The following is an 89,392-nucleotide window of genomic DNA, read 5'->3' on the forward strand; positions in this document are numbered from 1 at the left end:
GCGGTCATCAGATGATCCTGCGAGTGCACCATGATCAGATTCACCGGGATTTTGCCCACGCCTTCATCCAGACCAATCAGTTGCGTCTGGACTTTGTGTGCGACCCGCGCCGCGTCGTCCGAGGCTTTCAGCATCGCATCAGCCTGTTCCCACTCTTTTTTACGTGCGTGCTGAATCGCCATCATCGCGTTTGAACGTGCTTCTCCGGCGTTGATCAATAACTCCATCACCGTTTGTTCCAGATCGAATTCCATCGAAAACTCCAAATTGGTATACCAGAAAAGTGTGAATTCATCATATTGGAATTCCAATATTCACATGTGAGAACGCTGTCACAGAAATTAATTCGTATTCCGCTATTTTTTGGCATGCCACATTACGGAAAGTTCGCCGGAAAGTGGCCGACAGGATAATTAACAGAACCGGATTCTGACTCAGCTTCGGACGACACCTTTAATCCTCATTCAATATAAAAAGGTGAAGACGAAACCAACACCTGTGAAGTATAGAAAAAAGAAAATGAGGTGCTGTCATGTCACTGAAAGACCGTTTTATCGATTCTCTCGGGGGATTCGCCAATACCTTTAATAGCCTCAGATATATCATGGCTATTAAGGCGTCTTTTATCACGTTAATGCCCGTTATTATTGTGGGGGCATTCTCAGTTTTAATTTCTAATATGGTGATGGATCCGAAAAACGGATTAGCCCATTTTGAAATGTTCTCCTGGCTGGCAACGCTTAAGCCGATCATGAGCAGTATTAACTACGCCACGCTGAGTTTTCTGACCATCGGTGCCGTATTTTTAATTGGTATTGAACTCGGCAAAATTAACGGCTCACGTTCGTTATTTCCCGGCCTGCTGGCGGTAATTTGTTTTATTGCCGTGACGCCGACCACCGTCGATATGATGGTCAATGGCCAGATGCAGGAAGTCAAAGATGTACTGGCCAAACAGTTCTCCGATACTAAAAGCCTGTTCCTCGGCATGTTTATTGCCATTCTTTCGGTTGAAATTTATTCCCGTCTCGAGCGGATAAACGGCCTGCGTATAAAAATGCCGGAGAGCGTGCCGCCAAATTTATCGGCATCTTTCTCGGCGTTAATTCCCGCCATTATTACTGTGGTTATCGTCGCGACGTTTGGCTTTGTTTTCCATCGCGTCACCGGCATGTATTTGTACGACGCGGTGTATCAGGTGATTCAGCGTCCGCTGGAATCGGTGATGCAAAGCCTGCCGGGCATCCTGCTGCTGATGTTTGTCGCGCAGCTGTTCTGGGTGATCGGTATTCACGGCAACCAGATGATTAAACCGATCCGCGAACCGCTGCTGCTTGGCGCGATCATGGTCAACATGACGGCGTTTGAGCAGGGCCATGAAGTGCCAAACATTATCACCATGCCGTTCTGGGATGTGTATATGAGCATCGGCGGTTCCGGCTGCACCATCGGTTTGCTGCTGGCGGTGATGCTCGCCACAAGGCGTAAAGAGATGCGCGAAATCGCCAAGCTTTCTCTCGGGCCAGGCTTCTTCAACATCAATGAACCGGTAATTTTCGGTATGCCGATCATGCTCAATCCGATTCTGGCGATCCCGTTCATTATTACGCCGCTGATCACCGGCACCATCGGCTATTTTGCGACGAGCCTTGGTTTCGCCGGACGTGCCGTCGTCATGGTGCCATGGACCACGCCGCCGATTATCAACGCCTGGCTTTCTACTGCGGGGTCGATGGGCGCGGTGGTCACGCAGATTGGCTGTATCGTGGTGGCGGTGCTGATTTATCTGCCGTTTGTGAAAGTGGCTGCACGCCGTGCCGAACAGGCGCAGCTGGAAGCCCTGCAACAGAGCCAGAAACAGGCCGCTACGGCGTAAACTATTCGGAAAAAGAGGGACGTTATGAGTAAGGTTTCAATCGCCATTCCTGACGGATTTATTCTCGGTGCTGCGGCATCTGCGTGGCAGACCGAAGGCTGGAGCGGCAAAAAAGACGGGCAGGATTCGTATCTGGATCTCTGGTACAAAAACAACCGCCATGTCTGGCACAACGGCTACGGCCCGGCGAAAGCCACCGATTTCATCAACCGCTACAAAGAAGATGTGGCGCTGATGAAAGCCAGCGGACTGACGCATTACCGCACGTCGGTTAACTGGTCGCGCTTTTTCACCGACTACGAACGGGGCACCGTTGATGAAGAATACGCCGCCTACATTGACGACTATCTGGATGAGATGAAACGCAACGGCATCGAACCAATGCTGTGTCTGGAGCACTACGAGTTACCGGCGTTTCTGATTGAAAAATACGATGGCTGGAGCTCAAAAAAAGTCGTCGAACTGTTTGTGCTCTACGCGGAAAAAGTCTTTGAACGCTATGCCGGAAAAGTCAGCCGCTGGTTTACCTTCAACGAACCGGTGGTGGTGCAGACCCGCGTGTATCTGGATGCGATCCGCTGGCCGTTCGAACAAAACACCGCCAAATGGATGCAGTGGAATCATCACAAAGTGCTGGCAACCGCCAAAGTGGTCGAGCTGTTCCATCGCAAAAAATATAACGTCGCAGGCACCGTCGGGGTGATTTTAAATCCGGAAGTGACGTACGCCCGCTCATCGGCGGCGCATGACCAAAAGGCGGCGCATTTATACGATTTATTCTACAACCGCGTATTTCTGGATCCGATGATTAAAGGGGAATATCCGCAGGAGTTGCTGGAATTACTCGAAAAGCACGACGTACATTTCGATTATTCAGAAGCAGAACTGGCGGTTATCCGTAATAACACCGTGGATGAAGTGGGTATTAATCTTTATTACCCGCACCGCGTAAAAGCCCCGTCCCGCGAGTGGAATAAAGACACGCCGTTCCATCCGGCGTATTACTACGAACATTTCGAATTGCCCGGTCGGCGGATGAATAAATCGCGCGGGTGGGAAATCTATCCAAAAATTGTTTATGACATGGCGATGCGCATTAAAACGGAATACGGAAATATTTCGTGGTTTGTTGCTGAAAACGGTATGGGTATCGAAAATGAAGGTCAGTTCCGCGATGCAAAAAGCGGGGAAATTCAGGACGACTATCGTATTGAATTTGTTGCCGAGCATCTTTACTGGACATTAAAAGCGCGGGAAGACGGTGCGAATTGTCAGGGATATATGCTCTGGGCGTTTACCGATAATGTCTCGCCAATGAACGCGTTTAAAAACCGTTACGGTCTTATTGAAATTGATCTTGATAACAACCGTGATCGCCGTCAGAAGAAATCATCTCACTGGTTTAAATCGCTCAGTGAAAGTGGTGTGTTGTCATTAACGCTCGATGACCAGGAAAAATAACCTAAGGAAAACACTATGAAACGACTCGTTTTAGCCTGTTCGGCAGGGATGTCCACGTCACTGGTGGTCACCAAAATGGAAAAAGAAGCCGCCGCGCGCGGTCTGGAATTTAAGATTTACGCCATCCCGGAAAATAACCTGCGCGATGAACTGGACGCTTATGGCCGTGATATTGTCGCCGTCCTGCTCGGACCGCAGGTGCGCTTTAAGCTGGCGGAGAATAAAAAGCTGACTGATGAGCACGGTATCCCGATTGCAGTGATCGACATGGTGGCTTACGGCACGTTAAACGGTGCAAAAGTGCTGGATCAGGCGCTATCTCTGATACAGTAACATCCGGTCTTTATTGTTTTTGCATCAGGGTGATTGTGTGGAAAAAGGTGTGGTTTCGCAGGACAGAAAGCAGTATCAGGAAATCGGGCACGACCTGCGTGAGCAAATCAAGCAAGGGCATTTCGCCGTAGGATCCCGCCTGCCGCCCGAACGCAATATGGCGGAAACCTACGGTGTCAGCCGGACGATCGTGCGCGAAGCCTTACTGATGCTGGAACTGGAAGGCACGGTGGATATCCGTCAGGGTTCCGGCGTGTACGTGATCCGCATTCCTTCTCAGGAAGAAGGCGAAGACGAACTGATGTATCAGGGGCAGATTGGCCCCTTTGAAATCCTGCAAGCGCGGCAGTTGCTCGAAAGCAATATTGCCGCGTTTGCCGCCAAAATGGCCACCAAAGCGGATATCGAAAACCTGCGCCGCACGCTGGAGCAGGAACAAATCGCCATCGTCGCCAATGATGAAAGCGGCGACAACGACCGGTTGTTCCACCTGCTGATTGCCGGTGCGACGCAAAACCAGATGTTGCTCGATTCGGTGAAAAATATCTGGATGCACCGCGATTCCAGCCCGCTGTGGAAACAGTTACACAGCCATATCGCTACCCGCGGTTACCGCCTGAAATGGCTGGCTGATCATCAGAATATTTTGGCCGCACTGCGCCGCCGCGACGTGATGGGCTCGTATCAGGCGATGTGGCAGCACATGGAAAACGTCAAAAATACGCTGATGGAACTGTCGGATGTCGATGCACCGGAGTTTGACGGTTATCTGTTTGAGTCAGTGCCGATTTTCCAGGGCAAGCTGGTCTGAGCGCGATGAAAATCATTAATCTCACGGAAAGCCCGGAATTTGCCGATACGGTAACAGACTGGCTGTGGCAGGCGTTTGGCAGCGAAAACAGCCGGGCGTTTTTTGCCAGCGTGGTGAAAAGCTGTCTGACCGGCGCAGATTTGCCGCAAACCTTTATTGCGCTCGACGGAGAGACATTAGCGGGAACGGTGGGATTGTGGCGCTGCGATTTGATCAGCCGTCAGGATCTGACGCCGTGGCTGGCCGCGTTATACGTGGATGAAGCGTATCGTTCGTGCGGGCTGGGGCAGCAGTTACAGGAATTTGTGCTGGAGCAGAGCCGCCGCAGCGGCTTTCATGAGTTGTATCTCTACGCCGAATTTACCGGCTATTACGAACGTTTTGGCTGGAAATATATCGGCGACGCGCTGGATTATCCGGACAAACCGGTGCGGGTCTATCACCAGTCGCTTTACGTATTCGACGGGCTGCTTACCGAGTGACGGCGCACCAGCGTCGGGCTGAACATGTGGGTCGTTTCCGGCAGCGGCTGACCGTTTGCCAGGGCTAACGCCAGTTGCGCAGCCTGATTCGCCATCGCCACCACCGGATAACGAACTGTGGTCAGGCGCGGGCGCAGGTAGCGCGAAATCAGTACGTCATCAAAGCCAATCAGCGAAATCTCGCCCGGCACATCAATGCTGTTATCGCTTAATACCGATAATGCACCGGCGGCCATCGGGTCGTTATAGCAGGTCACCGCCGTGAATCCTTTGCCCAGTCCAAGTAAATCCGCCATGGCTTTTTCGCCACCAATTTCATCCGGTTCCGCGTAAGCGATCAGCTTGTCATCGACCGGAATGTTGTGTTCTGTCAGCGCGTCGATATACCCCTGCAAACGGTCGCTGGCATCGGAAATACCGTGGTTGGAACATAAAATCGCGATGCGCTGATGTCCGGCCTGGATCAGATGGCGGGTCGCCAGCCAGGACCCGTAACGGTCATCGAGGGCGATACAGCGTTGTTCGAAGCCCGGCAATGTGCGGTTAATCAGCACCATACCGGGGATTTGCTGCATCAGGCTGGTCAGTTCATCTTCAGGCAGCATTTTGGCGTGAACCACTAACGCCGCACAGCGGTGGCGGATCAGCTGCTCAATGGCCTGACGCTCTTTTTCCACATTATGGTAACCGTTACCAATCAGCAGAAAATTGCCGGTGGCATAGGCGACCTGTTCGACGGCTTTGACCATCGCACCGAAAAACGGATCGGAAACATCGGCCACGATCAGCCCCAGCGTTTCGGTCGCCTGCTGAGCCAGGGCGCGGGCGTTGGCATTCGGGTGATATTGCAGATGTTGCATGGCGTTCTGTACGGCTTCCCGCGAGCTGTCGCTGGCTTTCGGGGAATGATTTATCACGCGTGAAACGGTCGCAACCGATACGCCTGCCAGTTTTGCTACATCCTTAATCGTCGCCATAACACTTCCGTTTTCCGTGAGGGTAATCGTTTACACTGACCAGTTTTGCGGAAAAGACCGCTGGCTGCAAGGATGCTGATCGCAACTTTGGGATGTAAGCGGAATGTAACGGGAAAAATACCGAAAGGTTTTGGCCTCCTCTGCGAAGGAGGAGGCGGGGCAGGGACAGAAATTTTGCAGGGAAACGATTTCCGGCGTACACGTCAGTCCCGTTTCATTCTGGCTAAACCCTGCCTTCCTCCTTAATCCACTGCATAAAATCATCAATAAATACTCTGGTTTTAAGCGGCAGCAGTTTATTGGGCAGGGTGATTGCGTAGGTGTTGCGCGGCAGAGGGTTCTCCACTCGCCATTCCGGCAACACGCGATGCAATTTACCATTCGCGATATATTTGTTGGCGATGAAAGTGGGGATCAGCGCAATGCCGACACCTTGCAGGATGGCATCAATCATGGCGTCACTGTTATTGATCATCAGCCGTGGAACCAGCGTCACAGTCTCCATTATATCATTGTGCCAAAAACGCCAGGCACCGCGAAATTGCCGTTCATCGGGGAAAAAAATGTTGTGTTTGGTGAGCGCAGCCGGGAAATCGGGCAGCACTTCGTCGTAATCCGCAGCACAAACCAGTACGTAATCGATAGGCATCAGGGCACGGGCTACCATATTTTCCGGCGGACTTTCGGTGACGCGAAGTGCCAGATCGTAGGCGTCCTGCGTCAAATTAGTGACGCGATCGGTCAGCGACAGCTCGACGTTTATTTCAGGATAGCGGCGTAAAAAGGCGGGCAGAAAAGGGGTGAGCAGGATTTTACCCAGTGTGTTTGGCGCGGTGATACGCAAAATACCCTGAGGGGTATCGCTGAAGCTATCCGCCCGGGAGAAAAGTGTCTGCGTGGCGGACAGTACCGTCAGTGCCTGCTGATAAATTTCCAGTCCGATCTCGGTGATGGCGACAGAGCGGGTCGAGCGGGTAAATAACACCACATTGAGGCGTTTCTCCAGCCGGTCAATCATCCGGCTCACCGATGAGGGAGCCAGCGAAGCTTCCCGTCCTGCTGAAGAAAAACTACCTTTTTCAACCACCTGAATAAAAATGGACAAACTGGGAAGGAGTTCGGCTAACTCATTTGTGCTTTTCACGCATAGCTCTTTTGTTTCTGGAATATCTATCCAAATTATCATCAAGCCGTATGATGTTCAACAGAGGCAATCTCCGGTGAGAAATAGTCACAATAGTCAATTTAATTAATAGGTTAGCTATGTTGAACCAAACGGTTATTGAACGGATACGCCAGCACGATGTGCTGAATGTTGGCGTTAGTCTGGGTTTTAAAGGATTGTCGTTTCGCAATGCATTACTCAATTGCTGGGAAGGGTTCGACATTGATCTAGCCCGGGCGGTCGCGGTGGCGGTGTTAGGTGATGTCGGAAAAATTCATTATATGCCGTTGCAGTCCGGCGACCGGTTTCGGGCGCTGCGTGACGGAGTGATTGACCTGGGGTCATTTAATTCCAGCATCACCTTCCAGCGTGAATCTGAGTCAGAAGTCAGTTTTGTTCATCCGATGCTGTTTGATGGTGAAGTGCTGATGACGCCGGCGAGTAATTTGCTCGAACCCGTTGAACAGGCAAAGTATACCCGCGAGCGCCGGATAGCAGCCATGCGGGGATCAACCACCGAAGAAAACCTGAAGCGTTATTTTGGAAATTTAAATCTCTCTTGCGAGATCCGACTGTTTGATTCGCCGACGCAGGCTCGTCAGGCTTATCAGCTGGGCGAATGCAATATTTACTGTCTCGATTCCTATCTGCTGGCCGGCGAACGTGCTCAGCTGAAAGATAAAGAAGCGCACATTATCTTGCAGGACCGCATCTCGCTGGAAGCCATGTCACCGGCAGTGTCCTCTCATGATACGCAGTGGCTGAAAGCGGTGACCTGGATCATGCGTACGCTGATAGAAGCGGAAAACTTACAGATCACCAGCAAAAACATTCTGGAAATGAGTCAGGAGGCGACGGGATACCTGCGTACTTTCCTTTATCCGTCAGAACAGCATTGTAAGAACCTGGGGCTGCGTCCGGATTTTATCCGCGCGATCATTCATCAGGTCGGAAATTACGGTGAAATATTCCAGCGTAATTTAGGTAAATACTCAGAGCTTAATCAGGAACGTCGGGATAATAATTTATGGTCTCAGGGGGGGATGCTGTATTCGCCTTTATTTATCTGACATCTTACTTACCCAGATTAATTAATAACAAAATTTTTGTGCGATTATTATTTTAATATTCTTTGGCAGGAACATCATGAGTGAATTATTGGCTGAAAAACAGCAAGAGATGGTATTGTCCGGTTCAGTAAAAAAGGGCTTCAGTTATTTAGAAACTGAGCCTGATAATGTCGATTTTAGTGTTATCAAGAACATTATTCTGCATGGTCATCATCAGGGGAATGTTCTGTATATTATCCGTAATTTTGCGAATAAAGAAATCTGCCAGGATGTAGCAGAAAAGTTTAATCAGATGGTGGATCGCAACGGTGGCGGAAACCGCGCCGATGACGGTTTTGTTCTGACCAATCAGATTGGCGCCACACAGTTTTCCCGTAACGGCGAGCAATATATGGCGGAAGTTAACCGGGTCAACGGCAGTGTTGCAGAACTGATGTCCGTCGCAGACAGCTATGCCACCGAGTCCCTGTTCCTCAACCGCACGCTGGAAGATTTATTCCTGGATGAAGGCATCCATTTTGGTCCGGCGCGTTATAAGAATTCTTACGCCTGTTTTGCCACGTTCCGTCGCTGGCTGGATAACGGTGTTATGTCGCTGATGCCTCATGAAGACCGCGCCCAGCTTAAGTTTGCGCAACAGGATGATTTTGAAATTGCCGATGCAATGACGGTTACCGCGTTTAATGTGTGCCTGGAAGCGGCGCAGGGCGGAGGCGAATTGAAGATGTGGAACCTCGATCCGGATGAGCCTTGCCGCGCCCGCTTTGGCGTGACGGACACCGGTTATCCGTATCCCCCGCACCTGTTGCAGGGAGTGGAATCACTGTCAGTGCGACTGAATGCCGGGGATATTTATTTCATGAACGCCTGTCATCTGCACGGTGTCAGCAGCGTCAGTCAGGGAAGTCGTCTTACGGCCGGGCGCTTTATTGGCAGACTCAATAACAGCAAAGTGGTGTATTGGACATAACCGGAGTGAATTAATCCTGGTGATACTTTCCCTCTTTGTCCTGAATTAATAACGAGTCTTATATGGAATATGTTAATCATCTTGCCGCCGGAGGGTACGCATTTATTCCCGGCAGTTATTATCAGACATTGTCTGATGTAAATTACGATAATAAAGATATTTTTCTTTCTGAACTTGAACAATTAAAAATGGCGTATGAACAACTGACGCTGGATCCTTATTCTGCGGGCAATCGCTGGCGCGGTTATGCGCAATGCCGGCGTAATGAGCAGGGGGAACTCGGTTTTGGCCATTTTACGGAATATAAGCAAACCAAAAAATACAATCCGGATACCGGCGGTATTGTTCGCCATTATCCTTTGCTGCCCGAGAATATTACTGCAAACCGCCTGATGCAGGCGATTTTGCAGGACGACATCGCTTTTGTTGAAGCCTATGAGCGTATCGGGCCGCTGGAAGAGCTGTCCGTCGGCATTCATTTATTCCGCTATGAGGCGCAGTGCGATGCGCCGGCGTACAGCTCGCCCGTCTGGCTGCATAAAGATGATGAGGATGTGGTGTTTGTTCACCTGATCCATGCCTCCGACAACATGCTGGGTGGCGACAATCTGATTGCCCCGAACCCTAAAAATATTGAGCGGGTACTGCGTCTGGAGGCGTTATTCGACACGCTGGTGGTCAATCACGACAAATACCATGCGGTGACACCCATCGGCTGCCGCCAGCCGGGAGAGACGGCACTGCGTGACATCATTCTGGTGACGTTCCAGCGCACGATGAAGGAAGCAGCATGAGCCTGAAACATAAAGCATTTATCACGGGCGCCTCCAGCGGTATCGGTCAGTCGATGGTGGCGGCCTATCTGGCTGCGGGTTATGCGGTGGAGGGCATCGACTGTTCCCCGTCCGTTTTCGCCAATGAACCTGAATATTTTCACCACCAGCTGGATATCACCGATTCAGTGCGTCTGAATGGCGTATTTGAAGCGGCAAAATACGCCAGCGATAACAATGTCTTAATTAACTGCGCCGGTACGCGTGAAATCTGCCGTATCGATGAATTATCACTGTCGCTGTGGGAACGTGTTTTTGCCGTCAACGTGACCGCCAGTTTTGTTGCCGGACGTGCATTCTGTCAGCAACTGGTTCGCCATAACCTGCCGGGCAATGCCGTCAATATCGCCTCGGTCTCCGGTCTGATGGGCGAGCCGGATCGCACCGCTTATGTTTCATCAAAGCACGCCGTGATCGGCCTGACAAAACAGCTGGCGCTGGAATACGGCAAACATCAAATCCGGGTGAATGCCATTGCGCCCGGTGTAATCCGCACACCGCTGACCGAACCTTACTACGACAACCCGGCACAGATGGAGAAGATCCAGCGCGGTCAGTTCCTGCCTGTGCTCGGCGAAACGCAGGATGTGGCAAAAGCGGCCATGTATCTCACCTCTTCCGATGCGCGATTTGTGACCGGTTCCACGCTGGTTATTGATGGCGGCTGGACGATTGGTAAAGACCTTTAATCCGATGGCCGGCATAACGGCCACTACTGACTTGCAGGAGTTTTATTATGAACAACACCTATATTTTGATCCTTGGCGGTGAGTTTGCTTTACGTGAGCGTGTGCTGGCCGGGGCTTTACGTGCCTCAGGCGGAATGCGGGTACTGACGATGGCAAAAAACCGTACCACGCCGACCATCAAATTTTTCGACGGCTTTATTCCGGGGGATGTGGCCGATGCAGAGGCTGTACTGAGTGCTGTACAGGCTTATCAACAGGAAACCGGTGAAACCCCTGCAGCGGTTATCCCGATGAACGATTTCACCGTGCGCGCCGCCAGCCTTCTGACTGAGCATTACCAGCTTCACGGAAATGATTGCCAGACGATCACCAACTGCCGTGACAAATTTGTGATGAAGCAAATCCTGCAAGCCGCTGGCCTGCCGGTGCCTCGCTTCGCGGCGTTCCGTACGCTCAACGAACTGAAAAACCTGATCGCAGAGTTCGGTCTGCCGGTGGTGATCAAACCGCGTGAACTGGCGGGTAGCCTGGGCGTGTTGAAAATCACTCACGAACAGGAAATCGAAGAAGTGTTTGCCCGTTGCGTTACCGATGTGATTTCACTCAATGGTGAATCCTTTGCGCCGGAAGACTTGTTCCAGGTCGAGGAATATATTCCGGCGTGGCAGGAAGTCAGCGTTGAGGTGATCAATCAGGGCGACTATCACCGGGCCATGGCAGTTACCGACAAATACCTGGGTGAAGAGCCGAATTTTGTTGAAGTCGGCCACAGCATGCCGTCGCTGCACAGTGACAATCAGCAACTGCGTGACATTGCTGAACGGGCCTGTCATGCACTGGGGATCCGTTACGGGGTGGCGCACTTTGAAGCCCGTATTACGCCTGCCGGTGAAATCAAAATTATCGAAGTGGGCGCACGCACCGGCGGCGACACCATTATGGATTTGGTGGAAAGAACCTACGGTATCAACCCGTATGAACTGCACGTACTCAGTCATCTGAACAAACTTAACCCGCTGCCGGATACGCTCGAACCTCGCGGCCTGAGCGCCGTTGCTTTTATTAAAGCCGACGTGGGCGTGATTGAGAAAATCACCTTGCCCGCCAGCCTGCCGGATCATGTGGTGAATATGCAGGTGACTGCTAAGCCGCTGGATCTGTCGAAAAAGCTGGTGTCATGGAAAACCCGTGAAGGTTCCGTGGAGTATTTCTGGCCACAGCGTGCCGCAGAACAGGGTTTTGATGAGCACTTAACGATTGCCGATCAATACGCCCGCTCGTTGTTTACCCTCCGTCAGATCTGATATCACCCGAGCCACCTCATTTGTGGTGGCTCCCGAACTCCTTTAAGGAAAGCAATGATATGAACAGTGATCGTTTTGGATTAAAACGTTTCGTCTTTTCCCGCTTTGCCGGGTCACTGTGCGATCAGTTTCTGCTGTTTGCCGTGCCGCTGGCGATTTTAAAAGCCACCGGTTCTCTCACCTTTTCGTCGCTGGCATTCGTGATTGAATGGCTGCCGCGCATTCTGTTTTTCCCGCTTTCAGGTTTTCTGGCTGACCGTATCAGGCCCCGTTTTATCTTCTTTAACGTGGAAGCCGGACGCTGCGTGTTAATGGTGATCGCTTTCCTGACACTGACCTTTCATCCCGGCGCCACATTCCCGGTGCTGGCGGTCATGATGGCGCTGCTGTCGGTGGCCTATGTCCTGAACTTTGTCGCCACTGAGGCGCTGTTACCGCGCCATATCCCCGCAGAGACTCTGCCGAAAGCGCATTCAATGTTGCAGGGTGTCGACCAGACCACGCAGGTTCTCGGCCCGGCGCTGGCCGTGGCAATTTCTGTTTATGGTGGCGTCGGGGCGATTTTAGCCTGTGCCGCCGTGCTGTTTGCTGTCTCTGCCATCAACTATCTGTTCCTCGAAACGCATGACCTGGAAGTGGCAGAGAAGATGAGTCTGCGTTCCATTGTGCAATCCAATATTACGGCGATTCAGGTACTTAAGCAGAATAAAATCCTGCTGCATCTGTGTGCGCTGACCTGGGTCGTCAATCTGGTCTACGGCGCGGCGCTGGTGGTGAGTGCGGCGGTGATCCTTAAAGAGTTTCATCTGCCTGAGAGTTACTTTGGTGTGTTACAGACGTCGGCGGCGCTGGTCACCATCATTACGTTTTTCTTTGTGCCGCGCATTGCCAAACGCTTTGGGCTTTCCACGCTGGGAACCCTGTCATTTTGCGGCATGATATTGTCAGGTGCCCTGATGTCGCTTTCGCTCGATTATGCGATGTATCTGGCAGGTTACGCATTACTGATGGCGTTTGACGGTGCATTCAGCGTCTACCTGCGCACCTTACGCAGCCAGATTATTCCGCAGAAACATCTGGGAAAAACCATGGGGCTTATTGGCCTGATGAATATGTGTTCGGTACCCGTCAGCGGCCTGGCGGTGACAGCGCTGGCAGGCAGCTTTATGCCGTTGCAAATCATCGCCATCATTCTGGTTTTTGCGCTGATATTAGGATTGATGTTGATCGTCATTGGCCGTCGTGCTTTTGGCTATAACAGCTGGTTACCGCCGGTCATCGCCCAGCCACAGGCCTGAATGAGCATGTCTGAGTAAATGAGGACGAAGGGGGAACAGGTCACCTTTTCTGTTTATCCACATTTGTGCTTTGAGTTATCAGCGCAGTGAATGGTATTTTTAAAGTCATTTATCTGCGCTGAGAAAAACAGAAATAATGTCTATTAAACGCTATCCGCAACTGGCCCACTGGGGCGCGTATACCGCCGTGGTGGAAGATGGCCGGTTAATCCGCTGCGAACCTTATAAAGCGGATGCCGATCCTTCCCCTCTGCTCGATTCCATTGCGCCGCTGGTCTATTCCGACAAACGTATCCGTAAACCTGCCGTGCGCCGGTCGTGGCTGAAAAACCGTGAGAACAGCGATCGCTCGCTACGCGGACGTGAAGATTTTGTCGAAGTGGACTGGGATCTGGCGCTGGATCTGGTGGCAGAAGAGAACAAACGCGTGCGTGACCGTTACGGCGCTTCCGGCATTTTTAACGGTTCTTACGGCTGGTCATCGGCCGGTCGCCTGCATCATGCCCGTTCTCTGGTGCGTCGTTTTTATTTCACCGGCGGCGGTGGTGTGGATCAGCAGGGCAACTATAGCTGGGGCTCGGCGCAGTTCTTTCTGCCTTATGTTATCGGCACGTTTACCCCGCTGACCGGACGTGTGACGTCGTGGCCGAGCGTGGTCGAACATGCTGATATTCTGGTGGCGTTCGGTGGTCTGGCGCTGAAAAACGCGCAGGTCGCTTCCGGCGGTGCAGTGGAACATACCCTGAAACCGGCGCTGGAGCAGCTGGCGAAGAAAGGCACGCGTGTCATAAATATCAGCCCGATGCGTGACGACTGCCCGGAGTTTGTGAATGCGGAGTGGATCCCGATCCGCCCGAACACGGACGCGGCGCTGATGATGGCGGTAGCGTATGAGATTCAGCGCCAGGAAGCACAGGACGACGCGTTTCTTGCCACCCATTGCGTCGGTTATCCGCAACTTGCCGCCTATCTGCGCGGCGAAACCGACGGCATCCCCAAAACGCCTGACTGGGCGGCCCATATTACCGGCGTTCCGGCAGAGCGTATTGCGCGTCTGGCAGACGATCTGATCGGCGTGCGCAGCTTTATTACCTGTTCTTATTCGGTGCAGCGCGCCCATCGCGGCGAGCAGCCTTACTGGATGATGATCGCCATTTCCGCCATGCTCGGGCAGGTCGGTTTGCCGGGCGGCGGCTTCTCGTTTGGTCATGGCTCGATGAACAGCGTCGGCAATCCGCGTTATGACACACCGGGCCCGGCGGTCAGCGCCGGACCGAATCCGTCAGGACTGTCGATTCCGGTGGCGCGCATCAGCGACATGCTGCTCAATCCCGGTCAGCCGTATGAATTCCAGGGCGAGACGCTGACTTATCCGGATATTCACCTGGTCCATTGGGCGGGCGGCAATCCGTTCCATCATCATCAGCAGCTTAACCGGCTGGTTGAGGGCTGGCAGAAGCCGGACACCGTGATTGTGCAGGATAACGTCTGGACGCCAGCGGCGCAGATGGCGGATATCGTGCTGCCCGCGACGACCTCGCTGGAACGTAACGATATCGGCGGCTCATCGCGTGACCGCTTCGTGCTTGCGATGCATCAGGCGATAGCGCCTCAACATCAGGCGCGTAACGATTTTGATATTTTCGCGGATATTGCGGATCGTCTCGGTTATCGCGAGCAGTTCACGCAAGGGCGCAATGAAGATCAGTGGCTGCGCCATATTTACCGTCAGTGCGGTGAAGCTCAGAAAGGCACCGGCGTGGAATGGCCAGACTTCGAAACGTTCTGGGAGCGCGGTTTTGTTGAACTGCCGATGCCGGAAAAAGATTACGTGTTCTTCGAGGAATTCCGCAAAAGTCCGCGCGCTAATCCGCTCGGCACGCACAGCGGCAAAATCGAATTGTTCTCTGAAACCATCGCCGGTTACGGCTATAAAGATTTCGCGCCGCATCCCGAATGGCAGCCGCCGGTCGAATGGCTGGGTGCTGAAAGCGCCAAAGAATGGCCTTTGCACCTGATTTCCATTCAGCCGAAAGATCGCCTGCACAGTCAGCTCGATCAGTCGCCGCTGGCGCAGTCGAACAAAACCGCCGGGAAGGAAACGCTGTTTATGCATCCGGAAGATGCGGGCAGCCGACAGCTGAAAAATGGCGACCGGGTGAAAGTGCATAATGCGCGCGGCAGCTGTCTGGCGGGTGTTTCGCTTAACGACGGGATCACGCGTGGCGTAGTGCTGATGTCCACCGGCGCCTGGTTTGATCCGGGCTTTGGTGGCAAATGGCAGGAAACCGAGCAGGCGGGCAACCCGAATGTGCTGACGCTGGATATCGGCACATCGCGTCTGACGCAGGGGCCAAATGCCATGAGTTGCCTGGTTGAAGTTGAAATTATTTAAAGTAGTTTTCGATGGTTAGCCCGATTTAAGAGAAATCGGACTCATTTTCACCACTCGTTACACTTTGCGGAATTATGTTTCGATTGCCTGCTGGCTGTGGTTCGTACAAAACAGCTAAATTGAACGTCCCAGAGGTATTGATTGGTGAATCATCAACGTGCTCTGCATGTTGATACCGATTAAATTTGCACCAACCTACGCGGATGCGTAGGTTTTTTTTTGCCTCAATTTCGGCACGTCGCTAAGCAACCTCCTAAACTCTCTCTGACTGGCGTCTTTTACAACGGCTTATAGTATGCTGTTTCCCCAACCTTTTTCTTTCAAGATCAGGGATGACACATAAGGAGATGGCAAACATGTATAACTTTCTTTTCGCCGCATTCAGGTGGCTTTTCCGTCTGATGTTCCGGGTCACTGTGACCCCGGTGAAAAACGACTTTAATTACCCGCGATTAATTCTCACGCCGAATCATGTCTCGTTTATTGACGGCATGCTGCTGGTGCTTTTCCTGCCGATCAAACCGGTATTTGCAGTGTATTCCAACATCACGGACAGTTGGTTTATGCGCTGGCTGAAACCGTATGTGGACTTCATGCCGCTGGATCCGACCAAACCGATGGCGATCAAGCATCTGATCCGCGAAGTGGAAAAAGGACGACCGGTGATTGTCTTCCCGGAAGGCCGTATCACGGTGACCGGTTCACTGATGAAGATTTATGACGGCGCGGCCTTTGTGGCGGCGAAGTCACAGGCGACGGTGATCCCGGTGCGTATCGACGGGCCGGAATACACACCCTTTGGCCGTTTGTTCGGCAGCTTTAAAATCCGCTGGTTCCCGAAAGTCACTATCAATCTTTTGCCGCCGACCACCATCCCGATGCCGGATGCGCCACGTTCCCGTGACCGCCGTGTGCTGGCCGGTGAGCAACTGCATAAAATCATGATGCAGGCGCGTATGGATACCCGCGAGCCGGAAACGCTGTATCAGGCGTTGTTATCCGCGCAAACCCGTTATGGCCGCCGCAAACCTTGCATCGCCGATATCGCGTTCAAAGAAGATTCCTATCAGGGCCTGCTGAAAAAATGCCTCGGTGTGAGCCGTATCCTGCAACGTTTCACCCGTGAAGGTGAACACGTCGGCATGCTGTTGCCGAACGCCACCATCATGGCGGCGGCGCTGTTTGGCGCATCGATGCGCAACCGTATTCCGGCGCTGCTCAACTACACCGCCGGGGCGAAAGGGCTGCAAAGCGCGATGAAAGCCGCGCAGATCAAAACCATCATTACCTCCCGCCAGTTCCTTGAGAAAGGCAAACTGACGCATCTGCCGGAGAATGTCCCAGAAGCGAACTGGGTCTATCTGGAAGATCTGAAAGACACGGTGACCACGCAGGATAAGCTGTGGATCCTGTTCCATTTGATTTTCCCGCGTCGTGCGATGCTGCCGCAAAAGCCTGATGATGCAGCGCTGGTGCTGTTTACTTCCGGTTCGGAAGGCAACCCGAAAGGTGTGGTGCATTCCCATGCCAGCCTGCTGGCGAACGTTGAGCAAATCCGGACTGTTGCAGACTTTACGCCGCGTGACCGCTTTATGTCGTCACTGCCGCTGTTCCACGCCTTTGGCCTGACCGTCGGATTACTGACGCCGCTGATCACCGGCGCACGCGTATTTTTATACCCAAGCCCGCTGCATTACCGCATCGTGCCGGAACTGGTGTATGACCAGAACTGTACCGTGCTGTTTGGGACTTCCACCTTCCTGGGCAATTACGCCCGCTTTGCCCATCCGTATGATTTTGCCCGTTTGCGTTATGTGGTGGCTGGCGCTGAGAAACTGGCTGAAAGCACCAAGGAAATCTGGCAGAACAAATTCGGTATCCGCATTCTCGAAGGCTACGGCGTGACCGAATGTGCGCCGGTGGTGGCCATCAACGTACCGATGGCGACCAAAGTGAATACCGTCGCAAAATTCTGCCGGGGATGGAATCGCGCCTGATTACCGTGCCGGGGATTGAAGAGGGCGGTCGTCTGCAACTGCGTGGCCCGAACATCATGAAAGGCTATCTGCGCGTGGAAAATCCGGGCGTGCTGGAAACTCCGCAGGCTGAGAATGCCGCAGGTGAAATGCAGGCTGGCTGGTATGACACCGGGGATATCGTCACGCTGGATGAAAAAGGTTTCTGCGCCATCCGTGGTCGCGTGAAGCGTTTTGCCAAACTGGCGGGAGAAATGGTGTCGCTGGAAAGCGTCGAGCAACTGGCGATCAAGGCTTCACCGGATAAACAGCATGCGGCGACGTCGCGCAGTGACGCCAGTAAAGGCGAGGCATTGGTGCTATTTACCACCGATACTGAATTGCGTCGTGATGCGATGAGCAAAGCTGCCCGTGAACTCGGGCTGCCGGAACTGGCGGTACCGCGTGATATTCGTGTCGTTAAAGCGTTACCGTTGCTCGGCAGCGGTAAACCCGATTTTGTCACCCTGCGCCAGATGGCAGAAAACCCGGAGACTGAGGCATGATCCAGCCAGTCAAGGCGGCATCGCCGCTGATGTCAAAAAGTATGAGTGCGGTGATTGTGGCGCAGTTCCTGTCCGCTTTCGGTGACAACGCACTGTTGTTTGCCGCGCTGGCGCTGATCAAACAGCAGCTTTATCCCGACTGGAGCCAGCCCGTTTTACAAATGGCGTTTGTCGCAACGTACATTATCCTCGCACCGTTTGTCGGGCAGTTCGCGGACAGCTTCTCGAAGGGCCGCGTGATGATGGTGGCTAACCTGCTGAAACTGGCGGGCGCAGCGGTGATTTGCGCCGGTATGAATCCGTTCCTCGGCTATACGCTGGTTGGTATTGGCGCTGCGGCGTATTCACCGGCGAAATACGGCATTCTCGGGGAAATCGCCAGCGGTGAGCAGTTAGTGAAAGCCAACGGTCTGATGGAAGCGTCCACCATTGCCGCGATCCTGCTGGGTTCTGTTGCCGGTGGCGCACTGGCTGACTGGAGCATTCTGGCGGCGCTCGGGATCTGCGTGCTGGCGTACGGCGCGGCAGTGGCGGCAAACTGGTTTATTCCAAAGCTGGATCCGGCGCGTCCGGGGCAGTCGTGGAATCCGGCAAAAATGAGCCGGACGTTTTTCTCTGCCTGTAAAACCTTGTGGCAGGATGGCGAAACGCGCTTCTCGCTGGTCGGCACCAGCTTGTTCTGGGGTGCGGGCGTGACGCTGCGTTTCCTGCTGGTTCTTTGGGTGCCGGTGGCGCTGGGTATCACCGATAACAAAACGCCGACGCTGCTGAACGCGATGGTGGCGATCGGGATTGTGTTTGGTGCGGGAGCCGCGGCGAAATTAATCCGCCTGGACACTGTGAAGCGTTGTCTGCCCGCCGGTGTCGCCATTGGTATCGCTGTCGTGGTATTTGCGCTGCAAACCAGCATGCTGAGTTCTTACATCGTTCTGGTTGTTGTGGGGATTTTGGGCGGTTTCTTCGTGGTGCCGCTGAACGCCCTGTTGCAGCATCGCGGTAAAATTTCTGTCGGTGCCGGTAATGCGATTGCCGTACAGAATCTGGGTGAAAACACCGCCATGCTTTTAATGCTGGGTCTCTATTCGCTGGTGGTCATGGCGGGTGCGCCGGTCGTGGCGATTGGTATCGGATTTGGTGTGGTATTCGCGCTGGCGATTGCCGGGCTGTGGATCTGGAAAAACATGCAGAAACGCCGTCTGGCGTAATGTGGTTTTAGCACAAAAGGAAAGGGCGCTGAGCGCCCTTTTTTGTTGCCTGCGATCCGCATTAACTATGCAGGAATTACGGCGCAGGAATAGTGAAGCGTTTGTGGATATTTTCCAGGTCAGCGAGGATTTCTTCGTCAAGTGTCAGGTTCTGACTGTCGATGTTGATCTTCAGCTGTTCCATGGTCGTCGCGCCGAGCAGCGTGCTGGCCACGAACGGCTGCTGACGCACAAAGGCCAGCGCCATTTGTGAAGGATCCAGATTGCGTTTCTTCGCCAGAGCCACATATTCGGCAATCGCCGCTTCTGCCTGCGGTGAAGAATAACGGGTGAAGCGGCTGAACAGCGTATTACGCGCACCCGCCGGTTTCGCACCGTTCAGGTATTTGCCGCTTAAGGTGCCGAACGCCAGGCTGGAATACGCCAGCAGTTCAACGCCTTCGTGCTGGCTGATTTCTGACAAACCGATTTCAAAGCTGCGGTTCAGCAGGCTGTACGGGTTTTGAATCGACACGATGCGTGGCAGATCGTGTTTCTCCGCCAGTTGCAGATAACGCATCACGCCCCACGGGGTTTCGTTAGAAACACCGATGTAGCGGATTTTTCCGGCACGTACCTGTTCATTCAGCGCTTCCAGCGTTTCCAGCAAGGTCACCGGAGACTGTTCTTCGGTGTACTGATAACTCAGTTTGCCAAAGAAGTTGGTCTGACGCTGCGGCCAGTGCAGCTGGTACAAATCCAGATAATCTGTATTCAGACGCTTGAGGCTGGCATCCAGCGCGGCGCGGATATTTTTGCGATCCAGCATCTGAGCCGGGCGGATAGCGTTGTCACTACCACGGGAAGGTCCCGAGACTTTGCTCGCCAGAACAATCTTCTCACGGTTGCCGCGGGCTTTGAGCCAGCTGCCAATATAACTTTCTGTCAGTCCCTGCGTCTCTGGACGCGGAGGAACGGGATACATTTCGGCGGTATCAATCAGATTGATGCCTGCTGAAACGGCGTAATCGAGCTGCTGATGGGCGTCGGCTTCGCTGTTTTGTTCACCAAAAGTCATGGTGCCAAGTCCCAGTAAGCTCACTTCTAAAGAACTGTGGGGTATACGGTGATATTGCATTGCCGGTCTTCCTTTATATCTGAGAATGTCAGGCTAATGAAAAAGCGCCTCAACTGACTATATACAAGGGAATCATCAGGGGGAAGTGGCAGAGAGTGCCGGTCATCTGAGCAGGGCGGGGAATGAGCAAAAGAGCCGGTAAAAACCGGCTCTTATCGGACAGGACTGATACTTAACTTAACGCTTCATGACCTGACTGACGTTATCATTGTTGATCTGGCGTTCATTGCCTTGTTCATCGGTGTAGCTCAGCAGACCGGTGGATTTATCCAGCTTTGGTTTGCCATCGGTCAGGATCATGCTGCCGTCTTTGGTCGAGATGACGTAATCGCTGGCGCAACCTGCCAGGGTAAAAACCAGCATTGCGGCACCGGCCATCATCAATGTTTTTTTCATCATTATTATCATTCCTTTTATGTACAACAAGAGAGTCAGATTCTAGCGTAGCAAAACGTTTTAAAAGTGGCAGAAAAGGTGATTAAAATTTTCTAAATGCGGCGATCAAAGCAAAAAATGCCGGGCCAGCAGCGCCGAGGTAAAACGCTTCTTAAGATAGAAACCGCGAGGCAACGTCAGGATCGGTTGCCCGAATTCGCCGATGGCTTCGGTAAGCGCCTTACTGTTCGCGGCCTTTGGCCTGATTTGTAAAAACTCGCCATGACGGGCAGTGATGCTTTCTACTTTGCCCAGCACAATCAAATCCATCAGTTCTTCCCAGTCCTGACGCAGTTGTTCATCTTCTTCTGGAGAAGGCTGCCACAGCAAAGGCGCACCAATATGACGGTCTGACAGCGGGATCTGACGTTCGCCTTCGACCGGTATCCACAGCACCCGCGCCAGTTTGTGGCGCACATGGCTGCTTTCCCACGTCACACCGCTGTTGCCGGTTAAAGGTGCGACACACACAAAGGTAGTTTCCAGCGGCTTGCCACGGGAATCCACCGGAATGGTTTTCAGCTCAATGCCAATGTCAGCAAAATCCTGCTCAGGTTTACTGCCGGCTATCGCACCAAGATAAACTTCCAGCAACATGCCGACCCAGCCTTTCTCCCGTTTAAGGTTTTCCGGAATAGGGAGTCCCGCATGGGCCGCCAGTTCGCCCAACGTGTGACCCGCCAGCGACTGCGCGCGTTGCAGCAGTTCCTGTTCGTGACGGGGCGGTGAGGTCGCGGGTAAAGGAATAGACATAAAAAACAACGCTCAATTAAATGATTAATTTTTGTACTGCTTTGTGCAGGCACAATGAATAAAAAGTTATCCCTGTGGAGTAATGAAATAATAGCATGATTTACCTTAGGTTTTTTTCCGCTTTCTGGTCTCTTTTATTCACATTTGATTAGGTTGATCACCTGTTGAAGGCGACAATGAACAGGATCTTCCACCTACTTATCCACAGATTTCTTGGATAACCCTGCCTTTTACCGATCACTGGTTCGATTTACAGGCTTGACGGAAGGGGTTTTATGCAATTTTTGCCCTGATGACGTCAACTTTTAAACGATCGCTGTGGATAAAAACGACATTGGTGGATCTTTCACCAGGTCACTGTGCAGTGTGAGATAACTCTCATTTTTGACCGTGGGATAACTTCAGTTGTTGTAATTAATATTATGTTTTATATGGATTTTATGGAAATCCATTTTGCTGGCAAAAATAAGTTCAGCAGAGTTTTACCCCGCTTACTCTTAAGTTCTTCACATATCTATCCACAGAAAAAGTGAATAAAAACGCGGGTGATTTCCAAAATCTGTTTATAACTTCGAGGTTAACGGAGAGTTATCCCATTTTTATTCATGCTCATCGGCATTAACCAGTGGTTTACCGCCTGTTGGTAGTATGAAACAATCAGAACATCTATGATTTTAAGCTATTGAGGTAGTCCGGTGATCGATGATGATGGCTACCGCCCGAATGTTGGTATCGTAATCTGTGACAAGCAGGGTCAGGTATTGTGGGCCAGACGATACGGTCAGCACTCCTGGCAGTTTCCGCAGGGGGGCATAAACCCCGGTGAAACCGCTGAGCAGGCCATGTACCGCGAGCTGTTTGAGGAAGTGGGGCTTGGCCGTAAAGATGTACGTATTCTGGCTTCAACCCGTAACTGGTTACGTTATAAATTACCAAAACGTTTGGTGCGTTGGGACACAAAGCCGGTTTGTATCGGCCAAAAGCAAAAATGGTTCTTGCTGCAACTGATGTGTAACGATGCTGATATCAATATGCAGCGCAGCAGTACGCCTGAATTTGATGGCTGGCGTTGGGTGAGTTTCTGGTATCCGGTTCGTCAGGTGGTTTCTTTTAAACGCGATGTTTACCGTCGTGTGATGAAAGAGTTTTCCACCACGATTATGCCGATGCAGGAAGTCTCCCTTCCCAGGACATCGCCCGCTTATCGTCGTAAAAGAGGCTAAGTCACGAAGAGATGCTCACGCGTTTGCGAGAAATTGTTGAAAAGGTAGCAATGGCGTCCAGCCTCAATGATGCGCTGGATGTACTGGTCAATGAAACCTGCCTGGCGATGGACACAGAAGTGTGTTCCGTCTATCTCGCTGACAATGACCGCCGTTGTTATTACCTGATGGCGACGCGAGGTTTGAAAAAACCTCGCGGGCGGACTATTACTCTGGCGTTTGATCAGGGGATTGTCGGTCTGGTAGGGCGTCTTGCCGAGCCTATTAACCTTGCTGATGCGCAGAGCCATCCCAGCTTCAAATATATTCCTGCCGTAAAAGAAGATCTGTTCCGATCCTTTTTAGGCGTACCGATCATTCACCGTCGTCAGTTGCTTGGCGTGCTGGTTATCCAGCAACGCGAACACCGCCAGTTCGATGAAAGTGAAGAGTCATTTTTGGTCACGCTGGCGACGCAGCTGGCCGCGATCCTTTCTCAGGCACAGCTTAATGTGCTTTACGGACGCTTTCGTCAGACCCGTGTCCGCGCGCTTGCGGCATCGCCGGGTGTGGCTATCGGTATCGGCTGGCAGGACAGCTCGCAGCCCTCGCTCGAGCATGTTTATATGGCGTCCACGCTTGATACGGTGCGTGAACGCGAACGTCTGACCCGCGCACTGGAAGATGCTGGTGCTGAATTCCGTCGTTTCAGTAAGCGTTTTACTGCCAGTGCGCAGAAAGAAAGCGCCGCGATTTTCGATCTCTATTCCCACCTGCTTAACGATGCACGCCTCAAGCGCGAGTTGTTCGCGCAGATTGATCAGGGCGCTGTGGCGGAGTGGGCGGTCAAAAAGGTGGTTGAGGAGTTTGCCGCTCAGTTTGCCAGTTTGCAGGATACTTACCTGCGTGAGCGCGGCAGCGATTTACGTGCGCTGGGCCAGCGACTGGTTTTCCATCTCGATGACACGATCCAGGGCAATACCCAGTGGCCTGAGCGGTTTATTCTGGTTGCTGATGAGCTGACAGCTACTTTGCTGGCTGAAGTGCCGCAAGACCGGCTGGCCGGTGTCGTGGTTCGCGACGGCGCCGCCAACTCCCATGCGGCGATTCTGGTGCGCGCAATGGGCGTGCCGACCATTATGGGCGCTGATATTCAGCCTGCACTGCTGAGCCAGCGACAACTGATTGTTGATGGCTATCGTGGCGAGTTACTGATTGACCCCGAACCCGTGCTGGTCACGGAATATAAGCGTCTGATCAGCGAAGAAATGGAGCTGAGTCAGAAAGCTGAAGACGACGTTGAGCAACCCGCCGCGCTGAAAAGTGGCGAACGGGTGAAAGTGATGCTCAATGCCGGTCTGAGTGCCGATCACGAAAAGCTGTTCGGCAGCCGCGTCGATGGTGTCGGGCTGTATCGCACGGAAATACCGTTCATGCTGCAAAGCGGCTTCCCTTCTGAAGAAGAACAGGTCGCGCAGTATCAGGGCATGTTGCAGCTGTTTCCGCAAAAACCGGTCACCCTGCGCACGCTGGATATCGGTTCTGATAAACAACTACCGTATATGCCGATCAGCGAGGAGAACCCTTGTCTGGGCTGGCGTGGTATCCGTATTACTCTCGATCAGCCTGAAATTTTCCTCATTCAGGTACGCGCGATGTTGCGTGCTAATGCGGCGACCGGTAATCTCGGCATTCTTCTGCCCATGGTGACCAGTCTTGAAGAGATTGACGAGGCGCGTCGTTTAATCGATCGTGCCGGACGTGAAGTTGAGGAACAACTCGGTTACGAGCTTCCGCGGACACGTCTTGGCGTGATGATCGAAGTCCCTTCCATGGTCTTTATGCTGCCAGCGCTGGTCGGAAGGGTTGAGTTTATCTCCGTCGGTACCAACGATTTAACGCAGTATCTGCTGGCGGTGGATCGCAACAACACCCGCGTGGCCGGGCTCTATGACAGTCTGCATCCGGCGATGCTGCGCGTGCTCAGGCAGATTATCACTAGTGCAGAAGTCGCCGGACTGGACGTCAGCTTGTGTGGCGAAATGGCGGGTGACCCGATGGGCGCGTTGCTGCTTACCGGCATGGGGTTCCGTAACCTCAGCATGAACGGACGCAGCGTCGCCCGTGTAAAATACCTGCTGCGACGCATTGATTTAGCCGATGCAGAAGAGCTGGCCGGACGGGTGTTACAGGCGCATTTCACCACGGACGTGCGTCAAATGACCGCCGCATTTATGGAAAGACGCGGACTGGGCGGCCTTATCCGCGGCGGTAAATAAGCGCCGGACGCCAGGTTTTGCGCTGCAGTATTCTCATCCTGATCGCACTCTGGCGCGGGATGAGATGATTTTTTACAGAACTTTTCCAGCGGCTTAGCCCCGGAAAACCTTCCGGCTATGCTACTATTCGCTCCCTGCTGGCCCCTGACCGGGCAATAATGATAAACAATTTGTGGTGATAGATGAGCAACAGCTATCTGGCGTTTCCCCAGTTTGATCCGGTGATTTTCTCAATCGGACCGGTATCTCTTCACTGGTACGGACTGATGTATCTGGTCGGTTTTGTCTTCGCAATGTGGCTGGCGGTACGCCGTGCTAACAAGCCAGGCAGCGGCTGGACCAAAGACGAAGTTGAAAATCTGTTGTACGCGGGTTTCCTCGGTGTCTTCCTCGGTGGTCGTATCGGTTACGTATTCTTCTACAATCTGCCTTTGTTCCTCGAAAACCCACTGTATCTTTTCAAAGTGTGGGACGGCGGCATGTCCTTCCACGGCGGCCTGATTGGCGTAATCGTGGTTATGCTGATTTTTGCCCGTCGCACTAAGCGCAACTTCTTCCAGGTTGCCGATTTTATCGCTCCGTTGATCCCGTTTGGTCTGGGCGCGGGTCGTCTTGGTAACTTTATCAATGGCGAGCTCTGGGGCCGCGTGACCACGGATGTGCCATGGGCAATGCTGTTCCCGGGTTCCCGTCAGGAAGATATTGCGATTGCCGCCGCTGACCCGAAATGGCAGCCGCTACTGAACCAGTACGGCGTGTTGCCGCGCCATCCTTCGCAGCTGTATGAACTGCTGCTCGAAGGTATCGTACTGTTCATCATCCTGAACGTATTTATCCGTAAATCCCGCCCGATGGGCGCGGTATCAGGCTTGTTCCTGATCGGTTATGGCTTATTCCGCATCATCGTTGAACACTTCCGCCAGCCAGATGCACAGCTTGGTTTGTTCGACGGGATCATCAGTATGGGACAGGTGCTGTCCATCCCAATGGTTGTCATTGGCCTGATTATGATGGTCTGGGCATATCGCCGTCCGCAGAAACAATTGTCGTGAGGTAACATGAAACAGTATCTGGATTTAATGCAGAAAGTGCTCGATGAGGGCACCCCTAAAGCCGACCGTACCGGTACGGGCACGTTGTCGATTTTTGGTCATCAGATGCGTTTCAACTTGCAGGAAGGTTTCCCGCTGGTCACGACCAAACGCTGCCATTTACGCTCCATTATTCATGAACTCCTGTGGTTCCTGAAAGGCGAAACTAACATTGCTTATCTGCGTGAAAACAATGTCAGCATCTGGGACGAGTGGGCTGACGAAAACGGCGACCTCGGACCGGTTTACGGCAAGCAATGGCGTGCCTGGGGTGCTGCTGACGGCAAGCAAATCGACCAGCTGGCAAATGTGGTTGAACAGCTGAAGAAAGACCCTGACTCGCGTCGTATTATCGTGTCTGCATGGAACGTGGGCGAACTGGATCAGATGGCGCTGGCACCCTGCCACGCTTTCTTCCAGTTCTATGTGGCCGACGGTAAATTGTCCTGCCAGCTGTACCAGCGCTCATGCGATATCTTCCTCGGCTTGCCGTTCAATATCGCCAGCTACGCACTGCTGGTGCATATGATGGCGCAACAATGCGACCTCGAAGTGGGTGATTTTGTCTGGACGGGTGGCGATACGCACCTGTACAGCAACCACATGGAACAGACGCATCTGCAACTGAGCCGTGAACCCCGTGCGTTGCCAAAACTTGTCATTAAACGCAAACCGGCCTCCTTGTTTGATTACAACTTCGAAGATTTCGAGATTGAAGGGTACGATCCGCACCCTGCAATCAAGGCACCTGTCGCTATCTGATCCTTCGTTGTATGCCGCCTGACGCTTGCGTCAGGCGGTCATTCCCCCTCTTCTCCTGCTTTCCAGCTGCCCCACTTTTTACGCCTTTTCCTGACAATTGCTATCCCGATTTATATCCCGGTGCTATCCCTGCGAGACATCACGCAACTTTTTTGTCGCGTGGATTTCGTTGCATCGAAAGTTCTCACGACATCCTGGAAAAAATGACTCTGCCAGTGGCAGAAAAAATCTAAATGCCTATTTTGGCCGCATGAAAACATTTGAGCAGGCAGGGGAAGAGGGAATGTCGCTGATTGAAATGATGGTTGTCGTGGCTCTGGTCGCCATGTGTACGTTGTGGGGGATCCACAGCTGGCGCAATTACCAGCAGGCATTAAAGCTTGAGCAATCTGCTCAGCAGCTGCGTTTGTATCTGTTCGGGGTGCAGGCAGAAGCCAATAATTACAATCGCTCTGCAGTCTTATGGGGCATTGCCGGCACTGATGGATGCGTGGGAACCGGAACCCCTCCTTCAGGTTGTCATAATGCTGTGGGAAAAATATTCGCCACCCGTGGATCCGGTGTGGAGTTACTTGCTGTCAGCGAAAAAAACATGGGCTTTTACGGCCTGCGTAATGCGGCGCTGGCCGGGCATATCACACTGAAAAATTCAGCGGGAAGTTTGCGGATCGTACTTTCTGTCAGAGGACGGTTGCGTACGTGCAGTGAAGCGCAGCCATTGTTGGGCATCGGCTTATGCCAGTGAGCATACCCCGCTGTCAGGGGTTCACGTTACCAGAAGTCATGATAGCGATGGGGATTGGCAGCATGCTGATGCTCAGTGCTGCACAAATCTATCCGCTGATGCGTCAGAGAAGCCAGAGCCTGGGCCGGCATTATCAGCTCGAGCAACTTTTACGCCAGACTACTTTTGCTATTGGCAAAGATATTCGTCGGGCCGGTTTCTGTAACGGAACCTGTGAGGGCAAATCTGTCATCATCGGCAATGCTGCGGGTGAAGCGGCGAGTTCCTGCATCCTTGTTATCTATGACCTGAACCGTAACGGAAAATGGGATAAGCCCGGGACGGCGGAGTCTGAATACTTTGGTTATCGTTTACGTCAGGGCGGTATTGAGGTTCAGCGCGGGGCAGGTGATTGCAGCAGTTCGGGGTGGGAAAAATTTCTCGACCCTGCTGAAGTCAACGTGACCCGGTTTGTGGTAACCGAGGTAGCAACAAGTGGCTCCGGCCGCCTGTATTCACTGCAACTTGACGCCAGCTGGAGCAAAAATCCGTTTATCCACCGGCAGGTGACCGAAATGATTGCAGGCCACGTTTTATGACAGCAGCTGAAATGCGCGATTCGGCCAAACAGCAGGGGAGTGCAATGATCCTGAGTATTATGGTGATGATGGGGTTGGGGTTGATCGCCCTAAACTCACTGCAACAGCAACTTTCCGCGGGACTGGCGCTGACATCGAATCAGCATCGTTATGTCATTGCCTGGGAAAATGCAGCATCAGCGTTAGCGTGGGGTATACGCCAGTCATGGAAAGACAGCAGCGAACCTTTCTGGCAGTGCCGGAATGTGGCAGCAGGCATCATCGCTTCAGGCACCGGCAGAGTGTGTGTCCGGCCTTCATTGCGCCAGGATATTTTCCTGTTTCGTGGCGAAGGAAGAATGGCAGAAGGCAATGAATCTGTTATGCAATATCAGCAGGCCAGTGTGAAAAAGCAGGCCAGCGGAGAGGTAATTTTTTCACACCTGAAGCAGGGATGGCTGGATTTTTGCCCTGAGGCTGATGAGCAGGTCTGCAATGAATGAAAGCCGGGCAGAACAACAAGGTTTTAGTCTGACAGAGGCTCTGATTGCAATGTTGTTGCTGTCAGTGTCGATACTTGGACTCCTGAACTACTACCAGTCGCTGACATACGGGTTTATGCGTCAGTGGCAGGTTCAGCAGGCGTGGGCAGAAGCGCATTCTCAGCTTGAGGCCTATTCAGTGACAGGAAAAGGCACTGAGCCTTTTACCGAAGGTTGGGAATTTCTGCTTACTGGCATTTCAGATGCACAATCCTGCAAGTTAGTCAGTGCTAAGATTCAAACGCCGGCAAAATATCAGGCAATATTGCAGCGCCTGATATGCAATTCCAGTCCCTGAAACGGTGTCCGTCAGCGGCATAACCAAGGACAAAAATACGCTCAAGCCACTTGCAATGGTGAGCTAACAGCTTAGAGTGGTTTAACAGGGTGATTTTTCCCTATTGGAACATTTGGCTTTATGGCTAAAACGTGACGGAACACAGGAAGAAAATCCCAATGCGATTTTTTTCACAACTATCCTGTTTCTGCGGGGTCTGAACAGACTCATCTGCTCAAAACAGCTTGTTGAGGTTCATCTGTTGTTGAACCCTGTATTTATTGCCCGTGTGGCACGTTTATTCGATTTAGGGAGTGTGGCAATGTTAAAACAGGTTACCCGTATTTCCGGGTTACTGTTGTTATTGACCTTTTGGGCCCCTGTTGTTTCAAGTGCAGCCGACTGGCAGCCTTATCCACAAGCTATCAATAAAAGTCAGAACGACCCGCGTCAGTATCAGGCCATCAAACTGGCGAATGATATGACCGTTTTGCTGGTATCTGATCCTCAAGCCCCCAAGTCTCTCGCTGCACTGGCTATTCCTGTCGGATCACTGGAAGATCCCGGTTCCCAATTAGGCCTGGCTCACTATACCGAACACATGTTGCTGATGGGTTCTAAGAAATATCCTCAGCCTGAAAGCCTTTCTGAATTCCTTAAGAAACACGGCGGTAGTCATAACGGCAGCACGGCTTCTTACCGCACGGCCTTTTATCTGGAAGTAGAAAATGACGCTCTGCCGGAGGCCGTTGATCGCCTTTCCGATGCCATTGGCGAGCCTTTACTGGATCCCGCTAATGGCGACCGCGAGCGTAACGCTGTCAACGCTGAGCTGACGATGGCACGCTCCCGCGACGGAATGCGCATGGCGCAGGTTCGCGCAGAGACATTGAACCCTGAGCATCCGGCAGCCCGTTTCGCCGGGGGGAATCTGGATACCCTGAAAGACAAACCCGGCAGCAGGCTGCATGATGAACTGACGGCTTTTTATCACCGCTATTATTCCGCTAACCTGATGGTCGGCGTGATTTACAGTAATAAGTCTTTGCCGGAACTGGCAGAACTGGCCTCAACGACCTTTGGTCAGATAGCCAATCATCACGCGGTGGTTCCGCCAATCACGGTGCCCACGTTAACCGCTGAACAGAAAGGGGAATTCATCCATTTTGTTCCCGCACAACCCCGCAAAGAATTACGCATTGAATTTGCCATCGATAACAACAGCGCAGATTTTCGCAGTAAAACTGACACCTATATCAGCTATCTGATTGGCAACCGCAGCCCGAATACACTCTCTGACTGGTTACAGAAACAGGGTTATGCTGACGGGATAAGCGCCGGTGCTGATCCGATGGTGAACCGTAATATGGGCGTCTTCAATATCTCGGTTTCCCTGACGGATAAGGGTCTCGCACAGCGTGACACCGTGATTGCCGCTGTATTCAGTTATCTCAACGAGATGCGTGCCAGGGGTATTGAGAAGCCCTATTTTGATGAAATTGCACACGTGATGGCGCTCGATTTCCGGTATCCGGCATTAACGCGGGATATGGATTACGTCGAATGGCTGGTGGATACCATGCTGCGCGTACCGGTTGAGCACGTTCTCGATTCGCCTTATCTGACAGATCAATACGACCCCAAAGCCATTGGATCCCGTCTGGATGAAATGACGCCGCAAAATGCGCGCTATTGGATAATCAGCCCAAATGAGCCGCACAATAAAATAGCTTACTTCGTGAATGCGCCATATCAGGTCGATAAAGTGCCGCCTCAGACCTATGAGCAATGGAAAACCATCGGGCAAACTATCGCGTTATCACTGCCGGCACTGAATCCCTATATCCCTGAGTCACTCGCGCTGGTGACCAAAGACTCTAAAGCGACAAAACCTGAACTGCTGGTGGACGAAAAAGGTTTACGGGTGTTCTACATGCCCAGCAGATACTTTGCTGACGAGCCAAAAGCCAATGTGACCGTTTCTTTCCGCAACGATCAGGCGCTCAGCACGGCTAAAAATCAGGTGCTATACGGTCTTACTGATTATCTGACTGGCGTAGCGTTCGATCAACTGAGCTATCAGGCGTCCATCGGTGGGATTACTTTCGGCACATCGCCGGACAATGGCCTGCAATTTACAGCCACAGGTTTTACCGAGTGCCTGCCTGATTTGCTGGCAGCGCTGGTAGACAATTATCCTGACTTCAAACCGACACAGGAACAGCTGGATCAGGCGAAATCCTGGTATCTCGAACGTCTGGCTTCAGCAGATAAAGGAAAAGCGTTTGAACTTGCGCTGCAACCTGTTCAGCTGCTTTCCCGCGTACCTTATACCGAGCGCAGCGAACGAGAAAAACTGGTTTCCGCCATCACCCTTGAAGATGTGAACGCTTACCGTGAACAACTGGTACATCATGCCGCCGTAGAAGTGATGGTTGTCGGTAATATGACTGCCGCTCAGGTTAAAGCCATGTCGCAACAAATCATGCAAAAGCTTGGCGCACACGGAGACAAATGGTGGCGTGGCGAGCAGGCGCAGGTGACTGAGCCGGTAAAAGCCAATATTCAGCGTGTCGGGACCAGTTCGGACTCCGCGCTGGCTGCCGTTTATGTGCCAACAGGTTACGATGAAGTCCAGAGTATGGGATACAGCGCAATGCTCGGGCAGATTATTCAGCCCTGGTTCTACAGCCAGCTGCGTACTCAGGAGCAACTGGGATACGCTGTCTTTGCTTTCCCTATTCCTGTCGGAAAACAGTGGGGGATTGGTTTCCTGCTGCAAAGTAACAGCAAACAACCTGACTATCTGTATCAGCGCTATCTGGCATTTTATCCACAAGCCGAAAAACGCCTGCGTGAAATGAAAGATGCTGAGTTCCTGCAGTACAAGCAGGGGCTGGTCAACGAAATGCAGCAGAATCCGCAAACACTTGATGAAGAAGCCGATCGGTTCGGTAATGATTTCAGTCGCGGAAATGCGCAATTTGATACCAGAGCGAATGTCATCCGCGTGATTGCCGGTCTGACACAAACCCAGCTGGCGGATTACTTCCAGAAAGCGGTGATTAAGCAAGAAGGGCTGGCGATGTTGTCTCAGGTTTCGGGCAATGACAGCAAAACACCGCAATATGCCGCACCGGCAGGTTTTAAAACCTGGCCAGATACGTCTACATTGCAGAAAACGCTGGAACCCAAATCTGCTGAATAATTTTGCAGGAACCAGCAGAAACTAAAAAAGGACGCTTTTGCGTCCTTTTTGTTTTCTATAAGTCACCGTTCAATACGGAAAGTTACAGCTCAGATATCAGGATTTTTGAACGACGCTGATAGTTGTACATTTCCTGTTTCTGGATCGGCAATACATCTACCTCTGCCGGTTTAAAACCGCGCTCCTGGAACCAGTGAATGCTGCGCGTCGTCAGGACAAATAAACGGTTTAGCCCCATCATTTTTGCCTGGCTGGCAACACGCTGCAGCAGCATCTCACCCCGTGAAGAACTGCGGTAATCCGGATGAACGGCAACGCAGGCCATTTCGCCAATGCCTTCGTCATGGAACGGATAGAGCGCGGCGCAGGCGATGGTCAGATTATCCCGTTCGATAATCGTGAATTTATCGATTTCCATTTCCAGCTGTTCACGGGAACGGCGCACCAGAATGCCCTGTTGCTCCAGAGGGCGGATCAGTTCAAGGATACCGCCGATGTCATTAATGGTGGCGCGGCGAACCTGTTCAGCGCTCTCCATGACGATTTGCGTACCGATGCCATCGCGGGAGAACAATTCCTGAACCAGCGCGCCATCTTCCTGATAACTGATCAGGTGGCTGCGACGAACGCCGCTGCGGCAGGCTTTCACCGCACCACGCAGGAAGCGCACTGTGCCGGAAAGATAATCGCCACTGGATTCCATCTGATCAATCCGTTCCTGCGCGTCATTCGGGAACAATTCGGAAATGATATTACCTTCCTCATTAATGACCCCCTGTGAAGAACAGAAGCCGATCATTTTCTCGGCTTTAAGCTTAATCGCCAGCTGCGTTGCCACTTCTTCTGATGTCAGGTTGAAGCTTTCACCCGTAACGGAAACCGCAACCGGACCAAGCAATACAATGGCATTGCTGTCGAGCTGACGATGAATGGCTTCTTCATCAATACGGCGGATACGGCCGCTGTGGCAGTAATCGATACCGTCATCCACTCCCAGCGGCTGCGCGATAATAAAGTTGCCGCTGACCACGTTGATGTGAGCGCCCTGCAGTGGCGTATTATTCAGGCTCATTGAAAGCCGGGCGGTGATATCAAGCTGTAAAAGGCCGGCTGCCTGCTTAACCAGTTCCAGTGAACGGGCGTCAGTGACGCGGATATTTTTATGGTAAATCGGTTCGTAATTGTGCTCAGAAAGGTTCGCATCAATCTGCGGACGGGCACCATAAACGACCACCAGACGAATACCCAGACTGTGTAACAGGCCGATATCATTGACAATATTACTGAAGTTCTCATGTTCAATGGCTTCACCACCGAGCATGACAACGAAAGTTTTGCCACGGTGAGCATTGATATAGGGAACTGAGTGGCGAAATCCCTGAACCAGTTCAGTACTACGTTCCTTCACGGCAAAACCTCGTTTGAATTTTTATTCGTAATTTTTGTATTTTTATTCTTTTGGGGCCGTGTGGCAAGTAAGAAATCTCTGTTTTTGAATTAACACTGATTACAAACAGGCAACAAATTGATAAATCGAATAAATGTTAGGGAATGACATGCGGGATTCGATTCGCTAGAATTCGCAAACTGATTTTTTTATCACCTGTTTTTTACTTTTAGATACTTTTGAGACTGCATGACTGACGATAATCACAATCCCGGACGACGACGCCTTCTTCAAACCGTAGCTGCCTCCTGGATGCTTAGTGTCAGTAAAGTAGGTTTTGCCGCCAGCTCACAGGTTATCGCGGTACGCATCTGGCCTTCCTCGACGTATACCCGCATTACTCTTGAATCCAGCACTCCCTTAAAATATAAGCAGTTTCTGCTTAATGATCCGCCGCGAGTGGTCATTGATATTGAGGGCGTCCACCTGAACAGCGTGCTTAAAGGTCTGGGCGAGAAAGTTCAGCAAAGCGATCCTTATATCCGTCAGGCGCGGGTGGGGCAGTTCGATACCAAAACGGTCCGTATGGTGCTGGAACTCAAGCGGGCCATCAGTCCGCATGTCTTTACGCTTAAACCAGTGGCGGAGTTTCATAACCGTCTGGTTGTCGACCTTTATCCACAAGAAGGAGAAGTCAGTGTTCAGGACGATCCTCTGCTGGCATTACTGGAAGATTATAACCGCGGGGATGTCGCAAGAACGCTGCCGCCGGAAACCAGGAAAGACGGTAAGGCTGGACGCAGTCGGCCGCTGGTGATCATGCTCGATCCCGGACATGGCGGCGAAGATCCGGGTGCTATCGGCAAATATAAAACGCGTGAGAAAGACGTGGTGTTGCAGATTGGACGCCGGTTACAGAAGCTCATTACGCGCGAGCCGAATATGAAAGCGTATATGACCCGCAATGAAGACGTATTTATTCCGCTGAAAGTCCGCGTGGCAAAGGCGCGAAAGCTGCGGGCAGATCTGTTTATCTCAATTCATGCGGATGCGTTTACCAGCCGGGCTGCCAAAGGATCGTCGGTGTTTGCGTTATCAACGAAAGGCGCAACCAGTTCAGCGGCACGTTTTCTGGCACAAACGCAGAATGAATCCGACCTGATAGGCGGCGTCAGCAAAAGCGGTGACCGCTATCTCGATCATACGATGTTTGATCTGGTTCAGACGGCGACCATCAGTGATAGCCTGAAATTCGGTAAAGAAGTGCTGACGCGGATGGGCAAGATTAATCATCTGCACAAAAACAAAGTCGACCAGGCGGGATTCGCTGTGCTGAAAGCGCCGGATATTCCTTCGATTCTGGTCGAGACGGCGTTTATCAGTAATATCAATGAAGAGAAAAAACTTCGGACTGCGCATTTTCAGCAGCAGGTGGCGGAGTCCATTCTGGCAGGGATCAAAGCGTACTTTGCTCAGGGCGGGATGTCGGCGAGAGGATGATTCTGTTGTGAGGCGGGAAGTGCGTTCCCGCTGTTTACCGGAATTCAGATACAAAAAAACACCCGTTAAGGTGCCTGATGTTTTACTGCTTAATAATACTGATTTATAAGTAGTTGGTTGCGGGGGCCGGATTTGAACCGACGACCTTCGGGTTATGAGCCCGACGAGCTACCAGGCTGCTCCACCCCGCGTCCGTCACTACTTAGCACTACTTTACTTCATCACATTATCCGAACTGAGCATCTTCATACTTCAGTCTCGAATTGGTTGCGGGGGCCGGATTTGAACCGACGACCTTCGGGTTATGAGCCCGACGAGCTACCAGGCTGCTCCACCCCGCGTCCGATGGAGGCGAACTATACTCCCCATGAGATTTCGTGCAACCCTTTTTTGAATTTATTCAAATAAAGCACTTAGTTGCTGGCTTTTTATCCACAAAATGGCCGTTTGAGGCACAATTTGGGTCAGTACACTTTTTTCGACTGTGACAATTCCTTTCTGACAGGCCGTTTGTTATCGTTTCGCCAGTCATTTCCCTGAATGTAAGAGAGCGCGGCAATAATGAAAGGACGTTGGAGTAAATATCTGCTGGGTGGTCTGGTGATAGCGGTACTGGCGGGATGTTCCTCGCGACCCACCGACCGTGGTCAGCAGTATAAAGATGGTCGCCTGGATAATGCGCTTGAATACGTGAATGAGCCGAATGCGACGGGCAAACCGGTGAATGCGCTGGATTACTCCAATCAGGTTGCCGCAGTTCAGATTGCCTCTTCTTCTTTATACGGTCGTAACAACACGACATTTCAGGCTGTCGAACAATGGTTACGGTCCGGCGCGGATACCCGCAATCTGAGCCAGTACGGCATCAGCGCTTATCAGATGGAAGGTGCTGACAATTTCGGTAACGTTCAGCTTACCGGCTATTACACGCCAGTGGTACAGGCGCGTTATACGCGTCAGGGTGAATTCCAGTATCCGCTGTACCGTATGCCGCCAAAACGCGGTCGTTTGCCTGACCGTGCCTCGATTTATTCCGGAGCCCTGAGCGATAATTACGTCGTCGCCTGGACCAATTCCCTGATGGATAACTTCATGATGGAAGTGCAGGGCAGCGGGTATGTCGATTACGGCGATGGTCGCCCGTTCATGTTCTTTGGTTATGCCGGCAAGAATGGCCATGCTTACCGCAGTATCGGCAAAGTGCTGATCGACCGTGGTGAAGTAGCGCGCGAAAACATGTCGATGCAGGCTATCCGTCAGTGGGCCGATACACACAGCGCGGCAGAAGTTCGTGAACTGCTGGAGCAAAACCCGTCATTCGTGTTCTTCAAGCCTGAGCCTTTCGCGCCAGTTCGCGGTGCCAGCGGCGTTCCGCTGATTGCCAAAGCGTCGGTTGCGTCTGACCGCTCGCTGATCCCGGCGGGGACAACATTGCTGGCAGAAGTGCCTGAGCTGAATGATAAAGGCAAGTTTACCGGTAAATATCATATGCGCCTGATGGTAGCACTGGATGTCGGCGGGGCGATTAAAGGACAACATTTCGATATGTATCAGGGAATTGGCCCTGACGCCGGACATTCTGCCGGATTTTATAATCACTACGGACGCGTCTGGGTGTTAAAATCAGCGCAGAACGGCAAACCGCTGTTCACGGCCTACGCGCCTTCTAACTAGATTTCGACATAACGCACTGAGGTTTATCTTTTCATGACAGCTACCTATTCCGACGCTTATCAGCAACGTTTTGGCGGAACTGCCCGGCTTTATGGTCAGCAATCGCTGGAGTTGTTCTCGCAGGCGCATGTCTGCGTTATTGGTATCGGCGGAGTGGGCTCATGGGCGGCGGAAGCGCTGGCGCGAACCGGCATTGGCGCGATAACGCTGATTGATATGGATGACGTCTGCGTGACTAACACCAACCGTCAGATTCATGCCTTGCGTGAAAATGTCGGGCAGGCGAAAACAGAAATCATGGCGCAGCGTATTCTGGCGATTAATCCCGAGTGCAAGGTGACGTGTATAGACGATTTTATTACGCCGGATAACGTCGCTGAGATGCTCGACCAGGGTTTCAGCTACGTGATTGATGCTATTGACAGCGTGCGACCTAAAGCTGCTCTGCTGGCTTATTGCCGTCGTTATAAGATCCCGGTGGTAACGACCGGCGGTGCGGGCGGGCAGATCGATCCGACACAGATCGCGGTCGTGGATCTGGCGAAAACTATTCAGGATCCGCTGGCGGCAAAACTGCGTGAGCGTCTGAAAAGTGATTTCAACGTGGTGAAAAACAGCAAAGGTAAGCTCGGAATTGACTGTGTATTTTCCAGCGAACCGCTGATGTATCCACAGGCAGATGGTTCTGTGTGTGCCTCAAGGGCAACGGCAGAAGGGCCGAAACGGATGGACTGCGCTTCCGGTTTTGGGGCGGCGACGATGGTTACCGCGACGTTTGGCTTTGTCGCGGTATCTCATGTGCTGAAGAAAATGATGGCGAAAGCACAGCGTCAGGCTCAGGCCGCCTGACGGGCAAGAGCGATTACGCCTGCTGCCAGCGCGTTAAGTCCGCTTGCGCGGCTGGTGCTGAGCTGCTCACGCAATCCTAATACATCAAACAACGCCAGCGGATCACGCTTTAAGATCTCGTCTGGCGTTTTGCCTTCTACGGCAGTCAGTAATACGGCCAGCAAACCTTTCACGATCCGACCCTCACTGTCGCCATAAAAATGCATCGTCCCGTTCTCTGATTTTTCCGCGCCAAGCCAGACCCGGTTTTCACATCCAGATAGCTCATTCTCAGGTGTTTTCAGCGCCGTATCCAGCGGTGGTAAGGATTTTGCAAGCAGGATTAACTGGCGATAGCGGTCTTCCCACTGACGAAATGACGCGAATTTTTCGGTCAGTGAGGCTTCAGTGATCTCATGGCCGAAAGGATGTGGCGCTGACATGGTATTCCCCAAACAATGAATTAATCGGCTAACAAATCGAGGGCGTATTTTACCGCCCCGACCAGCCGCGTGACGTCCTGTTCATTATTATACGGCGCAAATGAGGCCCGTAATGTTCCGCTGATGCCCAGAGCGTTCATCAGTGGCTGAGCGCAATGTTGTCCGGCGCGCAAGGCGATCGCCTGTTCGGCCAGCAACGCTACCAAATCACTGTGATGTACACCGGCAATATCGAATGCCAGAACGGACGAATGGTGACAGCGGAAACTGCGGAATCCTTCAATCTTCGCAAGTTGTTCTTCGGCCAGTGCCGCCAGCTGTTGTGCATGTTTTTCCGCTGCAGGCAGATCGACAGTTTTTAACCATTCCAGCGCAGCAGACATGCCGATAACACCGGCAATATTTGGCGTTCCCGCTTCGAAGCGGTGCGGAACAGCCTGCGGTGCGAAATCTGTCATGGAAGCCTGCGTCAGCATTTTCCCGCCGCCCTGCCATGGCGACATACTGTCGAGTAATGCTGTTTTGCCATACAGCACGCCGATGCCGGTCGGGCCGTAAAGCTTATGACCCGAGAAAGCATAAAAGTCGATATCGAGACGTTGTACATCTGACGGACAATGCACCACACCTTGTGCGCCATCGATAAGCACGGGCGTGCCGTTTATGTGCGCCAGTTCAACGGCGCGGGCAATATCAGGCATTGCGCCCGTCACGTTCGACATTTGCGTCAGCGCCAGCAGGCGTGTCTTGTTGCTCAGCAGGCGGGGAAGGGTGTCTATATCGGGTATGCCTTGTTTATCCACCGGCAGCGTGACGACGTGCGCCTGACATTGCTGTGCCACCATCAGCCACGGAATAAGGTTCGCGTGATGTTCTGCCTGACTGACGATAATCTCATCACCCGGTTGCAGTCGTGGGCGCAGCCAGCTTTGTGCCACCAGATTGATAGATTCCGTGGTTCCCCGCGTCCAGACGATATTTTCGCTACGTGGCGCATTAATCCATTGTGCGATCTGCGCTCTGGTCTGCTCGTATTGTTCCGTCAGGGTTTGCGCCGCACGATGCTGGCTGCGGTGAACGGTAGCACCTTCCTGAGAGTAGAAATTCACGGTGGCGTCGATCACTGCCTGCGGCTTCAGTGCGGTGGCTGCATTGTCGAGATAGCATTGTCCCTGAGACAGTGCAGGAAAGTGCTGGCGGAAAACGGCGGGGTTAAAGTCTTTCATACCAATTCAGATCCTTCAGCCTGAGTTCAAAAATGCAGGTTTTTTGTAACACAAGCTGCTTATTCATTTTAGGAATGGTTACCTGGAAATTTATCAGAAGTTTGTTATGCTGAATTACGTTAACTAAATACATTAGCCTGGAAGTTTAACCAGGATTTTTAAGCATTTTAATCTGCAAGGAGTCTATGATGAAGAAGATCGCCGCCGTAATTTCAGCTGCACTGCTGACCACAACACTTGCCGCCTGTTCAAGCAACTACGTGATGCATACCAACGATGGCCGTACCATTGTTGCTGATGGCAAACCTAGCACGGACAATGATACCGGTATGATCAGTTATACCGATGCGTATGGCAACAAGCAGCAGATCAATAAATCTGAAATCAAAGAAATGGCAGAAGGGAACTAACCCCTCAGGTGCCCCCCCGAGTGTATGAATCCGGGGTAACCTCACGTTCTGCTCTATGACAAAACCGGCTCTTCTTGCGATGAGGCCGGTTTTGTCACATTATGCGCCCGCATTCCTGTCTCTTTGCCACAAACTCTTAGCCCCATACTGTTTGCCCCAGACACAGGCAAAAAAAAGCACCGCAAATAGCGGTGCTGAAAAATCACTTTGGACAGACAGGGTAATGTACAGGAAGTGAAAAGTTTGTAGCATTCAAGCTACGTGTCTGGATTGCCAGACAATTGCAAACACAACATCACAACCACAAGCCAAAAGTATTTCAGCATCCTCATACCAATCTACTTTTCGTTCCGGCTCAGGAAGTGGCGCCACTATAGGTTTTTGCCTGTACATCCTCAACGGACAAATTATAATGTCTCGGATTAAAAAAACTAATATCTAAATCCGCGGACAGGCGCTCCGCTTACCGGCGAATAAGAAGTATCCATTCTATGTCAAAACGTTTACCGCCTTTGAATTCTCTGCGGGTATTTGATGCCGCAGCGCGCCACCTTAGTTTTACTAAGGCTGCCGAAGAATTGTTCGTCACGCAGGCCGCCGTTAGCCACCAGATTAAGTCACTTGAGGACTTTTTAGGGTTAAAACTGTTTCGCAGGCGTAATCGCTCATTGTTACTGACCGAAGAAGGGCAGAGCTATTATCTGGATATTAAGGAGATATTCTCATCCCTGAATGAGGCGACGAGAAAACTCCAGGCACGCAGCGCGAAAGGCGCTCTGACGGTAAGTTTGCCGCCGAGCTTTGCGATTCAGTGGCTGGTGCCAAGATTGTCTGGCTTTAACTCAGCTTATCCGGGCATCGATGTGCGCATTCAGGCTGTGGATCGCGAAGAAGACAAATTATCCGACGATGTCGACGTGGCGATTTTCCACGGCCGGGGCAACTGGCCGGGGCTGCGGGCCGAGCGTTTATATGCTGAATATTTACTTCCGGTTTGTTCTCCTTCTTTACTGATGAGCGATAATCCGCTGAAGGAACCGGCAGATTTAAGCCACCACACTTTGCTGCATGATGCTTCCCGCCGCGACTGGCTGGCCTACACCAAACAGCTCGGGTTACAGCAAATCAATGTCCAGCAGGGGCCCATTTTCAGCCATAGCGCGATGGTGGTTCAGGCCGCCGTCCACGGGCAAGGTATTGCGCTGGTGAATAATGTCATGGCGCAGACTGAAATTGAGGCCGGACGTCTGGTCTGCCCGTTCAGCGAAGTTTTGATCAGTAAAAATGCTTTTTATCTGGTTTGTCATGACAGTCAGGCAGAACTGGGTAAAATAGCCGCCTTTCGTCAGTGGATCCTCGCGCGTGCAGCCAGCGAGCAGGAAAAACTGCGCTTTCGTTTCGATCAGGCATGAGGCCAGATCTCCGGGGATAGAAAGTCCAGGGTCTGCTTATAAGACTGATTACTTGGGATTTTCATCGGTTAATAACGATAACAGGTAACGCACAATGACCAGTCGTTCAATGTTGATCTTCGCCGCAATCAGCGGCTTTATCTACGTCGCTTTCGGTGCCTTTGGCGCACACGTGTTGAGTCAGTCGCTCGGCGAAGCAGAAATGGCGTGGGTCCACACCGGATTAACGTATCAAAGTATTCATACGCTGGCGGTGATGATTTTAGGTGTTGCGATGCAGCGCCAGCGTAATGTGTGGTTCTACTGGAGCAGCGCCTTTTTAGCGCTGGGAACCGTGTTGTTCAGCGGCAGCCTTTATTGTCTGGCGCTGTCGCATCTCCGTTTATTCGTTTTTGTAACTCCGATTGGCGGTACCTTATTCCTGGTCGGTTGGATTTTGATGTTGATCGGCGCACTGCGCCTGAAGAAAAAGGCCGAACGCCATGAATAAAGTTGCTCTCTACTGCCGTCAGGGTTTTGAAAAAGAATGCGCAGCAGAAATTACCGACAAAGCCGCAAGGATGGAAATCTTCGGTTTTGCTCGTGTTAAAGAAAACAGCGGATATGTGTTGTTTGAATGCTATCAGCCAGATGATGCTGACAAGATTGCGAAGAATTTGCCTTTCCGCGAACTGATTTTTGCCCGTCAGTTAATCGTGGTCGGCGAATTGCTGAAAGATTTGCCGCCGGAAGACCGTGTTTCTCCGATCGTCGGCATGGTTCAGAATGTGATCACCAACGGCGGTGAGCTTCGCGTCGAAGTGCCGGACACCAATGAAAGCAAAGAGCTTACCAAGTTCTGTCGCAAACTGACGGTGCCGTTGCGTGCTGCGATGCGTGAACGCAAAGTGCTGGGTAAGAAAGAGAATGCGCTGCGCCCTGTGGTACATGTGTTCTTTATAGCGCCGGGCTGCTGCTACGTCGGGTATTCCTACAGCAACAACAATTCACCCTTCTATATGGGTATTCCGCGCCTCAAGTTCCCGTCCGAAGCGCCAAGCCGCTCGACGCTGAAACTGGAAGAAGCCTTCCACGTCTTTATTCCGGCGGATGAGTGGGATGAACGTCTGGCGAGCGGCATGTACGCGGTCGATTTAGGCGCGTGTCCGGGCGGATGGACGTATCAGCTTACACAACGCAGCATGATGGTCACGGCTATCGACAACGGTCCGATGGCGCCAAGCCTGATGGAAACTGGCCAGGTTATTCATCTTCGCGAAGACGGCTTCCGCTATAAATCCACCAGTACCAAAAACTACTGGCTGGTCTGTGACATGGTAGAGAAACCGGCGAAAGTGGCTGCACTGATGTGTGACTGGCTGGTCAACGGCTGGTGTCGCGAGGCGATTTTCAACCTGAAGTTACCGATGAAAAAGCGTTACGAAGAAGTGTCTAATATTCTTGAGCGCATCGATGAACGTCTGAAAGAAAATGGCGTGAACGCGGAGATCTTCGCGAAACAGCTTTATCATGACCGCGAAGAAGTTACCGTGCATATTCGCCGTTTCTGGTCTGCTATTGGCGGGCGTCGCGATGAGCGTGATCGCTGATACTCGTCATACTTTGAACTGCAGGGGCGTTGACTGCGTGCGTTCGCCCGAATCACTTACCTGAGTAAGCTCATCGGGTCTCTCTTACTTGCCGCCTGCCTGCAATTCAAATTATTTAGAGTATCCTTCCTGAGCGCTTCTCTTTGAGAAGCGCTTTTTTATGGCAGGCGCAGTTGCTGTAAGTTGCCGTCCAGCGCGACGTCGGTTTGCAGCGTTGAAACCCGTTTGCAGATATAAGCCTGTTCACGGTGTTCTTCCAGCTTCTTACGCCACTTTTCCGGCACACCTTCCAGATTATCGTAAAGTTCATCCAGCGAGCCGGTTTGCGTCAATAATGTCACCGCTGTCTTCGGACCAATGCCCGGAACACCTGGAATTTTACTGCTGCTGATCCCCGCCAGACCCCAGTAATCGGTGAGTTGCTGCGGCAGAACGCCAAAGGTTTCCTGCACAAAAGGCATATCCAGCCAGCGTTTCTGGAAATAATCGCGGATCTGAACATTCGGTGCCAGAAGCTGGCAATAACCTTTATCGGTTGAAACGATAGTGACCTGATGACCGCCGGACGATACTTTTGCCGCCAGCGTGGCTGCCAGGTCATCTGCTTCATTGCCCGCAGAATGCCAGCAGGCGATGCCTTGTGCCTCGAAACCGGCTTTCAGGCTAGGCATTTCTGCAAACAGATTGTCCGGCATTGGTGTGCGTCCGGCTTTGTAATCAGGCAGGCTCTGATGACGCCAGCTGTCGGCGCGGTCATCTTCGTCAAATACGGCAACGGCGTGCGTGGGCTGAGTATGCTGAATCAGCTGGCCGATGGCATTCTGGCAGGTAACAAGACAAGGCGAGCCCTGAACTGCGTGAATTCGGCGGATCAGGTTCAGGGCATCGATAATAAGCAGATGTATTGCCATGATAATCTCCATAATAAAGGCGACTTACGTCGCCCTTAGATCTGCTTTAGAAGTGTGCTTGCCGTGTGAACGGTCGGTCAGGCACAAATCTCATAACAAGGAATGTACGCGCTGCCCGGCAATTTCATGCGGTGCTGTGCGACGAACCCTTGCAGCAGGCTGTCCATTTTTTTCATTAATGCCGGATCACCATGCAGTTTGAAGCGACCATGTTGCTCGATGGCGTGGATCCCAAACTCTTTCACGTTACCGGCCACAATACCGGAGAAGGCGCGGCGCAATGCGGCGGCCAGTTCCTGCGGTGGCTGGTTTGGATAAAGGTTCAGGTTCGCCATGTTTTCATGGTTTGGCTCGAACGGATGCTGTAAATCAGGCGCAATACGAATCGACCAGTTAAAGCTGTAAGCATCGCCGCTGTTCCGGCGGTTTTCTTTCACCAGCGGCATCGCGCGTTTCATCTGACGGGCCACTTCTGTCGGATCGTCGATAATGATGGTGTAGAACTTACAGGCTTCTTCGCCGAGGGTTTCTTTAATGAAAGCATCGAGCACGTGGAAGTAATCGGCACTTTCTTTCGGACCAGTCAGGATCAGCGGGAGAACCTGATCGCTGTTTTCCGGATCCATCAGGATCCCCAGCAGATACAGCAATTCTTCTGCGGTACCGACGCCGCCAGGGAAAATAATGATCCCGTGGGCAATGCGAACAAATGCCTCAAGCCGTTTTTCAATATCAGGCATGATGATCAGTTCGTTGACCAGCGGATTAGGCGGCTCAGCGGCAATAATTGAAGGTTCTGTCATGCCGATAAAGCGGCCTGACTTGTAACGCTGTTGTGCGTGGCCGACGGCGGCACCTTTCATTGGCGCTTCCATCGCACCCGGGCCACAGCCTGTGCAAATGTTCAGTTCGCGCAAACCCAGCTGGCTGCCGACGTTACGGGCGTACTGGTATTCGATTTCATTAATAGAGTGGCCGCCCCAGCACACGACCATGTTTGGATCTTCATCCAGATGCAGGGCGCGGGCGTTGCGTAAGATAGAAAACACCAGGTTGGTCAGGTGCGCTGAATTTTCGGTGTTCAGGTGCTGAAAACGACCGGCGTTATCAATTTGCCCGCTGACGAAGAGAATATCGCGCAGCACGGCAAACAGGTTGGCCTGTAATGAACGGATGATCCGCCCGTCCACAAAGGCATCTTCCGGCGGGTTTACCAGCTCAAGTTTCACGCCACGCTCTCTGCGCAATACATTGATATCAAAGCTTTCGTAACGATCGAGAAGTTCTTTACTGCTGTCAGTCTGACTGCCGCTATTAAGGACGGCCAGTGAACAATTTCGGAAAAGGCGATAGAGGTCGCTGCTCGCCGTGCGTTTGAGCATGTCGACTTCCAGCTGCGACAACAAATCCATTGAGCCTAACGGGCTGATATGTGTAATCAAAGTTGCTCCTTGACACCAACGGGTGCAGTGATTCTTTCTGCTACCTGATTGCGGCGCATGATTTTTCGGATCATGTTTTTTGCGCCGTATGCAATTTAACAGTAACCCTGTCATCAGGCTTTTACCAATGCTCACAGAGCGTTAGCTCAGTTCTTGAGCAACGTCTCGCATTATTGTCTGACAAGTCTCGCTGTTGCAGGTTCAAACGGGAAGTTGGATCTCCACGGATTGATATCCAGCCCGCCGCGACGAGTGTAGCGGGCGTACACGGCGAGTTTTTCCGGCTGGCAGAAACGCAGCAGATCGTTGAAGATCCGTTCGACGCATTGTTCGTGGAATTCGTTGTGATGACGGAAAGACACCAGATAGCGCAGCAGGGCTTCGCGGTCGATTTTCGGGCCACGATACCGGATTTGCACGGAACCCCAGTCGGGCTGATGGGTAATCAGACAGTTTGATTTCAGCAGATGACTCACCAGAGATTCTTCAACGATTTCTTCACCTTTGGCACTGGCCAGATAATCAGTGCTGAATTCGTAGTTGTCGATTTCAATATCCTGCTCATCAATACAGATACCGTCGAAACGTCCTACCGGCGTGCCTTCAATTTCAGACAGGCGGCTGACCGTTACGGTCACGTCACCTTGCGCACAGGCGCTCAGGTCACGGGTTAAGGTTTTCTGCACTGTTTCCCAGTCGGGGAAGACGGTCTGATTAAAACTGTTCAGATAGAGTTTGAAACTTTTGGATTCAATCAGGTTCTGACTATTAGCATTCAGGCTGATTTCGCCCACAGCAACCTGTGGCAATCCCTTCGCGTTGAGCCAGGACAGTTCATATAGCGTCCAGATATCTGCGCCATGAAACGGTAAGTTATCCGGATACAAGCCCAGCGGCTCACGGTTCATGCTGCGCGGAACGGCCTGTAATAAAGACGCATCGTAATGGTCAACGTAAGCCGTACTTTTGCCCAGCGTCAGTTGCGCCAGAGCGGGGTTATCCTGATATGAGGACATGCTGTCACCTTGCTTAGAGATCGGTACAATAGAGAATAGTCACCAGTTTAACCCAGCCTTAGCGGAAGATGAGAGAATTATGGAGTCTGAAGTTTCAGTAGCATTGCGTGAATTTACTCAGCGTTTTGTCGATCTCTGGCAACAGGAAACCGGCATGCCGCCTGCCAGTGAAGCCCTGTTTGGAGTAGCTTCGCCGTGCGTGGTGAAGACGGAAGAAGGCAAAGTCTACTGGCTGACTCAGACGTTCAGCCCGCAGGCGACCCTGGAAAATGTCGAACGCGCGATGGAATTACAACTGCGCCCGGAGGCGCATGCGTTTTATACCACGCAGTTTGCCGGAGACATGACCGCCAGCTGGCAGGGCAATGCGCTGACACTGTTGCAGGTCTGGAGCCCGGAAGATTTCACCCGTTTGCAGGAGAATCTGATTGGTCATCTGGTGACGCAAAAGCGTCTGAAGCTGTCGCCAACGATTTTTCTGGCGACCACAGATTCCGAGCTGGATCTGGTTTCGCTGTGTAATGTGACCGGGAATGTTGTGCTGGAGCAATTCGGCAGTAAAAAAAGAACTATACTCTCGCCATCGTTGTCAGAATTCCTTACAATGCTGACCGCTGTTTACCCCGCCTGATTTTATTGTCGATGTACCCCATCCCGCAGAGCACAAATGGCTCACAAGCGTGTGAGAGATCTCTCACAAAGACTGTAAGAGATCTCGCTAATTTGACTTAACTATCTCACCACAAAAATCCATATAACAATCAATATCAATAAGTTAACTCACTTATTGTTTGTAAGAAGGCTTACCTTCCCAGTTTTTGGCTTACAGCCTGTCTTGTCCGGAAGGGCAAAATCAACGATTCTAGTCGTGCACCAAGGAAGCATGAGACAGAACATCAGGATGATGGCTGAATCATTAAAGAAGGGGACGGCTCAGGAAGAGTCAGGACGGCATCGGATTATGCCAGGATGTTTCAGGACGAAACCAGGGACACCTCCAGGACGGAGAAGAGAGCTCACAAAGGAAGCTGAGCGGGTCACAGATGACCAAGGGATATCAGTCAGGATGACTTAGGATAGACCGTCAGGATGAAAGTTGGACGATGCGAAGGACAGCCGGTTAGGATAACCGCAGGAAAAGTTTTCAGGGATTGAGCAGGGAGCACTTAGGTAGCTGGATTGCTATAAAACGAACCGGGGGCACTGTGTAAACAGTGCCCCCAACTTTTTGTCTGAATCTTTTATCGCACGCCTGAACATTCTGATAACAGAAGGCGTTCCGCGATATCCGAAGCGCCCCTCAGTTATTAGCCAATTGCCCCTAAGACATCATCCTGCCCCTGTTTTTTAGGCAGCAGGAATAACGTAGCGAAGATATCCAGCAGGTAAATCGCAGCCAGTAACGTAATCGCTGCGGTAAACGACACCTGCGCTACCAGTATCCCGATCACCAGCGGACCAAAACCGCCCACACCACGTCCGAGATTAAACAACAGATTCTGCGCCGTCGCCCTGACGTGTACCGGATAGAGATCGGATATCAGTCCGCCGTAACCGCCAATCATGCCATTCACAAACATGCCCATCAGTGCACCCGCGAACAACATCAGCGTCGGATCGGTAAGCTGCGCATAGCACACCACCATAATGACAGCACCGACCTGATAAATCAGGAAGATTTTCCAGCGCGGGAAACGGTCAGAAAGCATGCCGAACAGCCAGATCCCAAACGTCATCCCTACAACCGTGACCGCCGTCCACAGGCCGGATTTAGTCAGCGAGAAGCCGAAGTTTTTCGACAGGTAGCTTGGCATCCAGATCATCAGACCGTAATAGCCAAAGTTCTGCACAGAACACAGGATCAGAATGCCGATACTGGCTTTCGTCGTGACTTTATCGCGAAACAGTAACTTAATGCGGCTGAACAGTGAGCCATCGTTATTGCTGGCAGTGTGTTTAACGAAAGCTTCCGGTTCGCCCATGGTGCGGCGGATCAGGAAAGAAGCCAGCGCCGGTAACAGGCCGACCAGGAACATGCCGCGCCAGCCGATAATGCCGAGCAGCATTGGCGTCAGGAAGGCTGCCATTAACACGCCGAGCTGCCAGCCCATGCCGACATACGCTGAGGCGCGGTTACGTTTTTCCGCCGGCCACGCTTCTGCAATCAGCGCCATGCCGATACCGAACTCACCACCGAGCCCGACGCCTGCCAGCGTGCGGTAAATCAGTAAATCCCAGTAGCCTTGTGCGAAAGCGCATAAACCAGTGAACAGAGAGAACATCAGAATGGTGAAGGTCAGTACGCGGATGCGGCCGAAGCGATCACTGATGGGCCCGAAAATCACGCCGCCCAGGACGGCACCAATCAGAGTCCAGGTGACCAGAGAGCCACTTTGTGAGGATGACAAACCAAATTCGCTGGTGATAGCGGGAAGCATGAAGCCGAGGATCAGTAAATCAAAGCCGTCCATGGCGTAGCCGGTGACGGAGGCCAGCATAGCTTTTGCCGGTGTTGCGTGTGCTTTTTGAGTATGTTGTGCGGACATTTTTACACATCTGTGAAGAAAAAAGTGGCGGTAGTTTGCCCGTAACGGGCGTTTATCGCCACCACGAAAAACTTATGGCTGGATTGATTAATTGGATACGATGCAGAAAGTTGGGGCATCAGTCCTTCAATGTTATGCTTTGCGCCCCCGGCGGAGGCTGCCCGGGGCCATGAACGAAGAGAGTCATTGATGAATACAGAAAACCAGGTTCGCCAGATTTTAGAAGATATCGAGCAGGTCATGCGTGATGACAAGTTGTGGCACGCCACGCCGCCGGAAGCGGAAGCCTTTGAAAGCAAAGAGCCGTTTTCTGTGGATACTATGTCTGCTGAGCAATGGCTGCAATGGGTGCTGGTTCCCCGTATGTACGCGTTGCTGGAAGCTCAGGCGCCACTGCCAACCCGTTTTGCAATCACCCCCTATTTTGAAGTGGCGATGCCGGAAGCACTCCGTTTGCTGACACAGCTGCAACGCCTCGACGATTTGCTGAATATAGAAGACTGACATGCTGGAAATTTTGTATCAGGACGAACATCTGGTCGCAGTGAATAAACCTGCGGGCATGCTGGTTCACCGCAGCTGGCTGGACCGCCATGAAACGGTGTTTGTGATGCAAACATTGCGTGATCAGATTGGTCAGCATGTGTTTACGGTTCACCGGCTGGATAAGCCGACGTCGGGCGTTTTGCTGCTGGCGCTGTCCAGCGAAGTAGCTCGTTTGCTGTCGCAGCAGTTCGAAAATAATCAGATGAGCAAAACCTATCACGCCGTAGTTCGCGGGTATGTGCCACAAGACGGCACCCTGGATTACGCGCTGACTGAAGAGCTGGATAAAATCGCTGATAAGTTTGCGGATCCGGATAAAGCGCCACAGCCTGCAGTGACGCATTATCGCGTCGTCGCACAGGTCGAAATGCCAGTGGCTGTAGGACGTTACGACACCGCGCGCTACAGTCTGATGGAACTGAAACCGGAAACTGGCCGTAAGCATCAGTTGCGCCGTCATATGTCGCATTTGCGTCACCCGATTATCGGTGACAGCGCGCACGGCGATTTAAAGCAAAACCGTGGCATGACGCAGCATTTTGGCTGTTCTGGGCTGATGCTCCATGCCAGTCATATGCAATTGCCACATCCGGTAACCGGTGAACCTCTTTCCTTGAATGCTCGCTGGGATCCTCGCTGGCAGAATGTAGTGACACAGTTTGGCTGGCAGGGAAAAATCCCTGAGCTTGAAAGGGTTGAGTTTGCAGAAACTTGCGGTCAGGATAGTCCACAAATTTAAGTCCTTTGATTGAAATATTGGCATCACACAGGAGTGAAACCCATGGCAGAAGTCGGAATTTTCGTCGGTACGGTGTACGGCAATGCGTTACTGGTAGCAGAAGAAGCGGAAACCGTGCTGAAAGGCCAGGGCCATGACGTCAAATTGTTCGAAGAAGGCACGCTGGAAGCCTGGCAGTATTACCGTCATCATTTTGTCCTGATTGTGACTTCAACCACCGGTCAGGGCGATTTGCCGGACAGCATCGCGCCTTTGTATGCCGCGATCCGCGACACCGTTGGTTATCAGCCCGAACTGCGCTACGGTATGATTGCGCTGGGCGATATCAGCTACGATCATTTCTGTGGCGGCGGCCATAAGCTGGATGATTTATTGCAGGAGCAGGGCGCGTCGCGTATCGGCGAATTGCTGGAAATTGATGCGATGGAAACCGCCGAGCCGGAAACGGTCGCTGTTCCCTGGGTGGAAAAATGGGGCCAGTTGCTTAAATAATTTCGCAGCAGTCTTTTCTGCGCACAATAAAAAAGGTCAGGCAAATGCCTGACCTTTTTACTTTCTCAATCTTCTGGCTGCGAATAATCAGCGACCGCTGGTCAGTTTTTCCAGATCGGATTCAATTTCAGTAATCTTATTCGCTACAACGGATTCCAGGTGACGCAGGTCATCAAGAATTTTACGCTTCAGATCCACTTCAACCTGATCGCGCTGGCAGATTTGGTCCAGTTCATCAATTACATAGCGCAGGTTAGGGCTGATTTCATGAATTTCTTTATAACCTTGCCCTGCATTATCGGCAACGATGGTTTTGCGCTGGCGTGGATATTTAAATTTCACGCTTTTAGCAAAAAACTCACCTTTATCTCTGCGGAAGTAGATCTTCAGAATGTCGTTATTGGCCTCCTGACGCAGGCTGTAACGATCAATATCGTCGGGATTATTAATGCCCAGGCTTTTCAGATTGTCATACATAGCGCTACCTTCGTTTAGGAGAATATTTAACGGTCATGATGAACCGAAGAAGAATTCGAATCGTTGATTAATGACACAATTTGCTATCAACAAGATAAAAAAATAGCGGGTAACTGATGACCCGCTATTTTTAATCTTAGTCGATGGTTCGCAATAACTCATTCAGGCCGGTTTTGCCCAGAGTTTTCGCATCTACTTTCTTGACGATCACAGCACAATACAGGCTGTATTTACCGTCTTTAGAAGGCAGGTTGCCGGAAACGACAACGGAGCCGGCAGGGACGCGACCATAATGTACTTCGCCCGTCTCGCGGTCATAAATTTTGGTGCTCTGGCCGATGTAAACGCCCATGGAAATCACTGAGCCTTCTTCGACAATCACGCCTTCAACGATTTCAGAACGCGCGCCGATGAAGCAGTTGTCTTCGATGATGGTCGGGTTAGCCTGCAAAGGCTCCAGAACGCCGCCGATGCCTACGCCGCCGGACAGGTGTACGTTTTTACCGATCTGCGCGCAAGAACCTACCGTCGCCCAGGTATCAACCATGGTGCCTTCATCAACGTATGCGCCGATGTTGACGTAAGAAGGCATCAGTACGGTGTTGCGTGCAATGAATGCGCCTTTACGCACGGCAGCAGGTGGCACCACGCGGAAACCTTCACGCTGGAAACGCGCTTCATCGTAGTCCGCGAATTTCATTGGCACTTTATCGAAGTAACGGCTTTCTCCGCTTTCCATCACCTGATTGTCATTGATTCTGAACGAGAGCAGTACCGCTTTCTTCAGCCACTGATGCGTCACCCATTCGCCATCAATCTTCTCAGCCACGCGCAATTCGCCGCTGTCGATTTTGTTGATAACCTGAGTGATGGCGTCGCGCGTTACGCTGTCAACGTTAGCCGGAGTAATGTCTGCACGGCGCTCGAAGGCTTGTTCAATAACGGTTTGTAGTTGCTGCATCCTGTTCTCTTTCCTGAATTGGTTTTAAAAGATAGTGGTACTTGTATCACATTTTATCGCCAGGGTTGAGTGCCTCAGTTAATCGGCGAGTGATTTCCTGACGAGTTTGCTTATCCAGCGCACGGCGCTCACTGTTGGCAAGAATAAATAAGTCTTCTACGCGTTCGCCGATGGTTGAGATGCGCGCACCGTGCAGCGACAGTCCCAGGTCAGAGAACACTTCCCCGACGCGTGCCAGCAGACCGGGCTGATCCAGCGCCACCAGTTCCATGTACGTGCGGCGGTCGGTATGTGTTGGCAGGAAACTGACTTCGGTCTGTACGCTGAAATGACGCAGTTTCGGCGAAGGACGTCGGGCGCGCGGCGGCTGATAAGCCTGCGTCATCGACTGTTCCAGCGCATAACGGATCGCTTCATGGCGATCCTGTGCCAGCGGGCTGCCGTCCGGTTCGAGCACGATAAAGGTATCCATCGCCATGCCGTCGCGATTGGTGAAAATCTGCGCGTCATGAATGCTCAGGTTACGTCTGTCCAGCTCACCGGCAACGGTGGCAAACAGATACGGGCGGTCAGGACTCCAGATAAATATCTCCGTACCGCCGCGGGTTGCCTGACGGCTGACCAGCACCAATGGTTTGGTGGAGTCGTGCTCCAGCAGATGTCTTGCGTGCCACGCCAGCTGATTCGGTGAGTGACGCAGGAAGTAATCCGCCCGGCAGCGGCTCCAGATGCGGTGCAACGCTTCCTCATCAATATTATCCATGCGCAGCAAGGCCAGCGCCTGCAGGCGGTGATGACGTACGCGCTCACGCAGATCCGGCGTATTTTGCATACCGCGGCGCAGCTGTTTCTCGGTGGCGAAATACAACTCACGTATCAGGCTCTGTTTCCAGCTGTTCCACAGAGTTTCGTTGGTGGCACAAATATCGGCTACGGTCAGGCTGACCAGATAGCGCAGACGGACTTCGGTCTGCATTTCCGCAGCGAATTGCTGAATTTCATTAGGATCCTGAATATCGCGGCGTTGCGCTGTTACTGACATCAGTAAGTGACAACGAACCAGCCAGGCGACCAGCTGAGTTTCACGGGAATTCAGCCCGTGCAGTTCGGCAAACTCCAGCACATCCTGCGCGCCAAGAATCGAGTGATCGCCACCGCGGCCTTTGGCGATATCGTGGAACAGCGCGGCCATCAGCAGCAGTTCAGGCTGCGGCAGGCGCGGGTACAATTCCACGCACAAAGGATGCTTTGGTCGCGTCTCTTCATGGGCAAAACTTTCCAGTTTTTGCAGCACGCGGATGGTGTGTTCATCGACCGTATAGGCGTGGAACAGGTCGAATTGCATCTGCCCGACGATTTGTCCCCATTGCGGCATATACGCCCACAACACGCTGTGGCGGTGCATCGGCACCAGCGCACGCGACACGGCACCCGGATGGCGCAGAATCGCCATAAACATTTCGCGTGCCTGCGGGATCATACACAGCGGCTCTTTCAGATGACGGCGGGCATGGCGCAGTAAGCGAACGGTCGTTGAGTAAATCCCTTTGATTTCACGGTGACGTACCATCAGGTGGAACATGCTGATGATGGTTTCCGGACGGGTATCGAACAGGGATTCGTCGCGCAGATCGATAAGGTCGCCGCGTAACTGAAAATGTTCATCCAGCGGGCGTGGTTTTTCATTCGGGCCAATCGCCAGAATTGCTTCATCGAACAACTGCAATAACATCTGATTCAGCTCGCCGACCCGGCGGGTCATGCGATAGAAATCTTTCATCATGCGTTCGACCGGCTGGTTGCCTTCGCCCTGATACTGCAACAGCTGCGCCACGCTTTGCTGACGGTCGAACAGCAGGCGGTTGTCATATCTTGGCAAGACCAGATGCAGGGCGAAACGGATACGCCACAGGAAGCTCTGACATTCCAGCAGTTCGTTGCGCTCAGCTTTGGTGAGGAAGCCAAACGCCACCATTTCATCGAGCGATGTGGCGCCAAAATGGCGGCGGGCCACCCACAGAATGGTGTGGATATCACGCAAGCCACCCGGACTGCTCTTAATGTCCGGCTCAAGGTTATAGCTGGTGCCGTGATAACGCTGATGGCGCTCATTCTGCTCTGCAATTTTAGCGCGGAAAAAGTTCGGTGAAGGCCAGAATCCGTCGCTGAAAATGTGTTTCTGCATACTGAGAAACAGCGCCACGTCGCCGCAAATCAGGCGTGATTCGATAAGGTTAGTCGCGACGGTTAAATCGGCCAGACCTTCTAACAGGCACTCTTCCAGCGTGCGGACGCTGTGGCCGACTTCAAGTTTGAGATCCCACAGCAAAGTGATCAGCTCGCCAATCCGCAGCGCCTGTTCGTCGTTGAGGCGTTTCTGGCTCAGTACCAGCACGTCGATATCGGATAAAGGATGCAGTTCACCACGGCCGTAACCGCCGACGGCCACCATCGCGGTTTCAGGGATATTGTCGAACCCGTAGAACGTCCACAGACGTTGCAGTAGCTGGTCGATGTAATGCGTTCGCGCATCCACCAGCTCTTCCGCCCGTTGCCCGGCATTGAAGGCATCCGCCAGCCATACCTGAAACTGTTCCATATGCTGTTTCAGACTCTGACGGTTTAAATCGTCATCCGGATAGACAGAAGGGGAGGCAGGTTGTGGCGGGAAAGTGTGGGTAAGATCCTGCGTGGTTTGTGGTTGCAGGCTCTTTTCAGCCGGAAAATTTTCAATCATGGGTGCGCAGCCCTACACGTGAGAGACCAATAAACGTGAAAGATAAAAAAACCGGCTTTCGCCGGTTTGATTCACAGATTTATACCCTCTCCGCAGAGCGGGCGACTGTTAGTCGTGCGTTAGAATAGCCGGGATGGTGTCATCCTTACGCAGCGTCATAATTTCACAACCGTTATCTGTCACCACAATAGTATGCTCGTACTGAGCCGACAAGCTGCGATCTTTAGTTTTTACGGTCCAGCCATCTTTCATGGTGCGGATACGGAAATCACCGGCGTTGACCATCGGTTCAACCGTGAAAGCCATGCCAGCCTGTAATACCACGCCGCCGTCATCTGCATCGTAATGCAGAACCTGAGGTTCTTCGTGGAAACCTTCACCGATACCGTGACCGCAGTATTCGCGAACCACAGAGAAATTCTCAGCTTCGACGAATTTCTGGATCTCTTTACCCAGTGTACGCAGACGGATACCCGGTTTGATCATGCGCAGCGCGATATACAGGCTTTCCTGCGTGATGCGGCAAAGACGCTCACCCAGAATCGTCGGTTTGCCCGCAATGAACATCTTGGAGGTGTCGCCGTGGAAACCGTCTTTAATCACGGTGACATCGATATTGACGATATCGCCATCTTTAAGGATTTTGTCGTCGCTCGGAATACCGTGACATACCACTTCGTTAATGGAAATGCAGACAGATTTCGGGAAACCGTGGTAATCCAGACAAGCAGAAACAGCTTTTTGTTTGTTCACGATGTGATCGGCACAAATGCGATCAAGCTCACCGGTGCTCACGCCAGGTTTGACGAAAGGCTCAATGATTTCCAGCACTTCGGCGGCCAGACGGCCAGCAACGCGCATTTTTTCGATGTCTTCAGGGGTTTTGATTGAAATAGCCATGTGTTGTCCTGCAGGTTCAGTGCATCAGGTGTGCTTTATTTCTACACCGATGTCGTCAATAATTAGCTGTGGCTTATGGTATCAGCCCTGATATTTGCTGCCAAACTATCATTTCCCGCTAAGCAATTCGGTGAACAAAAGTTGCTGTCCGGCCGTTATTTATGATATAAAGCGCGCCGGCAATCCGCTCTGGGTCTTACGACGCTGAGGGATTAAAGCCAAAATCACTCATTGTGTACTTATTCACGTAAGTAATAACACACACGTATCGACACATACGCCGGGGTGCCTTGGGAATTCGTTCTTCGGGGTCGGTTGTATGGGATACGTGGAGGCATAACCCCAACTACTTAATAGAGGTTTTATCATGGCAACTGTTTCCATGCGCGACATGCTCAAGGCCGGTGTTCACTTCGGTCACCAAACCCGTTACTGGAACCCGAAAATGAAGCCATTCATCTTCGGCGCTCGTAACAAGGTTCACATCATCAACCTTGAGAAAACTGTTCCAATGTTCAACGAAGCTCTGGCTGAGTTGCAGAAGATCTCCTCCCGTAAAGGTAAGATCCTGTTCGTTGGTACTAAACGCGCAGCAAGCGAAGCGGTAAAAGAAGCTGCACACAACTGCGACCAGTTCTTCGTGAACCATCGCTGGTTGGGCGGCATGCTGACTAACTGGAAAACTGTTCGTCAGTCCATCAAACGTTTGAAAGATCTGGAAGTTCAGTCTCAGGACGGTACTTTCGAGAAGCTGACCAAGAAAGAGGCGCTGATGCGTACTCGTGAACTGGCTAAGCTGGAAAACAGCCTGGGTGGTATCAAGGATATGGGTGGTCTTCCTGATGCTCTGTTCGTAATCGACGCTGATCACGAACACATTGCAATCAAAGAAGCTAACAACCTGGGTATCCCGGTATTCTCCATTGTTGATACCAACTCCGATCCGGATGGCGTTGACTTTGTTATCCCTGGTAACGATGACGCAATCCGTGCAGTAAATCTGTACCTGAGCGCTGTTGCTGCCACTGTTCGTGAAGGCCGTTCGCAAGATCTGGCTGTTCAGGCAGAAGAAAGCTTCGTAGAAGCTGAATAATAAGGCAAGCTCAGCAGAGCCCTTATTAACCAGGTATTGAAATATGTTGGTTAGGGGGCCTTTATTGGCCCCCTTTGCTTATCTTAAATGCGAGAAATATCTCACCGCAAAAACCCTTTTTGCACTGAGATAATCGAGGAAAATACAATGGCTGATATTACCGCTGCCCTGGTAAAAGAACTGCGCGAACGTACTGGCGCTGGCATGATGGATTGTAAGAAAGCTCTGGTTGAAGCGAATGGCGACATCGAGCTGGCAATCGAAAACATGCGTAAATCTGGCGCGATCAAAGCTGCGAAAAAAGCAGGCAACGTAGCTGCTGACGGCGTGATCAAAACCAAAATCGAAGGCAACTTCGGCGTGATTCTGGAAGTTAACTGCCAGACTGACTTCGTCGCTAAAGATGCTGGTTTCCAGGCTTTCGCTGACAAAGTGCTGGACGCTGCTGTTGCAGGCAAAGTGACTGATGTTGACGTTCTGAAAGCTCAGTTCGAAGAAGAGCGTATTCAGCTGGTTGCTAAAATCGGTGAGAACATCAACATCCGTCGCGTTCAGATCCTTGAAGGCGATGTGCTGGGCAGCTACCTGCACGGCGCACGTATCGGTGTTCTGATCGCAGCTACTGGCGCTGATGAAGAACTGGTTAAGCAAATTGCAATGCACGTTGCAGCAAGCAAACCAGAATTCGTTAAGCCTGAAGATGTGTCTGCAGAAGTTGTAGAAAAAGAGTATCAGGTTCAGCTGGACATCGCGATGCAGTCTGGCAAGCCGAAAGAAATTGCAGAGAAAATGGTTGAAGGCCGCATGAAGAAATTCACCGGCGAAGTTTCTCTGACTGGTCAGCCTTTCGTTATCGACCCAAGCAAAACTGTTGGTCAGGTTCTGAAAGAACACAACGCTGATGTGACTAACTTCATCCGCTTTGAAGTGGGCGAAGGTATCGAGAAAGTTGAGACTGACTTTGCTGCTGAAGTTGCAGCAATGACTAAACAGTCTTAATCAGTATCTGATACACCCTAAAATGGAACCGCTGCGAAAGGGCGGTTCCGTTTTATCCAGCCCCAAATTCCTATTACATTGTGCGTAAAGTCATTCTGGCAGCGCTATGATGTAAAGACCGACTATCCATTAAGACACATTGCTTCTAGGACAGACACCATGGCTACCAATGCGAAACCCGTTTATCAACGTATCCTGCTCAAACTCAGTGGCGAAGCCCTGCAGGGCAGTGAAGGTTTTGGTATCGACGCGAGTGTATTAGATCGTATGGCTCAGGAAGTAAAAGAGCTGGTCGAACTCGGCATTCAGGTAGGTGTTGTGATCGGCGGCGGTAACCTGTTCCGTGGCGCGGGCCTCGCACAGGCGGGCATGAATCGTGTTGTAGGCGACCATATGGGTATGCTGGCGACTGTCATGAACGGCCTGGCAATGCGCGATGCATTACACCGTGCCTATGTAAACGCGCGCCTGATGTCTGCAATCCCTTTGAACGGTGTTTGTGATAATTACAGCTGGGCTGAAGCTATCAGCTTGCTGCGTCATAACCGTGTGGTGATTTTCTCCGCCGGTACCGGCAATCCTTTCTTTACCACTGACTCAGCAGCCTGTCTGCGCGGTATCGAAATCGAAGCTGATGTGGTATTAAAAGCCACCAAAGTTGACGGCGTGTATTCCGCTGATCCGGTGAAAAACCCGGAAGCAACGCTGTATGAAAGACTGACCTATCAGGAAGTGCTGGAACAGGAATTGAAAGTGATGGATCTGGCGGCCTTTACGCTGGCCCGCGATCACAATCTGCCAATTCGTGTTTTCAACATGAATAAGCCTGGCGCACTGCGTCGCGTGGTGATGGGTGAAAATGAAGGGACGCTGATTTCTAAAGCGGAGTGATCCTTCACAATTGAACATTGCGTTCAGCCAGCCTCTGCTGGCATGAGTATTCACGGACTATACTGATGTTATGGTCTGCCAGGTAACCCGCTTTCAAAGGTTAACAACGTGATTAACGAAATCAAAAAAGACGCTGAAATTCGTATGGAAAAATGCGTCGAATCATTCAAAACGCATATCAGCAAAATCCGCACCGGCCGTGCTTCACCAGGTATTCTGGATGGCATCATGGTGGAATACTACGGTTCAGCGACACCTTTACGCCAGCTGGCCCAGGTGACTGTTGAAGATTCCCGTACTCTGGCAATCTCCGTATTTGACCGTTCAATCAGCGCAGCGGTAGAAAAAGCGATCATGACCTCAGATCTGGGTCTGAACCCTTCTTCAGCAGGCGCGACTATCCGCGTTCCACTGCCAGCACTGACCGAAGAACGTCGTAAGGACCTGATCAAGGTTGTTCGTGGCGAAGCAGAGCAGGGCCGTGTGTCTGTGCGTAACGTGCGTCGCGATGCGAACGATAAAACCAAAGCTCTGTTGAAAGATAAAGAAATCAGCGAAGATGAAGATCGCCGTTCTCAGGACGACATTCAGAAACTGACTGATATTTTCATCAAGAAAATCGACGTTGCTCTGACTGAGAAAGAAGCCGAGTTAATGGAGTTCTGATCCAATTTTCAGCTTCCACCCTAAGCGCCGCAATTGCGGCGCTTTGTTTTTAACGGGCTTTAATTCTTTTACCGGTTCGCACAATCTCATAGACAAGCCGGATAAGAGGTTTCAGACTGTGCACTTTCCGAATTTACGAGCGCTATCCCGGGCATTTTCATGAAACAAATGACTATTCTTGGTTCGACAGGGTCTGTCGGCACCAGCACGCTTTCCGTTGTCCGGTCTAATCCTGACGATTTCACCGTTAAAGCACTGGTTGCAGGGCGCAATGTTGACGTTATGGCGCAGCAGTGTCTTGAATTTCAACCGGCTTACGCTTCCATGGCGGATGAAGCCTCTGCCCGCGCGCTGAGAGCTATCCTGGCTGAACAGGGATGCCGTACCGAAGTGCTTTCCGGTCAAGATGCTGCCATAGAACTTGCGGCCCTTGATGATGTGGATCAGGTGATGTCGGCTATCGTTGGTGCTGCGGGCTTGTTACCGACACTCGCTGCGGTCCGCGCCGGTAAACAGGTGCTTCTGGCCAACAAAGAGTCGCTGGTCACCTGCGGACGTATCTTTATGGATGCCGTTCGTCAAAGTCAGTCTCAGCTTCTGCCTATCGACAGTGAACACAATGCGATTTTCCAGAGCCTGCCTGAGACTGTACAAACACAGCTGGGGTTTGCTTCTCTCAAAGAACATGGCATTTCACGCATTATCCTGACCGGCTCCGGTGGCCCGTTCCGCGAACTCCCTTTGAATCATTTTAGCGATGTGACGCCTGAACAGGCCTGTGCTCATCCAAACTGGTCAATGGGGCGCAAGATTTCCGTGGATTCGGCCACCATGATGAATAAAGGCCTTGAGTACATTGAAGCGCGCTGGTTGTTTAATGCCTCCGCCGCAGAGATGGAAGTTATTATTCATCCGCAATCTGTGATCCACTCGATGGTCCGGTATTGCGACGGAAGTGTGCTGGCTCAGCTGGGCTCACCGGATATGCGTACACCCATTGCACACGCGATGGCTTATCCGCAACGTGTGAAGACTGAAGTCGAAGCGCTAGATTTCTGCAAAATGGGCGCCATGACCTTCGGTGCGCCTGATTATGCGCGTTATCCGTGCCTGCAACTGGCGATTGAAGCCAGCAATACCGGGCAGGCTGCTACCACGGCGCTGAATGCCGCCAATGAAATTTCCGTCGCCGCTTTTCTCAATGGTGAACTCCGCTTTACTGATATTGCTTCTCTTAACCGCGAGGTTATGGAGCAACTTGTCAGTGCCGAACCCGATTCTGTTGAGGAAGTGTTGCATATAGACGCATTGGCGAGGGCGCGTGCGAAAGATAAACTTCGTACTTTTGCGGTCTAGGCCTGCTTTAGTACTTATGCAGCAGTTTGTTAGCATCACACTGAGATGGTATAGTCTGCGCCACACTGGCAGTAGATTTGGCTTTTCAGAGACTGAATGTTACAGGTGGAATCGGTGAGCTGTCAGTTAAGCCGTGCCTGAAAGGGAGACACGGCTTTTTTGCGCGTGTAGTCGCATTAGCGACAAACAGGTGCAGCGCCAGCCGGTTGTTCTGGAGTAAGCCTGAAGAGCGTTATGCCAGCCTGAAAGCCGTTGTGTTCTGATAAAAGGAAGTGAGTACGCGTTATGTCCCTCGAAAATCAACAGATGTCTGATATGTGTTGCTCTCAACCTCGCCATGTTGCCATTATCATGGACGGTAACGGACGCTGGGCAAAACGTCAGGGTAAAATGAGGGTATTTGGTCATAAAGCGGGAGTGAAGTCAGTGCGCAAAGCTGTGAGTTTTGCTGCCAGTCATCACCTCGATGCGCTCACGCTTTATGCCTTTAGTAGTGAAAACTGGAATCGCCCTGCTCAGGAAGTTTCCGCGCTCATGGAACTGTTCGTTCGTGCTCTGGACAGTGAAGTGAAAAGTCTGCACAAACATAATGTCAGGCTGCGAATCATCGGCGATGTCAGTCGCTTTAGTGCTCGTCTGCAGGAACGCATTCGTCGTTCAGAAACACTTACTCAAAATAATGACGGTTTGACGCTCAACATCGCTGCGAATTACGGTGGCCGATGGGATATTATTCAAGGCGTTAAGACACTGGCTGGTCAGGTTGAAGCCGGTACACTGCGGGCAGAGCAAATTACAGAAGAATTGCTGAATTCAGCGATCTGTATGAGCGAACTGGCACCCGTCGATTTGGTGATCAGAACCGGTGGGGAACATAGGATCAGTAATTTCCTGTTGTGGCAAATTGCCTATGCAGAGCTGTATTTTACCGATGTCCTCTGGCCTGATTTTGATGAAAATACCTTCGAAGGTGCGCTGACTGCTTTTGCACAACGCGAGCGCCGTTTCGGAGGGACTACACCTATCGGCGCTGACGCGTCCTAGGGAGAACATTTGCTGAAGTATCGCATTATCACAGCTTTGATTTTAATACCGATTGTTATTGCAGCACTCTTTCTGCTACCACCGGTAGGTTTCGCCATCGTCACCTTAGTGGTGTGCATGCTGGCGGCGTGGGAGTGGGGGCAACTGGCCGGTTTTGCAACACGTAATCAGCGTATCTGGCTTGCCATACTCTGCGGTTTTCTGTTGGCCGCCATGTTGCTGAGCATACCGGCTTATCAGCAAAGTGTGCATCTGATGCAGGTTGGGGGTTCTTTATGGGCCGGACTTGCATGGTGGTGTGTGGCGCTTGTGTTAGTCGTGGGGTATCCCGCGTCGGCAGGATTCTGGCGGCATTCCCGTGTGTTGCGGGTAATATTTGGTGTGCTGACGATTGTGCCATTCTTCTGGGGCATGATCGCATTGCGTCAATATGGTTATGCTGAGAATCATCACACTGGCGCATGGTGGTTGTTATATGTGATGCTACTCGTCTGGGGGGCAGACTCCGGCGCGTACCTGTTTGGTAAATTATTTGGTAAGCACAAACTGGCACCCAAAGTTTCGCCAGGAAAAACCTGGGAAGGGTTTGCCGGCGGGCTTCTGATGTCAGCCCTGATAGCCTGGTTGTTTGGCCGTTATGCACCGTTAACTGTGCAGCCTTCGATCCTGCTGATTTGTTCCGTTGTCGCAGCGCTGGCTTCTGTGCTGGGCGACCTGACGGAAAGTATGTTTAAACGCGAGGCAGGAATCAAAGACAGTGGTCATATGATCCCTGGTCACGGCGGAATACTCGATCGTATCGACAGCCTGACGGCTGCGGTGCCTGTATTCGCCTGTCTGATGCTGTTAGTGTATTAATCCGTCGCAGACGTGATGTTTCTAAGGAATAGTTAGACATATGATGAACATACTCTGGAGCCTGGCCGCCTTTATCGTCGCATTGGGGGTGCTTATCACCGTGCACGAGTTCGGCCATTTCTGGGTTGCTCGTCGTTGTGGTGTCCGTGTAGAACGTTTCTCTGTCGGTTTTGGCCGTGCGCTCTGGCGCAGAACCGACCGTCAGGGAACTGAGTATGTACTGGCCATTATTCCTCTTGGCGGCTACGTCAAAATGCTCGACGAGCGAGTCGAAGCCGTTGCCCCTGAATTTCGTCATCAATCTTTCAATAACAAAAAGGTCTGGCAACGTGCAGCTATCATCAGTGCCGGACCGATTGCCAATTTCATTTTTGCCATTTTTGCGTACTGGCTGGTCTTCGTTATCGGCGTGCCCAGCGTGCGTCCGGTCATCGCGAATATCACTGCTAATTCAATCGCTGCGCAATCGAATATTTCCTCAGGTATGGAACTTAAGTCTGTTGCGGGTATCGAAACGCCTGATTGGGAATCAGTTCGTATGGCGTTAATGGGCGAAATTGGTGATGATCAAACGACCGTAGGGGTTGCACAGTTTGGCTCATCTCAGGTCGTTGAGAAAACTCTGGATTTGCGCCAATGGCATTTTGATCCTGAAAAGCAGGATCCGGTGGTTTCTCTGGGTATGATTCCCAGAGGTCCGCAGATAGAATCTGTACTGCAGGAAGTGCAGCCTGATTCAGCCGCCCAAAAGGCGGGTTTGCAAGCCGGGGACAGGATCGTTAAAGTCGATGGTCAGATTCTGGATAGTTGGCAGTCGTTTGTCATACAGGTTCGTGACAATCCGGGTAAACCTATTGCGCTGGAAGTCGAGCGGGGTGGGGATTCGGTTGCTTTAACATTAACGCCGGACACGAAGTCCGCAGGTAAAGGCAAAATACAGGGTTTTGCTGGCGTGGTACCGAAGGTGATACCGCTGCCTGACGAATTTAAAACAATCCGTCAGTATGGTCCGTTTGTGGCGTTTTATGAGGCCGGGGATAAAACCTGGCAACTGATGAAACTCACTGTGAGCATGCTGGGTAAGTTAATTACCGGAGATGTGAAGCTGAACAATCTGAGTGGCCCAATATCCATCGCACAGGGCGCAGGAATGTCAGCAGAGTATGGTTTGGTGTCTTACCTCACGTTTTTGGCACTCATTAGTGTCAATCTGGGGATCATCAACCTCTTCCCATTACCGGTATTAGATGGTGGACACCTGCTTTTTCTCGCAATAGAAAAGCTAAAAGGTGGGCCAGTTTCCGAGCGAGTTCAGGACTTCAGTTACCGCATTGGTTCAGTTTTGCTGGTGTTGTTGATGGGGCTTGCACTTTTCAATGATTTCTCCCGTCTTTAAGGCCGGAGATTAGGTTAGGAAGAACGCATAACAACGATGGCGATCAAAAAGTTGCTCATAGCGTCGCTGCTGTTTGGCAGCGCCACCGTATACGGTGCAGACGGTTTCGTAGTGAAAGATATTCATTTCGAAGGCCTGCAGCGAGTTGCCGTCGGTGCGGCGTTACTCAATATGCCGGTTCGCGTCGGTGATACGGTTACTGACGATGATATCAGTAACACCATTCGTGCATTGTTTGCCACTGGCAACTTTGAGGACGTCCGCGTCCTGCGCGATGGTGATTCTCTGATTGTTCAGGTCAAAGAACGCCCAACTATTGCCAGCATCACTTTCTCCGGTAACAAATCGGTAAAAGATGACATGCTCAAGCAAAACCTGGAAGCCTCTGGCGTCCGTGTTGGCGAAGCGCTTGACCGCACTACCATCGGCAGTATCGAGAAAGGTCTCGAAGACTTCTATTACAGCGTGGGTAAATACAGTGCGTCGGTGAAAGCGGTTGTGACCCCTTTACCGCGTAACCGTGTTGACCTGAAACTGGTCTTTACCGAAGGTGTTTCTGCCAAAATTCAGCAGATTAACATCGTGGGTAACCACGCCTTTACGACTGATGAGCTGATCTCACGCTTCCAGCTGCGTGATGAAGTGCCATGGTGGAACGTCGTCGGTGATCGTAAATACCAGAAACAAAAACTCGCGGGTGACCTTGAAACCCTGCGCAGTTTCTATCTGGATCGCGGTTATGCCCGTTTCAATATTGATTCGACTCAGGTCAGCCTGACGCCGGACAAAAAAGGCATCTACATCACGCTGAACATTACAGAAGGTGAGCAATACAAACTTTCTGGCGTGGAAGTGACTGGCAGCATGGCGGGTCACTCAGCAGAAGTTCAAAGCCTGACTAAAATTGATAAAGGCGAGCTGTATAACGGCGCCAAAGTCACCAAAATGGAAAACGACATCAAACAGATGTTGGGGCGTTATGGCTACGCTTATCCACGTGTGACCACACAGCCAGAAATTAATGATGCAGACAAAACCGTTAAGCTGCACATCAACGTTGATGCGGGTAACCGTTTCTACGTGCGTCACATCCGCTTTGAAGGCAATGACACCAGTAAAGACAGCGTACTGCGCCGTGAAATGCGTCAGATGGAAGGTGCCTGGTTAGGCAACGATCTGGTCGATAAAGGCAAAGAGCGTCTGAACCGTCTGGGTTACTTCGAAACGGTGGATGTGGATACGCAACGTGTTCCGGGTTCACCGGATCAGGTTGATGTGGTCTACAAGGTGAAAGAACGTAACACCGGTAGCTTCAACTTTGGTGTGGGTTACGGTACAGAAAGCGGTGTCAGCTTCCAGGTCGGTGTTCAGCAGGACAACTGGCTGGGGACGGGTAACTCTGTCGGCATCAGCGGTACCAAAAACGATTACCAGACGTACGCGGAATTCACCATCACTGACCCATACTTCACCGTTGACGGCGTAAGTTTGGGTGGTCGTATCTTCTACAACGACTTTAAAGCTGATGATGCGGATCTCTCCAGCTATACCAACAGAAGTTATGGTATTGGCGGGAATCTGGGCTTCCCGATTAATGAGAACAACTCATTACGTCTGGGTCTGGATTATGTCCATAACGATCTGTCCAATATGGAACCACAGATTGCTATGTTCCGTTATCTGAACTCTGTTGGCCTGAAACCACCGGTGACCACCAGTGATAATGCTGATGCTGACTTCAGTGCGAATGATTTCTTCGCCAACCTCGGCTGGGGTTATAACAACCTTGACCGTGGCTACTTCCCGACGTCAGGGACTAAAGCCAGCTTGAACGGTAAAGTGACTGTTCCGGGTTCTGATAACGAATATTACAAAATCACATTCGATTCAACCAGTTACTTGCCACTGAATCAGGATCGTGATTGGGTGCTGATGGGCCGTGCGCGTGCAGGTTACGCAGATGGTCTGGGCGGTAAAGAAGTGCCGTTCTACGATAACTTCTATGCCGGCGGTTCAAGCAGTGTTCGTGGTTTCCAGTCGAACACCATCGGACCTAAAGCAGCGTATTACAAATGTACTACTGCTAATACCTCTTACAGCGGCTGTCCGATCGATAACTCGAACGATGCAGTAGGTGGTAACGCAATGGCAGTGCTGAGTGCGGAACTGATTGTTCCTACTCCGTTTGTCAGCGAGAAATACGCGAACTCACTGCGTACTTCCCTGTTTGTGGACAGTGGTACAGTCTGGGATACCGGTTGGGAAAATACCCCTGAGTCTCAGGCCGCGGGCGTTCCTGACTACAGTAAACCAGGCAACATTCGTGTTTCTTCAGGTCTTGCATTGCAGTGGATGTCTCCACTGGGACCATTGGTCTTCTCCTATGCACAGCCAGTTAAGAAATATGAAGGCGATAAGGCAGAACAGTTCCAGTTTAACATTGGTAAAACCTGGTAACGTCCTGCCTGGGCAGAATTTGTTCAGCAGAATCGCAAAGGCCAGATGCTGATTTGATACACGGGTTTCGGCCCGTGTATTGTTTTCATATCGGGTGTTTTGTGTAATTTACTGTGCCATCTGGCACAAACGGGTGATGGAAGGAGTTTATAGTGAAAAAGTGGTTATATGCCGCAGGCCTCGGTTTAGTTATGGCTTCTTCAGCTAGCGTTCAGGCTGCTGATAAAATTGCTATCGTTAACGTAGCAAGCATTTTCCAACAAATGCCTGCTCGTGAAGCAGTAGCAAAACAGCTGGAAAACGAGTTCAAAAGCCGTGCGACAGATTTGCAGTCTCAGGAACGTGATCTGCAAACCAAAATGCAACGTCTGCAACGTGATGGCTCTACTATGAAAGCCAGCGATCGTTCTAAACTTGAAAAAGACGTTATGGCTCAGCGTGAAGCTTTCTCTTCTAAAGCGCAGCAGTTCGAGCAAGACAACCGTCGTCGTCAGGCTGAAGAACGTAACAAAATCCTGAGCCGTATTCAGGATGCTGTGAAATCTGTAGCGAGCAAAGAAGGTTATGATGTTGTTATCGATGCAAACGCCATCGCGTATGCAAACAATGACAAAGATATTACTGCTGATGTGCTGAAACAGGTTAAATAAACATGTCTTCAATTCGACTGGCTGATCTCGCACAGCAGTTGGATGCACAATTGCACGGTGATGGCGAAATTGCCATCACCGGCGTTGCTTCAATGCATTCCGCACACTCTGAGCAAATCACGTTTTTATCAAACAGCCGTTACCGTGAACAGTTGGCTTCTTGCAATGCAGGTGCCGTAGTGTTGACGGAAGCGGATCTGCCATTTTGCCCTACAGCGGCATTAGTGGTTAAAAACCCTTACCTGACCTATGCGCGTATGGCGCAGTTGCTGGATACCACTCCGGCACCGGCACAGGATATTGCTGCGAGTGCGGTGATTTCTGACAGTGCTACTTTGGGTAAGAATGTCTCGGTTGGCGCAAATGCAGTTATCGAATCCGGCGTTGTACTGGGTGATAACGTCATCATCGGTGCAGGCTGCTTTATCGGTAAAGACGCAAAAATAGGGGCCGGAACCCGCCTTTGGGCTAACGTTTCTATTTACCATCGCGTTGAGATTGGCGAACAATGTCTGATCCAGTCCGGAACAGTGATTGGCGCTGATGGCTTTGGTTACGCTAACGATCGCGGTAACTGGATCAAAATTCCTCAGCTTGGCACGGTGATTATCGGCGACCGCGTTGAAATTGGCGCGTGTACCACAATCGACCGTGGCGCGCTGGATGACACCATTATCAGCAACGGCGTTATTATTGATAACCAATGCCAGATTGCACACAACGTCGTGATTGGAGACAATACGGCGGTTGCCGGTGGTGTTATCATGGCCGGTAGTCTGAAAATCGGACGCTACTGTCAAATCGGCGGAGCCAGTGTTATCAACGGTCACATGGAGATTTGTGACCAGGCTGTCGTGACGGGAATGGGAATGGTGATGCGACCAATCACTGAACCTGGGGTATACTCCTCCGGTATCCCGTTACAACCGAATAAAGTTTGGCGTAAGACGGCTGCATTGGTAATGAATATTGACGAGATGAATAAGCGCTTGAAAGCTGTCGAGCGTAAAATCGAAAAAGACTAATTACCACCTACGATGCTGCTTTGTGTTCCCTTTGTTGAGTGAACCTGCGACATACGTTCCTATTTGCGGCCTGCCTGATGACCTTGTTTTGGGGTCTGGCAGGCCGTGTTATTGATGCCATCAGTTTTTATAGACAGGAAGAGTATTTTGACTACTGACACTCATACTCTGCGTATTGAAGAGATACTGGATTTATTGCCGCACCGTTACCCGTTCTTGCTGGTTGATCGCGTGCTGGACTTTGAAAAAGGGAAATTTTTGCGCGCCGTGAAAAACGTTTCTTTTAACGAACCGTTCTTCCAGGGGCATTTCCCGGGTAAACCTATTTTTCCAGGCGTTTTGATTCTGGAAGCGATGGCTCAGGCCACCGGTATTCTGGCGTTTAAAAGCGTAGGAAAACTGGAACCGGGCGAATTGTATTACTTTGCAGCAATCGACGATGCACGCTTTAAACGTCCGGTCTTGCCGGGTGACCAGATGGTTCTGGAAGTTGAATTCATTAAAGAGCGTCGTGGCGTTGCTCGTTTCAAAGGTGTCGCGAAAGTTGATGGTGAGATAGCTTGCGAGGCATCAATGATGTGCGCCCGTCGCCGGGAGTCTTAATACATGATTGATAAAACCGCCTTTATTCATCCAAGCGCTATTGTTGAAGACGGTGCCGTGATCGGCGCCGGAGTCCATATCGGTCCTTTCTGCTACGTGGGATCCCAGGTAGAAATTGGTGAAGGTACTGAGCTTAAATCACACGTAGTGATTAATGGCGTGACCAAAATTGGTTGCGATAACCGCATATTCCAGTTCGTTTCCATTGGTGAAATTAACCAGGATCTGAAATATGCCGGTGAACCCACACGCGTTGAGGTCGGCGATCGCAACAATATTCGTGAGAGCGTTACCATTCATCGTGGTACCGTTCAGGGCGGTGGCCTGACAAAAGTGGGCTGCGATAATCTGTTAATGGTTAACGCGCATATTGCTCACGATTGCGTCATTGGTAATCGCTGTATTCTGGCGAACAACGCGACCCTCGGTGGTCACGTTGAAGTTGATGATTTTGCGATCATTGGCGGTATGACGGCGGTGCATCAGTTCTGTATTATCGGTGCGCATGTCATGGTGGGTGGATGTTCCGGCGTTGCTCAGGACGTTCCTCCGTTTGTGATTGCGCAGGGTAACCACGCTACACCTTTCGGTATCAATATCGAAGGGCTTAAGCGTCGTGGTTTCGAAAAAGCTGATCTGCATGCTATCCGCAATGCCTATAAATTACTGTATCGCAGCGGTAAAACGTTGGAAGAAGCCCAGCCGGAAATCGCTGCAATTGCGGCTGAATTCCCGAAAGCTAAACCCTTCAGTGACTTCTTTGCCCGCTCAACACGCGGCATTATCCGCTGATCTGCGCTACGGAAAACAATGCAAAAGCCTGTTCTGACAATTGGCCTGGTGGCCGGTGAAACGTCCGGTGACATTCTTGGCGCCGGGCTAATTCGAGCCTTAAAAAAGCATCATCCTGATGCCCGTTTTGTGGGTGTCGCAGGCCCGCTGATGCAGGCTGAAGGATGCGAAGCCTGGTACGAAATGGAAGAACTGGCGGTGATGGGCGTGGTGGAAGTGCTTGAACGGCTGCCACGCCTGTTGAAAATCCGCAAAGATCTGACTCAACGTTTTAGCGAACTCCGGCCTGATGTGTTTGTGGGCATCGATGCCCCGGACTTTAACATCACCCTGGAAGGCCGCTTAAAACAGCGTGGTATCCGCACGATTCATTATGTCAGCCCGTCTGTCTGGGCCTGGCGACAAAAGCGCGTTTTCAAAATCGGCAAAGCGACAGATTTAGTTCTGGCATTCCTGCCCTTCGAAAAAGCGTTCTATGACAAATTCAATGTTCCCTGCCGTTTCATTGGCCATACCATGGCTGATGCGATGCCGTTGCATCCTGACAAACAGGCGGCACGTCTGGCGTTGGGGATCCCTGAAGATGTTCATTGCCTGGCGTTATTGCCGGGGAGTCGTCATGCGGAAGTGGAAATGCTCAGCGCAGATTTCCTGAAAACCGCGTTGCAACTGCGACAAACCTATCCTGATTTGCATATCGTTGTCCCGCTGGTGAATGCGAAACGACGCGAGCAGTTCGAACGTATCAAGGCTGAAATTGCACCTGATTTGCCTGCTCATTTGCTCGATGGCAAAGGCCGGGAAGCGATGATTGCCAGTGATGCGGCATTGCTGGCTTCAGGGACGGCTGCACTCGAATGTATGCTGGCAAAATGCCCGATGGTGGTGGGTTATCGCATGAAACCGTTCACGTTCTGGCTGGCTGAGCGTCTGGTAAAAACGCCATATGTTTCATTGCCCAACCTGCTGGCAAGACGCGAAATCGTCACTGAATTACTGCAAACCGAATGTGTGCCTGAAAAGCTTTCTGCTGCCTTGCTGCCTTTACTGGCTGGCGGAGAGAAAAGCCATGCGCTACGTGAAACGTTCCTTGAACTGCATGAAAGTATCCGCCGTGATGCAGACGAACAGGCTGCTCAGGCCGTCATGGAGCTGGCAAACCGATGAGCGATGTATTTATCTATCCACAGGCCATCTGTATCGCGGGTGTGGATGAAGTGGGACGCGGCCCGTTAGTGGGCGCTGTAGTGACAGCTGCTGTGATCCTCGATCCGGCCAATCCGATTAAAGGTCTGGCGGATTCTAAAAAACTGTCTGAAAAGCGCCGTGAGACGTTGTACATCGAGATAAAAGAGAAAGCGCTGGCCTGGAGCCTCGGCCGCGCTGAACCCCATGAAATTGATGAACTGAATATTCTGCATGCCACCATGCTGGCCATGCAAAGAGCGGTTGCTGGTTTGGGTATCACGCCTGATATGGTGCTGATTGATGGCAACCGCTGCCCTAAACTTCCGATGGCGTCACAGGCGGTCGTGAAAGGGGACAGCAAAGTCGCTGAAATCAGCGCGGCTTCAATTCTGGCTAAAGTCACCCGCGATCGCGAAATGGTTGAACTGGATCTTCAGTTCCCTGAATATGGTTTTGCGAAGCACAAAGGTTACCCGACGCCGGTGCATCTCGAAAGCCTTGCCCGCCTTGGAGCAACAGCACATCACCGACGCAGTTTCTCTCCGGTGAAACGCGTGCTCGGGCTGGCATAACGCATCACTTGTTCCTGCCCCGTTTTGCGGGGTATACAACTCTTAATTCACTCATTTCTGGACTCTGGATATGGCCGAACCTCGTTTTATTCATCTGCGTGTACATAGCGACTACTCCATGGTGGATGGGCTCGCGAAAGTGGGCCCGCTGGTGAAATGCGCAGCGTCACTCGGCATGCCCGCTCTGGCCATTACTGATTTCACTAACCTTTGCGGACTGGTGAAATTTTACGGTGCGGCGCACGGGGCCGGTATTAAACCGATTATCGGTGCAGACCTGAATGTTCAGAGTGAAATCCTCGGTGATGAGCTTGCTCAACTGACCGTGCTGGCGATGAATAATCAGGGCTATCAAAATCTGACCCTGCTCATCTCCAGAGCTTACCAGCGTGGTTATGGCGCGGCCGGTCCGATTGTCGACCTCGAATGGCTTGCTGAACTGAACGAAGGGCTGATACTGCTTTCCGGCGCGAGAATGGGGGACGTAGGTAAGTTTCTGACCCGCGGCAATGATTTGCAGGTCAATCAGTGTCTGGATTTCTACCAGCAATATTTCCCTGACCGCTATTACCTCGAATTAATTCGCACCGGCCGTGCAGAAGAAGAAAACTATCTTCATGCTGCCGTTGCGCTGGCGACAGAGCGTGGCTTGCCGGTTGTGGCCACCAACGACGTACGTTTTATGGTGCCGACTGACTTTGATGCCCATGAAATCCGCGTTGCTATCCACGACGGTTTCACTCTCGACGATCCTAAACGCCCGCGTAATTACACTTCGCAGCAATATATGCGCAGTGAAGACGAAATGTGCGAGCTGTTTGAAGATGTCCCCGAAGCGCTGCAAAACAGCGTGGAAATCGCCAAACGTTGTAACGTGACTATCCGTCTGGGCGAATATTTTCTGCCGCAATTCCCGACCGGCGATATGACCACGGAAGATTTCCTGGTCGAGAAATCAAAAATCGGACTGGAAGAGCGCCTCGAGTTTTTATTCCCTGATCCGCAAGTGCGCGCACAACGACGTCCTGAGTATGACGAGCGTCTGGATATCGAACTCAAAGTTATCAACCAGATGGGATTCCCGGGATACTTCCTCATCGTAATGGAATTCATCCAGTGGTCGAAGGATAACAGCGTGCCGGTAGGTCCCGGGCGTGGTTCCGGTGCCGGTTCGCTGGTCGCATATGCGCTGAAAATTACCGATCTGGATCCGCTCGAGTTTGACCTCCTGTTCGAACGTTTCCTCAACCCTGAACGTGTTTCCATGCCCGACTTCGACGTCGACTTCTGCATGGAGAAACGCGACCGGGTTATCGATCACGTCTCCGAAATGTACGGTCGTGAAGCGGTTTCGCAGATTATCACTTTCGGTACGATGGCTGCCAAAGCAGTTATCCGCGATGTAGGGCGCGTCCTCGGTCACCCTTACGGTTTCGTTGACCGTATTTCAAAACTGGTGCCACCTGACCCAGGTATGACGCTTGAAAAAGCGTTTGCAGCAGAACCCCAGCTACCAGAAATTTATGAGGCTGACGAAGAAGTTAAGTCGCTGATCGACATGGCTCGTCAGCTTGAAGGTGTCACCCGTAACGCCGGTAAACACGCCGGTGGGGTGGTCATCGCGCCAACCAAAATTACCGACTTCGCGCCGCTATATTGCGATGCTGAAGGTAACCACCCGGTTACCCAGTTCGATAAAAACGACGTGGAATATGCCGGGCTGGTGAAGTTTGACTTCCTCGGTCTGCGTACGCTGACCATCATCGACTGGGCGCTGGCAATGATTAACGCCCGCCGTGAGAAAGCCGGTGAGCCGCCGCTGGACATTGCGGCCATCCCGCTCGATGACAAAAAAAGCTTCGACATGCTGCAACGCTCGGAAACCACAGCGGTATTCCAGCTTGAATCGCGCGGTATGAAAGATTTGATCAAACGTCTGAAGCCCGACAGTTTCGAAGATATGATCGCACTGGTGGCGCTGTTCCGTCCGGGGCCTTTGCAGTCAGGCATGGTAGATAACTTTATCGACCGTAAACACGGGCGCGAAGAGATTTCCTATCCGGATATTCAGTGGCAGCATGAATCCCTGAAACCTGTACTGGAGCCAACTTACGGCATTATCCTCTACCAGGAACAGGTCATGCAGATTGCGCAGGTTCTGGCGGGTTATTCGCTGGGTGGCGCAGACATGCTTCGTCGTGCGATGGGTAAGAAAAACCCGGTTGAAATGGCCAAGCAGCGCGGCGGCTTTGAAGATGGTGCCAAATCTCGTGGAATTGACGGCGAACTGGCGATTAAAATCTTCGACCTGGTAGAGAAATTCGCCGGTTATGGTTTTAACAAATCACACTCAGCCGCTTATGCATTAGTGTCGTATCAGACGCTGTGGCTTAAAGCGCACTATCCGGCAGAATTCATGGCGGCGGTAATGACCGCGGATATGGATAACACCGAAAAAGTGGTCGGCCTGGTCGATGAATGCTGGCGTATGGGATTGAAGATTCTGCCGCCGGACATCAACAGCGGTTTGTACCATTTCCACGTGAACGACGAAGGTGAAATTGTCTACGGTATTGGCGCCATCAAAGGCGTGGGCGAAGGCCCGATTGAAGCCATTATCGAAGCGCGTAACGAAGGCGGTTATTTCAAAGAACTGTTTGATCTCTGCGCGCGCGCTGACGTTAAAAAACTGAATAAACGCATTCTCGAAAAACTGATCATGTCCGGTGCCTTTGACCGCCTCGGGCCGCATCGTGCCGCACTGATGAGTTCTTTGCCGGACGCACTGAAAGCGGCTGATCAGCATGCTAAAGCTGAAGCAATTGGTCAGGTGGATATGTTTGGCGTTCTGGCCGAAGCGCCGGAACAAGTCGAAAAATCCTACGCTAACGTAATGCCGTGGCCGGAACAAACGGTGCTGGATGGCGAGCGCGAGACGCTCGGACTCTATCTGACCGGCCATCCGATCACTCAGTATCTGAAAGAAATCGAGCGTTATGGCGGCGGCCAGCGCTTGAAAGATATGCACCCGACAGAACGGGGCAAAATGACCGTCGCAGTGGGACTGGTGCTCGCTGCACGCGTTATGGTCACCAAGCGCGGCAACCGCATTGGGATCTGTACATTAGATGACCGCTCAGGTCGTCTGGAAGTCATGTTGTTCACCGAAGCATTGGAAAAATTTCAGCATTTATTGGAAAAAGACCGTATCCTTATCGCCACAGGACAGGTCAGCTTTGATGACTTCAGTGGCGGGCTTAAAATGATGGCCCGCGATGTAATGGACATCAGTGAAGCACGGGAAAAATATGCTCGCGGTCTTGCTATATCGCTGACTGACAGGCAAATTGATGACCAGCTTTTGAACCGTCTCCGCCAATCGTTGGAACCACATCGATCGGGGACGATACCAGTGCATCTGTATTACCAACGAGAAAACGCAAGAGCCCGGCTACGATTCGGGGCGTCATGGCGTGTTACGCCAACGGACAAACTGTTGCTGGATTTGCGAGGCCTGGTCGGTAGTGAGCAGGTGGAACTGGAATTTGACTAAAATAGGAATGCTATGAGTCTGAATTTTCTTGATTTTGAACAGCCGATTGCGGAACTGGAAGCGAAAATTGACTCGCTGACTGCAGTCAGCCGTCAAGACGAAAAATTAGATATTAATCTGGACGAAGAAGTTGCACGCTTGCGCGAAAAGAGCGTTGAACTGACCCGTAAGATTTTCTCTGATCTGGGTGCCTGGCAAATTGCCCAACTGGCGCGCCATCCTCGTCGCCCTTACACCCTGGATTACATCAAACATATCTTTACCGATTTTGATGAACTCGCAGGTGACCGTGCCTTTGCAGACGATAAAGCTATCGTTGGCGGTATCGCCCGTTTAGGTGAACGTGCCGTGATGATCATTGGTCATCAAAAAGGCCGTGAAACCAAAGAGAAGATTCGTCGTAACTTCGGTATGCCTGCACCTGAAGGGTATCGTAAAGCGTTACGCCTGATGGAAATGGCAGAACGTTTCAAACTGCCAATCATCACCTTTATCGACACTCCGGGTGCTTATCCTGGCGTTGGCGCTGAAGAACGTGGTCAGTCTGAAGCTATCGCCCGTAACCTGCGCGAAATGTCCCGCCTGAATGTTCCGGTTATCTGCACCGTTATCGGTGAAGGTGGTTCCGGTGGCGCACTGGCGATCGGCGTTGGCGACAAAGTTAACATGCTGCAATACAGCACCTATTCGGTCATTTCACCGGAAGGATGTGCGTCTATCTTGTGGAAGAGCGCGGATAAAGCGCCTCTGGCTGCGGAAGCAATGGGTATTGTTGCGCCGCGCCTGAAAGAGCTGAAACTGATCGACTCTGTGATCCCGGAGCCTTTGGGTGGCGCTCACCGCAACGTGGAAGCCATGGCCGCTTCTCTTCGTGCGCAACTGGAAGCTGATCTCAGCGATCTGGATGTTCTCAGCACTGAAGAACTGCGCAACCGTCGTTATCAGCGTCTGATGACTTACGGTTATTGCTGATTTGCGAGTGATTTTGAAAAGGCCATGCTTATGCATGGCCTTTTTTATTGCCTGTTTTCCCGTTCATTTCACGCCCGATTTTTCCTGCAATCTTACCTGTAATCTTAAAGTCTTCCCGTTTTACCCTAAACTCACCCACAAAGGGTACACAGCAGCGGGCAACCGTGTTTCTATTAATACCTGAGAGAAAAACAACAGAAGGATTTGTCAGATGAATATTATCGCTATCATGCGCCCGGAAGGGGCTTACTACAAAGAGGAGCCAATCCGCGAACTGGATAGCGCACTGACGCTTCTTGGGTTTCAGATAATTTATCCGCGTGACCGGGCTGACTTACTCAAACTCATCGAAAACAATGCGCGGATCTGCGGCGCGATTTTCGACTGGGATCAGCACAGCGAAGAGTTGTGTACCGAAATAAACGAACTTAATGAATACCTGCCGCTTTATGCTTTCATCAATACGCATTCGACACTGGACGTTGACGTCAATGAAATGCGTATGGTGCTGTATTTCTTTGAATATGCGCTGAGTGCCGCCGATGACATTGCCAAACGCGTCCGTCAGTACACCGATGAATATATCGATACGATCACGCCGCCGCTGACAAAAGCGTTATTCACCTATGTGGAAGAAGGGAAATACACCTTCTGTACACCCGGGCATATGGCCGGTACGGCTTTTTTGAAAAGTCCGGTCGGAACGCTATTCTATGATTTTTTCGGCGCTAAAACGCTGAAAGCGGATGTGTCGATTTCGGTAACTGAGCTGGGTTCTTTGCTCGATCATACCGGCCCACATCTTGAGGCCGAAGAATATATCGCGCGGACGTTTGGCTCTGAACAGAGTTATATCGTTACCAATGGAACCTCGACGGCGAACAAAATTGTCGGCATGTATGCGGCACCGGCAGGGAGCACGGTGCTGATTGACCGTAACTGTCATAAATCACTCGCGCATCTGATGATGATGACTAATATCGTGCCGGTCTATTTACGCCCGAACCGCAATGCTTACGGTATTCTTGGTGGTATACCGCAGCGTGAATTCACCCGCGAAAGCATCGAAGAGAAAATTGCCCAGACCACGAATGCTACCTGGCCGGTTCATGCCGTCATCACCAATTCCACCTACGATGGCTTGTTGTACAACACCGATTACATCAAGAACACGCTGGATGTTCCGTCGATTCATTTTGATTCCGCATGGGTGCCGTATACCAACTTCCATCCGATTTATGATGGCAAAAGCGGAATGAGCGGGGAACGGATCCCGGGAAAAGTCATCTATGAAACGCAGTCGACGCACAAATTGCTGGCCGCTTTCTCGCAGGCTTCGATGATTCATATTAAGGGCGATTATAACGAAAGCACGTTTAATGAAGCCTACATGATGCACACCACCACCTCGCCAAACTACGGTATTGTTGCTTCGGCGGAAACCGCAGCGGCGATGTTGCGCGGGAACCCCGGCCGACGTCTGATCAACCGATCAGTGGAACGTGCCCTGCATTTTCGTAAAGAGATCCAAAGGCTTCGCGAAGAGACTGACGGCTGGTTCTTTGATATCTGGCAGCCCGAACATATTGATGAAGCTGAATGCTGGCCGCTGGATCCGGATCAAAACTGGCATGGTTTTGCCAACGCTGATACCGATCATATGTATCTGGATCCGATCAAAGTGACCATCCTGACACCCGGCATGAATGAAATGGGTAAGCTTGAAGAGGAAGGGATCCCGGCTGCGTTAGTGGCGAAATTCCTGGATGAGCGCGGCGTGGTGGTGGAAAAAACCGGCCCCTACAATCTGCTTTTCCTGTTCAGTATTGGCATTGATAAAACCAAATCTATGAGCCTGATGCGCGGACTGACCGATTTTAAACGCAGTTATGATCTCAATTTGCGGGTCAAGAATATGCTGCCAGATCTCTATGCGGAAGATCCTGATTTCTACCGCAACATGCGTATTCAGGATCTGGCGCAAGGGATCCATAAACTGATTGTACGCCACGATCTGCCGCGTTTAATGCTGGAGGCGTTTGATGTGCTGCCGGAAATGAAAATGACGCCGTATGAAATGTTCCAGCATCAGGTTCGCGGCCATATTGATGAATGTGATATCGATGAGCTGATCGGCAAAGTATCCGCCAACATGATCCTGCCTTATCCGCCGGGTGTACCTGTAGTGATGCCGGGCGAGATGATCACGGAAGAAAGTCGGGCTGTGCTCGATTTCCTGATTATGCTTTGTTCGATAGGCGAGCGTTACCCCGGTTTTGAAACTGATATTCATGGAACGCGGCTCACAGAAGACGGGCGCTATCTGGTGAAGGTCTTAAAACTTCCGGAAGCGGGCTAGCAAGCGGCCCTCTTTAGGAGGGCTTTTTATTGACGTGTTTGGCCGCCCTGAGTAACGTGCAGGTCAGAAATCAACAGGACATGACTATGCTTAATCTCCGCCAGATCCACCATATCGCCATCATTGGCTCTGATTATCAGGCCAGCAAACACTTCTATTGTGACATTCTCGGGTTCACGTTACTGGGGGAGTTTTACCGTGAGGAGCGTGATTCCTGGAAGGCCGATCTGGCGCTGAACGGTCAGTACACCATTGAGCTATTCAGCTTCCCACGACCACCGGAACGACCAAGTCGTCCGGAAGCCTGTGGATTGCGCCATCTTGCTTTCAGCGTGGAGGATATCGAACAGTCCATTTCTGCGCTCACTGCGGCGGGTGTTGTCAGTGAACCGGTAAGAATCGATCCGTATACCGGTAAAAAATTCACCTTCTTTAACGATCCTGATGGTTTGCCGCTGGAACTGTACGAACTCTGAATATTCTATGAACTCAAAAATTGCCGCGACATTTCTGACTGAACATCTGCGCCATAAAATCGGTGACGCACGAAAACTTTGCGTGGCGTTCAGTGGTGGGCTGGATTCTTCTGTCCTGCTTGCCGGGCTGGCAGAGTTACGTGATACCACGCTACCGCAGGTCGAACTGCGTGCGCTGCATATTCACCACGGATTAAGTCAGTTTGCCGATGACTGGATGGCGCACTGCCAGACGTTTTGTCATCAGCGTAATATTCATTTTTCCACCGTTAAAGTTCAGGTCGATGCGAAGGACGGCGGCATCGAAGCTGCCGCGAGAACGGCGCGGTATCAGGTTTTTGCCGGTAATCTGGCTGAGAATGAAACCTTACTGACCGCGCAGCATCTCAACGATCAATGTGAAACCTTTATACTGGCGCTTAAGCGTGGCAGCGGCCCCGCCGGTCTTTCCGCGATGAGTGCGGACAGTTCGGTTCACGGTTATCGTTTGTTGCGGCCTTTGCTGGATCTCAGCCGTGAGCAGCTTGAAGAGTGTGCGGCACGGCTTCAGCTCAGCTGGATTGAAGACGACAGTAACCGGGATGCCCGCTTTGATCGCAATTTTCTGCGACTTGATATTTTGCCCGCTCTTTACCAGCGCTGGCCGCATTTTGCCTCGGCCACAGCCCGTAGCGCTTTGCTCTGCGCAGAGCAGGAGACGTTGCTGGATGAATTGCTCAGTGAGTCACTCACAGCGTTAACTGACGATGAGGGCAGTTTGTCAGTCGAGGGTTTGAAGGCGTTTTCGGCCGTTAGACGCTCTGCGTTACTGCGTCGCTGGCTGGCATCCTGTGGTGCAAAGATGCCTTCGCGGGAACAACTGCAAAGAATCTGGGACGAAGTGGCGCTTAGTCGCGAAGATGCGCAGGCACAGTTAGTGCTCGGCACTTTGGTCATCAGGCGTTTTCGCCAGCGTTTATATTTATTACCAGAATTCCAGCCACTGAAAGATGTAGTTATCCGCTGGGAGCCGGATGAGAAATTAACGTTACCCGACGGTCTGGGATATCTGAAGGTCGATCCAGATCCTGGGTTGCAGGCGGCTGAATATGTGATCCGCCAGCCCCGCACTGATGAAAAAGTCACTGTGCGTTTTAAGGCGCACGGTGTTATCGAAAAAGTCGGACGGGATCGGGCGCGTCAGGCCAAAAAACTGTGGTCTGAACTGGGCGTTCCGCCGTGGCAGCGGGATCGTATTCCATTGATTTATTACAATGAACAACTGATGGCTGCACCGGGATGGTTCACCACCCGCCAGTCTCAGCCCGAAAATAATGAAGCGCAGTGGCAGATCGTCTGGTCGGCTCTGCCATAAAAGAATAGAACAGTTTATTTGGGTGAACCATATTCGCCCGGGGAGTGCTGATGCAGGTGACAGTCGTTGAAAAAACAGTGATAAGGGCAGTAATAGGGAGCGTGGCGTTAATGCTGATCTCTTTACCGGCATTGGCAGGCGGTAACATTGCTGACGGGCAGTCAAAATCCGTTAGTTGCGCGGCGTGCCATGGCGCAACGGGTAAAGCCGTTAATTCAATTTACCCTAATTTGGCGGGCCAAAATGCCGATTATCTGGCGCTTTCACTGCATGCTTATAAGAAAGGTGAGAGAAGTGGCGGGCAGGCGGGCGTGATGCAGGCTTTTAGTTCGTCATTATCCGATCAGGATATCAGTGATTTGTCGGCGTATTACGCCAGTCTGACGCCGCTGAAATAAGTCTGCCCACAGAAATGCAAACGGGCAATCCTGAGATTGCCCGTTAGGTAAACTGACGACAGTTGAGGCTATTCAGCGCTGACCACAACGGTGCCAATTTCCGGATGGCTAAAGCTTTCAATGTGATCTAAACGAAGATCCCGTTGCTCGCCGTTCGCATCAACCACCAGATATTCCACCTTTTTACGCATTAACAGATCGTTGGCTTTTGCCTCAACAATTTCTCCGCTACGCATCTTCAGCGTCAAAACCAGGTGATGCTGGCAGGCGAGCTCGAGATTATCGTAGTCATCGCAATTGATGGGTTGGTACTCATCATTCATCGACATAATCGCTCACCAATAAGTTAGCGGCGGCATAGGCCGCCTGGTCCCTAACGGAAGACGGAAGTTCAGCATTTGCTGCCACTTCGTCCAATGCTTTCAATACACAGCCCAACGCATCGGGCACATATCCGAGATCGCCACTGGCGATTTCAGAATATTTACGGCGTACCAACTCACAGTATTGTTGCATAAGTTCTCCCTAAAAAGCGTATCCCTCTGAGGAAAGCGCAGAAAGATAAACTCTCAGTATTTAACGACTATAGCACAGGAGAGTGTGAGTTATTAGCCGGCCTGTAAAGGTAAATCGTTTGCGTAAAGCCCTTATTGAGGATGACCATCGGGGGAAAACTGGTCGCGGCAGGACGCTTTCAAGTACACTGTGCGTCTATTATCAAGGGGTTTACCATGGCGTTAAAAGCAACCATTTATAAAGCAGCAGTCAATATCGCCGATATGGATCGCAATTTCTTTCATGATGCCAGCCTGACACTGGCGCAGCATCCTTCCGAAACAGAACAACGCATGATGCTGCGTTTGCTGGCATGGATTTATCATGCCGACGAAAGACTGACGTTTACCCGCGGATTAAGCGCGGAAGATGAACCGGAAATCTGGCGTAAGAATGACCACAACGGTATCGAATTGTGGGTTGAACTAGGATTGCCTGATGAGAAGCGTCTGAAAAAGGCCTGTAACCAATCGCGCGAAGTCGTACTTTACGCGTATGGTGAGCGTGCGGCGAAAGTCTGGTGGTCGCAAATCGAAGGGAAAGTCAGAGGTTTTGAGAACCTGCGAATCCGTTATATAGAAGATGAGTTACTGACTCAGCTGACCGCTTTTGGCAGCCGTACCATGAATTTACAGGCGACGTTGCAGGATGGAACTATCTGGCTTTCTGATGCTCAGAGTAATTTAGAAATTCATTTTTCTGAATGGAAAGAGTCTGTTGTAAAAGAAACCAGGTAATCAGCGTGCTAATACTTTCCGGAAAAGTGGAAATACCCGACAGCGAAGTTGAATTGACCGCGATACGCGCTCAGGGTAACGGCGGTCAGAACGTCAATAAAACATCAACGGCTATTCATTTACGCTTTGATATTAAAGCGTCGAGTTTGCCAGAATATTACAAAGAGCGGTTACTGGCGTTCAATCATCACTCTGTTACCGCCGACGGCTGGGTGATTATCAAGGCCCAGGAATACCGGAGTCAGGAGATGAACCGTGAAGCTGCTCTGGCACGGCTTGGGGCATTGATTTCACAAGCGATGGTAGTAGAGAAACCGCGCCGTGCAACAAAACCCACCCGGGGGTCTAAAATTCGTCGGGTAGAAAGTAAAGTTCGCAAGGGTGCGACGAAAGCATTGCGGGGCAAGATACGTTAGCCCTAAATTCGTGCTGCAGGACAATTTTTATCGCAGCACTGTGGAATAGCAGTAGGGGAGAAACTGTGAAAAAAATCATTATAGGAGCAGTGCTGGCGCTCGGGGCGTTATTATTGTTCGGCTGTCATACCGCCGCATTTAACCATGAGAAACCTTTGCAGGCGATGCAGCAAAGTTACAGCGGTGTGTTGCCTTGTGCCGATTGCAGTGGCCTGAAGACGTCACTTTTCCTGCAACAGGACGGAACCTATATCCTGCAGGAAATCTATCAGGGAAGTAAAGACGGCGATCAGGCATTCGCCAGTTACGGAAGCTGGGCGCGGACGGCCGACAAACTGGTACTGACTGGAAACGATGGTGAGAAACGCTACTTCCATCCGAAAGATGAAAATCTGGAAATGCTGGATATGAGCGGCGAGCCTATCACTTCTCAGTTCAACTATACCCTGAAGCCGGTGCAGCAAAGTTTGCCTAAGACGCCGATGGCACTGAGCGGAATGATGCAATACAGCGCGGATGCAGCGTCGTTTAAAGATTGTGCGACCGGTAAAGTGTTCCCGATGTCGGCCAATAAATCACTGGAAGAAGGTTATCTTGCGACGCGCAAAGCACCGAACCAGCTGGTTTTCCTTTCGATGGAGGGGCATTTCATGGCCGAACCATCAATGGAAGAAGGACAGATGCAGAAAGCTGTCGTGGCGGATAAAAACGTTAAGTTTGACGCAACGAAATCCTGCCCATAAAACATCCTTAAAAAAAGCTGCCTGCGCAGCACAAACTGAATTGCACAAAAACAGAAATGCCCGCATAAAGCGGGCATTTTTTACGTCAAAAAATCGTTGTCCGCTCTTAACGCGGGATCTGACTCAGCAGATATTCAACGATATCGCCTTGTTTGATCATCTGTTTTTCGCCGGTGCGACGGTTTTTGTATTCCAGCTCTTCAGCATCCAGATTACGATCACCAATCACTACGTGATGTGGAACGCCGATCAGTTCCATATCTGCAAACATGACGCCCGGGCGTTCTTTACGATCGTCGAGGATCACATCAATACCGTGTGAGCGCAGTTCTTTGTACAACGCTTCTGCCGCATCTTTCACGCGGAAAGATTTATGCATGTTCATTGGCAGAATAGCGACCTGGAATGGTGCGATAGCATCCGGCCAGATAATGCCGCGATCATCGTGATTCTGTTCAATCGCTGCAGCAACCACACGGGTTACGCCGATGCCGTAACAACCCATGGTCATCACCTGGTTTTTGCCATCTTCGCCCTGAACAGTGGCATTCATTGCTTCTGAGTATTTGGTACCCAGCTGGAAGATATGACCGACTTCGATACCGCGTTTGATAACCAGAGTACCCTGACCATCCGGGCTTGGATCACCGGCAACGACGTTACGGATATCCGCCACTTCTGGCAGCGCAGCATCGCGATCCCAGTTAATACCGAAATAGTGTTTACCGTCGATGTTGGCGCCTGCACTGAAATCGCTCATGGCGGCAACCGTGCGGTCAGCGACAACTGGCATTGGCAGATTGACCGGACCGAGTGAACCCGGACCAGCAGCCACGATTTCACGAATCTCAGCTTCCGTTGCGAAAGTCAGTGGTACTGCAACTTGTGGCAATTTCTCGGCTTTGATTTCATTCAGTTCGTGATCACCACGAACCAACAGCGCAACCAGCTTATGGCCGCTTTCTGCGGTAGCGTGGACCATCAGGGTCTTAACGGTTTTCTCAACCGGAACCTGGAACTGTTCTGTCAGTTCAGCGATGGTTTTGGCATCAGGGGTTTCAACAACACGCATCTCTTCAGCAGGTGCAGCGCGTGGTGTCGTTGGTGCTAACGCTTCAGCAAACTCAATATTAGCCGCGAAATCAGAGGAGTCAGAGAACACCACGTCATCTTCGCCGCTTTGTGCCAGAACCTGGAACTCATGCGATGCGCTGCCGCCAATAGAACCGGTATCTGCGAGAACAGCACGGAAATCCAGCCCCATGCGGTTGAAGATCTGGCTATAGGCTGCATACATTGCATCATACGTTTCCTGCAAAGATTCCTGCGTCGTGTGGAATGAGTAGGCGTCTTTCATCAGGAATTCACGGGAACGCATCACGCCAAAGCGCGGACGAACTTCGTCACGGAACTTGGTCTGGATCTGGAAGAAATTCAGCGGTAATTGTTTGTACGAGCTGACTTCATTACGGATCAAATCAGTAATGACTTCTTCGTGGGTCGGACCCAAAACGAATGGACGATCGCCACGGTCAACGAAACGCAGCAACTCGGGACCATATTGTTCCCAACGTCCGCTCTCCTGCCATAAATCAGCGGGCTGAACCACCGGCATCGACACTTCAATGGCGTTCGCGTTGTTCATTTCTTCGCGTACGATGTTTTCGACTTTCTTGAGAACACGTAAGCCGGTTGGCAGCCAGGTATACAGGCCTGAGGCCAGTTTACGGATCATCCCCGCACGCAGCATCAGCTGATGGCTGATCACTTCCGCGTCGGCTGGCGTCTCTTTTAGTGTAGAGAGCAGATATTGAGTAGTACGCATGATGTTGTTGGTTCCGTTAGCACTGCAAATTGCAATCAGGCTGCCAGTGGCAGCCAAAACGTGAAAAGTGGCTTAGTTTACCAGCGAGTTGCTGTTGTCAAAAGAGACGCAGAGGAAATTATTTTTTGTCCAGGGACAATACCTGATTCAGGGAGCCCGTTACCCGCCAGCGGACATTAAAGTCCAGCAGGCGAACAGCGTAATCCCGCTCGGTGGCTTCGCCTTTGCGGTAAGCCGGGCGGGGGTCTTGTCCCAGAACCTGCGTGATAAAACGGCGCAGATGCGGATATTGCCTCGCATGTTCAGCCAGCTGCCGTTCAGCCTGTGGTAAAAATTCGACCGGCATATCGGCATCCGGTGCGTGCTGGGCAAATCCGGCGCGCGCGTCAGGATGGCTTTCTGCAAAGGGAAGATAAGGCTTAATATCCACAACAGGTGTGCCATCTACCAAATCCAGACTGCCCAGTTGCAAAATAATATTCTGCCCCTGACAGCGGATACCTTTCAGCTCGACCAGAGACATTCCGAGCGGGTTGGGGCGGAAGGTCGAACGGGTGGCAAACACGCCGGTGCGCGTATTCCCGCCTAAACGCGGCGGGCGAACGGTCGGACGCCACCCACCTTCCATCGTCTGATGAAAAATAAACATCACCCATAAATGGCTGAAATCTTCCAGCCCGCGAACGGCTTCGGGCTGGTTATAAGGCGCGTGCAGATGCAATTCGCCGCCACCATCCTCAATCAAACCCGGCTGGCGCGGAACAGCAAACTTCTCTTTATAGGGCGAGTGAATCGTCCCTATTTGTTCAAATGAAAATGAGGTCATTTAAACGTGACGTTCAGGGCTGAACCCTGACAAATCGCTTGCTGGAAGCAACCCGGCACACCACTGATGATCTGGCACTGGTGCAGTAATACCGCATTGGCCTTCATATAAGAGGCACGGGTTAGCATTCTTTTACGCGCAGTAGCAAGGCTCGGCGGCGCGTCATTTTGATCACCCTGGCAGGATTCACCGGAGACTTCGCCTAAATCACGGAAAGGGCTACCAACCAGGCCTTCAGCATCTTTATAGAGTTTTACCGGGGCAGGGCGGACCGGAGCCGGTTTAGGTTTGACTGGTTTTGGCTCTTCTTTTACAACGGGTGCAGGAGGGGTTGGCTGTGGATGTTGAGTCAAAGAACAACCCGCCAGCAAAAGCGCCGACAAACAGAGAGGTAAAGCACGCATGGTATATCCTCTGCTTTTTAATATGTTTACAGGAAAGAATGTGGCGTTATTGAACCAAGGTATTGAGGAAATAACAAGGCGGGCATATGCCCGCCTTGAATTTATTTATGAAAGCAATATTTACAGCGTAAGGGGCAGAGCAAAACCTGCTTCCCTGACAGCAACGGATTACCAGCCTTTAACTGCGCCGCCGTTGAAGATTTTGTTCGCTGCAGCGTTAACTTCATCAGACTGGTAAGCCTGAACGAATTTCTTCACGTTTTCAGCGTCTTTGTTATCTTCACGCGCAACGATCAGGTTAACGTACGGAGATTCTTTATCTTCTACGAAGATGCCATCTTTCTCCGGAGTCAGGTTGATCTGGCTCGCGTAAGTGGTGTTGATCACAGCCAGAGCGATTTTCGCATCATCCAGTGAACGCGGCAGTTGTGGTGCTTCCAGCTCAACCAGTTTCAGATTTTTAGGATTCTCAGTCACATCCAGAACGGTTGGCAGCAGACCAACGCCATCTTTCAGTTTAATCAGACCGACTTTTTGCAGCAGCAGCAGTGAACGGCCGAGATTAGTCGGGTCGTTTGGCAGAGCAACCTGATCGCCTTCTTTCAGTTCATCAACAGATTTGATTTTCTTAGAGTAACCTGCGATCGGGTATACGAAGGTGTTACCGACCGGAACCAGTTTGTAACCACGATCTTTAATCTGCTGATCCAGGTAAGGCTTGTGCTGGAAGGCGTTAACGTCAATATCGCCTTTGCTCAGCGCTTCGTTAGGTAACACGTAATCGTTGAACGTCACCAGCTCAACGTCGAGGCCATATTTTTCTTTCGCTACTTTCTGAGCAACTTCAGCAACTTGTTGTTCTGAACCCACAATCACACCCACTTTGATGTGGTTTGGATCTTGTTCTTTTGGTCCGCAACCGACTAATGCCAGCGATCCCAGAAGCGCGCCAACAACGGCAATGGATTTGAATTTGTTAGACATGTCCTTTCCTCAATAAGCGGATATAAATCATTCACAGGGTAGCTATTACAACGGCCATTTCTTATTTATGTGTGACTGCTTTTACGATGCGGTCGCCACAAAATTGAATTAAATACACCAAAACCACTAACAGGACTAATACCGTATTCATCACAGTTGCGTCGTAACCGATATAACCGTACTGATAACCGATTTGTCCCAAACCACCGGCGCCGACCGCGCCACCCATAGCAGAATAGCCTACGAGAGTGATCAGCGTGATGGTGGCTGCGTTGACCAGACCCGGCAGAGCCTCCGGCAATAAGATTTTACGGATGATTTGCATCGGTGTTGCGCCCATCGCGCGGGAGGCTTCCACCAGACCGCTGGGAATTTCCAGCAGCGCATTCTCAACCATACGGGCAATAAACGGTGCCGCACCGACGGTGAGCGGAACAATCGCGGCCTGCAAACCGATAGAAGTACCGACAATCATGCGGGTGAACGGGATCATCCACACCAGCAGGATAATAAAAGGAATAGAACGGAAAATATTTACCAGCGCGGACATCACGCGGTAAACGTTTTTATTCTCTGCAATCTGACCCGGACGCGTTACATACAACAGAACGCCAAAAGGCAAGCCCAGCACAAAACCAAAAAAGCCAGAGGTCAGTGTCATAATGACAGTTTCCCAGATACCCCGGCCCATTAACCACATCATTGCCTCAGACATACCCGAGTACCTCTACTTTAACCTGATTCTCTTGCAGGAAGTGAATTGCCGCCTGAGTGTTTTCTTCTGAACCGTGCAATTCTGTCAGCATAATCCCGAACTTGACGCCGCCGGCATAATCCATCTGCGCACTGATAATATTGTTGTTAATGTCAAAGCGTCGTACAGCTTCTGAAAGCAGCGGAGCATCCACCGACTGTCCCGTAAATTCAAGACGCAGTAAGGGAACTCGACCTGTTTCTGGTTCCGGCACCATGCGTACGGCGTAATCTTCCGGGATATCCAGATGCAATGTGGACTGAATGAACTGCTGAGCCAGCGGAGTTTTCGGATGAGAAAACATCTCGCTCACTTTATCCTGCTCAATCAGTTTACCGTCGCTGATGACCGCAACCTGATCGCAAATGCGTTTTACGACGTCCATCTCATGGGTAATGAGCAGGATGGTTAATCCCAGACGACGGTTGATATCTTTCAGCAATTCCAGAATGGCGCGTGTAGTGGCCGGGTCCAGGGCGCTGGTGGCTTCATCACAAAGCAATACCTTCGGATTACTGGCCAGCGCACGAGCGATCGCCACACGTTGTTTTTGTCCGCCGGAAAGATTCGCCGGGTAAGCATCATGCTTATCTTCCAGACCGACCAGACTCAGCAGTTCAGAAACGCGTTTTTTGATGTCAGCTGAAGACAGATTGTCCAGCTCCAGTGGCAACGCAACATTGCCGAATACGGTACGCGACGAAAGCAGATTAAAGTGCTGGAAGATCATCCCAATCTGGCGACGTGCGCGGGTCAGCGCTTTTTCAGAAAAGGACATCAGATCCTGACCATCAACCAATACCTGGCCTTCGGTCGGGCGTTCCAGCAAATTGACGCAGCGTATCAGAGTACTTTTACCTGCGCCGGATGAACCGATGACGCCGTAAATTTGTCCGGCAGGGACGTGAAGACTCACGTCAGAGAGCGCGACTATCTGGCGCGCACCCTGCTGGAAAACCTTGGTGATGTTTGAAAGTTTAATCATATTATTTTTTATTCTGTCTTTTTGCCGTGACGTGGTGAAATTAACTCTTCGGGGATCGCCCCCGTAGCATGTCGTGGATGCTAAGGCGTCTAGACGTCTAAGTCAACCAGGTTAGCATTCTCACAGGCAGTGAAAACATGCGATACTCACGCCATTAATCAGGCATCAGGAGCAAATTCGTGGCACAACCTGTTTCAGCAATCTTTCTCGACCGTGATGGTACTTTGAATGTCGATCACGGCTATGTACATGAAATCGATGAATTCCAGTTCATTGATGGCGTCATTGACGCCTGTCTTAAATTAAAGGAAATGGGCTTTCTGCTGGTGCTGGTGACCAATCAGTCCGGCATTGCCCGCGGTAAATTTACTGAAGATCAGTTTATGACGCTGACCGAGTGGATGGACTGGTCACTGGCTGATCGCGGTGTCGATCTCGACGGCATCTACTTCTGTCCTCATCATCCTGAAGGCACAGTTAAAGAGTTTACCCAGGTTTGTGATTGTCGTAAGCCACTGCCAGGTATGTTTTTAACGGCTAAAGAAGAGCTGAACATTGATATGTCTTCTTCTTATATGGTGGGCGATAAACAGGAAGATATGCAGGCAGCTGCCGCCGCAGGCGTCGGGCATAAGATTTTAGTGCGTACCGGCAAGCCGGTGACAGAACAAAGTGAAAGTGCAGCTGACGCTGTGCTGGAAAGCCTTGCTGCTTTGCCTTCCTTTATAGCAAAAGCGCAAAAATAACCGTCTTTGGATAAAAAAACGGCAAACGAAATAAAACTGTATTTATTCGCTTGCCATTAAAATCGAACTCCCTATAATGCCGCTCCATCGACAGGGAACAACGTGAACAACATCACGAAGT

At 51.5% G+C, this 89,392-nt stretch carries 83 protein-coding genes, 2 tRNA genes and 1 pseudogene; 59 read left to right on the forward strand and 27 right to left on the reverse strand.

Annotation, left to right across the window (positions count from 1 at the left end; genetic code table 11):
* On the reverse strand, positions 1-254 hold a 254-nt coding region (locus UC15_RS09860; protein ID WP_112288281.1), incomplete at its 3' end, for a PTS lactose/cellobiose transporter subunit IIA.
* A gap of 278 nt (positions 255-532) precedes the next feature.
* Here UC15_RS09860 and UC15_RS09865 point away from each other — a divergent pair.
* From UC15_RS09865 to UC15_RS09885, 5 genes are read left to right on the forward strand one after another with little or no spacing between them, the layout of a single operon-like run.
* Positions 533-1,876: a PTS sugar transporter subunit IIC gene (locus tag UC15_RS09865; protein ID WP_112288282.1), complete on the forward strand. Its 1,344-nt coding sequence runs from the start codon at positions 533-535 to the stop codon at positions 1,874-1,876.
* A 24-nt stretch (positions 1,877-1,900) separates the two neighbouring features.
* A complete protein-coding gene (locus UC15_RS09870; protein ID WP_112288283.1) occupies positions 1,901-3,337 on the forward strand; it encodes a glycoside hydrolase family 1 protein in 1,437 nt (478 codons plus the stop codon).
* A gap of 15 nt (positions 3,338-3,352) precedes the next feature.
* The gene (locus UC15_RS09875) at positions 3,353-3,670 is read left to right on the forward strand and encodes a PTS sugar transporter subunit IIB (RefSeq protein WP_112288284.1); all 318 of its coding nucleotides are present in this window, start codon (positions 3,353-3,355) and stop codon (positions 3,668-3,670) included.
* A gap of 37 nt (positions 3,671-3,707) precedes the next feature.
* Positions 3,708-4,481 (forward strand): FCD domain-containing protein, encoded by a 774-nt coding sequence (locus UC15_RS09880; protein WP_095923259.1) that lies wholly within the window; start codon positions 3,708-3,710, stop codon positions 4,479-4,481.
* A gap of 5 nt (positions 4,482-4,486) precedes the next feature.
* Positions 4,487-4,963, forward strand: a complete 477-nt coding sequence (locus UC15_RS09885) for a GNAT family N-acetyltransferase (protein ID WP_112288285.1) — start codon at positions 4,487-4,489, stop codon at positions 4,961-4,963.
* On the opposite strand, the gene galR is transcribed toward UC15_RS09885, so the two are convergent.
* Together galR and UC15_RS09895 are read right to left on the reverse strand one after the other, a co-directional pair.
* Positions 4,933-5,940 (reverse strand): HTH-type transcriptional regulator GalR, encoded by a 1,008-nt coding sequence (galR, locus tag UC15_RS09890; protein ID WP_112288286.1) that lies wholly within the window; start codon positions 5,938-5,940, stop codon positions 4,933-4,935. The two genes, UC15_RS09885 and galR, sit on opposite strands and share 31 nt — an antisense overlap.
* Before the next feature lie 223 nt (positions 5,941-6,163).
* Positions 6,164-7,084: a LysR family transcriptional regulator gene (locus UC15_RS09895; RefSeq protein WP_112288287.1), complete on the reverse strand. Its 921-nt coding sequence runs from the start codon at positions 7,082-7,084 to the stop codon at positions 6,164-6,166.
* Between the two features lie 119 nt (positions 7,085-7,203).
* Between UC15_RS09895 and UC15_RS09900 the strand changes: the two genes are divergently transcribed.
* The 9 genes and pseudogenes from UC15_RS09900 (at position 7,204) to lplT (ending at position 19,390) form a co-directional block, all read left to right on the forward strand.
* A complete protein-coding gene (locus tag UC15_RS09900) occupies positions 7,204-8,175 on the forward strand; it encodes a transporter substrate-binding domain-containing protein (RefSeq protein ID WP_112288288.1) in 972 nt (323 codons plus the stop codon).
* 76 nt (positions 8,176-8,251) lie between these two features.
* Entirely contained in the window at positions 8,252-9,145 is an 894-nt protein-coding gene (hilA, locus tag UC15_RS09905; protein WP_112288289.1) for an L-isoleucine 3(1)-dioxygenase, read from the forward strand.
* 62 nt (positions 9,146-9,207) lie between these two features.
* Positions 9,208-9,939 carry a 3(1)-hydroxy-L-isoleucine 4-dioxygenase HilB gene (gene hilB / locus UC15_RS09910; RefSeq protein WP_112288290.1) on the forward strand — a complete coding sequence of 244 codons (732 nt, stop codon included), beginning with the start codon at positions 9,208-9,210 and terminating at the stop codon, positions 9,937-9,939.
* Positions 9,936-10,667, forward strand: coding sequence for an SDR family NAD(P)-dependent oxidoreductase (locus UC15_RS09915; RefSeq protein WP_112288291.1), 732 nt, complete (start codon positions 9,936-9,938; stop codon positions 10,665-10,667). Before hilB ends, UC15_RS09915 begins: the two co-directional genes overlap by 4 nt.
* A gap of 47 nt (positions 10,668-10,714) precedes the next feature.
* Positions 10,715-11,971: an acetyl-CoA carboxylase biotin carboxylase subunit family protein gene (locus UC15_RS09920; protein ID WP_112288292.1), complete on the forward strand. Its 1,257-nt coding sequence runs from the start codon at positions 10,715-10,717 to the stop codon at positions 11,969-11,971.
* 59 nt (positions 11,972-12,030) lie between these two features.
* Positions 12,031-13,269, forward strand: coding sequence for an MFS transporter (locus UC15_RS09925; protein WP_112288293.1), 1,239 nt, complete (start codon positions 12,031-12,033; stop codon positions 13,267-13,269).
* Positions 13,270-13,405: 136 nt separating this feature from the next.
* Entirely contained in the window at positions 13,406-15,664 is a 2,259-nt protein-coding gene (locus UC15_RS09930) for a molybdopterin guanine dinucleotide-containing S/N-oxide reductase (protein WP_112288294.1), read from the forward strand.
* Positions 15,665-16,020: 356 nt separating this feature from the next.
* Positions 16,021-18,185 (forward strand): annotated as a pseudogene (gene aas / locus UC15_RS09935) (bifunctional acyl-ACP--phospholipid O-acyltransferase/long-chain-fatty-acid--ACP ligase).
* A complete protein-coding gene (gene lplT / locus UC15_RS09940; RefSeq protein WP_112288295.1) occupies positions 18,182-19,390 on the forward strand; it encodes a lysophospholipid transporter LplT in 1,209 nt (402 codons plus the stop codon). Before aas ends, lplT begins: the two are co-directional and overlap by 4 nt.
* A 76-nt stretch (positions 19,391-19,466) precedes the next feature.
* Here the strand turns inward: lplT and UC15_RS09945 are convergent, their stop codons facing one another.
* The 3 genes from UC15_RS09945 to mutH all read right to left on the reverse strand — a co-directional run bounded on the left by UC15_RS09945 (position 19,467) and on the right by mutH (position 21,695).
* Positions 19,467-20,507 carry an NADP(H)-dependent aldo-keto reductase gene (locus UC15_RS09945; protein WP_112288296.1) on the reverse strand — a complete coding sequence of 347 codons (1,041 nt, stop codon included), beginning with the start codon at positions 20,505-20,507 and terminating at the stop codon, positions 19,467-19,469.
* A 177-nt stretch (positions 20,508-20,684) separates the two neighbouring features.
* Positions 20,685-20,903, reverse strand: a complete 219-nt coding sequence (locus UC15_RS09950) for a YgdI/YgdR family lipoprotein (RefSeq protein ID WP_162940790.1) — start codon at positions 20,901-20,903, stop codon at positions 20,685-20,687.
* Between the two features lie 105 nt (positions 20,904-21,008).
* Positions 21,009-21,695, reverse strand: coding sequence for a DNA mismatch repair endonuclease MutH (mutH, locus tag UC15_RS09955; RefSeq protein WP_112288298.1), 687 nt, complete (start codon positions 21,693-21,695; stop codon positions 21,009-21,011).
* A 695-nt stretch (positions 21,696-22,390) separates the two neighbouring features.
* Between mutH and rppH the strand changes: the two genes are divergently transcribed.
* The 9 genes from rppH (at position 22,391) to ptrA (ending at position 32,358) form a co-directional block, all read left to right on the forward strand.
* Positions 22,391-22,918, forward strand: a complete 528-nt coding sequence (gene rppH, locus UC15_RS09960) for an RNA pyrophosphohydrolase (RefSeq protein WP_013574162.1) — start codon at positions 22,391-22,393, stop codon at positions 22,916-22,918.
* Positions 22,919-22,929: 11 nt separating this feature from the next.
* On the forward strand, positions 22,930-25,176 hold the full coding sequence (ptsP, locus tag UC15_RS09965) for a phosphoenolpyruvate--protein phosphotransferase (RefSeq protein ID WP_112288299.1): 2,247 nt from the start codon (positions 22,930-22,932) through the stop codon (positions 25,174-25,176).
* A 182-nt stretch (positions 25,177-25,358) separates the two neighbouring features.
* Positions 25,359-26,228, forward strand: a complete 870-nt coding sequence (lgt, locus tag UC15_RS09970; protein ID WP_112288300.1) for a prolipoprotein diacylglyceryl transferase — start codon at positions 25,359-25,361, stop codon at positions 26,226-26,228.
* Between the two features lie 6 nt (positions 26,229-26,234).
* Positions 26,235-27,029 carry a thymidylate synthase gene (gene thyA / locus UC15_RS09975; RefSeq protein WP_112288301.1) on the forward strand — a complete coding sequence of 265 codons (795 nt, stop codon included), beginning with the start codon at positions 26,235-26,237 and terminating at the stop codon, positions 27,027-27,029.
* A 283-nt stretch (positions 27,030-27,312) separates the two neighbouring features.
* A complete protein-coding gene (locus UC15_RS09980) occupies positions 27,313-27,774 on the forward strand; it encodes a prepilin peptidase-dependent protein (protein WP_112288302.1) in 462 nt (153 codons plus the stop codon).
* Positions 27,765-28,352 carry a prepilin peptidase-dependent protein gene (locus UC15_RS09985; RefSeq protein ID WP_112288303.1) on the forward strand — a complete coding sequence of 196 codons (588 nt, stop codon included), beginning with the start codon at positions 27,765-27,767 and terminating at the stop codon, positions 28,350-28,352. Before UC15_RS09980 ends, UC15_RS09985 begins: the two co-directional genes overlap by 10 nt.
* The gene (locus UC15_RS09990) at positions 28,349-28,834 is read left to right on the forward strand and encodes a YgdB family protein (RefSeq protein ID WP_232829850.1); all 486 of its coding nucleotides are present in this window, start codon (positions 28,349-28,351) and stop codon (positions 28,832-28,834) included. Before UC15_RS09985 ends, UC15_RS09990 begins: the two co-directional genes overlap by 4 nt.
* Positions 28,827-29,171 carry a prepilin-type N-terminal cleavage/methylation domain-containing protein gene (locus tag UC15_RS09995; protein ID WP_112288304.1) on the forward strand — a complete coding sequence of 115 codons (345 nt, stop codon included), beginning with the start codon at positions 28,827-28,829 and terminating at the stop codon, positions 29,169-29,171. The genes UC15_RS09990 and UC15_RS09995 overlap by 8 nt, the downstream gene beginning before the upstream one ends.
* 301 nt (positions 29,172-29,472) lie before the next feature.
* Positions 29,473-32,358 carry a pitrilysin gene (gene ptrA / locus UC15_RS10000; protein ID WP_112288354.1) on the forward strand — a complete coding sequence of 962 codons (2,886 nt, stop codon included), beginning with the start codon at positions 29,473-29,475 and terminating at the stop codon, positions 32,356-32,358.
* Positions 32,359-32,440: 82 nt separating this feature from the next.
* Here ptrA and argA read toward each other — a convergent pair whose 3' ends face one another.
* Positions 32,441-33,766 carry an amino-acid N-acetyltransferase gene (argA, locus tag UC15_RS10005; RefSeq protein WP_112288305.1) on the reverse strand — a complete coding sequence of 442 codons (1,326 nt, stop codon included), beginning with the start codon at positions 33,764-33,766 and terminating at the stop codon, positions 32,441-32,443.
* Positions 33,767-33,994: 228 nt separating this feature from the next.
* Here argA and amiC point away from each other — a divergent pair, with 228 nt between their 5' ends.
* Complete coding sequence (gene amiC / locus UC15_RS10010) at positions 33,995-35,245, forward strand: N-acetylmuramoyl-L-alanine amidase AmiC (RefSeq protein WP_112288306.1); 1,251 nt, start codon at positions 33,995-33,997, stop codon at positions 35,243-35,245.
* 114 nt (positions 35,246-35,359) lie between these two features.
* Here the strand turns inward: amiC and UC15_RS10015 are convergent.
* A tRNA-Met gene (locus UC15_RS10015) sits at positions 35,360-35,436 on the reverse strand.
* 73 nt (positions 35,437-35,509) lie between these two features.
* Positions 35,510-35,586, reverse strand: a tRNA-Met gene (locus UC15_RS10020).
* Between the two features lie 220 nt (positions 35,587-35,806).
* Between UC15_RS10020 and mltA the strand changes: the two genes are divergently transcribed.
* Positions 35,807-36,919 carry a murein transglycosylase A gene (gene mltA / locus UC15_RS10025; protein WP_112288307.1) on the forward strand — a complete coding sequence of 371 codons (1,113 nt, stop codon included), beginning with the start codon at positions 35,807-35,809 and terminating at the stop codon, positions 36,917-36,919.
* Between the two features lie 33 nt (positions 36,920-36,952).
* On the forward strand, positions 36,953-37,768 hold the full coding sequence (tcdA, locus tag UC15_RS10030) for a tRNA cyclic N6-threonylcarbamoyladenosine(37) synthase TcdA (protein WP_112288308.1): 816 nt from the start codon (positions 36,953-36,955) through the stop codon (positions 37,766-37,768).
* Here tcdA and csdE read toward each other — a convergent pair.
* Positions 37,756-38,190 (reverse strand): cysteine desulfurase sulfur acceptor subunit CsdE, encoded by a 435-nt coding sequence (csdE, locus tag UC15_RS10035; RefSeq protein WP_112288309.1) that lies wholly within the window; start codon positions 38,188-38,190, stop codon positions 37,756-37,758. The genes tcdA and csdE overlap by 13 nt on opposite strands.
* A 20-nt stretch (positions 38,191-38,210) precedes the next feature.
* Positions 38,211-39,416: a cysteine desulfurase CsdA gene (csdA, locus tag UC15_RS10040; protein ID WP_112288310.1), complete on the reverse strand. Its 1,206-nt coding sequence runs from the start codon at positions 39,414-39,416 to the stop codon at positions 38,211-38,213.
* A gap of 188 nt (positions 39,417-39,604) precedes the next feature.
* On the opposite strand from csdA, the gene UC15_RS10045 reads away from it, so the two are divergent.
* The 4 genes from UC15_RS10045 (at position 39,605) to rlmM (ending at position 42,827) form a co-directional block, all read left to right on the forward strand.
* Positions 39,605-39,826 (forward strand): YgdI/YgdR family lipoprotein, encoded by a 222-nt coding sequence (locus tag UC15_RS10045; protein WP_112288311.1) that lies wholly within the window; start codon positions 39,605-39,607, stop codon positions 39,824-39,826.
* A 491-nt stretch (positions 39,827-40,317) separates the two neighbouring features.
* Positions 40,318-41,238, forward strand: coding sequence for a transcriptional regulator GcvA (locus UC15_RS10050; RefSeq protein ID WP_112288312.1), 921 nt, complete (start codon positions 40,318-40,320; stop codon positions 41,236-41,238).
* A 94-nt stretch (positions 41,239-41,332) separates the two neighbouring features.
* On the forward strand, positions 41,333-41,728 hold the full coding sequence (locus tag UC15_RS10055) for a DUF423 domain-containing protein (RefSeq protein ID WP_112288313.1): 396 nt from the start codon (positions 41,333-41,335) through the stop codon (positions 41,726-41,728).
* Positions 41,721-42,827, forward strand: coding sequence for a 23S rRNA (cytidine(2498)-2'-O)-methyltransferase RlmM (rlmM, locus tag UC15_RS10060; RefSeq protein ID WP_112288314.1), 1,107 nt, complete (start codon positions 41,721-41,723; stop codon positions 42,825-42,827). Before UC15_RS10055 ends, rlmM begins: the two co-directional genes overlap by 8 nt.
* A 158-nt stretch (positions 42,828-42,985) precedes the next feature.
* Here rlmM and xni read toward each other — a convergent pair whose 3' ends face one another.
* From xni to queF, 3 genes are all read right to left on the reverse strand, one after another.
* Positions 42,986-43,738, reverse strand: coding sequence for a flap endonuclease Xni (gene xni, locus UC15_RS10065; RefSeq protein ID WP_112288315.1), 753 nt, complete (start codon positions 43,736-43,738; stop codon positions 42,986-42,988).
* Between the two features lie 77 nt (positions 43,739-43,815).
* A complete protein-coding gene (gene ppnN, locus UC15_RS10070; protein WP_112288316.1) occupies positions 43,816-45,180 on the reverse strand; it encodes a nucleotide 5'-monophosphate nucleosidase PpnN in 1,365 nt (454 codons plus the stop codon).
* 170 nt (positions 45,181-45,350) lie between these two features.
* Positions 45,351-46,196, reverse strand: a complete 846-nt coding sequence (gene queF / locus UC15_RS10075) for an NADPH-dependent 7-cyano-7-deazaguanine reductase QueF (RefSeq protein WP_112288317.1) — start codon at positions 46,194-46,196, stop codon at positions 45,351-45,353.
* 79 nt (positions 46,197-46,275) lie between these two features.
* On the opposite strand from queF, the gene syd reads away from it, so the two are divergent.
* Entirely contained in the window at positions 46,276-46,827 is a 552-nt protein-coding gene (gene syd, locus UC15_RS10080) for a SecY-interacting protein (protein ID WP_112288318.1), read from the forward strand.
* A 676-nt stretch (positions 46,828-47,503) separates the two neighbouring features.
* On the opposite strand, the gene UC15_RS10085 is transcribed toward syd, so the two are convergent.
* Positions 47,504-48,742, reverse strand: coding sequence for an MFS transporter (locus tag UC15_RS10085; RefSeq protein ID WP_112288319.1), 1,239 nt, complete (start codon positions 48,740-48,742; stop codon positions 47,504-47,506).
* Between the two features lie 189 nt (positions 48,743-48,931).
* On the opposite strand from UC15_RS10085, the gene UC15_RS10090 reads away from it, so the two are divergent.
* Genes UC15_RS10090 through UC15_RS10100 form a run of 3 tightly spaced genes read left to right on the forward strand, consistent with a single transcriptional unit; the run spans position 48,932 to position 50,519 of the window.
* Positions 48,932-49,246, forward strand: a complete 315-nt coding sequence (locus tag UC15_RS10090; RefSeq protein WP_112288320.1) for a YqcC family protein — start codon at positions 48,932-48,934, stop codon at positions 49,244-49,246.
* A 1-nt stretch (position 49,247) separates the two neighbouring features.
* Positions 49,248-50,027, forward strand: coding sequence for a tRNA pseudouridine(65) synthase TruC (truC, locus tag UC15_RS10095; RefSeq protein WP_112288321.1), 780 nt, complete (start codon positions 49,248-49,250; stop codon positions 50,025-50,027).
* A 42-nt stretch (positions 50,028-50,069) separates the two neighbouring features.
* A complete protein-coding gene (locus tag UC15_RS10100) occupies positions 50,070-50,519 on the forward strand; it encodes a flavodoxin (protein WP_112288322.1) in 450 nt (149 codons plus the stop codon).
* An 87-nt stretch (positions 50,520-50,606) separates the two neighbouring features.
* On the opposite strand, the gene UC15_RS10105 is transcribed toward UC15_RS10100, so the two are convergent.
* The 4 genes from UC15_RS10105 to map all read right to left on the reverse strand — a co-directional run bounded on the left by UC15_RS10105 (position 50,607) and on the right by map (position 55,594).
* Entirely contained in the window at positions 50,607-50,996 is a 390-nt protein-coding gene (locus UC15_RS10105; RefSeq protein WP_056781756.1) for a DUF3461 family protein, read from the reverse strand.
* A 136-nt stretch (positions 50,997-51,132) separates the two neighbouring features.
* Positions 51,133-51,957: a 2,3,4,5-tetrahydropyridine-2,6-dicarboxylate N-succinyltransferase gene (dapD, locus tag UC15_RS10110; RefSeq protein ID WP_112288323.1), complete on the reverse strand. Its 825-nt coding sequence runs from the start codon at positions 51,955-51,957 to the stop codon at positions 51,133-51,135.
* Positions 51,958-52,003: 46 nt separating this feature from the next.
* A complete protein-coding gene (gene glnD, locus UC15_RS10115) occupies positions 52,004-54,694 on the reverse strand; it encodes a bifunctional uridylyltransferase/uridylyl-removing protein GlnD (protein WP_232829851.1) in 2,691 nt (896 codons plus the stop codon).
* 108 nt (positions 54,695-54,802) lie between these two features.
* Positions 54,803-55,594, reverse strand: a complete 792-nt coding sequence (map, locus tag UC15_RS10120) for a type I methionyl aminopeptidase (protein WP_112288324.1) — start codon at positions 55,592-55,594, stop codon at positions 54,803-54,805.
* Positions 55,595-55,961: 367 nt separating this feature from the next.
* Between map and rpsB the strand changes: the two genes are divergently transcribed.
* The 21 genes from rpsB (at position 55,962) to UC15_RS10225 (ending at position 80,296) form a co-directional block, all read left to right on the forward strand.
* Positions 55,962-56,687: a 30S ribosomal protein S2 gene (gene rpsB, locus UC15_RS10125; protein ID WP_095923217.1), complete on the forward strand. Its 726-nt coding sequence runs from the start codon at positions 55,962-55,964 to the stop codon at positions 56,685-56,687.
* 147 nt (positions 56,688-56,834) lie between these two features.
* Complete coding sequence (tsf, locus tag UC15_RS10130) at positions 56,835-57,686, forward strand: translation elongation factor Ts (protein WP_112288325.1); 852 nt, start codon at positions 56,835-56,837, stop codon at positions 57,684-57,686.
* Between the two features lie 159 nt (positions 57,687-57,845).
* A complete protein-coding gene (gene pyrH / locus UC15_RS10135) occupies positions 57,846-58,577 on the forward strand; it encodes a UMP kinase (protein WP_095923215.1) in 732 nt (243 codons plus the stop codon).
* Positions 58,578-58,685: 108 nt separating this feature from the next.
* Positions 58,686-59,243 carry a ribosome recycling factor gene (frr, locus tag UC15_RS10140; RefSeq protein WP_112288326.1) on the forward strand — a complete coding sequence of 186 codons (558 nt, stop codon included), beginning with the start codon at positions 58,686-58,688 and terminating at the stop codon, positions 59,241-59,243.
* A 159-nt stretch (positions 59,244-59,402) separates the two neighbouring features.
* Positions 59,403-60,599: a 1-deoxy-D-xylulose-5-phosphate reductoisomerase gene (ispC, locus tag UC15_RS10145; RefSeq protein WP_112288327.1), complete on the forward strand. Its 1,197-nt coding sequence runs from the start codon at positions 59,403-59,405 to the stop codon at positions 60,597-60,599.
* Between the two features lie 285 nt (positions 60,600-60,884).
* On the forward strand, positions 60,885-61,643 hold the full coding sequence (gene ispU, locus UC15_RS10150; protein WP_112288328.1) for a (2E,6E)-farnesyl-diphosphate-specific ditrans,polycis-undecaprenyl-diphosphate synthase: 759 nt from the start codon (positions 60,885-60,887) through the stop codon (positions 61,641-61,643).
* A 9-nt stretch (positions 61,644-61,652) separates the two neighbouring features.
* Complete coding sequence (gene cdsA, locus UC15_RS10155; RefSeq protein ID WP_112288329.1) at positions 61,653-62,501, forward strand: phosphatidate cytidylyltransferase; 849 nt, start codon at positions 61,653-61,655, stop codon at positions 62,499-62,501.
* A gap of 40 nt (positions 62,502-62,541) precedes the next feature.
* On the forward strand, positions 62,542-63,897 hold the full coding sequence (rseP, locus tag UC15_RS10160) for a sigma E protease regulator RseP (protein ID WP_112288330.1): 1,356 nt from the start codon (positions 62,542-62,544) through the stop codon (positions 63,895-63,897).
* A 36-nt stretch (positions 63,898-63,933) separates the two neighbouring features.
* Positions 63,934-66,354 carry an outer membrane protein assembly factor BamA gene (bamA, locus tag UC15_RS10165; protein WP_112288331.1) on the forward strand — a complete coding sequence of 807 codons (2,421 nt, stop codon included), beginning with the start codon at positions 63,934-63,936 and terminating at the stop codon, positions 66,352-66,354.
* A gap of 152 nt (positions 66,355-66,506) precedes the next feature.
* A complete protein-coding gene (gene skp / locus UC15_RS10170; RefSeq protein WP_112288332.1) occupies positions 66,507-67,004 on the forward strand; it encodes a molecular chaperone Skp in 498 nt (165 codons plus the stop codon).
* Positions 67,005-67,006: 2 nt separating this feature from the next.
* Entirely contained in the window at positions 67,007-68,029 is a 1,023-nt protein-coding gene (lpxD, locus tag UC15_RS10175; RefSeq protein ID WP_112288333.1) for a UDP-3-O-(3-hydroxymyristoyl)glucosamine N-acyltransferase, read from the forward strand.
* 114 nt (positions 68,030-68,143) lie between these two features.
* Positions 68,144-68,632 (forward strand): 3-hydroxyacyl-ACP dehydratase FabZ, encoded by a 489-nt coding sequence (fabZ, locus tag UC15_RS10180; protein WP_120163110.1) that lies wholly within the window; start codon positions 68,144-68,146, stop codon positions 68,630-68,632.
* A gap of 3 nt (positions 68,633-68,635) precedes the next feature.
* Positions 68,636-69,424 (forward strand): acyl-ACP--UDP-N-acetylglucosamine O-acyltransferase, encoded by a 789-nt coding sequence (gene lpxA / locus UC15_RS10185; RefSeq protein ID WP_112288334.1) that lies wholly within the window; start codon positions 68,636-68,638, stop codon positions 69,422-69,424.
* 18 nt (positions 69,425-69,442) lie between these two features.
* Positions 69,443-70,591 (forward strand): lipid-A-disaccharide synthase, encoded by a 1,149-nt coding sequence (lpxB, locus tag UC15_RS10190; RefSeq protein ID WP_112288335.1) that lies wholly within the window; start codon positions 69,443-69,445, stop codon positions 70,589-70,591.
* A complete protein-coding gene (gene rnhB / locus UC15_RS10195; protein ID WP_112288336.1) occupies positions 70,588-71,184 on the forward strand; it encodes a ribonuclease HII in 597 nt (198 codons plus the stop codon). The genes lpxB and rnhB overlap by 4 nt, the downstream gene beginning before the upstream one ends.
* Before the next feature lie 70 nt (positions 71,185-71,254).
* Complete coding sequence (dnaE, locus tag UC15_RS10200; RefSeq protein WP_112288337.1) at positions 71,255-74,737, forward strand: DNA polymerase III subunit alpha; 3,483 nt, start codon at positions 71,255-71,257, stop codon at positions 74,735-74,737.
* Between the two features lie 12 nt (positions 74,738-74,749).
* On the forward strand, positions 74,750-75,709 hold the full coding sequence (accA, locus tag UC15_RS10205; protein ID WP_101079205.1) for an acetyl-CoA carboxylase carboxyl transferase subunit alpha: 960 nt from the start codon (positions 74,750-74,752) through the stop codon (positions 75,707-75,709).
* Between the two features lie 211 nt (positions 75,710-75,920).
* Positions 75,921-78,068, forward strand: a complete 2,148-nt coding sequence (locus tag UC15_RS10210) for a lysine decarboxylase LdcC (RefSeq protein ID WP_112288338.1) — start codon at positions 75,921-75,923, stop codon at positions 78,066-78,068.
* An 86-nt stretch (positions 78,069-78,154) separates the two neighbouring features.
* The gene (locus UC15_RS10215; protein WP_112288339.1) at positions 78,155-78,544 is read left to right on the forward strand and encodes a VOC family protein; all 390 of its coding nucleotides are present in this window, start codon (positions 78,155-78,157) and stop codon (positions 78,542-78,544) included.
* Positions 78,545-78,551: 7 nt separating this feature from the next.
* A complete protein-coding gene (tilS, locus tag UC15_RS10220) occupies positions 78,552-79,898 on the forward strand; it encodes a tRNA lysidine(34) synthetase TilS (RefSeq protein ID WP_112288340.1) in 1,347 nt (448 codons plus the stop codon).
* A gap of 110 nt (positions 79,899-80,008) precedes the next feature.
* A complete protein-coding gene (locus tag UC15_RS10225; protein ID WP_112288341.1) occupies positions 80,009-80,296 on the forward strand; it encodes a cytochrome c in 288 nt (95 codons plus the stop codon).
* Positions 80,297-80,364: 68 nt separating this feature from the next.
* Here UC15_RS10225 and rof read toward each other — a convergent pair whose 3' ends face one another.
* Together rof and UC15_RS10235 are read right to left on the reverse strand one after the other, a co-directional pair.
* Positions 80,365-80,625: a Rho-binding antiterminator gene (gene rof, locus UC15_RS10230; protein ID WP_112288342.1), complete on the reverse strand. Its 261-nt coding sequence runs from the start codon at positions 80,623-80,625 to the stop codon at positions 80,365-80,367.
* Complete coding sequence (locus UC15_RS10235) at positions 80,612-80,812, reverse strand: YaeP family protein (RefSeq protein ID WP_015696108.1); 201 nt, start codon at positions 80,810-80,812, stop codon at positions 80,612-80,614. Before UC15_RS10235 ends, rof begins: the two co-directional genes overlap by 14 nt.
* Before the next feature lie 215 nt (positions 80,813-81,027).
* Here UC15_RS10235 and UC15_RS10240 point away from each other — a divergent pair, with 215 nt between their 5' ends.
* From UC15_RS10240 to nlpE, 3 genes are all read left to right on the forward strand, one after another.
* Positions 81,028-81,588, forward strand: a complete 561-nt coding sequence (locus UC15_RS10240; protein ID WP_112288343.1) for a YaeQ family protein — start codon at positions 81,028-81,030, stop codon at positions 81,586-81,588.
* Positions 81,555-82,004 carry an alternative ribosome rescue aminoacyl-tRNA hydrolase ArfB gene (gene arfB / locus UC15_RS10245; protein ID WP_369921133.1) on the forward strand — a complete coding sequence of 150 codons (450 nt, stop codon included), beginning with the start codon at positions 81,555-81,557 and terminating at the stop codon, positions 82,002-82,004. Before UC15_RS10240 ends, arfB begins: the two co-directional genes overlap by 34 nt.
* Positions 82,005-82,069: 65 nt before the next feature.
* Positions 82,070-82,747, forward strand: coding sequence for an envelope stress response activation lipoprotein NlpE (gene nlpE, locus UC15_RS10250; protein WP_112288345.1), 678 nt, complete (start codon positions 82,070-82,072; stop codon positions 82,745-82,747).
* A gap of 106 nt (positions 82,748-82,853) precedes the next feature.
* Here nlpE and proS read toward each other — a convergent pair whose 3' ends face one another.
* The 6 genes from proS to metN form a co-directional block, all read right to left on the reverse strand.
* Positions 82,854-84,572 carry a proline--tRNA ligase gene (proS, locus tag UC15_RS10255; RefSeq protein WP_112288346.1) on the reverse strand — a complete coding sequence of 573 codons (1,719 nt, stop codon included), beginning with the start codon at positions 84,570-84,572 and terminating at the stop codon, positions 82,854-82,856.
* A gap of 118 nt (positions 84,573-84,690) precedes the next feature.
* Entirely contained in the window at positions 84,691-85,398 is a 708-nt protein-coding gene (tsaA, locus tag UC15_RS10265) for a tRNA (N6-threonylcarbamoyladenosine(37)-N6)-methyltransferase TrmO (RefSeq protein ID WP_112288348.1), read from the reverse strand.
* Positions 85,395-85,802, reverse strand: a complete 408-nt coding sequence (rcsF, locus tag UC15_RS10270) for an Rcs stress response system protein RcsF (protein ID WP_112288349.1) — start codon at positions 85,800-85,802, stop codon at positions 85,395-85,397. The genes tsaA and rcsF overlap by 4 nt, the downstream gene beginning before the upstream one ends.
* A 168-nt stretch (positions 85,803-85,970) precedes the next feature.
* Positions 85,971-86,786, reverse strand: a complete 816-nt coding sequence (locus UC15_RS10275; RefSeq protein WP_112288350.1) for a MetQ/NlpA family lipoprotein — start codon at positions 86,784-86,786, stop codon at positions 85,971-85,973.
* A 61-nt stretch (positions 86,787-86,847) separates the two neighbouring features.
* Entirely contained in the window at positions 86,848-87,501 is a 654-nt protein-coding gene (locus tag UC15_RS10280; RefSeq protein WP_015696115.1) for a methionine ABC transporter permease MetI, read from the reverse strand.
* Complete coding sequence (gene metN / locus UC15_RS10285) at positions 87,494-88,525, reverse strand: methionine ABC transporter ATP-binding protein MetN (RefSeq protein ID WP_112288351.1); 1,032 nt, start codon at positions 88,523-88,525, stop codon at positions 87,494-87,496. The genes UC15_RS10280 and metN overlap by 8 nt, the downstream gene beginning before the upstream one ends.
* A gap of 179 nt (positions 88,526-88,704) precedes the next feature.
* Here metN and gmhB point away from each other — a divergent pair, with 179 nt between their 5' ends.
* On the forward strand, positions 88,705-89,271 hold the full coding sequence (gmhB, locus tag UC15_RS10290; protein WP_112288352.1) for a D-glycero-beta-D-manno-heptose 1,7-bisphosphate 7-phosphatase: 567 nt from the start codon (positions 88,705-88,707) through the stop codon (positions 89,269-89,271).
* The last annotated feature ends 121 nt before the right edge of the window (positions 89,272-89,392 follow it).

It is taken from the genome of Rahnella sp. AN3-3W3, from assembly GCF_003263545.1.
Lineage (GTDB): Bacteria > Pseudomonadota > Gammaproteobacteria > Enterobacterales > Enterobacteriaceae > Rahnella > Rahnella variigena.

Excerpts from the sequence above, each read along its gene's own strand:
- truC (WP_112288321.1), top strand. The coding sequence starts at position 49,248 with ATGCTGGAAATTTTGTATCAGGACGAACATCTGGTCGCAGTGAATAAA.
- UC15_RS10105 (WP_056781756.1), bottom strand. The coding sequence starts at position 50,996 with ATGTATGACAATCTGAAAAGCCTGGGCATTAATAATCCCGACGATATT.
- tilS (WP_112288340.1), top strand. The coding sequence starts at position 78,552 with ATGAACTCAAAAATTGCCGCGACATTTCTGACTGAACATCTGCGCCAT.
- tsaA (WP_112288348.1), bottom strand. The coding sequence starts at position 85,398 with ATGACCTCATTTTCATTTGAACAAATAGGGACGATTCACTCGCCCTAT.
- hilA (WP_112288289.1), top strand. The coding sequence starts at position 8,252 with ATGAGTGAATTATTGGCTGAAAAACAGCAAGAGATGGTATTGTCCGGT.
- UC15_RS09990 (WP_232829850.1), top strand. The coding sequence starts at position 28,349 with ATGACAGCAGCTGAAATGCGCGATTCGGCCAAACAGCAGGGGAGTGCA.
- lpxD (WP_112288333.1), top strand. The coding sequence starts at position 67,007 with ATGTCTTCAATTCGACTGGCTGATCTCGCACAGCAGTTGGATGCACAA.
- dnaE (WP_112288337.1), top strand. The coding sequence starts at position 71,255 with ATGGCCGAACCTCGTTTTATTCATCTGCGTGTACATAGCGACTACTCC.
- tcdA (WP_112288308.1), top strand. The coding sequence starts at position 36,953 with ATGACAGCTACCTATTCCGACGCTTATCAGCAACGTTTTGGCGGAACT.
- UC15_RS09930 (WP_112288294.1), top strand. The coding sequence starts at position 13,406 with ATGTCTATTAAACGCTATCCGCAACTGGCCCACTGGGGCGCGTATACC.
- ptrA (WP_112288354.1), top strand. The coding sequence starts at position 29,473 with ATGTTAAAACAGGTTACCCGTATTTCCGGGTTACTGTTGTTATTGACC.
- mltA (WP_112288307.1), top strand. The coding sequence starts at position 35,807 with ATGAAAGGACGTTGGAGTAAATATCTGCTGGGTGGTCTGGTGATAGCG.
- accA (WP_101079205.1), top strand. The coding sequence starts at position 74,750 with ATGAGTCTGAATTTTCTTGATTTTGAACAGCCGATTGCGGAACTGGAA.
- UC15_RS10050 (WP_112288312.1), top strand. The coding sequence starts at position 40,318 with ATGTCAAAACGTTTACCGCCTTTGAATTCTCTGCGGGTATTTGATGCC.
- fabZ (WP_120163110.1), top strand. The coding sequence starts at position 68,144 with ATGCCATCAGTTTTTATAGACAGGAAGAGTATTTTGACTACTGACACT.
- lpxB (WP_112288335.1), top strand. The coding sequence starts at position 69,443 with ATGCAAAAGCCTGTTCTGACAATTGGCCTGGTGGCCGGTGAAACGTCC.
- UC15_RS10045 (WP_112288311.1), top strand. The coding sequence starts at position 39,605 with ATGAAGAAGATCGCCGCCGTAATTTCAGCTGCACTGCTGACCACAACA.
- ispC (WP_112288327.1), top strand. The coding sequence starts at position 59,403 with ATGAAACAAATGACTATTCTTGGTTCGACAGGGTCTGTCGGCACCAGC.
- UC15_RS09945 (WP_112288296.1), bottom strand. The coding sequence starts at position 20,507 with ATGCAATATCACCGTATACCCCACAGTTCTTTAGAAGTGAGCTTACTG.
- rseP (WP_112288330.1), top strand. The coding sequence starts at position 62,542 with ATGATGAACATACTCTGGAGCCTGGCCGCCTTTATCGTCGCATTGGGG.
- queF (WP_112288317.1), bottom strand. The coding sequence starts at position 46,196 with ATGTCCTCATATCAGGATAACCCCGCTCTGGCGCAACTGACGCTGGGC.
- metN (WP_112288351.1), bottom strand. The coding sequence starts at position 88,525 with ATGATTAAACTTTCAAACATCACCAAGGTTTTCCAGCAGGGTGCGCGC.
- mutH (WP_112288298.1), bottom strand. The coding sequence starts at position 21,695 with ATGTCTATTCCTTTACCCGCGACCTCACCGCCCCGTCACGAACAGGAA.
- lplT (WP_112288295.1), top strand. The coding sequence starts at position 18,182 with ATGATCCAGCCAGTCAAGGCGGCATCGCCGCTGATGTCAAAAAGTATG.
- rcsF (WP_112288349.1), bottom strand. The coding sequence starts at position 85,802 with ATGCGTGCTTTACCTCTCTGTTTGTCGGCGCTTTTGCTGGCGGGTTGT.
- UC15_RS10275 (WP_112288350.1), bottom strand. The coding sequence starts at position 86,786 with ATGTCTAACAAATTCAAATCCATTGCCGTTGTTGGCGCGCTTCTGGGA.
- UC15_RS09870 (WP_112288283.1), top strand. The coding sequence starts at position 1,901 with ATGAGTAAGGTTTCAATCGCCATTCCTGACGGATTTATTCTCGGTGCT.
- UC15_RS09920 (WP_112288292.1), top strand. The coding sequence starts at position 10,715 with ATGAACAACACCTATATTTTGATCCTTGGCGGTGAGTTTGCTTTACGT.
- amiC (WP_112288306.1), top strand. The coding sequence starts at position 33,995 with ATGACTGACGATAATCACAATCCCGGACGACGACGCCTTCTTCAAACC.
- UC15_RS09885 (WP_112288285.1), top strand. The coding sequence starts at position 4,487 with ATGAAAATCATTAATCTCACGGAAAGCCCGGAATTTGCCGATACGGTA.
- arfB (WP_369921133.1), top strand. The coding sequence starts at position 81,555 with ATGGAAAGAGTCTGTTGTAAAAGAAACCAGGTAATCAGCGTGCTAATA.
- glnD (WP_232829851.1), bottom strand. The coding sequence starts at position 54,694 with ATGATTGAAAATTTTCCGGCTGAAAAGAGCCTGCAACCACAAACCACG.
- UC15_RS09900 (WP_112288288.1), top strand. The coding sequence starts at position 7,204 with ATGTTGAACCAAACGGTTATTGAACGGATACGCCAGCACGATGTGCTG.
- bamA (WP_112288331.1), top strand. The coding sequence starts at position 63,934 with ATGGCGATCAAAAAGTTGCTCATAGCGTCGCTGCTGTTTGGCAGCGCC.
- UC15_RS09980 (WP_112288302.1), top strand. The coding sequence starts at position 27,313 with ATGTCGCTGATTGAAATGATGGTTGTCGTGGCTCTGGTCGCCATGTGT.
- UC15_RS10280 (WP_015696115.1), bottom strand. The coding sequence starts at position 87,501 with ATGTCTGAGGCAATGATGTGGTTAATGGGCCGGGGTATCTGGGAAACT.
- UC15_RS09915 (WP_112288291.1), top strand. The coding sequence starts at position 9,936 with ATGAGCCTGAAACATAAAGCATTTATCACGGGCGCCTCCAGCGGTATC.
- ptsP (WP_112288299.1), top strand. The coding sequence starts at position 22,930 with ATGCTCACGCGTTTGCGAGAAATTGTTGAAAAGGTAGCAATGGCGTCC.
- UC15_RS10055 (WP_112288313.1), top strand. The coding sequence starts at position 41,333 with ATGACCAGTCGTTCAATGTTGATCTTCGCCGCAATCAGCGGCTTTATC.
- UC15_RS10210 (WP_112288338.1), top strand. The coding sequence starts at position 75,921 with ATGAATATTATCGCTATCATGCGCCCGGAAGGGGCTTACTACAAAGAG.
- dapD (WP_112288323.1), bottom strand. The coding sequence starts at position 51,957 with ATGCAGCAACTACAAACCGTTATTGAACAAGCCTTCGAGCGCCGTGCA.
- UC15_RS09925 (WP_112288293.1), top strand. The coding sequence starts at position 12,031 with ATGAACAGTGATCGTTTTGGATTAAAACGTTTCGTCTTTTCCCGCTTT.
- tsf (WP_112288325.1), top strand. The coding sequence starts at position 56,835 with ATGGCTGATATTACCGCTGCCCTGGTAAAAGAACTGCGCGAACGTACT.
- UC15_RS09875 (WP_112288284.1), top strand. The coding sequence starts at position 3,353 with ATGAAACGACTCGTTTTAGCCTGTTCGGCAGGGATGTCCACGTCACTG.
- syd (WP_112288318.1), top strand. The coding sequence starts at position 46,276 with ATGGAGTCTGAAGTTTCAGTAGCATTGCGTGAATTTACTCAGCGTTTT.
- UC15_RS10225 (WP_112288341.1), top strand. The coding sequence starts at position 80,009 with ATGCTGATCTCTTTACCGGCATTGGCAGGCGGTAACATTGCTGACGGG.
- lpxA (WP_112288334.1), top strand. The coding sequence starts at position 68,636 with ATGATTGATAAAACCGCCTTTATTCATCCAAGCGCTATTGTTGAAGAC.
- xni (WP_112288315.1), bottom strand. The coding sequence starts at position 43,738 with ATGGCAATACATCTGCTTATTATCGATGCCCTGAACCTGATCCGCCGA.
- UC15_RS10235 (WP_015696108.1), bottom strand. The coding sequence starts at position 80,812 with ATGCAACAATACTGTGAGTTGGTACGCCGTAAATATTCTGAAATCGCC.
- rof (WP_112288342.1), bottom strand. The coding sequence starts at position 80,625 with ATGTCGATGAATGATGAGTACCAACCCATCAATTGCGATGACTACGAT.
- UC15_RS10240 (WP_112288343.1), top strand. The coding sequence starts at position 81,028 with ATGGCGTTAAAAGCAACCATTTATAAAGCAGCAGTCAATATCGCCGAT.
- ispU (WP_112288328.1), top strand. The coding sequence starts at position 60,885 with ATGTCCCTCGAAAATCAACAGATGTCTGATATGTGTTGCTCTCAACCT.
- pyrH (WP_095923215.1), top strand. The coding sequence starts at position 57,846 with ATGGCTACCAATGCGAAACCCGTTTATCAACGTATCCTGCTCAAACTC.
- hilB (WP_112288290.1), top strand. The coding sequence starts at position 9,208 with ATGGAATATGTTAATCATCTTGCCGCCGGAGGGTACGCATTTATTCCC.
- lgt (WP_112288300.1), top strand. The coding sequence starts at position 25,359 with ATGAGCAACAGCTATCTGGCGTTTCCCCAGTTTGATCCGGTGATTTTC.
- UC15_RS09995 (WP_112288304.1), top strand. The coding sequence starts at position 28,827 with ATGAATGAAAGCCGGGCAGAACAACAAGGTTTTAGTCTGACAGAGGCT.
- csdA (WP_112288310.1), bottom strand. The coding sequence starts at position 39,416 with ATGAAAGACTTTAACCCCGCCGTTTTCCGCCAGCACTTTCCTGCACTG.
- UC15_RS09950 (WP_162940790.1), bottom strand. The coding sequence starts at position 20,903 with ATGAAAAAAACATTGATGATGGCCGGTGCCGCAATGCTGGTTTTTACC.
- UC15_RS10090 (WP_112288320.1), top strand. The coding sequence starts at position 48,932 with ATGAATACAGAAAACCAGGTTCGCCAGATTTTAGAAGATATCGAGCAG.
- csdE (WP_112288309.1), bottom strand. The coding sequence starts at position 38,190 with ATGTCAGCGCCACATCCTTTCGGCCATGAGATCACTGAAGCCTCACTG.
- galR (WP_112288286.1), bottom strand. The coding sequence starts at position 5,940 with ATGGCGACGATTAAGGATGTAGCAAAACTGGCAGGCGTATCGGTTGCG.
- UC15_RS09985 (WP_112288303.1), top strand. The coding sequence starts at position 27,765 with ATGCCAGTGAGCATACCCCGCTGTCAGGGGTTCACGTTACCAGAAGTC.
- rnhB (WP_112288336.1), top strand. The coding sequence starts at position 70,588 with ATGAGCGATGTATTTATCTATCCACAGGCCATCTGTATCGCGGGTGTG.
- map (WP_112288324.1), bottom strand. The coding sequence starts at position 55,594 with ATGGCTATTTCAATCAAAACCCCTGAAGACATCGAAAAAATGCGCGTT.
- proS (WP_112288346.1), bottom strand. The coding sequence starts at position 84,572 with ATGCGTACTACTCAATATCTGCTCTCTACACTAAAAGAGACGCCAGCC.
- rpsB (WP_095923217.1), top strand. The coding sequence starts at position 55,962 with ATGGCAACTGTTTCCATGCGCGACATGCTCAAGGCCGGTGTTCACTTC.
- UC15_RS10085 (WP_112288319.1), bottom strand. The coding sequence starts at position 48,742 with ATGTCCGCACAACATACTCAAAAAGCACACGCAACACCGGCAAAAGCT.
- UC15_RS10100 (WP_112288322.1), top strand. The coding sequence starts at position 50,070 with ATGGCAGAAGTCGGAATTTTCGTCGGTACGGTGTACGGCAATGCGTTA.
- rlmM (WP_112288314.1), top strand. The coding sequence starts at position 41,721 with ATGAATAAAGTTGCTCTCTACTGCCGTCAGGGTTTTGAAAAAGAATGC.
- thyA (WP_112288301.1), top strand. The coding sequence starts at position 26,235 with ATGAAACAGTATCTGGATTTAATGCAGAAAGTGCTCGATGAGGGCACC.
- UC15_RS09865 (WP_112288282.1), top strand. The coding sequence starts at position 533 with ATGTCACTGAAAGACCGTTTTATCGATTCTCTCGGGGGATTCGCCAAT.
- UC15_RS10215 (WP_112288339.1), top strand. The coding sequence starts at position 78,155 with ATGCTTAATCTCCGCCAGATCCACCATATCGCCATCATTGGCTCTGAT.